This is a genomic window from Nocardioides sp. NPDC023903 (genome assembly GCF_040639295.1).
In the GTDB taxonomy this organism is placed as follows: domain Bacteria; phylum Actinomycetota; class Actinomycetes; order Propionibacteriales; family Nocardioidaceae; genus Nocardioides.
In genome coordinates this window covers 1-112,437 of record NZ_JBEZZS010000019.1, presented here as the reverse complement: position 1 = coordinate 112,437, position 112,437 = coordinate 1, and the positions used below count along the sequence as shown (strand labels likewise).

At 68.9% G+C, this 112,437-nt stretch carries 110 protein-coding genes and 1 tRNA gene (1 of these 111 only partly in view); 51 read left to right on the top strand and 60 right to left on the bottom strand.

Annotated elements, in window-relative coordinates; all coding sequences use genetic code 11:
• Positions 1–140: the final stretch of an AbiH family protein gene (locus AB0F44_RS19505; protein ID WP_357358170.1), read on the top strand. The gene continues 946 nt to the left of window position 1, outside the view; only the last 140 of its 1,086 coding nucleotides appear in the window; the start codon falls outside the window, past its left edge; it ends in the stop codon at positions 138–140.
• Positions 141–219: 79 nt separating this feature from the next.
• Here AB0F44_RS19505 and AB0F44_RS19500 read toward each other — a convergent pair whose 3' ends face one another.
• The 3 genes from AB0F44_RS19500 to AB0F44_RS19490 all read right to left on the bottom strand — a co-directional run bounded on the left by AB0F44_RS19500 (position 220) and on the right by AB0F44_RS19490 (position 5,213).
• On the bottom strand, positions 220–1,416 hold the full coding sequence (locus AB0F44_RS19500; RefSeq protein WP_357358168.1) for a hypothetical protein: 1,197 nt from the start codon (positions 1,414–1,416) through the stop codon (positions 220–222).
• A 695-nt stretch (positions 1,417–2,111) separates the two neighbouring features.
• A complete protein-coding gene (locus tag AB0F44_RS19495; protein WP_357358166.1) occupies positions 2,112–3,860 on the bottom strand; it encodes an alpha/beta hydrolase in 1,749 nt (582 codons plus the stop codon).
• 267 nt (positions 3,861–4,127) lie between these two features.
• Entirely contained in the window at positions 4,128–5,213 is a 1,086-nt protein-coding gene (locus AB0F44_RS19490) for a DUF3883 domain-containing protein (protein WP_357358165.1), read from the bottom strand.
• 383 nt (positions 5,214–5,596) lie between these two features.
• Here AB0F44_RS19490 and hrpB point away from each other — a divergent pair, with 383 nt between their 5' ends.
• The 8 genes from hrpB (at position 5,597) to AB0F44_RS19450 (ending at position 15,643) form a co-directional block, all read left to right on the top strand.
• Entirely contained in the window at positions 5,597–8,134 is a 2,538-nt protein-coding gene (hrpB, locus tag AB0F44_RS19485) for an ATP-dependent helicase HrpB (RefSeq protein WP_357358163.1), read from the top strand.
• Positions 8,135–8,282: 148 nt separating this feature from the next.
• Positions 8,283–10,160 (top strand): helicase, encoded by a 1,878-nt coding sequence (locus tag AB0F44_RS19480; protein WP_357358162.1) that lies wholly within the window; start codon positions 8,283–8,285, stop codon positions 10,158–10,160.
• A gap of 342 nt (positions 10,161–10,502) precedes the next feature.
• Complete coding sequence (locus AB0F44_RS19475; protein WP_357358160.1) at positions 10,503–10,859, top strand: hypothetical protein; 357 nt, start codon at positions 10,503–10,505, stop codon at positions 10,857–10,859.
• Between the two features lie 88 nt (positions 10,860–10,947).
• Entirely contained in the window at positions 10,948–11,427 is a 480-nt protein-coding gene (locus AB0F44_RS19470; protein WP_357358158.1) for a GNAT family N-acetyltransferase, read from the top strand.
• Between the two features lie 44 nt (positions 11,428–11,471).
• Positions 11,472–12,485 carry an NAD(P)-dependent alcohol dehydrogenase gene (locus AB0F44_RS19465; protein ID WP_357358156.1) on the top strand — a complete coding sequence of 338 codons (1,014 nt, stop codon included), beginning with the start codon at positions 11,472–11,474 and terminating at the stop codon, positions 12,483–12,485.
• 120 nt (positions 12,486–12,605) lie between these two features.
• Positions 12,606–13,208: an antibiotic biosynthesis monooxygenase gene (locus tag AB0F44_RS19460; protein WP_357358154.1), complete on the top strand. Its 603-nt coding sequence runs from the start codon at positions 12,606–12,608 to the stop codon at positions 13,206–13,208.
• A 126-nt stretch (positions 13,209–13,334) separates the two neighbouring features.
• The gene (locus AB0F44_RS19455; RefSeq protein ID WP_357358152.1) at positions 13,335–13,742 is read left to right on the top strand and encodes a hypothetical protein; all 408 of its coding nucleotides are present in this window, start codon (positions 13,335–13,337) and stop codon (positions 13,740–13,742) included.
• Positions 13,739–15,643 carry a caspase family protein gene (locus AB0F44_RS19450; protein WP_357358150.1) on the top strand — a complete coding sequence of 635 codons (1,905 nt, stop codon included), beginning with the start codon at positions 13,739–13,741 and terminating at the stop codon, positions 15,641–15,643. Before AB0F44_RS19455 ends, AB0F44_RS19450 begins: the two co-directional genes overlap by 4 nt.
• A gap of 21 nt (positions 15,644–15,664) precedes the next feature.
• On the opposite strand, the gene AB0F44_RS19445 is transcribed toward AB0F44_RS19450, so the two are convergent.
• The 4 genes from AB0F44_RS19445 to AB0F44_RS19430 form a co-directional block, all read right to left on the bottom strand.
• Positions 15,665–16,045: a RidA family protein gene (locus AB0F44_RS19445; protein ID WP_357358148.1), complete on the bottom strand. Its 381-nt coding sequence runs from the start codon at positions 16,043–16,045 to the stop codon at positions 15,665–15,667.
• A 68-nt stretch (positions 16,046–16,113) separates the two neighbouring features.
• Positions 16,114–18,981, bottom strand: a complete 2,868-nt coding sequence (locus AB0F44_RS19440; protein ID WP_357358146.1) for a metallophosphoesterase — start codon at positions 18,979–18,981, stop codon at positions 16,114–16,116.
• Positions 18,982–19,105: 124 nt separating this feature from the next.
• A complete protein-coding gene (locus AB0F44_RS19435) occupies positions 19,106–19,774 on the bottom strand; it encodes a response regulator transcription factor (protein WP_357358144.1) in 669 nt (222 codons plus the stop codon).
• Positions 19,771–20,907, bottom strand: a complete 1,137-nt coding sequence (locus tag AB0F44_RS19430) for a histidine kinase (protein ID WP_357358142.1) — start codon at positions 20,905–20,907, stop codon at positions 19,771–19,773. The genes AB0F44_RS19435 and AB0F44_RS19430 overlap by 4 nt, the downstream gene beginning before the upstream one ends.
• A 132-nt stretch (positions 20,908–21,039) precedes the next feature.
• Between AB0F44_RS19430 and AB0F44_RS19425 the strand changes: the two genes are divergently transcribed.
• Positions 21,040–23,175 carry an MMPL family transporter gene (locus AB0F44_RS19425; protein WP_357358140.1) on the top strand — a complete coding sequence of 712 codons (2,136 nt, stop codon included), beginning with the start codon at positions 21,040–21,042 and terminating at the stop codon, positions 23,173–23,175.
• Here AB0F44_RS19425 and AB0F44_RS19420 read toward each other — a convergent pair.
• Complete coding sequence (locus AB0F44_RS19420; RefSeq protein ID WP_357358138.1) at positions 23,149–23,658, bottom strand: GNAT family N-acetyltransferase; 510 nt, start codon at positions 23,656–23,658, stop codon at positions 23,149–23,151. The two genes, AB0F44_RS19425 and AB0F44_RS19420, sit on opposite strands and share 27 nt — an antisense overlap.
• Before the next feature lie 239 nt (positions 23,659–23,897).
• Here AB0F44_RS19420 and AB0F44_RS19415 point away from each other — a divergent pair, with 239 nt between their 5' ends.
• Positions 23,898–24,227: a hypothetical protein gene (locus AB0F44_RS19415; RefSeq protein WP_357358136.1), complete on the top strand. Its 330-nt coding sequence runs from the start codon at positions 23,898–23,900 to the stop codon at positions 24,225–24,227.
• Between the two features lie 25 nt (positions 24,228–24,252).
• Here AB0F44_RS19415 and AB0F44_RS19410 read toward each other — a convergent pair whose 3' ends face one another.
• Positions 24,253–25,164: a LysR family transcriptional regulator gene (locus AB0F44_RS19410; RefSeq protein ID WP_357358134.1), complete on the bottom strand. Its 912-nt coding sequence runs from the start codon at positions 25,162–25,164 to the stop codon at positions 24,253–24,255.
• A 115-nt stretch (positions 25,165–25,279) separates the two neighbouring features.
• On the opposite strand from AB0F44_RS19410, the gene AB0F44_RS19405 reads away from it, so the two are divergent.
• Positions 25,280–26,572, top strand: a complete 1,293-nt coding sequence (locus AB0F44_RS19405; RefSeq protein WP_357358133.1) for an MFS transporter — start codon at positions 25,280–25,282, stop codon at positions 26,570–26,572.
• The gene (locus AB0F44_RS19400; RefSeq protein ID WP_357358131.1) at positions 26,530–27,333 is read left to right on the top strand and encodes an alpha/beta hydrolase; all 804 of its coding nucleotides are present in this window, start codon (positions 26,530–26,532) and stop codon (positions 27,331–27,333) included. Before AB0F44_RS19405 ends, AB0F44_RS19400 begins: the two co-directional genes overlap by 43 nt.
• A 24-nt stretch (positions 27,334–27,357) precedes the next feature.
• On the opposite strand, the gene AB0F44_RS19395 is transcribed toward AB0F44_RS19400, so the two are convergent.
• From AB0F44_RS19395 to AB0F44_RS19375, 5 genes are all read right to left on the bottom strand, one after another.
• A complete protein-coding gene (locus tag AB0F44_RS19395) occupies positions 27,358–28,203 on the bottom strand; it encodes a hypothetical protein (RefSeq protein ID WP_357358129.1) in 846 nt (281 codons plus the stop codon).
• 3 nt (positions 28,204–28,206) lie between these two features.
• On the bottom strand, positions 28,207–28,851 hold the full coding sequence (locus AB0F44_RS19390; protein ID WP_357358127.1) for a hypothetical protein: 645 nt from the start codon (positions 28,849–28,851) through the stop codon (positions 28,207–28,209).
• Positions 28,852–28,948: 97 nt separating this feature from the next.
• Complete coding sequence (locus tag AB0F44_RS19385; protein WP_357358125.1) at positions 28,949–30,313, bottom strand: pyridine nucleotide-disulfide oxidoreductase; 1,365 nt, start codon at positions 30,311–30,313, stop codon at positions 28,949–28,951.
• A 99-nt stretch (positions 30,314–30,412) separates the two neighbouring features.
• Positions 30,413–30,889, bottom strand: coding sequence for a VOC family protein (locus AB0F44_RS19380; RefSeq protein ID WP_357358123.1), 477 nt, complete (start codon positions 30,887–30,889; stop codon positions 30,413–30,415).
• Positions 30,886–31,317 (bottom strand): DUF309 domain-containing protein, encoded by a 432-nt coding sequence (locus tag AB0F44_RS19375; protein ID WP_357358121.1) that lies wholly within the window; start codon positions 31,315–31,317, stop codon positions 30,886–30,888. The genes AB0F44_RS19380 and AB0F44_RS19375 overlap by 4 nt, the downstream gene beginning before the upstream one ends.
• Before the next feature lie 81 nt (positions 31,318–31,398).
• Between AB0F44_RS19375 and AB0F44_RS19370 the strand changes: the two genes are divergently transcribed.
• Entirely contained in the window at positions 31,399–31,944 is a 546-nt protein-coding gene (locus AB0F44_RS19370) for a YciI family protein (protein ID WP_357358119.1), read from the top strand.
• A 60-nt stretch (positions 31,945–32,004) separates the two neighbouring features.
• Here the strand turns inward: AB0F44_RS19370 and AB0F44_RS19365 are convergent, their stop codons facing one another.
• Together AB0F44_RS19365 and putP are read right to left on the bottom strand one after the other, a co-directional pair.
• The gene (locus AB0F44_RS19365) at positions 32,005–32,208 is read right to left on the bottom strand and encodes a cold-shock protein (protein ID WP_141804077.1); all 204 of its coding nucleotides are present in this window, start codon (positions 32,206–32,208) and stop codon (positions 32,005–32,007) included.
• Positions 32,209–32,424: 216 nt separating this feature from the next.
• The gene (gene putP / locus AB0F44_RS19360) at positions 32,425–33,933 is read right to left on the bottom strand and encodes a sodium/proline symporter PutP (RefSeq protein WP_357358118.1); all 1,509 of its coding nucleotides are present in this window, start codon (positions 33,931–33,933) and stop codon (positions 32,425–32,427) included.
• Positions 33,934–34,115: 182 nt separating this feature from the next.
• Between putP and AB0F44_RS19355 the strand changes: the two genes are divergently transcribed.
• Positions 34,116–34,568 (top strand): hypothetical protein, encoded by a 453-nt coding sequence (locus AB0F44_RS19355; RefSeq protein ID WP_357358116.1) that lies wholly within the window; start codon positions 34,116–34,118, stop codon positions 34,566–34,568.
• Between the two features lie 76 nt (positions 34,569–34,644).
• Here the strand turns inward: AB0F44_RS19355 and AB0F44_RS19350 are convergent, their stop codons facing one another.
• The 9 genes from AB0F44_RS19350 to AB0F44_RS19310 all read right to left on the bottom strand — a co-directional run bounded on the left by AB0F44_RS19350 (position 34,645) and on the right by AB0F44_RS19310 (position 42,461).
• Positions 34,645–35,103: an ArsI/CadI family heavy metal resistance metalloenzyme gene (locus AB0F44_RS19350; protein ID WP_357358114.1), complete on the bottom strand. Its 459-nt coding sequence runs from the start codon at positions 35,101–35,103 to the stop codon at positions 34,645–34,647.
• A gap of 91 nt (positions 35,104–35,194) precedes the next feature.
• Entirely contained in the window at positions 35,195–35,788 is a 594-nt protein-coding gene (locus AB0F44_RS19345) for a hypothetical protein (RefSeq protein WP_357358112.1), read from the bottom strand.
• Positions 35,785–36,378, bottom strand: coding sequence for a VOC family protein (locus tag AB0F44_RS19340; protein WP_357358110.1), 594 nt, complete (start codon positions 36,376–36,378; stop codon positions 35,785–35,787). The genes AB0F44_RS19345 and AB0F44_RS19340 overlap by 4 nt, the downstream gene beginning before the upstream one ends.
• Before the next feature lie 15 nt (positions 36,379–36,393).
• Positions 36,394–36,819, bottom strand: coding sequence for a VOC family protein (locus tag AB0F44_RS19335; protein ID WP_357358108.1), 426 nt, complete (start codon positions 36,817–36,819; stop codon positions 36,394–36,396).
• 20 nt (positions 36,820–36,839) lie between these two features.
• Positions 36,840–38,282, bottom strand: a complete 1,443-nt coding sequence (locus AB0F44_RS19330) for a cytosine permease (RefSeq protein ID WP_357358106.1) — start codon at positions 38,280–38,282, stop codon at positions 36,840–36,842.
• 195 nt (positions 38,283–38,477) lie between these two features.
• On the bottom strand, positions 38,478–39,353 hold the full coding sequence (locus AB0F44_RS19325) for a polysaccharide deacetylase (protein ID WP_357358105.1): 876 nt from the start codon (positions 39,351–39,353) through the stop codon (positions 38,478–38,480).
• Positions 39,354–39,355: 2 nt separating this feature from the next.
• Positions 39,356–40,477, bottom strand: a complete 1,122-nt coding sequence (locus AB0F44_RS19320; RefSeq protein ID WP_357358103.1) for an NADH:flavin oxidoreductase — start codon at positions 40,475–40,477, stop codon at positions 39,356–39,358.
• Positions 40,474–41,832 (bottom strand): amidase family protein, encoded by a 1,359-nt coding sequence (locus AB0F44_RS19315; RefSeq protein WP_357358101.1) that lies wholly within the window; start codon positions 41,830–41,832, stop codon positions 40,474–40,476. The genes AB0F44_RS19320 and AB0F44_RS19315 overlap by 4 nt, the downstream gene beginning before the upstream one ends.
• Positions 41,829–42,461, bottom strand: a complete 633-nt coding sequence (locus AB0F44_RS19310; RefSeq protein WP_357358099.1) for an urea carboxylase-associated family protein — start codon at positions 42,459–42,461, stop codon at positions 41,829–41,831. Before AB0F44_RS19310 ends, AB0F44_RS19315 begins: the two co-directional genes overlap by 4 nt.
• 118 nt (positions 42,462–42,579) lie before the next feature.
• Here AB0F44_RS19310 and AB0F44_RS19305 point away from each other — a divergent pair, with 118 nt between their 5' ends.
• Complete coding sequence (locus AB0F44_RS19305) at positions 42,580–44,133, top strand: PucR family transcriptional regulator ligand-binding domain-containing protein (protein WP_357358097.1); 1,554 nt, start codon at positions 42,580–42,582, stop codon at positions 44,131–44,133.
• Positions 44,134–44,309: 176 nt separating this feature from the next.
• On the opposite strand, the gene AB0F44_RS19300 is transcribed toward AB0F44_RS19305, so the two are convergent.
• Both AB0F44_RS19300 and AB0F44_RS19295 read right to left on the bottom strand, forming a co-directional pair.
• Positions 44,310–45,185, bottom strand: coding sequence for an N-acyl homoserine lactonase family protein (locus AB0F44_RS19300; protein WP_357358095.1), 876 nt, complete (start codon positions 45,183–45,185; stop codon positions 44,310–44,312).
• On the bottom strand, positions 45,172–45,666 hold the full coding sequence (locus tag AB0F44_RS19295) for an SRPBCC family protein (protein WP_357358093.1): 495 nt from the start codon (positions 45,664–45,666) through the stop codon (positions 45,172–45,174). The genes AB0F44_RS19300 and AB0F44_RS19295 overlap by 14 nt, the downstream gene beginning before the upstream one ends.
• Before the next feature lie 50 nt (positions 45,667–45,716).
• Between AB0F44_RS19295 and AB0F44_RS19290 the strand changes: the two genes are divergently transcribed.
• Positions 45,717–46,217 carry a winged helix DNA-binding protein gene (locus AB0F44_RS19290; RefSeq protein ID WP_357358091.1) on the top strand — a complete coding sequence of 167 codons (501 nt, stop codon included), beginning with the start codon at positions 45,717–45,719 and terminating at the stop codon, positions 46,215–46,217.
• Between the two features lie 138 nt (positions 46,218–46,355).
• Here the strand turns inward: AB0F44_RS19290 and AB0F44_RS19285 are convergent.
• Both AB0F44_RS19285 and AB0F44_RS19280 read right to left on the bottom strand, forming a co-directional pair.
• Positions 46,356–46,427, bottom strand: a tRNA-Val gene (locus AB0F44_RS19285).
• A gap of 180 nt (positions 46,428–46,607) precedes the next feature.
• A complete protein-coding gene (locus AB0F44_RS19280; RefSeq protein WP_357358089.1) occupies positions 46,608–47,543 on the bottom strand; it encodes an AraC family transcriptional regulator in 936 nt (311 codons plus the stop codon).
• An 80-nt stretch (positions 47,544–47,623) separates the two neighbouring features.
• On the opposite strand from AB0F44_RS19280, the gene AB0F44_RS19275 reads away from it, so the two are divergent.
• Positions 47,624–48,271 (top strand): NAD(P)H oxidoreductase, encoded by a 648-nt coding sequence (locus AB0F44_RS19275; RefSeq protein WP_357358087.1) that lies wholly within the window; start codon positions 47,624–47,626, stop codon positions 48,269–48,271.
• A 125-nt stretch (positions 48,272–48,396) separates the two neighbouring features.
• Positions 48,397–49,206 (top strand): alpha/beta hydrolase, encoded by an 810-nt coding sequence (locus tag AB0F44_RS19270; protein WP_357358085.1) that lies wholly within the window; start codon positions 48,397–48,399, stop codon positions 49,204–49,206.
• Positions 49,207–49,211: 5 nt separating this feature from the next.
• Here AB0F44_RS19270 and AB0F44_RS19265 read toward each other — a convergent pair whose 3' ends face one another.
• Positions 49,212–49,565: a nuclear transport factor 2 family protein gene (locus AB0F44_RS19265; protein WP_357358083.1), complete on the bottom strand. Its 354-nt coding sequence runs from the start codon at positions 49,563–49,565 to the stop codon at positions 49,212–49,214.
• 100 nt (positions 49,566–49,665) lie between these two features.
• On the opposite strand from AB0F44_RS19265, the gene AB0F44_RS19260 reads away from it, so the two are divergent.
• Positions 49,666–50,535, top strand: a complete 870-nt coding sequence (locus tag AB0F44_RS19260; RefSeq protein WP_357358081.1) for a LysR family transcriptional regulator — start codon at positions 49,666–49,668, stop codon at positions 50,533–50,535.
• Here the strand turns inward: AB0F44_RS19260 and AB0F44_RS19255 are convergent.
• A complete protein-coding gene (locus AB0F44_RS19255; RefSeq protein WP_357358079.1) occupies positions 50,517–51,170 on the bottom strand; it encodes a DUF3159 domain-containing protein in 654 nt (217 codons plus the stop codon). The two genes, AB0F44_RS19260 and AB0F44_RS19255, sit on opposite strands and share 19 nt — an antisense overlap.
• 222 nt (positions 51,171–51,392) lie before the next feature.
• Between AB0F44_RS19255 and AB0F44_RS19250 the strand changes: the two genes are divergently transcribed.
• Together AB0F44_RS19250 and AB0F44_RS19245 are read left to right on the top strand one after the other, a co-directional pair.
• A complete protein-coding gene (locus AB0F44_RS19250; protein WP_357358077.1) occupies positions 51,393–53,135 on the top strand; it encodes a histidinol-phosphatase in 1,743 nt (580 codons plus the stop codon).
• Positions 53,132–53,674: a hypothetical protein gene (locus AB0F44_RS19245; RefSeq protein ID WP_357358075.1), complete on the top strand. Its 543-nt coding sequence runs from the start codon at positions 53,132–53,134 to the stop codon at positions 53,672–53,674. Before AB0F44_RS19250 ends, AB0F44_RS19245 begins: the two co-directional genes overlap by 4 nt.
• Before the next feature lie 2 nt (positions 53,675–53,676).
• Here AB0F44_RS19245 and AB0F44_RS19240 read toward each other — a convergent pair whose 3' ends face one another.
• The gene (locus AB0F44_RS19240; RefSeq protein WP_357358073.1) at positions 53,677–54,306 is read right to left on the bottom strand and encodes a trimeric intracellular cation channel family protein; all 630 of its coding nucleotides are present in this window, start codon (positions 54,304–54,306) and stop codon (positions 53,677–53,679) included.
• Between AB0F44_RS19240 and sepH the strand changes: the two genes are divergently transcribed.
• Together sepH and AB0F44_RS19230 are read left to right on the top strand one after the other, a co-directional pair.
• Positions 54,209–55,537 carry a septation protein SepH gene (sepH, locus tag AB0F44_RS19235; RefSeq protein ID WP_357358072.1) on the top strand — a complete coding sequence of 443 codons (1,329 nt, stop codon included), beginning with the start codon at positions 54,209–54,211 and terminating at the stop codon, positions 55,535–55,537. The genes AB0F44_RS19240 and sepH overlap by 98 nt on opposite strands.
• A gap of 158 nt (positions 55,538–55,695) precedes the next feature.
• Complete coding sequence (locus AB0F44_RS19230) at positions 55,696–57,378, top strand: alkaline phosphatase D family protein (RefSeq protein WP_357358070.1); 1,683 nt, start codon at positions 55,696–55,698, stop codon at positions 57,376–57,378.
• On the opposite strand, the gene AB0F44_RS19225 is transcribed toward AB0F44_RS19230, so the two are convergent.
• From AB0F44_RS19225 to AB0F44_RS19215, 3 genes are read right to left on the bottom strand one after another with little or no spacing between them, the layout of a single operon-like run.
• Positions 57,375–58,019: a thymidine kinase gene (locus AB0F44_RS19225; protein WP_357358068.1), complete on the bottom strand. Its 645-nt coding sequence runs from the start codon at positions 58,017–58,019 to the stop codon at positions 57,375–57,377. The genes AB0F44_RS19230 and AB0F44_RS19225 overlap by 4 nt on opposite strands.
• Before the next feature lie 18 nt (positions 58,020–58,037).
• A complete protein-coding gene (locus AB0F44_RS19220; protein ID WP_357358066.1) occupies positions 58,038–59,162 on the bottom strand; it encodes a nucleotide pyrophosphatase/phosphodiesterase family protein in 1,125 nt (374 codons plus the stop codon).
• 7 nt (positions 59,163–59,169) lie between these two features.
• Positions 59,170–59,754, bottom strand: coding sequence for a DUF5998 family protein (locus tag AB0F44_RS19215; RefSeq protein ID WP_141804060.1), 585 nt, complete (start codon positions 59,752–59,754; stop codon positions 59,170–59,172).
• Between the two features lie 135 nt (positions 59,755–59,889).
• On the opposite strand from AB0F44_RS19215, the gene AB0F44_RS19210 reads away from it, so the two are divergent.
• The 3 genes from AB0F44_RS19210 to AB0F44_RS19200 are packed head-to-tail and all read left to right on the top strand — an operon-like array spanning position 59,890 to position 64,364.
• Positions 59,890–60,261, top strand: coding sequence for a trypco2 family protein (locus AB0F44_RS19210; protein ID WP_357358064.1), 372 nt, complete (start codon positions 59,890–59,892; stop codon positions 60,259–60,261).
• Between the two features lie 7 nt (positions 60,262–60,268).
• The gene (locus AB0F44_RS19205; protein ID WP_357358062.1) at positions 60,269–63,883 is read left to right on the top strand and encodes a trypsin-like serine protease; all 3,615 of its coding nucleotides are present in this window, start codon (positions 60,269–60,271) and stop codon (positions 63,881–63,883) included.
• A complete protein-coding gene (locus tag AB0F44_RS19200; protein ID WP_357358061.1) occupies positions 63,855–64,364 on the top strand; it encodes a DUF4913 domain-containing protein in 510 nt (169 codons plus the stop codon). Before AB0F44_RS19205 ends, AB0F44_RS19200 begins: the two co-directional genes overlap by 29 nt.
• Before the next feature lie 25 nt (positions 64,365–64,389).
• On the opposite strand, the gene AB0F44_RS19195 is transcribed toward AB0F44_RS19200, so the two are convergent.
• From AB0F44_RS19195 to AB0F44_RS19180, 4 genes are read right to left on the bottom strand one after another with little or no spacing between them, the layout of a single operon-like run.
• On the bottom strand, positions 64,390–67,092 hold the full coding sequence (locus tag AB0F44_RS19195) for a GNAT family N-acetyltransferase (protein WP_357358059.1): 2,703 nt from the start codon (positions 67,090–67,092) through the stop codon (positions 64,390–64,392).
• Between the two features lie 33 nt (positions 67,093–67,125).
• The gene (locus tag AB0F44_RS19190) at positions 67,126–67,527 is read right to left on the bottom strand and encodes a PIN domain-containing protein (protein WP_160024209.1); all 402 of its coding nucleotides are present in this window, start codon (positions 67,525–67,527) and stop codon (positions 67,126–67,128) included.
• Positions 67,524–67,796 carry a hypothetical protein gene (locus AB0F44_RS19185; protein WP_357358057.1) on the bottom strand — a complete coding sequence of 91 codons (273 nt, stop codon included), beginning with the start codon at positions 67,794–67,796 and terminating at the stop codon, positions 67,524–67,526. The genes AB0F44_RS19190 and AB0F44_RS19185 overlap by 4 nt, the downstream gene beginning before the upstream one ends.
• A gap of 46 nt (positions 67,797–67,842) precedes the next feature.
• Positions 67,843–68,070, bottom strand: a complete 228-nt coding sequence (locus tag AB0F44_RS19180) for a type II toxin-antitoxin system VapB family antitoxin (protein WP_160024211.1) — start codon at positions 68,068–68,070, stop codon at positions 67,843–67,845.
• Between the two features lie 177 nt (positions 68,071–68,247).
• Here AB0F44_RS19180 and AB0F44_RS19175 point away from each other — a divergent pair, with 177 nt between their 5' ends.
• Positions 68,248–70,728: a DNA topoisomerase IV subunit A gene (locus AB0F44_RS19175; RefSeq protein WP_357358055.1), complete on the top strand. Its 2,481-nt coding sequence runs from the start codon at positions 68,248–68,250 to the stop codon at positions 70,726–70,728.
• A gap of 126 nt (positions 70,729–70,854) precedes the next feature.
• Here AB0F44_RS19175 and AB0F44_RS19170 read toward each other — a convergent pair whose 3' ends face one another.
• The 5 genes from AB0F44_RS19170 to AB0F44_RS19150 are packed head-to-tail and all read right to left on the bottom strand — an operon-like array spanning position 70,855 to position 76,163.
• On the bottom strand, positions 70,855–71,841 hold the full coding sequence (locus AB0F44_RS19170) for a cyclase family protein (RefSeq protein ID WP_357358054.1): 987 nt from the start codon (positions 71,839–71,841) through the stop codon (positions 70,855–70,857).
• Entirely contained in the window at positions 71,838–73,010 is a 1,173-nt protein-coding gene (locus tag AB0F44_RS19165) for a prolyl oligopeptidase family serine peptidase (protein ID WP_357358052.1), read from the bottom strand. Before AB0F44_RS19165 ends, AB0F44_RS19170 begins: the two co-directional genes overlap by 4 nt.
• Before the next feature lie 24 nt (positions 73,011–73,034).
• Entirely contained in the window at positions 73,035–74,006 is a 972-nt protein-coding gene (locus AB0F44_RS19160; RefSeq protein WP_357358050.1) for a fumarylacetoacetate hydrolase family protein, read from the bottom strand.
• 25 nt (positions 74,007–74,031) lie between these two features.
• On the bottom strand, positions 74,032–75,009 hold the full coding sequence (locus tag AB0F44_RS19155) for a VOC family protein (RefSeq protein ID WP_357358048.1): 978 nt from the start codon (positions 75,007–75,009) through the stop codon (positions 74,032–74,034).
• A 26-nt stretch (positions 75,010–75,035) separates the two neighbouring features.
• On the bottom strand, positions 75,036–76,163 hold the full coding sequence (locus AB0F44_RS19150; RefSeq protein ID WP_357358046.1) for an FAD-dependent monooxygenase: 1,128 nt from the start codon (positions 76,161–76,163) through the stop codon (positions 75,036–75,038).
• Between the two features lie 116 nt (positions 76,164–76,279).
• Here AB0F44_RS19150 and AB0F44_RS19145 point away from each other — a divergent pair, with 116 nt between their 5' ends.
• From AB0F44_RS19145 to AB0F44_RS19120, 6 genes are all read left to right on the top strand, one after another.
• Positions 76,280–77,206, top strand: a complete 927-nt coding sequence (locus AB0F44_RS19145) for a LysR family transcriptional regulator (RefSeq protein WP_357358044.1) — start codon at positions 76,280–76,282, stop codon at positions 77,204–77,206.
• Between the two features lie 122 nt (positions 77,207–77,328).
• Positions 77,329–78,519, top strand: coding sequence for an MFS transporter (locus AB0F44_RS19140; RefSeq protein ID WP_357358042.1), 1,191 nt, complete (start codon positions 77,329–77,331; stop codon positions 78,517–78,519).
• An 18-nt stretch (positions 78,520–78,537) separates the two neighbouring features.
• Positions 78,538–79,737: an MBL fold metallo-hydrolase gene (locus AB0F44_RS19135; protein ID WP_357358041.1), complete on the top strand. Its 1,200-nt coding sequence runs from the start codon at positions 78,538–78,540 to the stop codon at positions 79,735–79,737.
• 139 nt (positions 79,738–79,876) lie between these two features.
• Positions 79,877–80,974, top strand: a complete 1,098-nt coding sequence (locus AB0F44_RS19130; protein WP_357358039.1) for a hypothetical protein — start codon at positions 79,877–79,879, stop codon at positions 80,972–80,974.
• A 56-nt stretch (positions 80,975–81,030) separates the two neighbouring features.
• Positions 81,031–81,738, top strand: a complete 708-nt coding sequence (locus AB0F44_RS19125; RefSeq protein ID WP_357358037.1) for an LppX_LprAFG lipoprotein — start codon at positions 81,031–81,033, stop codon at positions 81,736–81,738.
• Entirely contained in the window at positions 81,735–83,549 is a 1,815-nt protein-coding gene (locus AB0F44_RS19120) for an MFS transporter (protein ID WP_357358035.1), read from the top strand. Before AB0F44_RS19125 ends, AB0F44_RS19120 begins: the two co-directional genes overlap by 4 nt.
• Here AB0F44_RS19120 and AB0F44_RS19115 read toward each other — a convergent pair.
• Positions 83,536–84,090: a DUF4188 domain-containing protein gene (locus AB0F44_RS19115; protein WP_357358033.1), complete on the bottom strand. Its 555-nt coding sequence runs from the start codon at positions 84,088–84,090 to the stop codon at positions 83,536–83,538. The genes AB0F44_RS19120 and AB0F44_RS19115 overlap by 14 nt on opposite strands.
• A gap of 90 nt (positions 84,091–84,180) precedes the next feature.
• On the opposite strand from AB0F44_RS19115, the gene AB0F44_RS19110 reads away from it, so the two are divergent.
• Positions 84,181–84,813 (top strand): MerR family transcriptional regulator, encoded by a 633-nt coding sequence (locus tag AB0F44_RS19110; RefSeq protein ID WP_357358031.1) that lies wholly within the window; start codon positions 84,181–84,183, stop codon positions 84,811–84,813.
• 1 nt (position 84,814) lies between these two features.
• Here the strand turns inward: AB0F44_RS19110 and AB0F44_RS19105 are convergent, their stop codons facing one another.
• The 6 genes from AB0F44_RS19105 to AB0F44_RS19080 form a co-directional block, all read right to left on the bottom strand.
• Positions 84,815–86,002 (bottom strand): cytochrome P450, encoded by a 1,188-nt coding sequence (locus AB0F44_RS19105; protein ID WP_357358029.1) that lies wholly within the window; start codon positions 86,000–86,002, stop codon positions 84,815–84,817.
• 14 nt (positions 86,003–86,016) lie between these two features.
• Complete coding sequence (locus AB0F44_RS19100; RefSeq protein ID WP_160024225.1) at positions 86,017–86,265, bottom strand: hypothetical protein; 249 nt, start codon at positions 86,263–86,265, stop codon at positions 86,017–86,019.
• A gap of 85 nt (positions 86,266–86,350) precedes the next feature.
• Positions 86,351–86,494 carry a GPGG-motif small membrane protein gene (locus AB0F44_RS19095; RefSeq protein WP_168381108.1) on the bottom strand — a complete coding sequence of 48 codons (144 nt, stop codon included), beginning with the start codon at positions 86,492–86,494 and terminating at the stop codon, positions 86,351–86,353.
• Positions 86,495–86,533: 39 nt separating this feature from the next.
• Positions 86,534–86,776, bottom strand: a complete 243-nt coding sequence (locus AB0F44_RS19090; protein WP_350844307.1) for a hypothetical protein — start codon at positions 86,774–86,776, stop codon at positions 86,534–86,536.
• A 123-nt stretch (positions 86,777–86,899) separates the two neighbouring features.
• A complete protein-coding gene (locus AB0F44_RS19085) occupies positions 86,900–87,862 on the bottom strand; it encodes a glycosyltransferase (RefSeq protein WP_357358027.1) in 963 nt (320 codons plus the stop codon).
• Between the two features lie 59 nt (positions 87,863–87,921).
• The gene (locus tag AB0F44_RS19080; protein ID WP_357358025.1) at positions 87,922–88,914 is read right to left on the bottom strand and encodes an NAD-dependent epimerase/dehydratase family protein; all 993 of its coding nucleotides are present in this window, start codon (positions 88,912–88,914) and stop codon (positions 87,922–87,924) included.
• A gap of 180 nt (positions 88,915–89,094) precedes the next feature.
• Here AB0F44_RS19080 and AB0F44_RS19075 point away from each other — a divergent pair, with 180 nt between their 5' ends.
• From AB0F44_RS19075 to AB0F44_RS19065, 3 genes are read left to right on the top strand one after another with little or no spacing between them, the layout of a single operon-like run.
• Positions 89,095–89,889 (top strand): sigma-70 family RNA polymerase sigma factor, encoded by a 795-nt coding sequence (locus AB0F44_RS19075; protein WP_160024229.1) that lies wholly within the window; start codon positions 89,095–89,097, stop codon positions 89,887–89,889.
• A 58-nt stretch (positions 89,890–89,947) separates the two neighbouring features.
• Positions 89,948–90,172 carry a hypothetical protein gene (locus AB0F44_RS19070; protein ID WP_160024230.1) on the top strand — a complete coding sequence of 75 codons (225 nt, stop codon included), beginning with the start codon at positions 89,948–89,950 and terminating at the stop codon, positions 90,170–90,172.
• Positions 90,169–90,435: a hypothetical protein gene (locus AB0F44_RS19065; protein ID WP_160024231.1), complete on the top strand. Its 267-nt coding sequence runs from the start codon at positions 90,169–90,171 to the stop codon at positions 90,433–90,435. The genes AB0F44_RS19070 and AB0F44_RS19065 overlap by 4 nt, the downstream gene beginning before the upstream one ends.
• Positions 90,436–90,515: 80 nt before the next feature.
• On the opposite strand, the gene AB0F44_RS19060 is transcribed toward AB0F44_RS19065, so the two are convergent.
• The 4 genes from AB0F44_RS19060 to AB0F44_RS19045 all read right to left on the bottom strand — a co-directional run bounded on the left by AB0F44_RS19060 (position 90,516) and on the right by AB0F44_RS19045 (position 92,400).
• Positions 90,516–90,842 carry a plasmid stabilization protein gene (locus AB0F44_RS19060; protein WP_160024232.1) on the bottom strand — a complete coding sequence of 109 codons (327 nt, stop codon included), beginning with the start codon at positions 90,840–90,842 and terminating at the stop codon, positions 90,516–90,518.
• A 1-nt stretch (position 90,843) separates the two neighbouring features.
• On the bottom strand, positions 90,844–90,990 hold the full coding sequence (locus AB0F44_RS19055) for a hypothetical protein (protein ID WP_160024233.1): 147 nt from the start codon (positions 90,988–90,990) through the stop codon (positions 90,844–90,846).
• A gap of 28 nt (positions 90,991–91,018) precedes the next feature.
• Positions 91,019–91,540: a sigma-70 family RNA polymerase sigma factor gene (locus AB0F44_RS19050; protein WP_350844316.1), complete on the bottom strand. Its 522-nt coding sequence runs from the start codon at positions 91,538–91,540 to the stop codon at positions 91,019–91,021.
• A 188-nt stretch (positions 91,541–91,728) separates the two neighbouring features.
• The gene (locus tag AB0F44_RS19045) at positions 91,729–92,400 is read right to left on the bottom strand and encodes a response regulator transcription factor (RefSeq protein WP_160024235.1); all 672 of its coding nucleotides are present in this window, start codon (positions 92,398–92,400) and stop codon (positions 91,729–91,731) included.
• A 105-nt stretch (positions 92,401–92,505) separates the two neighbouring features.
• Here AB0F44_RS19045 and AB0F44_RS19040 point away from each other — a divergent pair, with 105 nt between their 5' ends.
• Positions 92,506–93,081, top strand: coding sequence for a hemerythrin domain-containing protein (locus AB0F44_RS19040; protein WP_357358022.1), 576 nt, complete (start codon positions 92,506–92,508; stop codon positions 93,079–93,081).
• A 72-nt stretch (positions 93,082–93,153) separates the two neighbouring features.
• Positions 93,154–93,351, top strand: coding sequence for a hypothetical protein (locus AB0F44_RS19035; protein ID WP_350844320.1), 198 nt, complete (start codon positions 93,154–93,156; stop codon positions 93,349–93,351).
• 3 nt (positions 93,352–93,354) lie between these two features.
• On the opposite strand, the gene AB0F44_RS19030 is transcribed toward AB0F44_RS19035, so the two are convergent.
• Positions 93,355–95,376: a M3 family metallopeptidase gene (locus AB0F44_RS19030; protein ID WP_357358019.1), complete on the bottom strand. Its 2,022-nt coding sequence runs from the start codon at positions 95,374–95,376 to the stop codon at positions 93,355–93,357.
• Between the two features lie 61 nt (positions 95,377–95,437).
• Here AB0F44_RS19030 and AB0F44_RS19025 point away from each other — a divergent pair, with 61 nt between their 5' ends.
• The 5 genes from AB0F44_RS19025 to tuf all read left to right on the top strand — a co-directional run bounded on the left by AB0F44_RS19025 (position 95,438) and on the right by tuf (position 103,242).
• Positions 95,438–95,935 carry a carbonic anhydrase gene (locus tag AB0F44_RS19025; protein ID WP_160024239.1) on the top strand — a complete coding sequence of 166 codons (498 nt, stop codon included), beginning with the start codon at positions 95,438–95,440 and terminating at the stop codon, positions 95,933–95,935.
• A gap of 88 nt (positions 95,936–96,023) precedes the next feature.
• Positions 96,024–96,803: an ABC transporter ATP-binding protein gene (locus tag AB0F44_RS19020; RefSeq protein ID WP_357358017.1), complete on the top strand. Its 780-nt coding sequence runs from the start codon at positions 96,024–96,026 to the stop codon at positions 96,801–96,803.
• An 85-nt stretch (positions 96,804–96,888) separates the two neighbouring features.
• The gene (locus AB0F44_RS19015; RefSeq protein WP_357358015.1) at positions 96,889–99,498 is read left to right on the top strand and encodes an FtsX-like permease family protein; all 2,610 of its coding nucleotides are present in this window, start codon (positions 96,889–96,891) and stop codon (positions 99,496–99,498) included.
• 10 nt (positions 99,499–99,508) lie between these two features.
• Positions 99,509–101,773, top strand: coding sequence for an FdhF/YdeP family oxidoreductase (locus AB0F44_RS19010; protein ID WP_357358013.1), 2,265 nt, complete (start codon positions 99,509–99,511; stop codon positions 101,771–101,773).
• Between the two features lie 281 nt (positions 101,774–102,054).
• Positions 102,055–103,242: an elongation factor Tu gene (gene tuf / locus AB0F44_RS19005; protein ID WP_357358011.1), complete on the top strand. Its 1,188-nt coding sequence runs from the start codon at positions 102,055–102,057 to the stop codon at positions 103,240–103,242.
• Between the two features lie 66 nt (positions 103,243–103,308).
• Here tuf and AB0F44_RS19000 read toward each other — a convergent pair whose 3' ends face one another.
• Positions 103,309–103,761, bottom strand: a complete 453-nt coding sequence (locus AB0F44_RS19000; protein ID WP_357358179.1) for a PaaI family thioesterase — start codon at positions 103,759–103,761, stop codon at positions 103,309–103,311.
• Positions 103,762–103,786: 25 nt separating this feature from the next.
• Complete coding sequence (locus tag AB0F44_RS18995) at positions 103,787–104,734, bottom strand: NAD(P)-dependent oxidoreductase (protein ID WP_357358010.1); 948 nt, start codon at positions 104,732–104,734, stop codon at positions 103,787–103,789.
• 82 nt (positions 104,735–104,816) lie between these two features.
• On the opposite strand from AB0F44_RS18995, the gene AB0F44_RS18990 reads away from it, so the two are divergent.
• On the top strand, positions 104,817–105,713 hold the full coding sequence (locus tag AB0F44_RS18990) for an RNA polymerase sigma-70 factor (RefSeq protein WP_357358008.1): 897 nt from the start codon (positions 104,817–104,819) through the stop codon (positions 105,711–105,713).
• A gap of 23 nt (positions 105,714–105,736) precedes the next feature.
• Here AB0F44_RS18990 and AB0F44_RS18985 read toward each other — a convergent pair whose 3' ends face one another.
• Together AB0F44_RS18985 and AB0F44_RS18980 are read right to left on the bottom strand one after the other, a co-directional pair.
• Complete coding sequence (locus tag AB0F44_RS18985; RefSeq protein ID WP_160024247.1) at positions 105,737–106,159, bottom strand: hypothetical protein; 423 nt, start codon at positions 106,157–106,159, stop codon at positions 105,737–105,739.
• Between the two features lie 4 nt (positions 106,160–106,163).
• Positions 106,164–108,149: a DNA topoisomerase IV subunit B gene (locus tag AB0F44_RS18980; protein WP_357358177.1), complete on the bottom strand. Its 1,986-nt coding sequence runs from the start codon at positions 108,147–108,149 to the stop codon at positions 106,164–106,166.
• A gap of 469 nt (positions 108,150–108,618) precedes the next feature.
• On the opposite strand from AB0F44_RS18980, the gene AB0F44_RS18975 reads away from it, so the two are divergent.
• From AB0F44_RS18975 to AB0F44_RS18955, 5 genes are all read left to right on the top strand, one after another.
• Positions 108,619–108,825 carry a hypothetical protein gene (locus tag AB0F44_RS18975; RefSeq protein ID WP_040756289.1) on the top strand — a complete coding sequence of 69 codons (207 nt, stop codon included), beginning with the start codon at positions 108,619–108,621 and terminating at the stop codon, positions 108,823–108,825.
• Positions 108,826–108,913: 88 nt separating this feature from the next.
• Positions 108,914–109,402: a DUF456 domain-containing protein gene (locus AB0F44_RS18970; protein ID WP_357358006.1), complete on the top strand. Its 489-nt coding sequence runs from the start codon at positions 108,914–108,916 to the stop codon at positions 109,400–109,402.
• 196 nt (positions 109,403–109,598) lie between these two features.
• The gene (locus AB0F44_RS18965) at positions 109,599–110,372 is read left to right on the top strand and encodes an ABC transporter ATP-binding protein (protein ID WP_357358175.1); all 774 of its coding nucleotides are present in this window, start codon (positions 109,599–109,601) and stop codon (positions 110,370–110,372) included.
• Positions 110,369–111,226, top strand: a complete 858-nt coding sequence (locus AB0F44_RS18960; RefSeq protein WP_357358004.1) for an ABC transporter permease — start codon at positions 110,369–110,371, stop codon at positions 111,224–111,226. The genes AB0F44_RS18965 and AB0F44_RS18960 overlap by 4 nt, the downstream gene beginning before the upstream one ends.
• 36 nt (positions 111,227–111,262) lie before the next feature.
• Positions 111,263–112,273, top strand: coding sequence for an ABC transporter substrate-binding protein (locus tag AB0F44_RS18955; protein ID WP_357358002.1), 1,011 nt, complete (start codon positions 111,263–111,265; stop codon positions 112,271–112,273).
• The last annotated feature ends 164 nt before the right edge of the window (positions 112,274–112,437 follow it).

Below are 112,437 nucleotides of genomic sequence, written 5' to 3'. Positions count from 1 at the left end.
TGACTGCTCCGGAAGTCCGGAAAAGGTTCTTAGAAGCTGCTGGCATGATCGATCGGAGCGACATAGAAGAATTCATTCATGTGGTCCTTCATGACCCTTTGGTGGAGCGCTATTGGCTGAATACCTCACAAGAGCGCTGACCGGAATCGCAAGGAGACGGCCACCTCTTCGTTGCTTTCGAAGTGCGTGTCATACCGACGCCACGTTGGGTCTCGGGTGTCACGGCGGCGGCGAAGGGAGACGGTCGATCTCTTCGCCGAGGTCTCCGGCCTCTTCCTGATCTAGTCCATGATAAGCAGCTGTTATGGCCCATGAACGAACGAAGCCCATCATGGCCGCACGAACGACGTTGTACGGCCAACGCGTGTCCACGAGATCCATGGGACCCGCCGTTATCGGCGACAAGCCCTCTAACACTGCATGCAGCGTCGGGTGGCTGGCGTTTGACAAGATCGCGTACATCGCCGGTGTACTCCAGTCGACTCCGCTGATGTCCTCGATGAAGGCAAGGCTCGCGCCCAAACCGGGCGAGCGGTCGTCTTGGAAAACAATCTCGCCGTTCGGCTCGACTTTGTACTCACTCGGATAGAAACGTTGCGGCAGCGTGACTCGTCGAAGGTCTCGCGCAGCCCGGCCGATCTTCGGTGCGTCTGGATGGCCGACCGCAACGGCGGCGGTTTTAGCGCGGGTCATATCGTCGAGTCGGGATAGGTAAACGCGTGCGGCGCGGCGACGAAGCGACGTGACTATTCGTGGATCGAGCAGCCAATAGACGTGACCGCATAATTCGAGAATCGCCCTTGTAGGTGTGACGATTGGAACCACGACGTGACGTGCTCGCAGCAGGTCAGCGACGCCCTCCAAGTGCAATCCAGCTTGGTTTGTGAAAAGGACCGCGCTCGCTGCAGCGTGGCTCGCGTCTGCTCCGTCCCATGATCCCCCCGGCCCAAACTGGCGCCCGAGCTTCAGCTTTTCGAACGCGACTGGAGAATCGCCCGTTCCTCTCCACGCGGTGCGCGAGCCGAAGCGCTGGTACGCCTCGATCACTTTGTCTATGTGGGAAGCGAGGCCATCGAGAACAGCATCAGCTGCCGGAGTCGTAGGCGGCGGCGGGCGCATGACGTGATCCTTGCAGCAACGAGCCGCCCAAACCAAGTTCTTTAAGCTAGGGGTTAAGTCATTGGCCCGCCAAGCGGGCTCGTCGTGTCCTTGAGGGATCACATCGACCAACGGCGCCGTATACAAGGGCTGGGGCAGAACCATCCCGTACGGCTGCAAGACGTCGTCCTCGATCGCGTCCAGGACGGCATTGAGTCGCTCGTTCGACGCGCCGATGCCCGCGGCTTCCGGCTCGCTCAACCGCTGAAAGAGAGCTGGGCAGGTCCCGCACCACAGGCCCAGTTCGAACACCTGCACGCCTCGAAGGGTCAAGTGCCTCGGGGGGAACACCGTCCCGGGTCGAGGCTTGGGGTTGGCACGGCGACAAGCGCCCGCTCCTCACTTACACCAATGGGAACGCTGTGCTGCACCTCGATAACCGCCGTGAGACCGTAGGCGATTCGGAGGCGCAGCCGGACTGCATTTGCATTCCCGATCTACCTCGACGGGTGCATCACACCGCCGCCAATGTGGCTCTACTTACCTAACCCGGGGTTGGCTGAGTCCGCCGCCTCTTGAAACATGCGTGACATCAATGGTTGTCGCAGTTTCGGAACCCGCGAGCGAGGCGTTGGTGGAGCTCAATGAGTCCGTCAGCGGTTTTTGGTGTAGCCCCTGCTGGCTCGGGGGCTGTCGAAGTTCGCTGGGAATGCTTCGTACCAGGGTGCTCGGTGTGCGGCCGAAGCGGGCGATCTCGGGACCGAGCACGTCGAAAGCAATGAGAGGAGCTTGACCGCGATCGAGCCCCGCTTGCCATGCGCGGTGGCGTCTGGAACCTGCCTGGTGTCAATCGCAGACCGGCGGGAAGGGCACGGTGCCGGCTGACTTGCGATTCAGCGTCAAGCCGGACGCCGCAGTCGCTAACTGCTGCGGCCGCGACAGGAGGTCCCGAAGTCGTCGTCACCTCGCATACGTCAAGCGCGCCCATTAGAGCGTACGGGCACATGAACCAGTCAGACGAACTCCCACCACGAACCCTGCTTGCCAGTACGCGCAACGAGCTGGGGACGCGCATTCGGGTCCCAGCTTCCATTGATTAAGGCATGTATATCGACCAGAACACCACGACTTGCGGCGTAGTATCCGTGGCCGACAATCGAGAAGTCAACGCCGCTCGCGTCAATCGTGTCAAAGTTGGCGGCCACGGTAACCGGGGGAGCGAGCCCAACTCGCGATGCGCCCCAGTAGCGAAGAGACTGTCTGAGCGCCTGGTCCCTATCAGACACGTAGATCGACGCCTTCTGGCAGGCCCGCCGATAGCCAGGGCTGAGATTCTTAAACAACGTTACGTCGACATCGGGTGCTGCAAGCACGATGGTTCCCAGAGTCGTGCTGTGCGCATTCAGACGGGTCTGGATTCGGCCAATGGTTCTGCTCAAGAGTCGGCCACCCATCGAGTGAGCGATGATGTCGACCCGGTCGATGTCACACCTCGTTGCGAGCAGCTCGACAAATTCGACGAAGTTGTCCTCTGACTGCTCCACGCGCAATCCGTCGCGCTTGTACCGAAGTGTCGATCCGTGGGACGGCCACGAGAACATCGCCGTGATGCCATTGACCTTCAGGTCGCACCCGAGTTGCGCCGCTTTGACGGCTGCATCCGCAAATGAGTTCGCGAAGCCATGGACAAAGACCAGCGCGGTTCGGTCGGATCCATCGACGGCGAGTGCTTGTCTGACCCCACGGATGAAGTCGTCGCGTTCGTCAGACGGCTCGATCACATCCAGAGCAATTTTGCCGCCGCGGCCCCAGCGAGTCCACCGCCTGAACCACCCGGGCTGCGTGGTGCCGAACTGATGCGACTCCGGAATGTTGACTAGGCACACACCAAGATGAAGTTGGTCGTTCGGGTCGCGTTCGTTCAGGAAGCGAGGCGCTCCCGTGTCGGCGAGCCTCCGATCAGTGCCGTACCAAACGCGAAACTCGAGACCTCCGAGTCCTTCAGCGGTTGAGCTCTGCGCGAGGAATGCGTCATCCTGTGGTGACTCTTCGGTAAACATTGACAGACTCAAAGACCCACCAGCGCTGTGCGACAAGGTGTCTCCACGGCGGGATCGCCGGTCGTTCCACGCTAACGCGTCTTGGCGAAAACCTCGTAGTGACTCGTCGGTCGATCCGACCACGGTGGCGAAGTTGTCAGGATCGCCCTCGAACAGTGAGTCAGGGAGGGTCACTTGATCATCGACTACGTCCGCCAGTGACTCGAGAGCGTCCCATGGTCGGCGAGCACGAGAGGCCATCTCTGTTGCCGAGTAGCCGAGACGCCTCCCGACCGAGCGGCCGACTTCCACAAGACCAGCAGCACGTCCATCACCGGCGATGCGTTCCAGGACGTCGCGAGTCTCAACGACAATCCGTTCATGCTCGGCGTCCTTTTCTCCCGCCGAGCTATCTGCACTAGCAAATGCGGCGATTGTGACGATCGCCCGGTCCAGCCACCCGATTCCGACACTCTGCGCCCCTGTTGGCGCCTCGCTGTTGCGCCACAACGATCGCAGGTAGAAGCCGAAGAGGACGGCGCCGTCAGCGTTGGCGCGCTGCTCACCGGACCTGATCGCGTAGTCCGCTATGACTGCTCCGGAGCGCGTCAGCTCGAACACGGCGTCTGCAACGCTATCGTCGTTGACTGCCCCTCGTAGACGCTCGAACTCGTCGGCCGAGTACAAAGACCGCTCGATGTCCCGAGGCGTTGGTGTGGCCATCGCGAGCTCCAAATCTTGGTTTGATTTACACCCAAGCAGACCGGCCGTCGCGTGGTAGCCAGTTTTCGTACTGTACCGAGATCCCCGACTCGCGTGGCACCGTCGGGTCACATGTCAGGATGGTCTGCTGGCGACCGGTCATCCGGAGGCTAAGTGCTCATTGCGCCAGCAGTGCATGGTGGACCGCCGTACCGCAGACATCTGGGACCTGCGTCTTTCCGCCGCTTACCGGCGTCTGGCGAGACTCGGCGCCAGCACCTGCTCGCCTCACATACTTGTCGTCAGCGTAGACGACCGCTGTTCTGGCAGCCGGTACTTGAAGCCGACGGGACGTAGGTCTCTTTCGGCGATCCTCCATGGGTGGATCAGAGTGACTTCCCCGCCTGAGGTGTCGCGCTGGGTGCCGTCGCCGACGGCGACCTTGATGTCGCTGACAACGTAGAGCGCGACGTACTCGTAGGTCTGGGCATGCGCCACCTCGTTTGGAGTGAGAATGACGTCCACCGGATCCCCGGTCGTTCCCTTGACCTCCACATGCCACGTCGTTCCATCGATCTCGACCTCGTAGTCCCAACTCTTGGAGCTGGCCGTTTCGATGACGGTGCCGAGTCGCTCGTAGTGCCTTCGCGCGCTGGCCATCGCATGCCTCTCGACCGCAACCTTCGAGTGTTGGTCGACACTGAATCCCTGACCGCCGGCACGGACGGGCCGGCCTGCCGCTTCATAGACAACGGCGTCGACCGCCTCGACCTCAGGGGCATGTCGCTGCCCCGCCCTTTCGACTCGGTAGCCCAGCGCCGTTAGTGGCTGAGCGACGTTGGCCCTGTCGCCACGCCACGGCCCGCTCGCATCCAGCCCGGCAAGCGTGCGGGCGCCGATCACGAGGGCAAGTGCGTCGGCTTCAACATCCGCGGTGATCACGACATATCGCTCGGCGGGCGAGCCCCCATAACGCTCCATGAAATCGGCTCGCCCGAGGCGACGCCACTCTGTGAGTGCCGCATCGACGTGATGTCGTGCCAAGCCCGCGACGACGCCGGTCTTACGATCCCGGGCGTTCTTGCCGGGAACGGCCGCCGCAGTGGCCACGACGCGAAAGCCAAGAGCTTCCAACGTCCGCTGAACCGTCGCCGCGCCACCGTTGAAGGAGGCAGCTACGAGTGGTCGACCGGTTGCGAAGCCATGCGCCACGCCGGCGATCGCCTTGGAATCGTAGTGACCGCCGTCGTACTCGAGGATGTACGAACGTGCGGGACCGTACCCATATCTGTCCAGGAACGCGTCTCGACCGATCTTGTCGAACTCGGCGATCGCGGCCAGGACGGACTCGTGAGTGATGTTGCCCAACGACACTGGACCACCGTAGCTGGCGACGTCGTGACACCCAGGATGATGCGCGCCCTGCACCACGATGTTTCTTCCGACCTACCCATTCCGCCGCCAAGTGGGGCGCACCAACTGTGTCGAGGCTTGAGGCGGTGGTGGACGGAAGTGCGAGTGGCCGATGCTGGACCGATCGGCTGGAGCGCTGCGGACACCGGATAGCGACCGGCTGCGGACGCGACGAGCCTGCGACACATGGCCCTTTCAGTACTGCTTCCCACATCCACCAGTCCCAGATCGTCACCTCCGATGCGATGCGTCGGACGATGGGCTCGTCTGCTCGGGCGTCGTCGTGGTGACAGCCCTCGGCGCCGACGCGACACCGGCCGAGGCACGTCAGGCACACTGCAGGAGTGTCCGACCCTCTGCGCAATCTGCTCGCCGCGCCGCCCGATCTCCCGGTCACCGCCGGCTTGGCCGCTCTCGACCAGGCGCTTCGTGCCCGCGGAGTCGCGGTGGTCCACGCACCGCCGGGCACCGGCAAGACGACCTTGGTCCCGCCCGCGGTCGCCGAGGTTGTCGCCGGACGGGTCGTCGTCACACAGCCCAGCCGCATCGCAGCCCGTGCTGCTGCCCGTCGGCTGGCGCACCTGCTGGGCGAACCGGTTGGCGAGACGGTCGGATACTCCGTGCGCGGAGACCGACGCACCAGTCGACGTACACGTGTCGAGATCGTCACGACCGGCCTGCTGCTTCGGCGGATCCAGCAGGATCCCGAGCTGGTCGGCGTCGGGGCCGTCGTGCTCGACGAAGTGCACGAGCGCCACCTCGACGCCGACCTGACCTTGGCGCTGCTCATCGACGTCCGGGCCCACCTGCGTGAGGACCTGTCCCTGGTGGCGATGTCGGCCACCATCGAGGCCGAACGGACCGCCTCCCTGCTCGGTGGGGACGACACCGCTCCGGTGATCCGCGTCCTGGGTGCTCTGCACCCGGTCCAAGCGGTCTGGTGCCCGCTGCCTGCGGGGGTACGCCGCACCGACGACCGGGGCATCACCCCGGCCTTCCACGACCATGTCGCAGCGACCGTACGTCGTGCGCTCGTCGAGCACGAGGGTGACGTCCTGGTCTTCGTGCCGGGTGTCGCGGAGGTCGAGGCGACCGTACGTCGCCTTGCCGGCGGGGACGCGTCCGTCCACCCCCTGCACGGACGTCTGTCCGGCGCCGAGCAGGATCGTGCGCTCAGCGAGGGTCCACGCCGACGAGTGATCGTCTCGACCGCGGTCGCCGAGTCGTCGCTGACGGTACCCGGGGTACGTGTCGTGGTGGATGCCGGATTCTCGCGCGAGCCGCGCACTGACCACCGTCGCGGACTGGCTTCTCTGGTCACCGTCGCGGTGAGCCGGGCAGCGGCCGAGCAGCGGGCGGGTCGGGCCGGACGGCTGGGGCCGGGCGCCGTGCTGCGTTGTTGGTCCGAGGCGGAGCACGCGCATCTGGCCGCTCACCCGGAGCCCGAGATCGCCACCGCCGACCTGACGGCCTTCGCCCTGGAGGTGGCGTGCTGGGGCAGTGACGACGTGCACGACCTGGCGCTCCTCGACCAGCCACCGGCGCATGCGATGTCGGCAGCCAAGGAGGTGCTGGTGGATCTTGGGGCGATGACCGAGGACGGGAGAGCCACCCCGCGGGGCCGGGTGATCGCTGGCGTACCGGCCGATCCCAGGCTGGCGCGTGCCCTCATCGACGGGGCTGGTCTCGTCGGGGCCAGGCGCGCCTCAGAGGTGGTCGCGATGTTGAGCGAGGACGTGCGCGCTCCCGGCGGAGACCTGGTTGCTGCGCTCCGGTCGCTGCGCAACGACCAGCGCGCAGGCTCGTGGCGCAGCCAAGTCACCCGGCTGGAGAAGATCGTCGAGAAGGAGGGCACCGCCGGCGACCGGAGGAGTACGTCGGACGCCCGCGCACTCACCGATGACATGGCGGTGGGGCTGGTAGTGGCCCTGGCGCATCCGGACCGGATTGCGCGCAAGCGTTCGAGTTCCGCGAGCTACCTGATGGCGTCCGGGACGGGCGCGGCGCTCGATCCGCGTGCTTCGGGGCCCTTGGACGGGCTGGAGTGGCTCGCGGTCGGAGACGCGGAGAGGCGGCCCGGGCAACGTGAAGCCCGGATCCGAGCGGCGGCCCCGCTCACCGAGGACCTCGCGCTGGAGGCGGCCGGGTCCCTGTGGACCGAGGTGGACGAGGTCACCTGGACCGGAGGGCGGGTGCTGGCTCGCAGACGTACGCTGCTGGGCGCGATCGAGCTCCGCTCCGTCCCGCTCAGCGATCCACCGGCCCACGCCGTGACCGAAGCGATCCGAGAGGCGGTGGCGACGGAGGGAATCGCTCTCTTCACCTGGTCGGAGGCGGCCACGGCGCTGCGCGCCCGCCTCGACTTCCTGCACCGTGCGCTCGGTGACCCGTGGCCCGATGTGAGCGACGTGGCACTGACGCAGAACCTCCAGTCGTGGCTCGGGCCCCAGCTGGCGCGGGTTCGCTCGGCCCAGGATCTTCGTCGCGTCGACGTCGCTGCCGCGCTGCGGGCGATGGTGCCGTGGCCGCAGGCAGGCAGACTCGACGATCTGGCTCCCGAGCGAGTGCAGGTCCCCAGTGGGTCGAGCGTGCGGGTCGACTACTCCGCCGAGCAACCGGTGCTCGCCGTGCGAATCCAAGAGGTCTTCGGCTGGACCGCAGCGCCGGTCCTCGCGGACGGCCAGGTCCCGCTCCTGCTGCATCTGCTCTCCCCCGCGCGACGCCCAGCAGCCGTCACGGCAGACCTGGAGTCCTTCTGGGACAACGGCTACCCCGGCGTTCGTGCTGATCTGCGCGGGCGCTACCCCAAGCACGCCTGGCCGGAGGATCCCCGCAGCGCACCAGCCACCGCGCGTACGAACGATCCCCGCCGCCGAAGGTGAGCGGCGCGCCCCGCCCATCGATAGGAGCTGGCGCATCCAGCTCGCCGACAGGCGATAGCGTCTGAGGGTGGCCAGTTCTCGCCGATCCAGTGCTCGTCGCCGCGGCGGGCGTCCGCGTCGGAGCGGGACGCGACAACCGAAGCGGCCGTTGCCGGCCGTCGGCCCGGGCGAGCGGCTGTGGGTGCTCGATGTCCCTTACGGCACCCAGGTCGAGGGCGCCACGTGGCACCCGGGAGTCAAGACCCACCTGTACGTCGGGCACGCTGTGCCGGCGCACCTCGCGCCCTACGCGCCGGGTCCGTACACGCTCGGTCGGTTCATCGAGAGCACCCTCAATCCCGACATTCCGACGCAGAGCCTCGAGGCGACCGACGCGCTCGAGCCGCGGCGGATCCAGTACGAGGCTGCTGACGCTATCGCGGCGCGCGCTGCGGCGGGCGGGCGGCAGTTCCTGCTGGCCGATGAGCCCGGCGTGGGCAAGACGATCTCCGCGGTCCTCGGGGCGACAGCGGTGGGCGACCTCCGCGGTGCGCGACGGGTGCTGGTCGTCGCCGACCGTCCCGCCGCGATCACGATCGGCCACTGGTGCCGAACGATCACGGCGCTGGGCGACGGCGGTCTCGAATGGGTCGTGATCACATGGGACCGCCTGGAGAAGGTCAAGGATCACGCGTGGGACGTGATCATCGCGGACGAGGCCCACGCGCTGCGACGTACGACGACGAAGCGGTGGAAGCTCTGGGCGCGAATCTCGGGCCACGGGCGGCCGCACGACAAGGCACCCTTCGTCATCGCGACGACCGCGACGCCCGGACACACGCCGCTCGACCTGCCATATCTCGCCCCGGCCTATGCGCAGGTCCTCGGCGAGCCGATGCAGGAGTGGACCTCGGCGACCCAGCCCGACGCCACGTTCGCCGCCGCGCTCGAGCGCAACGGCGTCGGGGTCGAGCGCGGACGCTACGGCGCAACGTGGACCGCCGACCCGGCGCGGCGCGCCGCGGACCTCAAGCTGGTACGCGGCTGGCTCGAGGACGAGCGGCCGCCCGCGATGCTGCACCGCGCGGCACCGTGGGGGCCGGTGCCGATCTCCGGCATGCCGGTGGCACTCACACCGTCGGAGCGGACGGCGTACGAGGCCGAATGGGGAGAGTTCTGCCGTGAGATGGACATCGCCCGGCGTGGCCGCAATGTCGCGAAAGGGCGGGCAGCGCTGCTGCGCTTCCGGCAGAAGGCCGGGCTGATACGCGTCGACTCCACGGTCGCCTGGATCGTCCAGCAGGTCGAGGCCGAGCGACAGGTGGCGTGCTCGGTCGAGTTCGTCGCGACCGCCGCCGACCCGATCGCCGACCGGCTGCGTGACTCCGGCCTCGAAGTCGCCACGATCTACGGCCGCGACCGGTTCGACGCGGAGGCCGAGCGGCTCCGGTTCCAGACCGGGCAGGCGAAGGTCTGCGTCTTCACCACGGTCGCCTCGATCAGCCTGCACGCCGGTGAAGCCCTCGCCGACGGTCGCCGGGCTAGCAGCGAGCCGCGGGTCGGCGTCTTCCACCAGGCCCGCTTCTCGGGTATCGCAGGACGGCAGGTGACCGGCCGCACCCACCGCGACCACCAGCTCTCGCCGTGGCACATCGCGTACGCCGAGGGCACCGTCGAGGAGCAGGTCGGCAGGGTGATGGTCGAGCGGATCGCTGCGGCCTCTGCCACGGTGGGAAGCGACACCACGGGCCTCACCGCCCTCGCCCAGCTCCTCGGCTCCCGCAAGGCACACCGGCACCGTGGAGAAACCCATGCAGAGGTAGCGCGGCATTCCGCTTCGAGTGCGCTACATCGCCGCGATGGGTCACTCACCGAAGGGGCGGGCTGTCGAGGTCGCCCTTCCTATGGCGTCGTCGTGGCGAGGAGGCGTCGCGCACGACGACCCAGATCGCTCAGATCCACCCGACCCTCCTCAGCCGCGGCCGCCAGACGCGCGGCGAGGTCCATTGCCTCGTCGAGCTCGGTTGCGGTGACCGCGGACTCCTGACCCATATCGCGAAGGATTGTGATCTCGGTCCTGGACGCGATCAAGGGGTCGGTGACCCCGTCGATCCAGACTCGAGTGCGGCGGCCATCGCCGCGTTCCTCCCCGGTGATGCGCTCCAGGGCGAATATACGGTCGGCGCGCGCGAACTTTCCGAAACCCAATGCCACCATCCGGGAGTCCGATGCCATGTAGTCATCTTGCCATTACGCATCGAACTTTGATCTGGCGTGCAACCCCGGCTGACAGAAAGGGTCCCGCGTCATACCGCCGCCAAAGGGGCAGGACACCCTGGACGAGAGAAACGGATAGGTCGAACGGTCCGCTACCGCCTACCGTTGCCGGGTGACCGAGTACGGCAGAAGGACACGACGGCTCCCAGCCCCACCCCGCGTCGTCTGGGCTGACTTGGCCGATCCCAAACGTGAGGGCGTTCGCGCCTGGCTCGAGCTCCTACCCGATGAGGTCGAGCCCGACGTGTTCGAACCCGACCCGCCCAAGCGCCTGACCTGGTCATCCCTGTGGCCGAGCCGCCCCGAGGACAGAGTGGTGTTCGAGCTGGAAGATCGCCACGGCGAGACCGCGTTGACGTTCATCCTCCTCGCCGCTGGCGACCCGCCCGATGACAGCAAGGCCGGGCACATCCGCAAGAGGATGAACCAGCTGCTGTTCGCCGAGTTGCGCTACACGTACGGCCAGTGAACCTGACGGCATCCGGCGCACCTGGCCCGCCAGGAGCCGAGTCGAAATCCGGTGGCAGTACCGACGGGGTTGCTGTCGACTCGGTGCCATGAACGTCGAGGTACGCACCATCACTGCTGATGACTGGTCTCTCTTACGCGACGTCAGCCTGCGGGCGCTGACCGACTCACCCGACGCCTTCAGAACGACGCTCGCCGAGGCCCAGGCGTACACGGAGGACTTCTGGCGGCAGCGGGCCGAGGGGTCAGCACCGATCCTGGTGGTACTGGAAGACGGCCGAGGAGTAGCGATGGGTGGCGTCTTCACTCCCCCGGACAGCGCCGTCGCCTACATCTGGGGCATGTGGACGGCGCCCGAGGCACGCGGCCGTGGGTACGCCGCCGGGCTCCTCACCGATCTGGTGAACTGGTGCCGCGACCGCGATCTCGGCGTACGTCTGCACGTGACCGAAGGCAACCAAGTCGCGCGCCGGCTCTATCTCGTCCACGGCTTCAAGTCGACCGGTGTGTGGGAGCCGCTGCGGGAAGGATCGGCACTGCGGGTCGAGGAGCTACAGCTATCGACGTGACTTACGGTGACGCTCAGGACGAAGCGTCTCTGTACGCTCCGACCATGAGAGCGATCGTTCAGGGCCGCTACGGATCCGTCGACGACCTCAGCCTGAGCGACGTCCCTCGGCCGGAACCAGCCGAGGACGAGGTCTTGGTCCGAGTCCGGGCAGCGTCCGTACATCCGGATGTGTGGCACGTCGTGGCCGGCCGGCCCGCGGTCCTCCGCCTCATGGGCTCCGGAGTCAGACGCCCCCGCGAGCGCGTGCCCGGGACTGACGTCGCCGGGGTAGTGGAGTCCGTCGGTAGCGGGGTGACCCGGTTCGAGCCGGGTGACGAAGTCTTCGGGGAGACCATTCGCGGTATCCAATGGCGCAACGGCGGTGCGTTCGCCGAGTACGCCACCGCCCCCGAGGAGGGGGTGGCGCTCAAGCCTTCCGGCGTCAGCTTCGAGGAGGCGGCCGCGGTGCCGACCGCCGGGCTCATCGCCTTGAACAATCTGCCCCAACGACGGGTGCCCTCCGGGTCGCGAGTCCTGGTCAACGGCGCTGCGGGAGGCGTCGGCGCGTTCGCCGTACAGCTTGCCAAGGCCTACGGCGCGCATGTCACCGGTGTCGACCACGCGAGCAAGCTCGCACTCGTGCGCTCCCTTGGCGCGGACCGAGTCATCGACTACACCTCTGAGGACTTCACACGCAGCGGTGAGCAGTGGGACCTCATCTTCGACGTGCCTGGCAACCACTCCTTCAAGGCGATCCGCCGCGCACTGGACCCGCGAGGGAGCTACGTCCTGATCGGGCATGACGCGTTCGGGGCAACCGGCCACCGGTGGCTCGGCAGCATCCCGCGCGTCCTCGGACTCGTGGCACGCTCGGCGGTCTCCCCCCAACTGCGCGGAGGGTCCTTCGCGTCACCAGACAAGCGGCAGTTGATGGGCACCCTTGCGAGTCTCCTGCAGACCGGCCAGCTGCGCGTGGTGGTCGACCGGGCCTTCCCCCTGAGCCAGACCCCACAGGCAATGCGCCACCTCATGTCCGGCCAGTCTCTTGGACGAGTCGTCGTCCGCATCGACGACTGAGGCACCCCGGGGGCCGAGAACCGTAGAGCTTGGCTATGGCGTCCTCGCGCCCAGAGGAGTAGACAGGGAACTACCGGCGGTGCCGGTCGGGCACTGCCCTGTCCTAGAAAGGAGCGGGCCGTGTACGCACGTTCCACAACGTTCCACGGCAGTCCCGGCAACGTCGACGCGGGCATCACCTTCGTCAAGGACGAGGTCGGGCCCATGCTCGACAGCACCGAGGGCTGTCGCGGCCTCTCGATGCTCGTCGACCGCGAGACCGGGCACTGCATCGCAACAAGTTCGTGGGAAGACGAGGCGGCCATGCGCGCCAGCGATGAGCAGCTTCGCCCGCTGCGCGATCGAGGCAAGGACATCCTCGGCGGCTCCATGCAGATCGACGAATGGGAGATCGTCGTCATGCACCGTAGCCATCACGGCGAGTGCGCCCGAGTCAGCTGGCTGCAGGGTGACCTCGACGCCATGGCCGAGACCTTCCGGGTAGGGATCCTTCCCGAGCTCGAGCAGACCGCTGGATTCTGCAGCGCCAGCCTGCTGATGAACCGTTCGTCCGGCCTGGGTTGCGCCACCACGGCCTGGGAGTCCCGCGCCGCGATGGAAGCCAGCCGCTCGGCGGCCGACAACATGCGAAGCCGGGCCGCGAGCGACGCGGGCGGCGAGATCGTCGACGTGCACGAGTTCGACCTCGCGTACGCACACCTGCATGTCCCCGAGATGGCCTGACGTCCACATCTCTTCGCCGAGCCCGCCCTGGTCGGGCTCGGCCACTGTGTCGGTGAATCCGCTGACGAGCCCCCGGTCTGGGAGGACACTGACCATAAGGGAGTCCTTTGAAGCGAGGAGCCGCGGATGAGTCGCCAGATGACCATCACGATCCACGATCCTGACGTGGAGCGTCTCGATGAGCTCAGCTCGGCCTTGCGCCGGGAGTTGCTGGACCTCGGCGTCGATGATGTCGAGCGGGCGAGCGCGGGCGAGGCGCCTGCTGGCACCCGTGGCATCGACGTCGCGGCGATCGGGGTTCTGCTCGTGGCCTTCCAGGAGCCGCTGGTCGCCGTGACCGCCATCGTGGGAGCGATACGGGGGTGGATGTCCTCTACTCGCGGGGCCAACTCGGTCGAGCTCACCATCGGCGACCAGACACTCAAGATCGACTCGGCGTCGCGGGAGCAGCAGGATCGACTCATCGATGAGTTCGTCGCGGCCCTGCACGGGTCAGCGGAGCCGGACCCACCTGCTTCCTCACCGGTGCCATGACCGCGGGTCGGCGCAGCGCGCTGGTGGTGGCGAACGACACGTACCAGGACCAGCGGTTGAGCAGGCTTCGCGCGCCCGCCACCGACGCCGAGCAGCTGGGAGGCGTGCTCCGGAACGCCGAGATCGGGGGCTTTGATGTCGAGGTGTCGCTCAACGAGCCGGAGCATGTGGTCCGGCGCAAGGTCTCCAGCTTCTTCGATGACCGCGGGCCTGACGATCTCCTCCTGCTGCATCTTTCGTGCCACGGGGTGAAGGACGAGGACGGAAGGCTCTACTTCGCAACGCCGGACACCGAGGTCGACCACCTCGACGCCACGTCCCTGCCCGCCGACTACGTGAACAGGCAGATGACGAAGAGTCGATCCCGGCGCATCGTGCTGCTCCTGGACTGCTGCTACAGCGGCGCGTTCGCGCGCGGGATGATGAATCGCGGCGATGAGCGCATGGACATCATGGAGCGCTTCGATGGCCGCGGGCGGATCGTGCTGACGGCGTCGAGCGCGATGGAGTACTCATTCGAGGGCGACCAGCTTGCCGGCCAGGGCAAGCCGTCGGTGTTCACCTCGGCTCTGGTCGAGGGTCTGACCACCGGCGAGGCGGACCGGGATCGCGACGGTTTCGTGTCGGTCGACGAGCTGTACGACTTCGCCTTCGACCGGGTGCGGGCCGTCACGCCGTCGCAGACTCCGGGCAAGTGGGTCTTCGACGTGCAGGGGGACTTCTACATCGCCCGCAGCAACCGCCCACCTGAACCGGTGGACCTGTTGGCCGACTTGCGTGGCGCCATCTCGAGTCCGTTCACCAATGTGCGTCTCGGTGCAGTGGAGGAGCTGGCCGCGTTGCTGGACGAAGGAGACTCCGCTCGCGCCGCCGCGGCGCGCATGGCGCTGGACGACCTGGCTGAGCATGACACACAGCGTGTCGTTCGAGGGTCGGCCGAACGAGCTCGCCGGCCCGCCGAGCCCCCGCCCCAACCGTCACCGGCCGCCCCGGAGCAGCCGACAGTCGTGCCGCCCCCACCAGACACACCTGCACCGGCAGCCGAAGCCGCTGTCGCGCGCGAGCCCGAGCACAGCCCGCGGCCGGTGGCAGCTACCGAGCCCCAGCCGCCCAGGTGGGTGCCAGCCGTCGCGTCAATAGCTGCCGTGGCGCTCCTGGCTGCGATTCCGTTGCCGATGCTGGCCGAGGCCCCGATGTCCTGGGACTCGTTCGCGGTCGTCACGCCGTTCGAGGCAGGACTTGCCGCCCTTGCTCTCCTCTTCGCTGCGAGCCAGATCCGCCGTGAGCAGCTGGCTACAGCCGACGCAGCAGGACTGTTCACCGTGGTCGGGGTCCTCATGGGCGCCGCCGGCATCGGACTGGTGAAGTTCTCCCTCGAGGACATCGGCGCCATCGGTGTTGTTCTGGGTCTCCTTGTCGTGTGCGGCGCAGTGGGGGCTGTCGTGGCAGGCCGGGCGTGCCTGAGCGTGTCGCCGAGGGATCGCGACCTTGGTCCGGTCGAGCCCGTCTGGCTGGTATCGGCAATGGCGGGCGCTGGACTGGCCACCCTCGCGCTGTTCATCCCCTACGACGGCTACAGCTCGTACTGGACCGAGGTCGAGGAAGGCGCAAGCGCTGAGTTCATCTTCGAGCCGGCGGCAGTGATCGGTTGCCTGGCCCTCGGCATGCTGTCTCTCTCCTCCCGGCGTCGATTCGCCACCGCCGTCCTGATCTCTGCCGGTGCCCTCACCGCAGTCCACTACGTCGGGGTCGTCATAGCGGCCTGGGTGGCGATCGGCGAGGAAGGCGAGGTGCGTTCCGCCGGGTGGGTCGGCATTGCTGGCGGCCTGCTGGTCGCCTTCGCTGCATGGCAGATCCACCAGTCGCTGATTCGGGGCAGCGCGGGGTCCGGCACAACCTGAGGGTTCGCGTGGTCGGCTCGGTCAGGCGGTGTAAGCCGTCATGCGGATCGACACGAGAAGCCCTGGGACGTCCACGCCGAGCTTCACTCCGTACCGCGTGGGCGGATCGGACGGGAACCAACGCGCCCACTCCTCGTTGAGGCCGTCGAAGTCTGCAGGGTTGGCGAGCAGGATCCCGACTTCCACGACGTCGTCAAGACTGGCGCCACCGGCTGCAAGGATCGCTTGGCAGTTGGTCAACGCCTGTCGCGTCTGCTCCTGGATCGTCCCTCCGGCGAGACGGCCGCTGCTCGGGTCGATGCCGACGGTGCCGGAGACGAACACGAACGGTCCGGCCTTGACTGCTTGGCTGAACAAAGGCGACTTAGGCGACTTCTCGGTGGCGATGACCTGGCGCGGCATGTTGCTTCTCCTGACTGATGACGAAGTTTGGATCCGTTTGGGCATTCGGGGCTCGCGGCTTGGAGCGATCAGTCGAGTGCGACGGCCGCGACCGTGAGACTGATCCTCGCCACCTCTTCGATCTCAACCGGCTGGTCGCCGCGGACGCGATGGATCTTCACCACCGCCTCGGTGGGTGAGGTCTCGAACTCGAGGAAGTGCTTGAAGAACGGCGGTTCGTCCAGCGAGTAGATCTCAGAGACGAACTTCTGGATCGGCCCGAACGGCGGGTTCAGGCCGGGGAAGGCGATCTGCGCCCGGCGTCTGGTCCGCCATTCGACACCATCGGCCTTGGCGGGTTCGCCACCCATCTCCTCCTGCTCGGCCTCGATGATGGCCGTCGCGTCCGCCTCGCTGATGAAGTCGTAGGGCGTCGAGACGCCAGGACGGTAGCGGGGGCTCACCCACGACTTGGGGTCCGCGATCAGCGAGTACGCACCGAGGAACACCAGGTGTGCGAGGAGGACCGCGGCGCCGACAGCGACAACGGTGAAGAGAGCCGCGACGACCGCCACTGCCGGCCACCACGTCCTGAGCTCGTTCGCAACCTGGCCGGGCGCCGAGAAGCCCGGTACGTCGAGCAGGCCCGGCACCGCCGCCCCCAGCAGGAGCACCCCGAGGGCGAGGACGGCGACGACCAACAGCGGCATGTACAGGCGCTGGTGCTCGCGTCGCACCCAGTCGACGACCAGCATGCCGATCGCGGCGACCGTGATGAGCCCGGGCAGGGCGAAGGCGGCCCGCATCCACTCCGAGTCGACGGCGTCGGCAACCCACCACCAGAGCGCCAGCGTCACCGGCGCCGCGAGGAACACCAGGGGCTGAGCCAGCAAACGCCGCCAGCGGAGCCACGCCTGCGCCCGGCGTACGGGGTCTTCGTGCAGGCGGCGGGTGAGGAAGTCCGGGGCCAGAACGGCCGCGAGCACCACCACCGCGATCACCGCCAACGGCACGAGCCCGAGCAGGCCACTGAGGAACAGCACGGTCAGGCCCTCACCGCTCATCACGCGCAACATCTCGCCCGACACGACGGCTGCCTGCGCGAGCACGGCCCACACGACCGAACGCTCGAGCCAGCTCGCGGCCCTCGCGCCGTTCACGGTGGTGACGATCCGTTTCCGCCACCCGATGATCGCCAGGACGAGGTAGAGGTCGACCGCGACGACGAGGACCCAGGACACCGTACGTCCGTCGTCCGAGCCTCCCGCGTCCAAGCCCATCGGCAACAGAGCCAGGAGCACGAGAGCCGCCAACACGCACGCGAACGCGACGTGATGCCAACCGGGCACCCGCTCGACGGGGCTCCACCACCGCGACCACCGCACGCACCAGGCGTTGAGGCAGATCCACAGGGTGCTCACGCCGAACAGCACCAGCAGCGCTCCGGCCGCGTCAGGCAGGTAGTGGTGCAGGAACAGCGTCGCCAACACCCCCGCGACCAGCGCTTCGAGACGCAGGAGCAGGCGGGGTACGAAGCGACTGCGTCCAGGACGTTGTGGCAACTGATGCAGCAGCACCAGCACGATCATCGCGGCGATGGCCGCTCCTCCGGGACCGACTCGGACAAGCTGGTCCCCGAGCTGGAGCTGACGGCTCCACCCGGTCTCCTCGAGCCACCCTCCCAGGACCACTCCCCCGCCGAACAGCACGACGGTCAGCAGCAGCCGCCAGATGCTCGGGACCAGCTGCTGGGCGAAGTACGCCAGGGACTCGGCCGACCGCGGGAAGAGCTTGGTCGGCCGGAATCGTAGGTCGGTTCGCGCATCCGCCGCGGCCGTCCGAATGGGATGGGTGGCGTGGGTGTACGCGCCACCGCCGCCACTGACGATGTGCCACAGGCCGTCGCGAGAGCTGTCCGGCGTCGTCGGGTCGTACAGCTGGAAGTTGTGGGTGTCACCTCCCACCGTCGCGACGTAGCCGTGCTTCTTGTCGGTCACAACGTCGTGGACGGTGTTGCCGGGCCGTCCGGACACCTCACCCTTCCGGCGCTCACCGTTGACGAGCAGCGGCTTGCCCGTCATCAGGATCCTCGGCTTCTCGCCCCTCAGCGAGCTCAGCCAGTCGAACTGCGGCCCGTCGATGGTCCCGTCGATGCCCGTGTCGATGCACACCAGGTCCACGTGCTCGGTCTCGATGACGAAGTACGGCGCCGGCTGCAGCTGGGCTTCGGGTGCCGGCTGATCCCCTTCGGCCGGCTCTCCCCACCGCGCCGGCGCTGTCTTGCCGGCCGGTTCGCTGGGTGTGCGCCACATGACGCGGCCGAAGCGGTCCCGGATCAGCTGCCATAGCCCCAGCGGCTCCTCGAACGACGGCGCCAGGAGCTCGCTGGGCCAGGTCGGCGGTGCATCCGCCGGGTAGAGGAACTGGTGGGCGAAGCCGTAGAGGCCGTCGTACCAGTCGTGGTTGCCCGGCATCGCGTAGACCGGGACGTTCTCAGGAAGCGAGAACTTGTCGCGTACGTCGAGGGGCGCCTTGAGGCCATCCACCCGGTTCGACCGGTACGGCTTGTAGAAACCGTCCACGTAGTCGTTGACGTTGCCGGACGGGTAGATCACGTCGCTCAGGACCAGCACGAAGCCGGCTTGTTGCGCGGCTCGCGCCAGGGCGGGCGCGACGACGTACTGGGAAGGGTCCTGCTCGCCGGTGTCGCCGATGACCAAGAACCTCGAGACCTTGGAGGCGGGAATCGTCGGAGGCTTGTCCTTCTTCGTCCAGTGCGTACGCAGGTTCTCGACGAGCCCCTGCGTACCACGTCCCAAGACGTCGTTGACCGAGTCGATGAGAGTGCGCGCGGCGATCCAGGAGAGGCTGTTCCACTTGGTCGGGTCGTTCTGCAAGTAGTCCCGCGTGCGAGCCCAGTCCTCGCTCCCGGTCTCGGAGTCATCGCCCAGAGTCATAGACATCCCCTTTGCAGGACGGACCGGCCGGCTTGACCCGCGCGACCGTATGCAACAGGTCTAAACAGTTCCCGGCACGGCGCGACGGTAGCGCAAGCCGGCTACCCAAGACGCGGTACTGGCCCTATTCCTTCATGCGCTTGGTCTCGTACGCCCACATCGCGACCTCGACGCGGTTGCGGGCGCCGAGCTTGTTCATCAGCGCGGCGACATGGGTCTTCACCGTGCTCAGGGTGATCATCAGCTCCTCGGCGATCTCCGCATTGGTGCGGCCGCGCGCGACGGTGAGGAGGACCTCCTCCTCGCGCTCGGTGAGCGGCTCGATCGGCTGGGCCGGCGGGGTCGCTCGCTCCAGGCCGGCCAGCGTGGCGAGGAGGCGACGGGTGATGTTGGGCGAGATGAGCGCATCGCCGTTCGCGGCTGCGTGGATCGCCTGGACCAGCAGCTCGGGACCGGCGTCCTTGAGGAGGAAGCCCCGAGCGCCGGCCTTGAGGGCCCCGTGGACGTACTCGTCGAGATCGAAGGTCGTGATGACCACGATGGCGAGGGGATCCTCGACGCCGGGGCCGGCGAGCCGGCGGGTGGCTTCGACGCCGTCGATGCCGGGCATCCGGATGTCGAAGAGGCATACGTCGGGACGCAGCTCGCGTGCCACGGCCACCGCCTCGTGACCATCCGTCGCCTCGCCGACGACCTCGATCCCGGGCTGTGCGTTGAGGATCATGGTGAGTCCGGTACGCACCAGGAGCTGGTCGTCGGCGACCACCACCCGGATGGTCCCCTGGCTGCTCACCGCGACACCTCGCGCGGCAGGGTTGCCTCGACGGTCCAGCCGCCGGCCGGATCCGGCCCGGCCTGGCACACGCCGCCGAGGAGCTTGGCCCGCTCCGCCATCCCGAGCAGGCCGTAGCCCACGCTGGTCGAGAGGCGGGCTGCTTCTCCGTCGTCGTGCACACGCACCTCCACGGCGCCGGCCTCGCCCCTTACCTCCACGCTGACCCTCGTGGGGTAGAGGGCGTGCCGGATCGCGTTGGTGACCGACTCCTGACAGATCCGATAGACCGACACCTCGACCGGCTGCGGCAGGTCGGCGAGATCGCCCACGCACCGCACCTGCACCAGGGGGCTCATCCGGGTCAGCTCGTCCAGATCGCCAATGCCCCGCTGTGGTGCGTAGTCTGCCGCGTCGTCGCCGTCGCGGAGCACCCGGACCATCGTGCGCATCTCGGACAGCGTCTGGGAGGCCTCGGCCTCGATCACCGCCAGTGCCTCGAGGGCCGCGGCCGGGTTCGTGGCCGCCACCGCTCGCCCTGCCTGGGCCTGGATCGCGATGGCGGAGACATGGTGCGCGACGGTGTCGTGCAGCTCGCGGGCGAGGTCACCGCGCTCGAGCGTCCTGACCTGCTGGACCTCGCGCTGGCGCGCCACCGCGCGGTAGCGCATCGCGGCCCCGAGGGCGAACGACGCGACCACCACGGTGGCGCCGCCGATCAGGTCTCCGAAGTTCTCGGTCGCGGCGAGTCCCAGAGTCACCGGTACGGCGACGATCGCCGTACCGATCAGAGCCTCGCGCCCCGATGCCCAGCGGTACAGGGAGTAAGGCAACAGCAGGACGCAGGCCATCGTGTTGAGCCCCACCTCTCCGACGCCGTCGATGATCGTCGGGATCTGCAGCACCATCGCACCACCGCCGAAGCCGACCGCGGTCGCCAGAAGTGGATGAGTACGCCGCCAGAGCAGGACCGGGATCACCAGGAGCGTGACCACGGTGGCCAAGGGGCGCCACGATACGTCGGAGCGGAAGATCGCCTCGCCCGCGGCCGTGATCAGCAGGGCGCCGACCAGGGCCCAGTCCCACCATGCCGGCGCTGGCGGATCCGGGGCACGGGGCTCGGCCAGGACTGAGCGGACGAAGGCGGTCACCACCACTTGAGCCTAGCGAGCGGACAGCCTCGTCGTACGGGGCACAAGGACGAGCTTCTCCTCGTACTTTCGGCCGAGGGGCCCACTGCTCCTTGGCCCGATGTGGATCGTTCGTCGCCGGGCCACGGTGGAGGCATGTCAGATCTCCTCTACCGGCTCGGCCGGTCAGCCGCGACCCGTCCCTGGACCGCCATCGGCGCCTGGGTCGTTCTCGCGCTCGTCGTCATCGCCTCCTCCGTCGCCTTCGGGCGCGAGCTCGAGGAGAGCTTCGAGGCGCCCGGCCTCGACTCCTACCAAGCCGCGGAGCTGCTCTCCGAGGCCCAGGCCGACGAGGGCGGGATCAGCGCCCACGTCGTACTCGAAGCGCCAGACGCCACGACGCAAGTGGCGCCCGTGGAGGCCGCACTCGCGGAGCTCCCGGGTGTGCTGGGTACGACGAGCAGCGTCTCGCCGGACGGAGACATCGCGCTCGTGCGAGTGCAGTATCCGGCGGTCGAGCACCTCGAAGCCTCCGACCTGGACAACCTCAAGGACGCCGTCGCCGACCTGCGTGAGGAGTCGTCGCTGACGCTCGAGACCGGCGGCGACCTGTTCTTCGCGTTCGAGGAAGCGCCCACCGGGCTCGGCGAGGTCGCGGGGATCATCGTCGCGATGATCGTCCTGCTGATCGCCTTCGGCTCCTTCGTCGCGATGGGACTGCCGATCGGGATGGCGCTGTTCGGTCTGGTCATCGGCGTCACCTCGATGAAGCTGGTGACGTACCTGATCGACATCCCGGCGTGGGCGCCGGAGCTCGCGGCCATGGTCGGGCTCGGCGTCGGTATCGACTACGCGCTCTTCCTGGTCACCCGGCACCGCGAGAACCTGGCTCAGGGCATGCCGGTCCCCGAATCGGTGGGCCGAGCCCTGGCGACAGCAGGACAGGCGGTGATCTTCGCCGGCGGCACGGTCGTCGTGGCGATCCTCGGGCTGCTCGTCGCGGGGATCCCGTTCGTGACCGGTGGTGGGGTTGCCATCTCCGCGATGGTGCTCGTGATGGTGCTCGCCTCGGTCACCTTGCTGCCGGCACTTCTCGGTCTGGCGGGGCACCGGATCAACGGACGCCGGCGACGGGATGGGGTGTACCGGCCGAGCACCGGCTGGTACCGGTGGGGCGCTCACGTGACCCGCAACGCGACGGCGTACCTCGTCGGCGGAGCGGTCCTCATGATCGCCCTGGCCGCACCCGTTCTCGCGCTCGACCTGGGCTTCCCCGACGACGGGACCAAGCCCGATTCGAGGACGGAACGCCGCGCCTACGACCTGATCGCCGACGGTTTCGGTCCCGGGGCCAACGGGCCTCTGGTGATCGCAGTCGACATCTCGCACGACAAGACCGTCGTGGCCCCGCTGGCCGAGGCAGTGGCCGCCGACCCGGGCATCACCGCGGTCGCCGAACCGATCATCGATCTTGACTCCGGCGTTGCGACGCTGGTGGCGCAGCCGACCACGTCGCCCCAGGACGTTGCCACCCAGGAGACCGTCACGAGGCTGCGCGGTGAGGTCTTCCCGACGGTGCTCGACAACAGCTCGGCGACCGCCCATGTCGGCGGTCAGACCGCCACCTTCGCCGATCTCGGTGACCGGGTGCAGGAACGGATGCCGCGCTTCGTGGCCGCCGTGCTGCTGCTGTCGTTCCTCCTGCTCACGCTGCTGTTCCGGTCGGTGCTGGTGCCCCTGAAGGCAGTCGTGCTGAACCTGCTGAGCGTCGGTGCGGCGTACGGCGTGCTCGTCATGGTCTTCCAGTGGGGCTGGGCCGCCAGCCTGATCGGCGTGGAGTCGACGGTGCCGATCGTGTCGTTCATCCCGCTGTTCATGTTCGCGATCCTGTTCGGTCTCTCCATGGACTACGAGGTGTTCCTGCTGTCGCGGGTGCGCGAGCAGTACCGCCGCCACGGCGACAACACCCGCGCGGTCATCACAGGTATCGCCGGCACCGGCCGCACCATCACCGCAGCCGCGCTGATCATGGTGGCCGTCTTCTCCGGCTTCGTCCTCGGCAGCGACCCGGTGGTGAAGATGATGGGAGTCGGCCTGGCCACGGCCATCTTCCTCGACGCGACCGTCGTACGCCTGATGCTGGTCCCGGCCACCATGAAGCTCCTGGGCAACGCGAACTGGTGGCTGCCGAAGTGGCTGGATCGGCTGCTGCCGGAGCTGGACTCCGCATCGACGGAGAGGCCGGTCGAGGAAGAAGCGGCCGACCTACTCCCTGACCTCAGGGGGAGCTAGGTCGAGGCTGAGCGACGCCAGACCTTCGACGGGCTTGAAGCCGAGGCCTCGATAGAGGCCGAGAGCGGCCTGGTTGTCGGGTTCGGTCACGAGAGACAGGCGTGTCGCGCCTGCTGCGAGCGCCGCCTCACGGACGGCGCTCACCAGCGCGGCTGCCACTCCCCTGCGGCGGGCCCCGGGTACTACGTAGAGATCACGCAGCTGCCAGAACCGTCCCATGGCGAGAGAGGCGGGGACTGTGTGGCTGGTCGCCAGGCCGATCGGCGATGCGTCCTCCGACGGGTCCACGAAGGCCGTGTAGATCGTGAGCATCCTCGACCGGACCATGTCGGTGAGCCAGCCGATGGTGCGGTCGTCCGCGTCCGGCGGCTCGCCGTAGTGGCGGCGGTACTGGTTGAACAGGACGCTGGCCGCCGCGAGCGACTCGTCGGTCTCGCACGCCGCGACCCGCAGCGCCTCGTTGGGGACCGGCGCACTACTCATGCGCCCTGACGCTACCGCCCTGGGTGGTCGAGTGTTCGACGACTGAAGCACTGGCCTCATTTTGGGAAGCCCCCAGATTGGCGTATAGCAACACGCCGAGGCCGGACAGATGATGAAACTGCTAGCCCAAAACGACATCTCGGCCTTCCGGCCATTCGTCTGGTTGAGCAGACCGCAACCACAGCTCGGTGGCACGGCAGGGCAGGTCAGGGCCATCGAAGACGGAAGGAACAGAGATCATGAGGATTTGGATCGGAAGCTGTGCCATCGCGGCGGGCTTCGTGCTGGCCGGAGCCGGCGCCGCGAGCGCTGGAGAGGTGAACGGCAACGGCGACGACATCCCCGCACCGGACCGCGCCTCCTCGGAGTGCGTGTTCTCAGGCCAGGACACCGCAGACTCCATCGAGGGCAACCCGGAGGGCTTCGACGACGACGGGCTGGCCGTACGAGGCAACCAGAGCCCGGGCGGCACCGACCGCTACCACGGGACGCAGAGCTACGGCATGTTCGCCCGAGCCGGGCTCAAGGCCTTCGTGCCGTCTCCCGGCGACGCCTGCAGAGGCCACTGACGGCTTGCAGGTACGTACGCTCTGATCAGGAGCTCAGGAGCAAGGCGCCGTCGGGCACCGTGATCCAGCCATGCGCCTCGGACAACGCGCGTGCGCTGCGTCTCAGCACGTCGAGACCGGTGTGATCGAGATCCGCGCGCCAACGCATCGTCCAGGGGAACAGCGCGACGGGCTCGACCAGCGGACGCATGACGATGCCCTCGACCGGCGGCTGGCTCTCCAGGGCCAGGCCGGGCGCGCCGTGCAGCCGTAGGTGCGCGGCGAGCTCGGCACCGCCGAGGACGTGGGGATGCCCGTCCGTCGGGTCCACGCCGAACGGCGCGAGGAGCTGACCCATCGCGCGGGCCCATGCGGGGGTCACGTGGTCGCCGGACCGCGTGCACACCCGGGCCGTCCGGAGAGCCTCGAGCGGTACGGCGTCGAGCGCGGTGAGCTCGTGATCGTCGGGGAGCAGCACGATGACCCGTTCATGACGGACCACCTGCCCACGCGGGGCCGAGACGCCCTGTGGGGTGGCGCCGAAGCCGACGTCCGCCCCGACCACCGCGTCCGCGGATCCGCCGCCGTAGCGGACGATGAACTCGATGTCAGGGGCCGTACGCCGAGCCGCGTCCAGCACACGAGCAGGCGTCGTACCCGGCGCGACGGCGTCGATGACGAGGCTGCCGGTGTCGGCACGCAGGTCGCGTACGGCACGGTCGTGCAGCGCGATGAGCTCGCGCGCTCGGCCCACGAGGCGCTGGCCCTCCGGCGTGAGTGCGACGCGGCGGGAGGACCGGTCGAGGAGGCGGACGCCCGCAGCGCTCTCGAGTCGGCGTACGTCTCGGCTGAGCGCCTGCTGGGCGATGAAGAGCCGGTCGGCCGCGCGCCCGAAGTGCAGCTCCTCCGCGACCACCACGTAACGACGCAGGAGCCTGATCTCGAGGTCGCCCGCCACAGGCCCATTCTGTCCGGTCGGCGAACCGGGTGACAGCGGATCGACAACAGAAGTGCGTCGATCCGCGCTTCGCCGGTGTTGGACGCGCGTCCGAAGCCGCGAGCAACCTGGAGGCATGTCCTCGTCGAGCCCCGCACCGGAAAGCCCTCGCGTGATCACCGCGCTGCACGGTGGAGTGGGCATGCTCATCGCGGTCTGGGGCGCGGGGCTTCCTGCCCTCGACGCCCGAGTCGATCTCGGTCCCACGCGGCTCGGGCTTCTGCTCCTCACCCTCGCGCTGGGCGCGGCGATCGCGATGCCGCTGGCGGGCCACCTCACCCACCGCTGGAGCGACGCCGCCGTGCTGCGCGTCGCCCTCCCCACGGCGGGGCTCCTCCTCGCCGCGATCGGCGCGATGCCCGCAGCCGAGCCGATGATCGCCCTCGCCGCCGTCTTCGGCCTCTGCTGCGGCGCCATCAACGTCGGCCTCACTTCGCGAGCGACGGCCGCCGAGCGCGCAGCGGGACGACCCGTGATCGCCCGGATGCACGGATGCTGGACGCTCGGCGCCGTCCTGGGGTCGTCGGCGCTGGCAGCGGCGCTGCGCGCCGGAGCCGACAGCCTCCTGCTGCTGCCTGCCGCCGCACTGGCCGCCGGCGCCCTGCTCACTCTGCTGGCGCTGCGGCTTCCGGTCGGCCGCACCGGCAGAGACCCGGGCACTGCCGCGGATCCGAACGCGGTGGCTTCTCAGGGGCCGACCCGAACGATGAGCCCCGTACTCATCGGCGCCGGTGCCGTGGCCGCCGCTGCCTTCGTGGTGGAAGGTGCCGCAACCGACTGGGCTGGCATCCACACCACTCGCGTCCTCGGCGCGGAGCCGGCCGCCGGAGCGACGATGTACGCCGTCTTCTTCGCTGCGATGACCGTCGTCCGCCTCGCCGGAGACCGTCTGCGCGGCGCCGTCGCCGCACCGATCCTGGTAGCGGCGGCCGCCGGGGTGACGCTGCTCGGGTTCGTACTCGTCCTCCTCTCCCCCATCGTCGCGGAGGCTGCGCAGGTCGTGGTCGCCGCCGGAGGATGGGCGCTCGCCGGCGCGGGAACGGCCCTCGTCTGGCCGATCGTGATCGGCACTCTGGGCGCCACCCGGATCGATCCGCAGCGGCTCTCGGTCGTCACCACGATCGGATATCTCGGCGGGTTCGTGGGGCCGGTTCTCATCGGCGGGCTCGCCGTCGGGGTGGGGCTGGCCGGCGCGATGGCGCTACCCGCTGCGCTCACGATCCTGCTCGCGGCCGCCGCGCCACCTCTCGTCTCCCGGCTCCGGCGCCTGGCGCCTGCTCGACCACTGCCATCACCGACACCATTACCGACACCGAGGAGAACGCCATGTACGCACCCGCCCAGATCGACCTACCCGAAACACGCCTGAGCTACGAGCTACGTGGGTCCGGGCCCGCCATCGCGCTCGTCGGGTCACCGATGACCGCCGAGGAGTTCGCCCCGCTCGCCGAGGTGCTCGCCGCCGACCACACCGTCCTCACCCACGACCCGCGCGGCCACGGCGGGAGCGTCCTGGTAGATCAGTCCGTCGGCTCCACACCAGAGCAGCGCGCCGACGACCTCGCCGAGCTCGTACGCCGCACGGGCCTCGGCCCCGTCGCGATCCTCGGATCCAGCGGCGGTGCCGTGACATCCCTCGCCTTCGCTCAGCGCCATCCCGAGCTCGCCACGACGATCGTGGCACATGAGCCCCCGCTGCTGGAGCTACTCGACGACCGGGCGGAGCAGCGCACGCTGACCGACACGATGAGGCGTCGGTACGCCGACGGCGACGTGGTCGGCGCGTGGGGCATGTTCTTCGAGCAAGCGAACATCGTGGTCCCGGACGGCATGCTCGAGGCCATGTTCGGCGGCGAGCGCACCCCGAGCGCTCTGACGGAGGAGGCGTTCTGGTACGCCAAGGAGCTGCCGGCCTCCGTGCAGTGGGTGCACGACGAGGAAGTGCTGCGCCGTGGCCCTCGGATCGTCCTCGGCATCGGCGAGGAGTCGGCAGGTCAGCTGTGCGAGCGTACGACCGAGGCGCTCGCCGCGCGGCTCGGCCTCACCGCCATGCGGTTCCCCGGCGACCACACCGGTTTCGTGGACCACCCGAGTGCCTTTGCCGCGCGGCTGAAGGACGCACTGGTCTGACCGAGTGCCATCCGGGCTGACGCACTAGTTCGGCGGAGAGTTCCGGAACTGGAACTGGACCCGTACGTCGTCGTCGAGACGGACGAGGATGGTGGTGCCGCCGGCGCTCCAGGTATCGGGCACGAGGAACATCCGATCGTCGCCCTGGATCAGCAGCCTCAGCCGCCAGTAGCGGAAGCGGTAGTCGTCCTCACCGGCGTCAGGTCGTACGACCTCCTCGACCCCGGCGGTGGCGGGGACGTGCAGCCGCTCGCGGGTGTCGAGGACGACGCTGGGCAGGCTGCGCAGGTTGCGGGCCTGCTCCATCGCCAGGCCCCGGCCGGTCCACTGCGCGGTCGTGGCCGTCGCCCAGATCACGCAAGCGGCCACGCCCACCCAGAGCAGCACGATGCGCGGTTCGAGGCGGCCGCCGCGCAGGCGCAGGGCGTACGCCACGAGTGCCGCGCCACCGCCGAGCAGGACCGGCGTCACCAGCGAGTAATAGGCCCAGCCGCCGACGAGTGTGAACCCTGCGAGCAGCAGCGTCCCGGCCGTCATGAGGGCAATCCCAACGCTGAGGACGATGGTGACCAGCGGACGAAACCAATCCTCCACGGCATGTCGCCGAACCCAATGGTGGAAGGCGACCACTGCGACGCCGCCCAGCACCAGGACCAGCATCGGGGTCAGCAGAGGCTGCGGGCTGCGCATGACGTACGCGCGGGTGCTGAGCCCGATCACGTCGACATCGAGGCCGAAGTAGTCGTATTGGGCGCGGGCGGCGACGTACCCGAAGTAGAACAGGACGCCGCTGATCACGGTCACCGGCGCGACGAAGCTCGTCGCCAGGCTCACCCAGCGGTCGATCCCAGTCGGCGGCGTGTCGGTCATGATTCAGCCGGATTCGGTCGGGTCCGTGGTCTCCTCCGACTCCTCCGACTCCTCGGACTCCCCCGACTCCGTGTCGACCTCCGGCGCATCGAGGGTCACCTCGGTGTCGCCGCCCTCGACGTTCTCGAGCTCGCAAGGCTCGGCCTGGCAGGTCATCTCGCCACTGAGCCGCAGCACGGCGTCCTCGCCCTCCTGTTCATCGGTCCAGGGAACCAGTGAGAGCATCGCCACCTGGCAGCTGGTCGAGTCGGCGGTGAAGACGAATCCGTCCAGGCAGGACGCACCATCGCACGCCGCGTCAGCCGGCTCGAAGACCTCCGGTTCGACCTCGTAGCCGGTGACAACGACCGAGACGCCCTCGGGGACCGACGGGTCGTCGCCGCTCGGCCAGAGCCAGCTGACGTCGGCGCAGATCACGCCGGGTGTGCCGTCGAGAGGGTACGACCCGCCGCCGATCGGAAGCGTCGGCACGTTCGCCACCGGCTCGTCGGGATCGGTTGGATCGTCGGGGTCGGGATTTTCCTGCCCAGTCTCCGCAGAGGACGCCTCGGCGACGTTGACCTCCGACTCTCCGTCGGACGAGCCGCAGGCGGCAAAGAGCAGGAGCGCACAAGGGATGACAGCGAGGAGCGAACGGTTCAACACCATGATGAACACCTCCTGAGAACAAGGAGGTACGGCCGCTCGCCGCTGATACCCGTGGGCGGTAGGCACCTGGCGGACATCCGGGCCGGTCATCATGCGCTCAGATCAGCTGAGCCAGCTGGGCGAGAGCAGGCTTGGTGTGCCGCGCCAGCCGTTCCCGCGCGTCGTCGAGGGCTGCGGAGCCGGGATAGCCCGGCGGCACCCGAGCCGGGTTGAGCGCGACCCCGTCCGACCACGCCTTGATGTCCGGCTCGGACGAGAACGACATGGCCGCCTGGGTGCCGAGGACGTTCATCTTCGCCCAGGTCGCCATCGAGTCGGGGAACGGACTCGGCGGGCAGAGCCGGTTCTTCTCCGCGTCGGCGTCACGGGTGGCCTCGACGTACCCGGTGACGGCGGCACCGAAGCAGGGGAAGCCGGCCCGGATCGGCTGCAGCGTGATCGCCTCGGGGCGCCAGACCGCGAGCAGGGGCGGATACTTCAGGCCGTCCGCGGCGCAGTGCACGACCAGGGCGTCGTCGGCGACGGCGAGGGAACCGTCGGCGAAGGTGAGGCTGCCGCGGTCGACGTGTTTGATGTGGCCGCGGCGTACGACATTCTCGAGAGTACGCAGCTGCTCGAGCTCCCACGTCGCCAGCGTCGGCGCCTTGGCCATCGTCGGCATGACCGATCGGTCGATGCGGAGCATGATGCCGGCGTCCTCCAGGCCGAGGAACAGGTCCTCGAGCGACGTCGACCTCTCGGCGATCTGCATCGTGTCGGCGGCCATGCCGAGGAAGATCGCGGGATCGGGCTGGATGAGCGCCCGGTTGAACATCCACGGGTCCCGCGGCCGCACCCAGCAGATCGCGTCGGGGTCGACGCCACGCGACAGCAGCCAGATGCACGCGTCGGTCGCGGTCTTGCCGGATCCGACGATGACGTACTGGCTCGGCGTCTCCTCGAGACGCGCGAGATCGTTGACCGGGAGCACCCGAGCGCCCTCGGCGACGCCGAACGGCGGCGGCTTCTCGGCGGGGATGCTGGGAGCCAGGTAGCGGGCGTCGACGATCCGAGCGCCCGGCATCTCGAAGCGCTCCCCCGAGATGCGCGAGACAACGGTGTTGTCGCCGACGTACTCGCTGTTCGGGAAGAACTCGACCTTGCCCGACTCCACCATCCGCTCGAGGATCCGGGCGTAGTAGGCGCAGATCTCCGCCTGGGTCGCCCGCTCCTGGAGGCCCTTCTCGGGCCCGCGCTGCTGCAGCTGCCCGCCGCCGAGCAGCGTCGAGGGGACCCCGTAGAAGGCGGAGGACTGATGCAGGCGTACGAAGGGGTACGCCTCCAGCCAGTGCCCGCTGACACCGTGTCGCCGGTCGACCAACCCCACCCGCACGTCGGCGTGCTCGATCAGAGCGTCTGTGAACGCCATCCCCATGGCGCCGGCACCCACCACCAGATAGTCGACATCGACCGTGCGGCTCATGCCTCCACGAAAGCACGCCGAAGACCTACGCGGTCAATAGGTAGTTGGGTCTATGCCACAGACGGGGTACACAGCTCAGGCGCCCCGCACCCGGCCCCGCTAGAAGCTGAGTCGTGGTTGGTCATAGAAGGTCGGCGCCCCAGGTCCGAACTCGACTCCAGCGAAGGTGCCCGGTGGTCCAGTGTGCGAGCCCGCCACGAAGCGAAGGACGGTCCCGTCAGGATCCGCTACGTCCATCGCGATGCCGAACTCCCCGCGGTCGTGAATCTCGCCGTGCGTGATGCCCAGATCGACACACCGAGCGACCACCGCCGACATCTGTTCGGGCGTGCTGACCATGAAGGCGCAGACATCGAAACCGTCCAGCACCGGACCACTCGCACAGTACTCGCGCTCACGAAGCCCGATCACGAAACCCGCAGCGTGGTCGGCGAGCACGATCCCCCGGACCGCCGAGTCCTCGTAGAACTCAGCCGCCAGCTCGAGGCCGAACAGATCGGAGTACCAACGAGCACTGCGGGCCAGGTCGCTGACCGGGAGCTTGATCTGGCGCACACCGACGATCGGGAGCTTCATGCCTCGCCCTCCACCCCAACTCGGGCACAAGCGATGAGTGCTCCGAGGTCGAGACCGTACGTCGGACCAGCACCCTGTTCGTACGTCTGGAGCCGACGTGCCGCCCGCTCGATGAGCCGGGAGGCGCCGACGGTGTTGCCGCGCTCGTGGTGGGTCAGGCCGACGCACAGCTGGGCGAGGCCCTGCCACAGCTCGCGCTCCTCCTCCGGGCACGACTTCCATCGGACCTCGAGGGCCTCGTGAGCGGCGAAGGGTCGCCCGTCGTCGAGCAGGCTGCGGGCGTACGCCAGGGTCTCCTCCGGCGGACGCGGTTCCTCGGAGATGGGCTCGACACCGACTGCGCCGTACGGCAGCGGGCGCCCGAGCGCGTCGCGCGGTCGAGCCTGTTGTGCCCGCCCTTGTTCGTTCCGGTCGCGATCGCTCACCATGTCGGCCTCCTCGGCTCCCACCCTACGGACCCGCTGAGATAACCGATTGCGCGGGACGCCGGGGCCGGTGACCCTCAGCTCATGGAGTTCTTCTGCTACCACCGCGACCGCCCGGGGTCGACGCCGCTGCGCACCGAGATGGTGGAGGAGCACTGGACCTACATGGACCGGTTCGCCGCGACGATGATCGCCCGCGGTCCGACGTTCATCAGCGAGGAGACACTGACCGGGAGCGTGCACATCCTCGACCTCCCGGACGCGAGCGCAGCTCGCGCGTTCGCCTTCGAGGAGCCCGGCTATCAGGCCGGCGCCTATCGTGACGTGCTGCTGCGGCGGTGGCGCAACACCCTCGGTCGCACCATGTGGGACTTCGGCGACGGGCGGCCGGGCAACAACCGATACCTCGTCCTCGGCTTCTGCGAACCGACTACGGACGACATCGGCCTGCCGGACGGCGACGAGCTGATCGCCTGTGGGCCGCTCCTGTCCGACGACGGAGCCGTGGTGGTTGGCGCGGCAGTGCTGCTGGAGGCCACCTCCGCAGGCGTCGCGGAGAGCGCCCTCTCCCCCGACCAATTCGCGGCGATCGAGGTCCACCAGTGGGACTTCGGCGGGCAAGCCGAGTAAGTGGCCCTTACATGCACGAAGGGCCCCGACCGCAGTTGCGGTCGGGGCCTTCAGTGAAAATCAGGCGACGCGGACGTTCTCGGCCTGCGGGCCCTTGGGGCCGGCGGTGACGTCGAACTCGACCTTCTGGTTCTCGTCGAGCGACTTGTAACCGCTGGTCTGGATGGCGGAGAAGTGAACGAACACGTCCTCGCCGCCGCCGTCCTGCGCGATGAAGCCGAAGCCCTTGTCAGCGTTGAACCACTTGACGGTTCCCTGAGCCATGATCTTTTCCTCTGTTCGGTGCAAGGGACACTGTGTCCCAAGCCGCTGAAGACATCCATCTGTGCTGATGTCCAGCGAACCGAAAACCAGATAAAAGATACAAGCCGCGACGTGGTGTGCGGCCAGGATGGCTTACAGAGCCATCCCTTCAACAAGATCAACAGTACGCCATCAGGCCCGGGATCGTGGTTTCCACGAGATCCCGGGCCCGTCGCGTCAGACTCGCGCCGCTTCCTCGCGCGATCCGGAAGCGTCCAGCAGGCGGATCGCCTCGTCGAACTCGGCCTCGATGTCCGGGTTCTCCCGGTAGGTCACCAGGCTGACCACGACCGCGACGATCGCGTTGAGAGCGAAGCCCGGCACGATCTCGTACATCTGCGAGCTGAGCGCCTCGATGTTGCCCCACACGACGACCGTCACCGCACCGACCACCAGGCCGGCCAGCGCACCGGCCGCGGTGAGCTTCCGCCACCACAGCGCCAGCAGGATGATCGGGCCGAAGGAGGCGCCGAAGCCCGCCCAGGCGTACGCGACCAGGTCGAGCACGGTCCCGCTCTTGGGCCACGCCAGGACAGCAGCCACGACCGCGATCCCGAGCACGGCGAGCCGGCCGAACAGGACCAACTGGCGGTCCGAGGCGTCGTTCTTGAAGACCGCCTTGTAGAGGTCCTCCACCAGCGCCGAGGAGGTCACCAGGAGCTGCGAGGAGATCGTGCTCATGATCGCGGCGAGCACGGCAGCAAGCATGATGCCCGCGACCAGCGGGTGGAAGAAGATCTGCCCGAGCACGATGAAGACCGCCTCCGGGTCATCGAGCTTCGCGTCGGGGTTCTGCTGGAAGTAGGCGATGCCGACCAGGGCGGTACCGACGGCACCGAAGAGGCTCAGCAGCATCCAGCCGATGCCGATCCGCCGCGCGGACGCGGCCTCCCCCGCCGTACGCAGGGCCATGAACCGGACGATGATGTGCGGCTGGCCGAAGTAGCCCAGGCCCCACGCCACCGCCGAGATGACGCCGAGCGCGGTCGCGCCCTCGAGCATGCTCAGCCGCGACGGGTCGACGGCTCGGATGCTGTCGAGGGTCTCGGCGGGCCCGCCGGTCACGAAGACACCGACGACGGGCACCAGGACCAGCGCGAGCAGCATGATCGCGCCCTGCACGAAGTCGGTGTAGGAGACGGCGAGGAAGCCACCGAAGAGCGTGTACGCCACCACGACCCCGGCCACCACGAGCATGCCGGTGTGGAAGTCCGTGCCGAAGGAACTCTCGAAGAAGACGCCGCCGGCGACCATGCCCGAGGACACGTAGAAGGTGAAGAACACCAGGATCACGGCCCCGGAGGCCATCCGCAGCAGCCGCGAGCTGTCCTTGAGGCGGTTCTCCAGGAAGCTGGGCACCGTGATCGAGTCACCCGAGACCTCGGTGTACGTCCGCAGGCGCGGCGCCACGACCTTCCAGTTGAGCCAGGCGCCGACGGTCAGACCGACGGCGATCCAGCCCTCCATCAGCCCGGTCGCGTAGATCGCACCGGGCAGGCCCATGAGCAACCACCCCGACATGTCCGAGGCACCCGCACTCAACGCACTCACCATCGGGCCGAGATCGCGCCCGCCCAGCATGTAGTCGTCGAGGTTCGAGGTGCGCCGGTACGCCCAGGCGCCGATGCCGAGCATGGCGACCATATAGGCCACCAACGCCAGCATTTGATAGGTCAGGTCTGACATCGAGAAACTCCAAGATCGGGGGAATGCCGCCGCAGAACCTAACCCGTAGACCGCGTTTGACTGCGATCGGCACCCCACGACTGCGCTACGCCACGCCTGAGGTCGCTTGTCATCGGCTCGGACGACGGCCAGGCACGGCTTCCGATGCGCGGCGACGCCCGCATGCCCTACGGTCTCCCGACGTGACTACGACTGTCGTTGTGGCCGGGATGGGCATCCTCGCCACCCTCCTCGGAGCCTGGTGGGGCGCCTACTGGCAACACCGAAACACCCGCGACCTCCAGCTGCTGGACGCCAGGGTCCGCGTGTACGGCGAGTGCGCTGCGAGCCTGTACGAGTTCGAGCGCGTCACCTACAGCCGCGTCAAGGCTCGCCTCGCCGACCTCCCCGCAGCCGAGCGGGAGTCGCTGCGCCAGGAGGCGTACCGCAACAACTCAGCCGCTCGCGCAGCCATCGGCCAGCTGAGCATCCTCAGCGCAGGCGGCAGGATCCCCAAGGGATTCGAAGCCCTCCGTCAGGCGATCGGCGACCTCAACGACGCACCTGGTCTCGACGAGCTCCGAGAGAGGCACGAGGAGATCTACGTCGAGCTCGACCGAGTCCTGGAGCAAGCACGCGCCGACCTCGCGCGCTAGCTCGGCCGAGGGGTTGACCCAGACCCCGCCGGGATCTCCTCCGTTCGGACGATCGTTGTTTCTGTGCGGCCGGCGGTCAGCAACAGGCGGCCTCGGCCGGCACAGGCGCAGCCTCAGCGGACGCACCGCAGCACGTTGATCCGCCGGGCTCCGTTGCGTTGAAGGTGTCGCTGTCGGCGAGCACGGTGTAGACCTCCCACCGCTCACCGTTCGGGGCGTTCTCGACCCAGAACTTGTCCTGCTTGGCGTAGCAGCAGGTGGTGGCGCGCTCATCGACCGAGGCGAACCCGGCGGCGTTCAGCCGGTTCTGCTCGGCGTCGACCGTGTCGGTGTCGGCCACCTCGACGCCGAGGTGGTTGATGGTGCCGCCACGGCCGGCGTTCTCGACGAGAACCAGCTTGAGGGGCGGCTCAGCGACCGCGAAGTTGGCATAGCCGGGCTTGGTCTTGGCCGGCTCGACGCCGAACAGGGTCGAGTAGAACGCGACCGACTCCTCGAGATCGTCGACGTTGAGCGCGAGCTGGATGCGAGACATGGCTCCTCCTGAGCGAGATATCGATGGTTGTCGATATGAGATCTTGCGCCTCATATCGATGGCTGTCAATGCTTTAGCCAGGGCTGCCGGCCTACAGCAGCCCAGCTGCCTTCAGCAGAGCCGGTGCGATCACGAGCACCCCACCGAGCACGACAGGCGCACCCAGGACCCCGAGCACCATCACCCAGACGCCCAGGCCGACCCGACGGGCATAGGAGACGGCAAGGATTCCGAACCCGACGGCGGCCACCAGGAAGGCGAGCACGTAGGCGATCGACCGGGCGTCGACGCCCTCACCGTCGCCGGCGATGCCCGTGAGGATCACGACCGCCTGGGCGAGGCTGCCGAGCACGTACACGGTGACCGTGGCGAATGCGCCCCACAGCACTGTTCCCGTGATCCGCGGCGCCACCGGACGGGACCGGATCGCCAGGAGAGCTGCCACGACCCCGAGCACCTTGAGGACGGCCACGATCCAGTTCATCACCGAGAGCGCGTCCGCCTCCTCCGCGTACCTGCCGGTCGCGAACTGGTCCGTGAGCTCGAACCAGACGCTGATCGCGGCGAACCCGGTGCACCACAGTGCGATGACGAGCCCGACCACGACAACGAATTGGCCGGGCGGGGCAGGTACGTCGTCGGTGGCGGACGCGGGCTCGCCCGTCGTCATGTGCCTGGTCGTCATGAGTGCTCCGAGTTCAGAAGGTCGTGGGAGGGTTCCAGCCCGGCGGGCGGAGGCCCGGGGAACCACTCCTCCGGCTCGGGCCACACGAACCCCTTGGGGATCGTGTAGGTCTCGAACGTGGTGGTGGTAGCGCCTTCGGTGTCGAAGAACGCGAACGCGTTGCGGTCCATGAACCGGCCCGCCTGCGAACACCGGAACCCACGACTGGCGAACTCCTCGGCCCGGCTGTCCCAGGCAGCCTCGCCACAGTCGAAGGCGAGGTGGTGGACACCCTCGCCATGGCTGTCCAGGAACTCTCGGATGATCGAGGGACCGTACAACGGCTGCATGATCTCGAAGGCCATGTCGCCGACGTCAGCAAAGGCGACCTTGAGCGCCCAGTCGGCAGGCTCGCCGCCGTACTCACGGTCGGCCACGGTCGACGCGTCGAAGGTGTACACGCGCCAAGGACCGATACCGAGACGGACCATCCCCTGCATCGTTCGCGTGCAGTCCTCCGTGGCGAAGCAGACCTCGATCAGGTTGCCGAGGAAGGTGTTGCTCATCGATGACGCGCTCAGTACCTCGGGCACGAAGCTGGGCTCAGGCATGTGATCGACTCTCATTCATCGTTCGCCGTCGGTGGCGAATCCCTCGTGCTGGGTGCGCTGCTCGAGCGATTCCAGCTCCTGGAAGAAGGTGACGTGCCAGCTCGCGGGGCCCTGGATCCTGGCATTCAGGCTCCGGAAGGGTGTCTCCACCGGTCCGGAGATCAGTTCCATCCCTGCCTCCTGTGCCGCATTGACCGCGCTGTCGGTGTCGTCGACCTCGAGGGCGATTCGCAGCTTCGACGACGGATCGTGCGGTGCTCCTTCGATCTGATCGATGCTGCGAATGTGCTCAGAGGTAGCGATCTCGATCGTGGCCAGGCCGGCGTGGAGGATCGACACCCGGTCGTCACCGCCCGTCGCGAACGCCGGCTGCTCGGGCATGCCGAGGACGTCGCGATAGAAGTGCACCGCTTCATCGAAGTCGGCGGCTTCGATGATCAATCTCAGTTGCTTGAGGGACCTCATCGCTTCATGGCCGTCTCAGGCAGGCCGAGCGCGTCGGCGGCGGCGGCACGGCGTGCCAGGACCAGGTAGAGGACACCTGCGACGAGTCCTCCGGACAGCCACGACAGGTCGGTGTTGTTCATCAGCCGGGCGAGTGGGCCCTGCATGACGGGCACCATGCCGTACTGCCAGGCCCAGCCGGCGACGATGCCCAGCGCAAGGCTGACCATGCCCGCTTTGTTGACCGATCCGTACGGCGAGTCAGCACCGTCGCGGTAGAGGTCGGCCACGTAGAGGCGACCCCTGTGGATCACGAAGAAGTCCACCAGCACGATGGCGGCCCATGGGCTGATCCAGACAAGGATCGACAGCATCCAGTGGTCGAAGGCCTGGGCGAAGCTGTCAGCACTGACGAAGACGACGAGCACAGCAGATGCGACGACTCCAGCCACCAGAGTGACCTTCCACCGTGCTGCGCGGACCCCGACCGAGAGCGCGGCGAGCGAACAGGAGTAGAGGTTGAGGATGTTGGTCGCGACCGGGCCGTGCATGATCAGCAACAGGACCGGGATGGCCATCACCCCGAAGGTCGCGATCACGAGTTCGGCTGGGTCACCGCCGTTGCCCGCGCTCGCCAGGCAGGCGCCCAGCACCGCAAGCCAGACCGTCGGGACGTACATGCCGGCGGCCGCGGCCCAGAACACCGACTTGTCGGTGGCGTCGCGGCGCACGAAACGGCTGTAGTCGGCCGAGTAGGGGATCCACGAGATGCCCCAGCCGACCCCGATCGCGGTGACCAGCTGCGTGATGGCAGTGACCTTGTCCGCTGTGGTGGTCGCCTGGCCCGTGGTCCAGTCGATGCTCACCTGCGAGAGCGCGACGACGGTCATGATGACCATCACGACCGCGGTGGCCGGCACGGTGTACTTCTCGAAGGTTCGGATGGCGTAGAAGCCATAGAGCGCGAGGCCGAGCTGGGCCAGCATGATCACGGCCGCGACGGCGTACTTCAGGACCGTGCCGCCTTCGACGCCGAGCTCTGCGAGCACGCCGAGCGCGAGGTCGAGGACGACCCAGGTGTTGACGCCCACCCAGCCCATGGTGAGCAGCCCTTGGATGAGGCCCGGTACGACGCTTCCGCGACGCCCGAACGCGGCCCGGCCGAGCACCATCTGGTTCACGGCGGTGCGGTGGCCGATGACGTTGAACAGCCCGAAGAGCGCGCACCCGACGATGTTGCCGATCGCCACCACGAGAATGGTCTCGAGCAGGCTGAGGCCGAGCACGATTCCGAGAGCCCCCAGGACCCAGTTGACCGGCGCCAGGTTTGCGCCGAACCAGATCCAGAACTGCTCTGCCGGGGTCGAGTCGCGTGACTCTGCGGGAATGGGCCCGATGCCGTGGGCATCGAATGGCACGGCTTCGCTGTCGCTGGGCGGGGCCGATGGCGAGATGGTCATGGTGATCCTCCTGGTGTGATGACCGCCACTGAATCACCGGCCTTGGGCGACCGTCAGTGGACATTCACACAGGATCTGGGCAGTGTCGATGTACATTCTCATCCGTCCGGGGCCCGTTCGCCAGCACAGCAGAAAGGCGCCCGGCGGGAATCCCGCCAGGCGCCTTCAGGCCCTGCGTCTGCTGATGAGACGTCGTCAGTCCGGATAGGTCTCCGGGTCGATCTCCGTGGGGGTCGCGTACACCTCGCGTACGCCGCCGACCTCAGCCACGCGAGCCGCGACGTCACGGCACCGCTCGAAGGAGATGTCACCCCGATCGCGCGCCCACTCGACCAGGCGTCGGACGACGCCCAGACGGCCCGGGCGAGCGGTGAGGAACGGGTGCAGGCACAGGTTGAACAGGCAGCCGTACCGCCTCATCCCCTCGAGCTCGTCGCGCCACATGTCGAAGACCTTCGACGGCGCTTCGATGAGACTGCCCACGAAGGGCTCCGGCAGGAAGGCGTACTGCTCCCAGTCGTCGAGGGACCAGTGGACCGGAAGCTCGACGACGTCGGCGTCAGCCAGCTTGAGCAGGTAGGGCCGGTCGTCCGCCATCATCGACGAGTCGTAGGACAGTCCATGCTCGGCCAGCAGCTCCATCGTGGTGGTGGTCGTCTGCCACATGGCGGCGCGGTGTCCGGTCACCTCGATGCCCTGGGCCTCGAACACGGCGAGGGCTCGTTCGAAGTCGTCGCGCTGGGCCTGCTCCGTCATGTCCGTCGAGGACCGGTGACTGTAGGAGTGGTGCGCCACCTCGTGCCCGCGCTCGACGATGCTCGCGGCCAGGTGAGGGCGCTTCTCGGCCACCCAGCCGGGGACGAAGAAGGTCGCCGGCACCTCGAGCTCGTCGAGCAGATCGAGAATCCGCGGCACGCCCACATCCGGCCCGTACGCCTGGTGAGACATCGTCGTCAGGTGCCGCGAGTAGCGGCCACCCGCCGCGAGGACGGGAGTCTCGGCGTCGACGTCGAAGGTCAGGGTGGCCACCGCGGCGGCCGCCCCGCGCCACGCATCACTGTCCACATCCATGCTCATCCCGCCTGTCGCCACCGGATGCTGGACTCGATTGTGACACTTGGCCGCAGCATCGCCGGGTCGAACTCGGCCAGCTCGTCACCGGCAGCCAACCGACGCGGCAGGTCCGGATTCGCGAGCGCGACGTGCCCGATGGCGAGGAAGTCAGCGTGTCCTTCGGCGAGCACGCGCGCAGCCTGATCCCGGTCGTGCATCCCGCCGTTGGCGATGACCGGGAGCCCGGACACCTCGCGGGCCAGCCCGGTGACGGTCGATCCGTCGGCGAGCTGCGCGGTCTCGAACCAGGATCGTCCTTCGCTCGCAACGTGGATGTAGTGGGCGCCGGCCTTCGCGAGGGCCTCGGCGATGACGACGACGTCCTCGGCGCCGCCCGACCAGCGGTAGACCACGTCATTGACCTTGGTCTGCGAGACCCGGACGCCGACGGTGAAGCCCTCCGGCGCCTCCGCGGCGATCCGCTCGACGACCTCGGCGGTCAGTCGGATGCGGTTGACCGTCGAGCCGCCGTACTGGTCTGTCCGGAGGTTGGTGTACTCCGTCACGAACTGGTCGAGCAGGTAGCCGTTGGCGGCGTGCACCTCGACGCCGTCGAAGCCCGCGTCAGCGGCGTTGCGGGCGGCGGCGGCAAATCCCTCGATCACCTCGGCGATGTCGTCACCTGTGGTCTCGCGCGGCAGCGGCCAGGGGCCGCTCCCGCCGTACGCCGCCATCATCGTGCCGCGCGGCTGGACAGCCGACGGCGCGAGCGTCTCCGCACGGTGGGGGTTGCCCTGGGAGAGAGCACCGGCGTGCATGAGCTGGGCGACGATGTGGGCACCTTCGGCGTGTACGCGGTCGGTGACCGCTCGCCACCCGGCGATGTGCTCCTGGGTGACCAGGCCCGGCTGGTCGAGGTATCCCTGGCTGTAGGCGGCATCAGGGTAGATGCCCTCGGTGATGAGCAGTCCGAATCCGCCCGCGGCGAACTCCGCGTAGTAGTCGGCCATCAGCTCGGTGGGCACGCCTTCCGGCGTTGCTGAGATGCGCGTCATCGGTGCGACCGCGAGCCGGTTGGCAAGATCCATCGAGCCCAGCAGGCGGGGCTGAAGGGCTGGGTGTCGGTCAGGGGTGTCGATCATCGGAGCGTTCCTATCTGTTCTCTTGGTGATGTTTTCTCGGGTAGGTCGTCGAGCAGCTGGGCGGCCCGGATCACTGCGGGGTCGTGGCCAGAAGGCGCGGAGACGAGGAGCCCCAACCCCCGCCGACGGCCGTCCCCGCGCGGCACACTCACGCCGGGCATGCCGAGATAGCTGAGCAGCATGGTCGTACGCAGGATGCGGGCGTTCCACCGGTCGAAGGCGTCGGCGGAGGCGGTGACCACCGAGACCGCCGGTGGAGCATGACGGACGGTGGGGCACAGCAGAAGGCCACCGGCGAGCTCGACCGCCACCCGTTCCCGTAGCTCGCTCATGCGCGCGCGCACCGGCCCGACAGTGGGGACGACGCCTGACGCACTACGAAGGCGGCGCGCGACGGCCGGATCGAGCAGGGCGGCCGACGAACCGTCGAGGAACCGCCCGTAGCGGGCGAACGCCTCCGCGGCGACCAGGGTGCCGTGGCGGTCCATCAGCTCCTGGGCCTCGGCGAGCACGGGGAGAGGGCGCCGGTCGATCCGGATGCCGTCGAGCCCGGCGATCTCCTCGACCGCGTCGCGAAACCAGGCCGCGACCTCCGGCGCAACGTCGGTCACCACCTCGTCCTCGGGCATCACCAGCCGCACCGGGCCGGCCGTCTGGAAGTATGGCTGGCCCTCGCGGGGATCGAGAGCGGCGGCTACGAAGGCGAGATCGGCCGCGGTCGGGGTGAGGAGCCCGATGCTGTCCAGGGTGGGTGACAGCGTCCGTACGCCGTCTCGGGGGAAACGCCCTTCGGACGCCTTGTAGCCGACGATCCCGCAGAACGCGGCCGGCACCCGGACCGAGCCCGAGGTGTCGGTGCCGAGGGCGAGGCGTACCTGTCCCGACGCGACGGCTGCCGCGGAGCCTGATGAGGAGCCTCCCGTGATCAGCTGCTCAGGGCCCGAGAGCGGGTTGACCGGCGACCCGAAGTGCGGGTTGGTCCCCACTCCCGAGAAGGCGAGCTCGCTGAGGTTCGTCTTGCCGATCAGGACGGCGCCGTTAGCCCGCAGGAGCTGAACGATTCCGGCGTCACGTACGACCGGCGCCGGTGACGCGTCCACGACCGATCCGTTCGTCGTAGGCATGCCCGCCACATCGATGCAGTCCTTGACGGCGACCGGGAGTCCGTCAAGGCATCCGACCGGGCGCCCTTCCGACCAGCGCTCGGTGGATGCGGCCGCGCGCTCGCGTGCCTCGCCGGGCACGAGGCACGTGAGCACGTGTTTCTCGTTCTGGAGGTCACGGAGAACGTCCTCGAGCACGCCGGTCGGCGTGTCCTCCAGGCGACCGAACCTCGAGATCAGCTCGGCGATCATGACAACGGTCGTCCGCCCGCGTGGTCGTGCGACGGCTGGAGCCTCAGCTCGACGTCACGGGGCGCATGGTGGGCACCGTTGGTGGGCGCCAGGTCCTGCGGACAGGCCGAGAGCACCAGCACGACCGGTTGGACAGCACGCAACATGACTCGATCCCCGGGTCGGCTCATCGGTGGCTCGATGCGCAGAGTCCCATCGGTGCCGACAGGAACGTTCATGAACAGGTTGAGCGGCTGGGGAACCTGGCTCGGCACCGGGACTCCGAGCTCCTGCAGCGCGTCGCGGAAGTTGGCCGCGCAGCTGTCATGGTGACCGACGGCGCCGAGCTGCAGGTACCGAGCCGGGTCGCACGCAGGGATCAAGGTGTCGTGGTGACCTTCGGACGTGTCGGACTCGAGTATCAGCATCGGCTCACGGTCGGAGCCGACCAGGGTGTCGCCCGCTTCGACGGCGAGGCGCCCGTTCGCCATCCGGGTGTGGGCCATCGAAAGCACTCTCGTGGGATCGACGGCGCTGACCGCCCAGGTGTCGACCACCTGCTGGCCGAACAGGTTGACGATGGCGATCGAGTCACCCACACCGAGCCGGAGGGCCCGGCCGGTGCGTGCAGCAAGGGTGATGGGGGTCAAGACAGATCCCTTCCGGAGCGATGTGCTGGTCGAGTCGCCCAGAGAACCAGGATTCAGTGCGTCCGGTCATTGGAGATGTCGACAGACATCGCGACCATGACGGTGGATAATCACAGCCATGCTGTCGTTGCGCCGCCTGCTGGAGCAGGCCGAGCTGGAGCTCAATCTGCTCGTCCCGGGCGACGGTGAGGGCACGGACCGAGAGCTGCTCTGGCTTCACAACACCGAACTCGCCGACCCCGCGCCGTACGTACGCCCTGGTGAGCTGGTCCTCACCAACGGTGTCTGGCTCGATGAGGCCGACCCCACCTCCTTCGTCGACGCCGTACACCGTGCCGACGCCGCCGGCATCGTCTTCGGGCTGCGCAAGGAGACGCCCACCACCCCGAGCGAGCTGATCGAGGCATGCAGGCGTATCGGGATGCCACTCGCCGAGATCTCCATCGAGGTGCCCTTCACCGCGGTCACCCGCGCCGCGGCGACCCTGCTCGCGGAGTCACGCCTGAGCGAGCTCTCGGGGACGGTGCGGCGCAGCGGTGCGCTGGCCTCGGCGATCTCCCGCGGGGCGGGAGCGGCCGGAATCCTCCAGGTCGTACGTCAGGACCACGACCTTCCGCTCGTCGTGGTCGATCGGACGGGACACCAGCTCGCGGGCACACAGGTGAACCTCTCCCCCGCCCAGCTGAGGGACGCCACGCGCGCCCTGACCCGGCACCCACCTCCTTTGGAGACCGATCTCGACGGTACGACGGCCTCGATCTTCCTCGTCACGGCTCTCGCGGACATCGACGCCGGCCTCTTCTGCCTCCGGGCCTACCGCGACCTGGCGCCCAACGAGGTCGCCGCCCTCGAGCAGGCCGGTACGTACCTCAGCCTGGAGGTGGCCAAGCAACAGGCCGTGCACGCGATCGAGCAACGGTTCGCCGCCGAGGTCCTCGACATGGTGCAGGCGGGACCGAGCCGCGAGGCCGACGTGGCCGAGCGGCTCCGTACGTTCGGCGTCGATCCCACCGGTCCCGTCGCCGTCCTCGCCATCGCGGGCCCGTCCGCGGCGCCGGGACAGATGTCCCACGACGCAGAGACCGTCACCGACCTTCTGCTCGACCAGGGGCTCGCTGCGCTCGTCGTCGGCGGCTCGCGGGAGACGATCGCGTTCGTCTCGTGGCCACAGGCAGGACGGATGTCCCTGCGCGCGGTCGGCGAGGAGCTCCAGCGCAGGATCTTCCGCACGCGCGACGCCGGCCGCGTGCTGGTCGCCATCGGCGGGGTGAGCCCGACCTCGGCGGGCCTCGGCACCATGCTCATGCAGGCGCGGGAGACCTGCCGCGCCATGCAGGCCCAGGCGGACGGGCCCGTGGTGCAGGAGTTCGGCGACGTCGACAGCCACCGGCTTCTGGTCGCCATGCTCGACAGGGAGACGCTCGGGCGTTTCGCACGCGGTGTGCTGGGCGAGCTCCGCGCACAGGATCGCAGCGGCGACCTCGAATCCACGCTCCGTACCTTCCTGGAGCTGGACGGCCACTACGGGGCCACGGCGGAGCGGCTGCACATCCATGTCAACACACTCCGCAACCGACTCGGGAGGCTCGCGGAGCTGACCCGACGGGATGTCCGGACCACCGACGGCAGGGTCGATCTCTTCCTCGCCCTGCAGGCCGACTCGCTCTCCTGACGCCGGCCGGAGGCGAGCCCGGCGAGCACGCCTGTCACGTTTCGACTCGCTGATTCGTCAGGTAGGCACGCGACACCTCTCGAGGGCAACTACCGCGTGGACGCACCACACGTCTCATCTCGAGGCGCGGCACGGGCCACCGGCTCACCCGTCCATGACGGATGACCGCGGAGACCTCACGATAAGAAAAGGCCGTCGTGCGCGGCCTCGAGGCGTGCGGCGGCGCCCAGGTCGTGGGCTGGAAGGATGACCAGGCCAGGTAGGTGCTGGCGAAGTCGGTTCACCATGTCGATCGCGGTTCTCATCTGGCGCTTGCTGCCGACTCCGGGCATGTGGCCTTCCTTCAGCAGGTTGTCGTCGTAGGTCAGGTCGCCGACCATGAGCAACGGGGCTCGTCGTGGTCGGCGGACCAACAGGGACAGTGATCCTGCGGTGTGCCCGGGCGTCGGGAGCAGCAGGAGCGAGCCGTCGCCGTACAGATCGTGTCCATGGGTGAACGGGCCGACTGCGTCCGGGCCGAGTTCCTCGAACGACACCCGGTTCCAGTTGAGCCCAGGCAGGTCGATGTGTCGTGGCATCAAGCCGCGGGCTTCGGGCAGTGGCTTGTGCAGCGAGTCCCACTCGTTTCGGCTCACGATGATCTCGGAGTGGCCAAGGTATGGGAGCCCACCGATGTGGTCCTGGTGAAGATGCGAGATGACGGCTGTGCGCACGTCATCGGTCCGGTGTCCGAGGCATTGCAAGCCCGATGTCAGCGTCTCGTCGGCCGGGATCTCGAATCGCGCCAGGCGTGAGTAGACCTTGCCGTTGAGGCCGCCCGGGAAGTAGTCGGGGTCCGTGACCGAGGCGCGATCCTGGCCGGTGTCGAAGAGGACCAGCCCGTGACGATGCTCGATGACGTAGACGTTGATCGGGAGTGGTGGCGTCCAGCGACGAGAGCTGAACAGCCAGACGTAGGTGTTCTTGCGTGTGGGGCCGACGTGCTCCGGGCGGATTGCGACCGATCCGGTGCTGATGACCGACACGGACGAGATCGGGTCAGAGAGTGTCATCGCTATTTCCTGCTTCTATCTCGCTGCTGGTCGAGCGAACCGGCTGGTTTTGCTCGATGATCGATGCGAGCTGCTGGAGGTTCTCCCGCATCCCGCGCTTGAAGAGCCGCTCAGCAAGAGGCCCCAGAAGACCTGCGGGACCCGGCAGGCCTGCAGCACTGATCGAGCCATCGAGCTGCAGCCGCGTGCCTGCCGATTCCGGCGTCACTCTGTAGTGGTAGGTGAATGGTGTCGGGCCGGTGGTCGAGGTGAAGGTCACTTCGGTGTTCGGAACGTACGCCGAGGCGCGGACCTCGTTCTCGACTTCGCCAGTGGGCAGACGACGGCGGACGCGATAACGGGCCGTGAGTGGCGTTGCGCCCTCGAGGAGGTGCACCGACTCCACCGCCAGGTACCACTGGGGCATTGTGCGGAGGTCGGAGACGAAGTCGAAGACGGCGTCGGGCGGGGCGGCGATCAAGGTGGTCAGATGGAATGTCATAGTCGTGTCCCTTGCAACTAATGTCGTGTCATCTAATGCCTCTCCATTAGATGACGTATAATCTGTTTCGTCAACTGCCGACCGAAACGGATGATGCTGTGGACCCGATCGAGGAGTTCCGATACTTGGTGCTGGCAATCCAGCGCGAGGGCAACAAGCTCTTCGCGGAGCGGCTGCGGCCACTGGGGCTCACGCCGTCGCAGGCGGAGGTTCTTCGAGTCATGTCGGGGCGCGATTCGATGACGTTGTCCGAGCTTGGCGGCCTGTTGGTGTGCGAGACCACGGCGAGCCCCAGCCGGCTGGTCGACAGGCTCGTTGCCGCCGGACTGGTCAATCGCGAGCTCGGCGCCAGCCGACGTTCGGTCAGCCTGTCCCTGACGACTCTCGGCAAGGAGACCGAGCTCGAGGTCAGAGACGCCGAGGAGCAGCTCTACGCCGCACTGGCGCCGCTGCTGGACGGCGACCAGCTCGACTCGACCGTGCAGGCCCTGCGCCAGGTCGCTGATGCCTTCCCGGCTGGACAGGCGGTGGCGCGCAGGAAGGCGACGTGAGCCTCCGGATCCCCACTGCTCTCCGAGTACGGCGCGGAGGTCGAAGAGATCGCACGACTCGTTGGCCACGCCGGAGGTAGCAAAACGAAGCCGGCCGCTGATCAGGTAAAAACCCTGGTCAGCGGCCGGTTTCTCTTGTGCGTGATACTGGGTTCGAACCAGTGACCCCTTCGGTGTGAACGAAGTGCGCTACCACTGCGCCAATCACGCAATCGCTTGCCGCCGAGCGGCTCGCTGCTGTCGAAACCCTACCGCATCCCGTCCGGCGGATCACATTCGCCAAGGCACGGGCACCGGAGCGAACCCTCACGCGAGGACGGCCTCGACATGCTGGCCGTAGGACTGATCTGGTGAGCCACGATAGAGCTCCTGGGGCCGACCACGGTCCGCTCATGGGCGGGAAGCGTATGACAATGCGTGTCTGAAGGCAGTCGGGCTGCTGCCACGGGCCCGCTTGAATGCCGCACTGAACCCGAACGAGTCGGCATACCCGACCGCTTTGGCGATCTGCGCGACGCCGAGGTCCGTGCTCGTCAGCAGGTCGGAGGCCTCGTCGAGACGATGTTCGGTGACGTACGTCAGAGGAGGACGGCCGACAACCTCGCGGAATCGGCGGGCGAACAGCGCCCGGGACACGCCAGCCTCCGCCGCCATCCGAGCCACCGTCCATCGCTCGGTCGGTCGGCGATGGACTGCCTCGAGAGCTGGTCCGACGATAGGGTCTGCCAGTCCGCGATACCACGCCGGCGCGTCGGCGCCGCTTCGTTCGAACCAGGTGCGTAGCGTGCACACCAGGGCCCAGTCGAGCATCCGATCCATGAGTGCTTGCGACCCCGGTTGAAGGTTCGCAGCGTCGCAAGCGACCGTCTCCATCCAGTCGCAGACGCCGGGCTCCTCTTCGACGATCAACACTGGCGGAAGCGTGTCGAGCACTCTGTCCGAACGAAGGCCAGCCGTCCGGTAGACACCGACTACGAGGGTCGTCGCGCCCACATCGGGTGATGGCGCCACGTAGTGGTCCTCGTCGTCGCACAGGAAGCAGGCGACCTCGTAGCGCGTCGCGGGGTCGTCGACGACGTCGGCACGGTCGGCACGATCGGCGAGCAGGAACGGAGCAGGACCGCGAACGAGTGCGGTCTCCCCCGGCCTCACCCTCCGGCTGTCTTCGTCGGAGAGATGAAGCACGCCGCCACCGCGCAGCACCGTGACCATCGTCAATGCAGCCTGGTCCGCAAAATGGATGGACCACGGTGTGCTCAGCACGGCCGAGGTCACGACGGAGCCTTCGGCACGGATGCCTGACAGAAGTGAGCTCAGCGGATCCATGCTCAAAGCGTAGACGATCTCCTATCAATCAGAGCCAGGAAGCCATGGATCGTCTACACGCATCGCGCTGTACTCGTCTCATGACAACTACACGAACGCTTGTCGTCGTCTCGCATCACCGACCCGACTCACGAACCGCGCACGTCGCCGACCTGGTCGCCGAACGACTTCGTGCAGCCGAGCACGAGATTGATGTCCTCGACCTTCGCTCCGACGGTTTCGACCCCAGGATGACGGTCGAGGACGAGCCTGACTGGACCGACCGGGACAAGGCGTACTCGGTGCAGGTGCAGCAGCACATGGAACGAATCCTCGCCGCCGACCTACTGGTCGTGGTCTTCCCGATCTACTGGCAGAGCACGCCGGCACTCCTCAAAGGGTGGATCGACCGCGTGTGGAACTACGGGTTCGCGTACGGCCGCAGCGATCCGCGGTTGGCGGGGAAGCGTGTCTTGTGGATCGGGCTCGCCGGCGCTACCGCCGAGGACCCGATCGTCGCGCCCATGGCCGACCTGCTGGAGGCTCAGCTGAGTGAGGGCATCGCCTACTACTGCGGGTTCGCGAAGTCTGCCGTCGCAGTGCTTCCGGATGCCGAGGACCAGCCTCAGTCGGTCGATGAGCTGGGGAACCTCATCGTCGGTGAAGCGCCGGCTGGAGAGGAGCTTGCCAGCCAGCACCGCGCTTTTGACCGCCGGGTGCTGGCCGCGGTCGACGAGTTCGCCGCATGAGCGTGGCTGCCTGCCGCGTCGGAGTGGCACACGCTCTTTGATCCCGCCGGACCCGCAATCGGGACACGCCGGACGTACGCTCTCAGTCATCGGCACAACGCCCAGACGCAACCGAAGGAGCGGGGATGCTCGCGTACGAACGGACCGGCAGCGGGGAGCCGCTGCTCCTGATCCATGGCATCGCGCACCGCAGGCAGGCGTGGGGCGGGGTGGTGGAGCGGCTGGCCGACGAGTTCGAGGTGATCACGATCGATCTGCCGGGGCACGGTGAGTCGCCGGCGTTCGATCTGGCGGGGCGTACGGTGCGGGAGGCGGTGGCCCACGAGCTGAACGAGCTCCGAGTGGAGCTCGGGATCGAGCGGCCGCACGTCGCCGGCAACAGCCTCGGTGGGCTGCTCGCACTGGAGATGGCCGATGCCGGGCACGCGCGGTCGGTGACGGCGCTCTCCCCCGCCGGGTTCTGGATGAACCGCGTCGACTACCTCTACGTCAGGGGTCTGTTCGCCGGGATCCAGGCGGTGGCACGGCCGCTGGCGCCGGTGTCGGGGACGCTGCTGCAGTCGCGGGTGGCGCGTACGGTCACGATGGGCTGCTTCTTCGCCCATCCGGAACGGATCGATCCTGCCGTCGCGGCCGCCGACACGGCCAACATGGTCACCTCGCGCGAGGGGATCAGGACGTTCTTCAGCGGTGTCTACCGCTACAGCTACCCAGGGCCGACGCAGACGTACGTCCCCACCACCGTCGCCTGGGCCTCGCGCGACCTCACGCTCCTCCCCTACCAGGCGAAGGTGGCCGCGCGGCGCCTTCCGCACGCGACCCACCGGTGGCTGGCGGGCTGCGGCCACGTACCGATGAACGATGACCCCGACCTGGTGGCCGAGGTCATCCGCGAGACCGCCCGGACGCAGCCGCGCGACGAGCAGGTCGCCTAGCCCGTCTAGCCTCGAGCGGCGAGGATCCCGCGCGGGTCGAAGGCGACCCGGATCTCGGTGATCAGCCCATCCTCGACGCGCATCCAGTTAGCGGTGGGGGCGGGCTCGGCGACGGTGGTGTGCAGGTCAAACCAGGTGATCACGCTCGGACCGTCGGCGAGCCGCTCCTTCACCTCGATCTTGTCGAGGACCTGGGCCATGCCCTCCAGTCCGGCGGCGCACTCGTCGGCGCCCTCGATCGTGGCGAGCGGGCCGGCGAATCTCACGTCGTCAGCCAACAGTGAGCGCAGGCGGGCGAAGTCACGCTCCTGCCAGGCGGTGAAGTACGCCTCGGCGAGCTCGGCAGCGGATGCGGTCATCGGAATCTCCTCAGGTGGGTTCGGCTTTCGTCTCCCAGCCTGTCCCGACTCGAGCGAACACTCAAACAGATAGTTCTGCTGCTTGCTAGCATCAACGGTGATGGAAATTGGACAGCTCCGCTACTTCGTCGCCGTCGTCGACCACGGCTCGTTCACGGCCGCGGCGCAGCGCCTCCACGTCAGCCAGTCGGGCATCAGCGCCCAGCTGGCCAAGCTCGAGCGCGAGCTCGGCCACGACCTGCTCGTCCGGGGTCCCCGCAACGTACGTCTCACCCACGCCGGCGAGACGCTCCTCCCCCGCGCCCGCGACGCGATCCGGGCGATCGACGGGGTGCGGCAGAGCGCCGACGAGCTGAGCGACCTGATCCACGGTCAGGTACGCCTCGGGGTGATCGCCGGCTGCACGATCCCCGGCTTCCTCGACGCCGTCGCCACCTTCCACCGGGAGCATCCCGGCGTCTCCGTCGAGCTCGTCGAGGACACCTCCGACCGCCTCCAGCGACGTACGCTGGCCGGCGAGCTCGACCTCGGCCTGATCTCTCACGCGGGGCCCGTCAGCGACGGCCTGGCCACCGAATCCGTCAGCGACGAGCGGCTCGCTGTTATCACGCCGGCCGGCCATCGCCTCGCCGGCGCCCGGCCGAGGCTCGCCGACCTCCTCGAGGAGACGGTGCTCTGCATCCCGCCGGGCACGGGCATACGTACGGCTCTGGAGCAGTCGTGCGCGCGGGCGGGCGTGGAGCCGAAGGTCGACCTGTCCGGGTCCAACCCGGAGACGCTGCTCGGACTGACCGCCCACGGCTTGGGTGTCTGCGTGCTGGCCGAGTCGATGGCCGCCGGGACCGACCTGGTCGCGACGCCGATCGTCGACGCGGAGGTGCGCGCCGGGCTGGCGCTCGTGGTCCGAGACGGCGACCAGCAGCGCGCCACCCGGCGGCTCTACGGCCTGCTTCAGGCCGCGCTGACCTGAGGATGGCGCAGCCCGGGATGGTCTTCGGGCAGCGAGCGCCGCAGGACGACCCAGCTCACCAGCAGGCACAGCGCGACCAGCGGCCAGCTGAGCGCGACCCTGGCGATCGCCAGGGCGACCACGTCGCCGGACCACCACAGCGGGCCGAAGATGGCGACCCGGATGACGTACTGACAGACCCAGACCCAGCTCGCCAGCGCATAGCCCCGCAGCAGGACGGGGTCGCGCCGCCAGGCGCCGCGCTGGCGCAGCACCAGGCCGACGACCACGCCGAGCAGCGGCCAGCGGAACGCGATGCTGACCGCCCACACCAGTGCGCTGGCCGCGTTGGCGGCGAGCTGGACCACGAAGAAGTCCTCCGCCCGGCCCGTACGCAGCGCGATCATCGCCGCGACCGCGACGCCCGCCACGCCCAGCAGCACGGCGCGCGGCTTGCGGCCCTTGCGCCACTGCCAGATCGCCACGATCGCGGCCACCGCGAGCGCCACCACGGTCGCGATCCACAGCTCCCCGCTGACCAGCCAGCCGGCCGCAAACGCGACGGGCGGGACTGTGGCATCGATCGCGCCGCGCGCTCCTCCGAGGAGGTCGGCGAGCGTCTCGGCGTCTTCGTTGCGGCGGTCGGTGGTCGTCACGGGAGTAAGGCTAGCCTTACTTGCAAGGCGTGTGGCGCCTCGGCCCGCGTAAGCGACCACTCGGCCGGCCGGGGCGACGTCTCGGCCGACGGGGGTGACGCCTCGGCAAAATTTCACCGGGTGGGCAACCGGCGGACGTACGGCGGCCATCCGGCGGCGCTTTGCTCTGAGCGCCGCTGCTCGGGCACGCGGGAGACGCCCCATCCAAGCGGAGGATTCAACGTGTCACACGAGCACCACCCCCACTCGCACGGGCCTGACGGGCACCACCACGCCCACGCCCACACTCACTCCCACGAGGTCGACGAGATCACCCTCGCGGCTTCCTCGGACGCGTCCGACAGCGACCTGCGTCCCGCCGAGGTCACCCGGCGCAACCTGCTCCGCGCCGCCGGCATCGCCGGTGCGGTGACCGCCGGGATGGCCGGCATGACCGGAGTGACCCCGGCGATGGCCGAGACCGCCACCACCGCCACCGCGAAGAGCGGCAACCGGGCGACGATCCGGCACTGGCTCGCCGGTGACCACCACATCCACACCCAGCACAGCTCGGACGCGATGTACCGGGTCATCGACCAGGCACAGCACGGCGCCGCGTACGGCCTGGACTGGCTGGTCATCACCGACCACGGCGGTGCGACCCACGCCAAGCTCGGCGTCGACCTGGTCAACCCCGACATCGTGGCCGCGCGCAAGGTACTCAGGGACACTCTGATCTTCCAGGGCCTGGAGTGGAACATCCCGGCCGCCGAGCACGGCACCGTCTTCGTCGCGCCGGGCGCCAACGAGGTCGCGGTGCTCAAGCAGTTCGAGAACGACTACGACGGCTCGGTCAAGGGCGCCAGCGGCAACTCCCCGGAGAACGAGGCGCTGGCCGTCGCCGGCATCCAGTGGCTCGGCAAGCAGGTCGACAAGCGCCGCGTCGCGGACGCGCTCTTCCTCGCCAACCACCCCGCCCGCAACGGCATCGACAGCCCACACGAGGTGCGTGCCTGGCGCGACGCCGATCCGCGGATCGCGATCGGCTGGGAGGGCGCACCCGGCCACCAGGCGGCAGGACTGCCCGCCGGCTACGGCCCCGGCAGCGCCCGCGGCTACTACGGCAACTCCGCCGGCCCGAACTCCTTCCCCGGCTACCCCGCCGAGTCCTACCGCTCCTGGGGCGGCTTCGACTGGTTCACCTCGACCGTCGGCGGCCTGTGGGACTCGCTGCTCGCCGAGGGCAAGCCGTGGTCGATCAGCGCCAACTCCGACTCCCACGTCAACTGGGGCACCACCTCGCGCCGCCCCGACGGGTCGGACTCGGCGTACTTCAACGCCAACGGCCGCTACGGCGACCCGGTCTACGCCGGCTCCCTCAACACCACCGCTGGTGACTTCTGGCCGGGCTACTACAGCCGCACCCATGTCGGCGCCTCCGAGCGCAGCTACGGCGCGGTCATGAAGGGCCTGCGCAACGGCCGCGTCTGGGTCGACCACGGTGCGCTGGTGAAGTCGGTCGACGTACGCGTCGTCTCCTCCGACGGTGGCTCGGAGAGCCTCGGCGGCACCCTGAAGGCGAAGAAGGGCAGCCGGATCTCGCTGGTCGTCACCATCGCCGCCCAGGACGTCCCGAACTGGTCGCAGTTCCTCCCCAGCCTCAACCGGGTCGACGTCATTCGGGGCGCGGTCGACCCGACGTACGTCTCCGACCGCGACACCTGGAAGGCGCCCGACACGAAGGTGATCGAGCAGACCGACACCTCGGGCCGCACCGGCACCTTCCAGCTGCGCTACGACCTCGGTCGCGTCGAGGAGGCGTTCTACGTGCGTGTCCGCGGCACCGACGCCAACCGGTCCCAGCCCGGCTACCTCGGCGCGAGCGTCGACCCGGCCGGTCCCGCGATCGACGTCGTCGGCGACGCCGACCCGTGGGTCGACCTGTGGTTCTACACCAACCCGGTCTGGGTCGTCCCGACTCGATGACCACCCGTCGCCTGGCCGTCGACGCCGACGCCCGGGACCTCGCCGCCGCCGAGCACCTCGTCCACCGCCTGGACGAGGTGCTCGGCGCGGGGCAGCCCGAGGATGCGTACGTCATCAGCACCCATGTCGTGCGCGAGCCGACCGGCCGCTTCGTCGCCGTCCTGGACTGGCCCGACGGCCCGGCGGTCGAGGAGCTGACCGCGCTCCTCGCTGACCACCTCCCCCAGGCGTACGTCACCCCCGACTCCCCCGCGATCGACGAGGCCACCGCGCGCAGCGCCGGGCGGCTGGCCCGCTACCCGGGACGCACTCGGATCGAGACCGTGACGACGGTGGCCGCGGTCGAGGCGGACAGCGTCGTCGACACCGTCGAGGGGCTGGCGGGAATCACGCTCGACGCAGGCGACACCCTCGATCTCACCGGGTTCGCGCGGCCGGTGTGGCGCGAGGGGCTCTGCGTACTCCTGGTCCAGCGCTCCGCCAGCGGTCTGGTGCCGTTCGAGATGCGCCACCAGATCCCCTGCTGCTCGGACCACTGAGTTCAGACGGACGCGGAGCCTCGCGGCAGCGGAGCCTCCCAGTGGCGCCACATCGCCAGCAGCCGCCAGCCGGCGCAGACGACGAAGGCGGCGGCCATCACCAGCGACTGCGGCAGCGTGAGGAACAGGCCGAAGGCCACGATCGCGGCACCGGCGAAGGCGGGGATCGCGTAGAAGACGCTGCGGCGCAGGATGATCGGCACCTGGCCGGCGAGCACGTCGCGGATCACCCCGCCGCCCACGCCGGTGGCCAGCCCCATGATCGCGGCCGCGAGCGGGGAGAGCCCGAAGTCGAGCGCCTTGACCGCGCCGGCGATGACGAACAGCCCCAGGCCCAGGGCGTCGAAGACGTTGATCATCGGCCCGAGCCGGCCGAGCGCCGGATGGAAGTAGAACGTCAGCAGACCGGCCGCCATCGGCACCACGAGATAGCGCCAGTCGGAGAGCGCGGCGACCGGCGTCGCGCCGATGGCCATGTCACGCAGGATGCCGCCACCGAGGCCGGTGACACAGGCGAGGACGATCACGCCGAAGATGTCGAGCTCCTTGCGGACCGCCATCAGGCCGCCGGAGAGCGCGAAGACGAAGCACCCGACCAGGTCGAGCACGAGGAGGGTCAGCGTCTGTTCCACGGCCAAATGGTCGCCTCGTTGGTCCCAAAAACCCCAAATGCCACGGCCACGCCGCACGGCCACCCAATACGATGCAGGTCTGTGGCGTAGGGTCGTCACAACCGTATCTAGAATTGAGAAGAGGATGTCAGCCGAAGGATTGCCCCTGACTCCGGGCCAGCTCGAAGAGCAGGCTCCGGATGAGGCTGGTCCCGTCCTTCTGCGGCTCATCTCGGTCAGTGACGATGGTTTACGCATGCTTCTCGTCGATGACGAGGACCGTGAATACACCGCCGACATCGACGACCGTCTCCGTGCAGCACTCGAGGCTGTGTCGACCCGCCGATCGGAGCAAACCGTGAACAAGACCCCGAGCAGCAGCCTGCGGCCCCGTGACATTCAGACCCGTATTCGTTCGGGCGAGAGTGCCGAGGAGGTCGCCGCTGTCGCCGGCACCACGGTCGAGAAGATCTTGGCCTTCGCCGGTCCCGTCCTCGCCGAGCGCGAGCACATGGCACAGCGCGCCCAGCAGGCTTCCGTGCGCCGTCGGCCCGGTGAGGCCGCCAGCACCGCCCGCACCCTGGGCGAGGCGGTCAGCGCCCACTTCCAGACGATGTACATCAACCCTGAGTCGGTCAACTGGGACTCCTACCGGCGCCCCGACGGGCGCTGGAAGCTCACCGGTGAGTACGAGACCCCCGAACGCTCGGGCATCGCCGAGCTGACCTACGACGCCCCCGGCAACTTCGTCGAGCTCGACAACGACGACGCCCGCTGGCTGACCGGCGAGAAGCTCGACGCCGCAGCGCCCGAGCCGGAGCCGATCACCGACGACATGCTCGCCGCCCGGCGTCGCCGCGCCCAGAGCTCGCCCCCGCCTGCGCAGGCTCCGGCCGCTCAGGCTCCGGCAGCGCCCGCCCCGGCGCCCGCCGCACCGGCTCCGGTCACTCCTCCCCCGGCTCCCAAGCCGGTCAAGGAGCCCAAGCCGGCCAAGACGGCTCAGGTCGATGTCGACACCCCGCTCGAGGCGTTCCTGGGCGACGAGAGTCCGACCGGCAAGCAGGCGCCGGTCCCGGCCGAGCCCGAGCTCGAGCCGGCGGTCGTCGAGCCCGTGGCCGCCGAGGCTCCTGCCGAGTCCGAGCAGTCCGAAGAGGCTCAGCAGAAGCCGGCCAAGAAGTCGTCCGCGCGCCGCAAGCGCGCCTCGGTCCCGAGCTGGGACGAGATCATGTTCGGCGGCGGCAAGTCGGAGTGAACCGACTGGTGTGAACCCGTTCACGGACCGGCCATCGGCCGGTCCGTGTTACGTCGGCGACCCGACCCGACAGAGTCGGCAGTGGGTCGGGCGCAGTTCATGCGCCCCCGATGAAGTGAGTGGAGGCAAGCACTTCCACCTTTCTCGGAGGCCCCCCGATGCTCCTGCCCGACTCGCTGAGCCGACGCTCCCTCCTCTCCAGCACCGCCACGACCGGCTTCGCCGCATCCGCAGCCATGCTGCTCGGCACCGGCTCGATCCCCGCCGACGCGGTCTCCGTCAAGGGCGCCACGTCGCTCTCCGGCTACCCGTTCACCATGGGCGTCGCCTCCGGTGACCCGCTCCCCAACTCCGTCGTCCTCTGGACCCGCCTCGCCCCCGAACCTCTGGCCGCCGATGGTCTCGGCGGCATGCCGCAGGAGCCGGTCAAGGTCCGCTGGCAGGTCGCGGAGGACCCGCTCTTCCGCAAGGTCGTGAAGTCCGGCACCGTCACCGCGACCCCGAACTTCGGCCACTCCGTCCACCCCGAGGTCTGGGGCCTGCGTCCCGGCCGCGACTACTGGTACCGCTTCCTGGCCGCCGGCGAGGTCAGCCAGACCGGCCACACCCGGACCGCCCCTGCGTACGGCTCCTCGCTCTCGCAGATGAGCTTCGCCTTCGCCTCCTGCGCGCTCTACAGCCACGGCTTCTACACCGCCTACCGGCACCTGGCGGACGAGGACGTCGACATCGTCTTCCACCTGGGCGACTACCTGTACGAGTCCGGCGTCACCCCCGAGAACAACTGGCGCAACACCCCGGTCTCCCCCGCCGTGGGCGGGGAGACGCTCGACCTGGCGCGCTACCGCCTCCAGTACGGCCTCTACAAGTCTGACCCGGACCTGATGGCCGCGCACCAGTCCCACGCGTTCGTGGTCGCACCGGACGACCACGAGGTCGAGAACAACTGGGCCGACGAGACTCCCGAGGAGCGGAGCCAGTCCCAGGGAGACCTGTGGATGCCGCGGCGTACGGCTGCCTTCCAGGCCTACTACGAGCACCTGCCGTTCCGGGCCAGCTCGCTGCCGGACGGTCCGGACATGCAGATCTACCGGAGCCTGCGCTACGGCGACCTGGTCGACTTCAACGTGCTCGACACCCGACAGTACCGCGACGACCAGGCGTACGCCGACGGCTCCGACCCGGCTAGCCCGGAGCTGACGCCCGACATCTACGACCCGTCGCGCTCGATGATGGGCTTCGAGCAGGAGGCGTGGCTCCAGCGCAGCTGGCGTCAGTCGACCGCCCGCTGGCAGGTGCTCGCCAACCAGGCGCCGATGGCCGAGACCGACCTCGACGAGACCGAGGCGAAGACCCTCTACATGGACCCCTGGGACGGCTACATCGCCAACCGCAACCGGCTCCTCGAGGGCGCTCGGACCAGCGGGATCGAGAACCTCGTCGTGATCACCGGCGACCGGCACCACAACTACGCCAGCAACCTGCTGGCCGACTACGACGACCCCGAGTCGGCCGTCGTCGGTAGCGAGTTCGTCGGCACCTCCATCGCCAGCGGCGGCGACGGCGCCGACATGACCACCGGCGGCGAGACCCTGCTGCGGGCCAACGACCACCTGAAGTTCTTCAACAGCCAGCGCGGCTACGTACGCGTCAAGGTCACGCCCGACGAGCTCTCCAGCGACTTCCGGGTGGTGCCGTACGTCCAGCGCCCCGGCGCCCCAGTCTCCACCCGCGCGACGTACGTCGTCGAGAACGGCCGCCCCGGCGTCCAGCTCGACACCAAGAGCACCCCCGTCGGAACGAGGTACGCCGACGTGCCGATGCCGACGCTCAACCGCTAGCCGAACGGCAGCGGCTCGGGCACCAGGGAGACCGACTGGGCCCGGGCCGCGGTCAGGCGGCGGCGGTGGTGCTGGCGGCAGAGGACCTCGTAGGAGACCGCGCTGGGGGCCTCGTCGGTGTCGCCGACGACGACCTGGTCGCCCTCGGTGACCATGACGCCGTCCTCGACACGGGCGTTGTGGGTGGCCCGCTTGCCGCACCAGCACAGCGCCTCGACCTGCAGCACCTCCGTACGATCGGCGAGCTCGACCAGACGAGCGGCGCCCGGGAAGAGCCGGGTGCGGAAGTCGGTGAGGATGCCGAAGCAGAAGACGTCGATCTGCAGTTCGTCGGTGATCTTGGCGAGCGCCTCGATCTGCTGGGGCGTGTAGAACTGCGCCTCGTCACAGATGAGGTAGTCGATCCGGGCGCCGTGGGTCAGCGAGTCGACGGCGTGGCGCCAGAAGTCGAAGTCGTCGGTGACCTCGATCGCGTCGTGGGTCAGGCCCAGCCGCGAGGTGACCACCGCCTCGCCGGAGCGGTCGTGGGCGGTGAAGATCAGTCCCACCCTGCCGCGAGCCGCGTGATTGTGGTTGGTCTGCAGCGCGAGGGTCGACTTCCCTGCGTCCATCGTCCCGGTCCAGAAGGTCAGCTCAGCCACTCGGAGAACACTAGTGGTTCAGGATACGAGGAGGGGGATCAGCATCTCGTCAGGCGTCAGTGATCCGTGCAACCCCACCAAGGTCGTCTCGTACTGGAACAGGCTCGTCGAGACCACCGCGTGCTCGCCGTGGGAGGCGACGATGACGTCGCCGAGCCGCGGCAGCACCGACGGGGTGACCGGTCCGAACCAGCCGCGCCGGATCGCGGTCTCCCGGGTCATCACGTCGGCCTTGTCGCCCAGCGTCTCCGACCAGGTCGCGACGACGTCCTCGACCGCGCCGCGCGAGCAGTAGAGATGCCGGAAGCGGGCCTCGCCGCCGACCAGCGCGACCCCGTGGCGGAGCTCGGGGAAGTCGTCGATGTCGGTGCGGGAGCTGGACGGCGAGTCGACCATGCCGTGGTCGGCGAGCACCAGGAGACGTACGGACGGGTCCAGGGCGTCACGCAGCTGCTCGGCCTCGGCGTCGATCATCGAGAGCTGCTGCAGCCATGGGGAGGAGGCGACGCCGTACTTGTGGCCGGTCCAGTCCAGGTCACCGTCGTAGAGGTAGGTCAGCGACCCCGGCACCCGGGAGAGCGCGACCGCCGAGGCGATCCGCTCGCCGACCCGGTCGGCGCCGACGAACTCGGCACCCCGGTGGGCGGCGATGGTCAGCCCAGAGCCGCCGAAGACGCGCTTGTTGATCACGGTGACCGGCACGCCGGCCTCGCTCAGCCGCTGGAAGACGGTCTGGTTGGGCTGCCACTCGACGGGGTCGACGTCCTTGCGCCACTGCAGCGCGTTGAGCAGGTGCTCGGTGCCGGGGATCCGGGAGGTGTAGCCGACCAGCCCGTGCCCGCCGGGCGTAAGCCCGGTGCCGAACGAGGTGAGGCTGGTCGCCGTCGTCGACGGCACCCCGGCCGTGCCGGCCTCCTGGTCCTCGCTCAGCGAGGCCAGGAACGGCGCAGCGTGCGCATAGCGGCGCAGCAGGTTGGTGCCCATCCCGTCGACCAGGAAGACGACGTACGCAGCGGCGGAGGGCAGCTCGAGACCGGATCGCGCCTCGGAGGTTCCCAACGGGATACCCATCGCGGCGGCGACCGCCGGCAGGACATCACCCAGTGAGCGCTCCCCGTAGGCAGGCGCGACGAACCCGGTCACAATCCCCTCACCGGTTGTGGGTGCGAGCCGAGAGCGATTCTGCGAAGGAGAGCAGGCGGTCGACCGAGTCGTGACCGTCGGCGGCGGCCGAGACGCGCAGCGAGAAGTCGTCGGGGGTGAGCACGCCGGTGTAGCCGTGGTCAGCGTCGCAGTTGGGGTCGGAGCAGCCCGCGGGCTCGAGGTCGACGCGGTTGACGCCGCCCCAGCCGATGGTCATGACCACCTCGGCCGGCTTGCTCGATCCCTTGGTCGGGTTGGTGATCATCCGGGTCACGACCACGGAGTTGACCGAGTCGATGCGTACGGCCTCGGTCGAGGTCGACGTGTAGGGCTCGGGCAGCAGGTCGTCGCCTGCGTGCTCGTCGGTGTGGGCCAGGATCAGCCGCGTCGGGGTCAGCACCAGCACGGAGAGGTGACGGCGCACCTCGTCACGGTCGAACGTCGGCTCGTGGTGCAGGAAGAAGGAGGACACCTTCTCCCCCGCCACTGCGGAGGCGACGCAGTCGGCCACCACCTCGGGGTAGTAGCCGGTGCGGTCGATCTCGGCGCGCAGGTCGTCGGCGCGGTCGAGATCATCGGTGCGGGTGCTCATGGGTGCCAGTCTGTCACGCTCGCGTGTAGCACGGGCTACTGGCGGCGCCGGAGTACGCCTGGAGCATTGCCGTCGACTTTCCCGTTCTGATGGTGTAAATCCTTGCAACGCACCAGACACCGGCGGAGGGAAGCCATGGACGGGATCGGGCTCAGTCAGGCGATCGAGACGTTGAGACAGGAGCTCTCCGAAGCCCAGGCGAGCGGCCGCGACGGTGAGGTGCGGTTCGGGCTGGAGACGGTCGACCTGGAGCTCAGCGTGGCCGTCACCAAGGATGCGAACGGCAAGGTCGGCTGGAAGATCCTCGAGGCCGGAGGATCGGTGGGCACGGAGCGTACCCAGACGATCAGGCTGTCGTTGAAACCGCTCTCGGGTGCTGCCGCGTCGAAGGAGACGACCGCAGGTGGGATCGTGATCTCCGGAGAGACGTCCCCGTCCCGCGACGTCCACACATCCGGGACCGAGCGCACCATTCCTATCGTCGACACGGCCGAAGAAGACGAATAGCCGTCAGATGACGACCCATCCGACCGGTCCTGCGAACGATCGAGTCGTTGCCGTCGTCGTCCACGTCTCCGAGACCCGGGAGAAGTGGGGCACCGGCTATCTCGTCTCTCCGAACGAGGTCGTGACGGCGTGGCACTGCACGGTCGATGACCCGGCCCACCCCGATGAGACGCCCGACCGTCGCGTCACGGTCCGGCGGAAGAGCCCGGACGGCTCGTGGGAACAGAGCTCGGTCTCGCACATCATCGGGAGCAGAAAGCGGAACGGGGCCGGCTGGGGTCTGGACATCGCGCTTCTCACGCTCGCCGATCCTCCCTGGCATGACGCCGGCTGGAAGCTGCCGACGTTCGCAAGATGCGACCGGAGCGGCGCGGGCTCGTTGCGAGACTGCGAGGCGGTCGGCTATCCCCGCTATGCGCTCGACCCGACGCAGGAGCTGTCCACCGCATCGCTCTCCGGCACGATCAGGCTCGCGGAGGGCGCGAACGATGCGCAGGAGCACCTGATCCTGCGTGACGCCGAGATCGGTGCCGTCAGGGCCCCGGGACCGGCCGACAGTTCTCCGTGGGGCGGGCTGTCGGGCTCTTTGGTGTTCTACGACGGAGACGTGCTCGGCCACGTCGTCGAGCACCATCCCCACCGGGGAAACAACCCGGTCAAGGTCATTCCCATCTCCAGGCTCGCCCGTTCCACCGGGCAACGCGCGCGGGAGATCGCCCAACGCCTGGGCATCTCCTCGGAAGAACACCTCAAGCTCGTCCGCCCGACGAGACAGGGCGAACGGCCCAGGCTCCTCGCGCCGAGGTCCCTGCATCTGGTCGAGGACGGGCTGCCACGCGAGGAGCTCGGCATCAAGGAGTCGACCAGGCTCCCGGAGGAGCTGCCCGACACCGCTGACCCGGACCTGTCTCCCACCTTCCCGCTGTACGTCGAACGCGACCAGGACCAGCGGGTCCGCCACGCCATCCAGACCTCCGCGGACTCGGGTGGCGGCATCGTGCTCCTCCGCGGCGAGCCGGGCTCGGGCAAGTCCCGATGCCTCTACGAAGCCGTCCGCAAGGTGCTACCCACGTGGAGGCTGTTCGCTCCCGTCGGCGACGACCCTTCGGCGGAGTTCCGGGAGTGGGCTCGAGGGACCGACCGGGGTAGGACGGTGGTCTGGCTGGACGAGATCGCAGGCTTCCTCGGCTCGCACAAGGTGCCGTATCAAGTGTTCCGGGACCTGCTCGACGACCGCGAGAACCCGGTGGTCATCCTCGGCACGATCTGGCCCAACACCTACGCGGATCTCACCTCCGCGTCGTCTTCTCCGGACGGCCGGGACTACGGCAGCCGCGACGCGCGGCTGCTGCTCAAGTGGGCACCCCCTGGCCGCCCGCCCCTCGAGCTCATCGACATCAACCCAGAGTTCTCCGAGGAGGAGCACCAACGGGCAATCTCCCTGTCCGCTCGCGACCCCCGCCTTGAAACCGCCGTCAACGAGGTGGAGCACTCCCTCGCGCAGAGCCTGGCCGCGGCTCCGGCGATCCGGGAGCGGCGGGACCGGCCCACCACCCACCCGGGCCAGGCCGTGCTGCGTGCCTGTGCGGACATTCAGCGCTACCTGCACCCCGAGATCCTGCCCGTTCCCGGACCCGTCCTGCGGGCGGTCGCGCTCACCTATATGACACGTTCCGAGCGCGCGACCAGCACGTCGCGCCCCGACTGGTTCAACGACGCGGTCGCGTGGGCGTGCGCACCCGTCAGGGGTAGCGGCAGCGCGCCGATGCAGGCGCTCGCGCCCGCAGACCCGTTCGCCGGGGAGGGCGAGATCGAGGGCTACGTCGTCTCGCACTTCCTGCTTCGCGAAGGTCCCGACGACCCGCCGGCGGAGCTCTCCGAAGACGCCTGGCGAGCGCTCGCCGCCCGCGCGGACGACGCGCCTCCCGCGATGCTCGGTCAGCTCGCCCGTACGGCGTACCGGCAGAAGGACTTCCCGAACGCCGAACGCATCGCGCTCAGCGCGCAGGGCAGAGACGCCGCGGCGCTCCTGACACTCGGCAACCTGAAGCTCGACGATGGCGATCGCGACACCGCCGAACGGTTCTATCTCCAGGCGCACGCCCTCGACGAGACGTACTCGCCGGCGATGAACGCACTGGGTTTCCTCGCCCATAAGGACGGTCGCGTCGGGGAGGAACGTCGTTGGTACGAGCGGGCTCATCTCGCCGATGCTTCCGCCGTCTGGCCGATGAACAACCTGGGCGTCTGCGCCCGCAGCGACGGTCACCAGCAGGAGGCAGACGATTGGCACCGCAGAGCGTTCGAAGCCGATCCCACCGTGCCTCGGACGATGACCAACCTGGGCGAGATCGCCGCACGTCGCGGGTCGCCGGCCGAGGAGCGCGACTGGTACCAGAAGGCCCATGCCAGCGACCCCTCTATCTACTGGGTGATGAGCACGCTCGGGGACATCGAGGAACAGGCCGGCGACGCGACAGCCGCCCGCACGTGGCGCGAGAAGGCGCTTACCGGTGCGCAGAGCGCCGTCAGCTCCCTCCAGCGCCTCAGGGAGGAGCACCCCACCAGGTACGCGTACTCGCTCACGGAGAACCTTCGCAACCTCGGTAACGCCCACGCTGCCCTCGGGCAGCACGACGAAGCGCTGATCGCGGCCAAGCAGGAGGTCGCGATCCACCGCGACCTGGTCAGCAGGTCTGAACGGATGCTCCCCGATCTGGCAGACGCCCTCAGCACCCTCGCCGTCCGGCTCGGCACGGTGAACAAGGACCGGGAGTCTCTCCTCGTCAGCACCGAGGCAGCCTATGTCTACAAAGATCTCGCAGACCGCAACCCACAGGCATTCCGCGGCGATTATGCCGCTGCTCTTCACGACGCGGCGAACGCCTACGCGCGCCTAGACCGCGAGATCGCAGCGCGGATCATGCGCCGACAGGCACTCCCGAGCTACCGATACGCCGCCGAACAGGACCGCGACTGGCAGCGCTGGCTCGCAGGTTGCCTCGAGGCGCTGGCGGCCAGCTACTCCCGCTTTTCGTCCACTGCGGAACTGGCCGTTCCGCTCCTCTGGGAAGCGCGCCAGATCCGTCGCCGCGTGGCTGAGATCGACGTGAGGGAGACGGCCGCGCTCGTCGACGCGTGCGCCTCGCTCGGCCGAACTCTGCTGAAGACGGGGCGCTATCGTGCCGCGGCGGCCGTGTCCGGGCAAGAGATCCATCTGCGCTCGAGGCTCGACGGTGCGCAAGTCAGTGAATGGTCGACGTGCGACGCACACGTGAGACTCGCCGTGTCCCTCGCCCTGGCCGAGATGCCGGACATGGCACGTCGCGCTGCCCGCCGAGCCGAGCGGCTGTATCTCCGGATGCTGGCTGATCAGACCGCGTACGACTGCATCGTCATCCTGCGAAAACTGGCTCGGATGCTGGTCGTGACCGACCGCCACGGCAGCCGCCCGCCGCGGCGCGCCCTGACCTACTCGACGAAGGCGCTCGAGCTCCATCGGCGGCTCGCACGGGAGAGCCCCGCGACCTACGTCAGCAGCCTGAGCCGAACGGCACAGACTCACGCAGACGTCCTGGCACGGTTCGGAGCTCATGACCCAGCCACGACGAACAGCACCTAGAGGAGTTGATGACATGCCCGAAGGTCCATCCGAAGACCGCCTGGACAAGTTGCTCGACGAGATCATCGAGGACGAGATACAGAAGGAGAAGTCGCCCGACCTGTTCTACGGAAATGTCGAGGAGTTCGTCAAAGACAGGTTCGTCTATCTGTTCGCGCGGTCCCCGGAGTCGGGGCTCGCATGGTGTTCGGAGTGGTACCGCCATGCGGAGGCCCTCTCGCGCCTGGACGCGATCTGGCGTGCATGGGAGCACCTGAGGCTCGACCCTGCGACCGGCATGTCGAACTGGTGGTTGCACCATGTCGACCCGCACATGCGCGTGCTGATGGATCCTGTCGCCGGGCCGTTCACCCAGTGCACGAACGGGGTGCACAATGAGAACCCGCCTCCGCTGCCCGTTCAGGAGCCCCCGGCCGGTCTGTTCTTCGATCAGCGAGCCGAGCCGCTCTCCGGGACGCCGCTGGGACTGCAGGACGACTGACATCCAAGAGTGCCCGGCTCTGGTCTCAGCCCGGCAGGGTGTCGCCGACTGCCGGGTTGAGGCGGCGTACGAACCAATCCGAGCGCGGATCGGCGACCAGGTCGACCCGGGCGCCGGCGGTGAGGACTGCCGATCCCTCGAGCCCGACCAGGACCAGGGAGAGGTCGAGGGAGGAGATCTGGGGCAGGTCGTTCTGCAGCTGGGCGACCCTGAGGACGAGCCGCTCGATCTCGTCGACGTCGACCATGTCGCCGCCGCGGTAGCCGAAGAGCATCGGCGCGGCCTTGATCTCGCGCACCATCGAGGCGGCGTCGCGCTCGGACAGCGGCGGGATCCGGTAGGCCTTGTCGGCCACCAGCTCGGTGATCGGGCCGGCGATGCCGAAGGAGACCACGGGACCGAACAGCGGGTCCTCCATCGAGCGGATCGCGACCGGGACGCCAGGCGGCGCGGTGCGCTGCACGGTGAACCCGCCGGTCTCGGGCGGGATCCGGCTGGTGATCAGCTCCCAGGCCTCGGTCATCTCGTCGACGTCGTCGATGTTGCGTACGACATGGGCCTGGTCGGGCCGCTCCCGGACGCTCTCGACGGTCGCCTTGAGCACGACACCCCAGCCGAGGTCCTCCCCGGCGGAGATCGCCTCCTCGAGGGTGCTGACGCTGTGGGTGTTCCACAGCTTGATCCCGTACGCGGCCAGGACCATGCCCAGGTCCTCGCGGCTCAGGTCGCCCCCGGCCGGGCGCGCGGCGAGCACGTCGGTGACGATCTTGCGTGCCGTGCGCGGGTCGCACTCGTCGGTGCTGAGCCACGGGGTCTCGCCGTCGGCGGAGCGCAGCCAGACGGCGTACTCCACGACCTTGGCCAGGGCGCGTACGGCCGACTCCACCGAGGAGTAGGACGGCACCGAGCCGCGACCGGCGGTCGAGCCGGCGACGTCGGGGACGCGGAGCAGCTCGGGGACACCCTCGGCACCCAGGAAGCTGGTGACCAGCGGCTTGTCGGACTGCTCCCCCACCGCGGCGAGCACGTTGGCGATCTCCTCGCCGGAGACGTTGAGCGGCGGGATGTAGACCGAGATCACCGCGTCGACCTCGGGGTCGTCGATGGCCGCGTCGAGCGCGTCCTCGAAGTCCTCGGCGCTCGGCTCGGTGGGGAGCGGTACCTGCTTGTTGACCTGCAGTCCCGCCGAGACGGCGGCGTCGGCGGCCAGCAGGCCCAGGGCGTCGGAGTTGCCGACGATGGCCACCCGCCGGCCGCGCGGAAGCGGCTGGTGAGCGAGGAGCTGGGCGACGTCGAACATCTCGTCGAGGGTGTCGACCTGGATGATCCCAGCCTGGCGGAACATCGCGTCGACGGCCGCCGGCGGGGCGCTGATCTTGCGGACCGCGTGACCCATCGGCACACCCTGGGTGGTGCGGCCCGAGCGGACCGCGACGATCGGCTTGCGCAGGGAGACGCGGCGGGCGATGCGGGAGAACTTTCGCGGGTTACCGATCGACTCGAGGTACATCATCACGACCTCGGTCGAGACGTCCTCCTCCCAGTACTGCAGGAGGTCGTTGCCGGAGACGTCGGCGCGGTTTCCGGCGCTGACGAAGGTCGACAGGCCCAGGCCCCGGTTGTTGACCTTCTCCAGGATCGCGGAGCCGAGCGCACCGGACTGGCAGAAGAAGCCCGCGCGGCCGCGCGGCGGCATCGTCGGGGCGAGGCTGGCGTTGATCTTGACCTGCGGGTCGGTGTTGATGACGCCGAGCGCGTTGGGCCCGATCAGCCGCAGCCCGTAGGAGCGGGACAGGTTCACCAGCCGCCGCTGCCGCTGGCGGCCCTCCTCGCCGGTCTCGGCGAAGCCGCTGGAGATGACCACGAGCCCGTGCACGCCCTTGGCGGCACAGTCGAGCACGACGTCCTGGACGGCGTCGGCGGGCACCGCGACGATCGCCACGTCGACGTCGTCGGGGATGTCCTGGACGCTCTTGTAGGCCGGCATGCCGCTGACCGCGGTGGAGCTGGGGTTGACCATGTAGACCCGGCCGGTGAAGTCACCGATCACCAGGTTGCGGACCAGCGCCTGGCCGACGGTCTCCTGCCTCCGGCTGGCGCCGATGACCGCGACCGAGCGCGGGTTGAAGAAGCGGTGGATCGAGGCGGACTCGGCCTCGTGCTCGCGCAGGGCGAGGCGGCCCACCGCGGTGTCGGTGACGTCGATCCCGAACTGCAGCGAGATGACCCCGTCCTCGTAGACGCTGGCGACCTTGTAGCCGGCGTCGCGGAAGGTCTGGATCATTCGCGCGTTGTCGGGGAGCACGTCGGCGGTGAACTTGGTGACCCCGCGCTCACGCCCTGCCTGGGCGAGGTGCTCGAGCAGGATCTGCGCGATCCCCCGGCCCTGGTAGTCGTCCTCGACGAGGAAGGCGACCTCGGCCTCCCCGGGCTTGACCACGTCGTAGCGCCCGACCGCGATCATCCGGCCCCGCAGGGTCAGGATGAACGCCACCCGGTCCTTGTGGTCGACCTCGGTGAAGCGCGCGACATCGCGCGCGGACAGGTGCGGCATCGGCGAGAAGAAGCGGTAGTACTTCGACTCGTCGCTGACCCGGTGGTCGTAGAAGTCGACCAGCAGGTCCTTGTCCGCCGACCTGATCGGCCGGATGTGTGCCGTCCGCCCGTCGCGCAGCAGCACGTCCGCCTCCCAGTGGGAGGGGTACGGCGGGGTCTGCTGCGCGGTCACGAGAGAAATCTAGCGGTACGCACCAGTCGCCGCTCAGTCCACGACACCGAGACGTGGGGTCGGCGCGAGGACCGTGACCAGATGGGCGAATGGCTTGAAGTCATCGGCGTTCAGCGTCATGACGCCGGCGCCGTGGCGGTGTGCCTGCGCGGCGATCAGGGCGTCCTTGCCTCTGACCTTGGCGCCCGTGGCCTTGGCTCCGGCCGCGACGAGGCCATAGGACCGCGTCGATTCCTTGTCCATGGGCAACCAGTCGAAGCGTGCGTCGAGCTGGTTGAGACGCTGGGTGCGTTTCGCGATCTGCTCGGGGCTCGTGGCGGCCTGAACGCCGAACTCCAGCTCAGCGCGGGAAAGAATGCTGGCTGCGTACGCCTCACCAGCGTCGAAGAGGTAGCGGTCGTAGTCGATGAGGACGTTGGTGTCGAGGATGATCACCGGCGGTCCCAGGGATCGGTGACCTCGTCGTCGAATGTATCGGCGACATCAGCACGCCAAGCATCAGCCTCCGCCGGCGTCAGGCCCGGCCCGTCAGCGTTCAGCACGTCGCCGAAGACCCAGCGGGCCGGACCCGCGTGCGTCGGGACCAGGCGCACGCCAGTCGCGTGGCCGTGCGCAGTGATCTCGAACTCCTCCCCGGTCTCCAGGACGCGCTGGATCACGGAGTTGGGGTTCTGCTTGAGATCCCGGGTTCCGATCGTGTTCATGCACCCATCATAGGCCGGGGTGTAGACGTACGTCTACACCCGCGTGTCAGTGACGTACGACGTTGGCGCGGTCGCGCTCGTTGAGCACCCGCCAGCCGTCATAGTCCCAGTTCCGCGCCAGCTTCTGGGCGTGCTTGGGGGCGTCGCCCTCATGGTTGCGGATGACAAGTTCGCGTACGGCGAACTCCACCGCCTCCTGGGGCGTGGTCGCGCCGGAGATCCGCTGGATCTCCTCGAGCAGCTCGGTGTCGAGCTCGATCTGGGTGACAGCCATCTTCAAGCACCTCCATGTGCGTTGAACCGGTGACTCCGGACGGATTGATCTCTACAGCCAATGTACGCGGATGTGCGGCGTACGGAAGACCAACCTGGTTCGGATCCCATCCAGGAAATCGGCACAGTCGGCGAGCCCGATGTCGCACTCGCACAGGGATTCGAGACAATGCCCCTTATGGCACGCGGCAAGACCAAGCAGGACGTACCCGACGACTTCGAGGAGCACATCCTCGACACCGACATCGGGGACGAGATGCGGTCCTCATTCCTGGAGTACTCCTACTCCGTCATCTACTCCCGGGCACTGCCCGACGCCCGCGACGGTCTCAAGCCCGTGCAGCGCCGGATCCTCTACACGATGAACGACATGGGCGTACGTCCAGACCGCGGCCACGTGAAGTGTGCCCGCATCGTCGGTGAGGTGATGGGCAAGCTGCACCCGCACGGCGACGGCGCGATCTACGACGCCCTGGTCCGGATGGCGCAGCCGTGGGCGATGCGACTGCCGATGATCGACGGGCACGGCAACTTCGGCTCCCCCGGCGGCGACGACCCGGCTGCCGCGATGCGTTACACCGAGGCCCGGATGGGCCCGGCCGCGCAGGCGATGACCGATGACATCAAGGAAGACACGGTCGACTTCCGGCCCAACTACGACTCGCGGGAGATGGAGCCGAGCGTGCTCCCCGCGGCGATCCCGAACCTGCTGGTCAACGGCGCCACCGGCATCGCGGTCGGCATGGCCACCAACATGGCCCCGCACAACCTGATCGAGGTCATCGCCGCCGCGCGCCACCTGATCAAGCACCCCGGCGCCGAGCTCGACACGCTGATGAAGTTCATCCCCGGCCCCGACCTCCCCACCGGCGGAACCATCGTCGGCCTGGACGGGATCCGGGATGCGTACGAGACCGGTCGCGGTTCCTTCAAGATCCGCGCCACCACGCGGATCGAGCCGTTCGGGCGCCGCAAGGGCATCGTGATCACCGAGCTGCCGTTCAACATCGGCACCGAGAAGATCATCGAGCGCGTCAAGGTCCTGGTGCAGTCCAAGAAGATCCAGGGCATCGCCGACCTCAAGGACCTCACCGACCGCGAGCACGGCACCCGGCTGGTGATCGAGGTCAAGAACGGGTTCGTGCCCGAGGCCGTCCTCGAGCAGCTCTACAAGATGACGCCGCTGGAGGACTCCTTCGGGATCAACAACGTCGCGCTCGTCGACGGGCAGCCGCGCACGCTCGGCCTCAAGGAGCTGCTCGAGGTCTTCCTGGGACACCGCTACGACGTCGTACGCCGCCGTTCGCAGTTCCGTCGTGACCGGGCCGCCGACCGGCTGCACCTGGTCGACGGGCTGCTGATCGCGATCCTCGACATCGACGAGGTCATCCAGCTGATCCGCGCCTCCGACAACGCCGGCGAGGCCAAGGAGCGGCTGATGTCGGTCTTCGACCTGAGCCAGCCGCAGGCGGAGTACATCCTCGACATGGCGCTGCGCCGGCTGACGAAGTTCTCCAAGATCGAGCTGGAGAAGGAGCGCGACGAGCTGCGCTCGACGATCGAATACCTGGACTCGATCCTCGGCGACGACGAGATGCTGCGCAAGGTCGTCTCCGACGAGCTCGGCGAGGTCTCCAAGACGTTCGGCACCCCGCGGCGCACCGTCCTGCTCGCCTCCGCCGGCACCCCGGCGCTCGAGGCGATGAGCCTCGAGGTCGCCGACGACCCGTGCTTCGCCCTGCTCTCCTCGACCGGTCTCCTGGCCCGCTCCTCGGACGCCGAGCCCTTCTCGACGGGCTCGGGGCGCGCCAACCACGACGTGATCGTCTCGGTGGTCCCGGCGACCGTGCGCGGCCAGATCGGCGTGCTCACCTCCCGCGGCCGTCTCGTACGTCTCGGGGTGCTCGACCTACCGGCGATGCCGCCGACCCACGGCGACCCGAACCTCTCCGGCGGCCTGCCGCTGTCGGCGCTGCTCTCGCTGGAGTCCGACGAGCGGGCCCTCGCGCTGACCACGCTGGCCACCGACGGTCCCGGCATCGCGCTCGGCACCCGCCTGGGCGTGGTGAAGCGGGTCAACCCCGAGGTGCTGCTCAACAAGGACGAGTGGGAGGTCATCAAGCTCGCCGACGGCGACGAGGTGGTCGGCGCCGCGCAGCTGCGCACCGGCACCGAGTCGCTGGTCTTCGTCACCTCCGACGCCCAGCTCCTCCACTTCCCGGCTGACGTCGTCCGTCCCCAGGGCCGCAGCGCGGGCGGGATGGCCGGCGTCCGGATGGCCCACGGGTCCAAGGTCGTCTTCTTCGGCATCGTCTCCTCCGACGCGCCCGAGGGTGCCGCGGTCGTCACCGTGGCCGGCTCGTCGAGCGCTCTGCCCGGGACCGAGACCGGATCGGTGAAGACCACGCCGTTCAGCGAGTACCCGGCCAAGGGCCGAGCCACCGGCGGCGTACGCGCCCACCGCTACCTCAAGGGCGAAGACTCGATCGTCTTCGCCTGGGTCGGCGCCGCTCCCGCGATGGCCGCTGCCGCCTCCGGGGCGCCCATCGACCTGCCCGAGATTGACCCGCGCCGCGACGGCTCCGGGATCCCGCTCGAGCAGCCCATCGACGCCGTCTCCGGGCCGGTGGCTCACACGTTCCCGGTCGCTGCCGGGTAGGTGTCTGCTCACCGAGGCGATGTCCTGAGCTTGTCGAAGGGTAACTCGGTCGACGCTCGCTCCCCTCGCGGAGTTCCACGAGGGGAGCGACTGCTCACCGAGGTACCTCGGTGAGCATCGGACCCCTCAGCGCAGCGCGATCGGGTTCACCGGGGCGCCGACGGCGCCGGTGACGCGGAGCGGTGCGGCAGCGAGCAGGAAGTCGTAGCGGCCGTCCTCCGCGCATGCGGAGGCGAGGCCGTCCAGGTCCCACATCTCACCCAGGAAGAGGCCGAGGTGTGGGATCGCGACCTGGTGCAGGGGCTGGAAGGCGTCGTCGAACTCGTTCGGCCGCACCTCGAAGCCCCAGGTGTCGGTGGCGATGGCGGCGATCTCGGTGCGGTGCAGCCAGTCGGCGGTGGTGAAGGAGAGGCCGGGGGCCGCTCCCCCGGCATAGCCGCCCCAGCCCTCGCCGGCGGCGACACCCCGGCGGGCGCGGGAGAGCTGCCCGGTGCGTACGACGACGATGTCGCCGCGGCCCACGGCCGCGCTGACACCCTGGGCGGCGATCGTGCGCTCCAGGTGCTCCTCGGTGATGGCGAAGCCGTCGGGAAGCTCGCCGTCGGTCCCGACGGCACGGCCGACGTCGAGCAGCACCCCGCGACCGCAGACCACGTCGGCGACCGTCTCGATCCCGGTGACGCCGTCGCCCAGCGAGGTCACCACGGATTCGGCCGGGCGGCCGTTCCAGGCCCGCCCGTGGTCGAAGATGTGGCCGAGCCCGTCCCATTGGGTCGAGCACTGCAGCGGCATCGCGATGACGTCGTCCGCGCCACCGATCCCGTGCGGGAACCCCTGGATGCCGGTGACCGCGTCGGTGCCGGTGTCGAGCATGGTGTGCACCGGGTTCGTACGCCGCCGCCAGCCGTTCTGCGGCCCGTCCATGTCGAAGGGCAGCGAGAGCGAATAGGACCGCCCGGTCTGCACGAGTCCCGCAGCCGAGACGCGCTTGGCGTCGGTGAGGAAGTTCATCGTCCCGCGGACGTCGTCCTCGCCCCAGCGCCCCCAGTTGGAGACGCGGGCGACCGTCTTCGCGATCTCGCCTTCGGGATCGCTCCGATCAAGGGAGGTCACGACGCGTCCAGCTCGGCGAACGTGTCGGCGACCCAGTCGGCGATGAAGCCGATGACGTGCGGGAAGTGGTCCAGGCCGATGTGCTCGGTGGCGCCCTCCTCCGGCGTGAAGATCCGCAGCTCGCGCTTGGGGCTGTTGACCGCCTGGTCGTAGGAGCGATGCGCGTAGGAGAGCGGGATCTGGCGGTCGTTCTCGCCGTGGGCGATGAGGAACGGCACGGTGATCTCCTCGACCACGCCGTCGAGGTTCACGTCCTCGGCGAAGTCGATGAACGTGTCGATGTCGGGCTGCCCCCACACCCACAGCACGTGGTCCCAGTAGTGCGGCACCGGGTTCTCGCCCTCACGGTCGAGGCGTCGCTTCTGCACCGCGCCCCAGTCGTGGTTGGCGCCCCAGGCCACGCACAGCGCCAGCCGCTTCTCGTACGCCGCGGCGCGAGGCGCGTAGTAGCCACCCAGCGACCAGCCCACGAGTCCGATCCGGTCGGCACGGACGTCCGAGCGCGTCTCGAGCCAGTCGACGCAGGCCGCGGCCCAGGCCTCGGTGTCGACGCGAGCGGTGAGGCCGTCCAGACGCAGCGCCTCGCCGGCGCCGCCGCAGTCGACCATCAGCGTCGAGATGCCCCGGGCGGCGAGCTCGGTGTGGACACCGGCGCCAACCATCATCTCCTTGGTCGAGTCGAGCCCGTTCCACACGATCATCACGGGCGCCGGGGCGCCGTCGACGTTCGCCGGGTGGAAGTAGGCGGGCAGGGTGGTCTGGCGGCCGTTCTCCACGTACGGAATGGCGACCTTGACCGTCGGCTGGTCAAGGAGCTCGAAGGAGCGGACCAGCAGGTCGACGCTGCGCTGGTACTCGGCGTTGCGGCCCAGGTCCTTCGCGCTCTGCATCCGCTCGGCCTGGGAGACGTAGACGGAGGCGCGGAAGACCTTTTGCCCGGCCGTACGCCGGTGGCCGGCCTTCTCGGCCTCGCCCGCCTGCTCCTCGAGCTGGTCGGCGACACCGCGCCAGGCAGCCATGAACTCGGCGGTGCCCACGTCGGAGCCCTGCGCGGCGAGCTCCTTCAGGGGCCGGCAGGCGCGGTCGACCTCGTCGATCAGGCCGCCGGAGTTGAGCGTGGCGACCACACCCAGGTTCCACACGTAGTTGCCGGGAAAGTACTCGTACATCTCTTGTCCTCTTCTTGGTGGATATCAGCGCAACCGGGCGGCGGGCTCGCGACGGCGCACCGGCGGCAGCTCGGGGGCGGGCGGCGCGACCGCGACCGTGTTGGTGAGGGTGCCGATCCCCTCGACCTCGAGGGTGACGACGTCACCGGGCTGCAGCGGCTTCGGCTCCTGCGAGCCATGACGGCCCCACAACTCGGCCAGGCACCCGCCGTTGCCGACGGTGCCCGAGCCGAGGACGTCGCCGGCGACCACACGTGAGTCGCGGGAGGCGTACGCGATCATCGTCTCGAAGGTCCAGCCGACGTTCGAGAGGCGGTCGCGGCCGACCTCGACACTGTTGACCGACACCGTGCACAGCAGGTCGAGGAAGCCGTCCTCGTCGCGGTAAGGCTCGAGCTCGTCGGCCGTCACGATCCACGGCCCGAGCGTGGTGGCGAAGTCCTTGCCCTTGGCAGGCCCGAGACCGACCTGCATCTCGCGGCCCTGCAGGTCACGCGCGGACCAGTCGTTGAAGATCGTGTAGCCGAAGACGTACGCCCCGGCCTCCTCCGGCGAGACCGACCGGCCCTCGGCACCCACGACAGCGGCGACCTCCAGCTCGAAGTCGCGGGCCGCGCAGGCCGCCGGGAAGGGGACTTCGGCACCCGGTCCGAGGATCGCGTGCGGGTTGGTGAAGTAGAAGGCCGGGGCGTCGTACCAGGCGTCGGGGACGCCGCTGACGCCGTCGACCGAGCGGCGTACGCCCTCGACGTGCTCCTCGAAGGCGACGAAGTCGCGCACCGAGGCCGGCTCCAGCGGCGCCAGCAGCTCGACCTCGGCGAGGTCGATGGCCTCCGCTGCCCGGGCATGGTCGGCGGCACGGTCGAGCACCTCGCGCCCGCCGGCGATGAGCGTACGCATCGTGTGCCGGACGGCGAACGGGTGCAGTCCGTCCTCGGTGACCAGGCCGACGCGCGGCACGTCGAGGTCAGGATCGCGGAAGGTTGCCAGCTTCATCGGGCTCTCCTCATTCGAACGCAGCTCAGACCGGCGGGGCGACGAAGACGCCCTTGTCCGGGTCGTTGAAGGACTTGCCCGCGACCAGCTCGTCCATCGGGTTGGCGGTGCCCCACTGGTCGGAGACCTCCGGATCGCTGAAGTCGTACAGATGCGGGTGCCAGTTGTCCTCGACGAGCTCCTCGAGCTCGGTGGTGTACTCGACGGTGTTGCCGTGCGGGTCCAGGAAGTAGCTGAAGGTGTTGTTGCCCGCCAGGTGCCGCCCCGGCCCCCAGATCTTCTCCACGCCGGCCCGCAGCAGCCGCCCGGTGCCGCGCATGTACTCGTCCAGCCCGCGCATCTCGAAGGAGGCGTGGTGCAGCGCGACGTGAGGCCCGCGGGCGATCGCGAGGCTGTGGTGGAACCGGTTCGTTCGCAGGAACCACATCATCGAGCCCAGCCGCGGGTGCATCAGGGTGTCGGAGAGCGCGAAGCCGAGGTGGCGCTGGTAGAACGCCACGGTCTGCTCGGGGTTGGGCGAGTTGATGACGACGTGGGAGAGCTTGACCGGGACCGCCTCGCCCTCCTCGATCTTGCGGTGCTGCCGCACGGCCACGTCGCAGGAGACCTCGACCGTACGTCCGTCGTTGTCGAAGAAGCGGAAGCCGTAGCCGCCGCCCGGCGTCAGGACCGGACCCGGCTCGCTGACGAGCTTCACCCCGGCGCGACCGAGCCGCTCGGCCATCGCGTCGACGTCGGCCGGGCTCGCCGCACCGAAGGCGATCAGGTCCAGGCGCTTGTCGTCCGCGCGGCGCAGGCGCACGGAGTAGTGCTCCGGGGAGCCCTCCGCGGCCAGGAACGCCAGCCCGCTGTCGGTCGTCTCGGCCCTGAGCTTCCAGGTGTTGGTATAGAACTCCAGCTGCCGCTCGTAGTCGGGTACGGCCAGGTCGACGTGGCGCAGGTGGGTGATCAGCCGCTCGGCGGGCGGTGTCTCGATGACTGGGTCGATGATGCTCTCGGTCACGGTGTTCTCCTCGTGAGATGGGGTGGTCAGGCGGGCTGGGTGACGAGGGCGGCGACGCGGGCCATCAGGCCGGGTACGTCACCGCGCTCGCGCGCCTTCAGCCAGGTGCAGAGCTGGAGCGAGGCCTCGACGACGGCCCGAGCGCGCGGCAGCCGGCGCTCGGTGAGAGCGGGCCAGACGGTGGCCAGGTCGTCGTGGCCGGTGAGCAGCTCGGCGAGCACGGCGGCGTCCTCGAGTGCCTGGGCGGCGCCCTGGGCGAGGGTCGGCGGGCAGCTGTGGGCGGCGTCGCCGATGATCACGACCCGGCCTCGGTTCCAGGGGCCGTCGACGACGTGGCTCTCGAAGTGGGTGTGGTTGACCCTCGTCGGGTCGGTCAGCGATCCGACGATCTCGTCCCAGGGCCCGTGATAGGCACTCGCGAGCTCCCGCATCACCGCCAGCCCCTCCTCGGGGCTGAGCCCGCTGCGGTCCTGTGCGGGTTCGACGATGTAGGCGTAGAGGCTCTCCTCCGAGGTCGGGCAGTAGCCGGCGATGTAGGAGGGTCCGCCGTGGATCAGGTCGGTGCGGGTGACCGAGGCGGGCCGCTCGGTGAAGGCACGCCAGATCCCCATCCCGACCGGCTCGGGCTCGACGTCGATGCCGATCGCCCGGCGCGTCCACGACCGCACCCCGTCGGCGCCGACCACGACGTCGTAGCGCCCGTGCGACCCGTCCGCGAACGCGACGTCGACGCCGGCGTCGTCCTGGGACAGCTCGGTCACCGTGGCTCCGAAGCGCACCTTGGCGCCGGCCGCCACGGCCCGGTCGAGCAGGATCCGGGCCAGGGCGGGGCGGTACATCCCCACCGTCGCGGGCAGGTCCGGACCGCCGGTGCGGTGGTCCTCGAGCTCGACCAGCAGCGTTCCGGCCGGGTCGGGCGCGCGCAGCCCGAGGGTGTCGTACCCGTAGCCCTCCGCCCTCACCTGCTCCCACACGCCGAGGTCGCGGAGCACCCGCAGCGCGTTTCCCTGCAGGGTGATCCCGGAGCCGAGGGCGGAGACGTCCGGCTTGGCCTCGACGAGGTCGACCGAGACGCCCCGCTCGGCGAGCAGGATCGCGGTCGCCGTCCCGGCGGTTCCGGCACCGATGACGAGAACCGAGCTGATGGCGGGCATGAGAGCTCCCTGGGTGTGCGAGATGTGGAGTGACGAGCACCACTCTGAACCGCACGCAACTATTCGGGAAGAGCAGATTTCCTATCCCGCCTATACACCGTGTTTATAGTCGGACCATGGCGACCGATCCGCTCCGCAATCTCGATCTCAACCTGCTGCTGTCCTTGGACGCGCTGCTCGAGGAGCGCAACGTGACCCGCGCGGCGGCGCGCCTCGGGCTGAGCCAGCCCGCGGTCTCGGCGGCGCTGCGGCGCCTGAGGCGTCACTTCGGCGACGAGCTCCTCGTCCGCACCGGCAACCGCTACGACCTCACTCCCCTGGCCACCCAGCTGCGCGGGACCACCACGACAGCACTCGTCGGCGTACGCCGGGTCTTCGAGGCCGAGCCGGGCTTCGACCCGGCGACCTCGACCCGGGAGTTCACCGTGGTCGCCTCCGACTACTCCACGACCGTCCTCGGCGACCACCTCGCCACCGAGCTGGCCCGCGAGGCCCCCGGCGTACGCCTCCGGTTCCAGCTGCAGACCCACGGCGACGTCGACCAGGCGCCGGAGTCGCTGCGGCACGTGGACGGGATGGTCCTCCCCCACGGCTTCCTCCAGGACCTGCCCGCGGTCGAGCTCCACACCGACGGCTGGGTGCTGGTCGTGTCCGCCGACAACGACGCCGTCGGCGAGACGATCACGATGGAGCAGCTCGCCGAGATGCCCTGGGTCGTCACCCACCACGCCCCGACCGCCTTCACCCCAGCCGTACGGCAGCTCAGCATGATCGGGGTCGAGCCCGACGTCCACGTCGTGACCGAGAGCTTCCTCCCGGTCCCGTTCCTGGTCGCCGGGACCCCGCGCGTCGCCCTGCTCCAGCGCCAGCTCGCCACCCGGCTGGCGGGTGCCGCCGGCGTACGCATCCTCGACTGCCCCTGGGACGTGGTCCCGCTGAAGGAGGCGTTCTGGTGGCACCCCGCCCATCGCGCGGATCCGGCCCACGGCTGGCTGCGCCGGATGATGACGCTCGCCGCAGCGCGACTTGAGCAGTCGGACTGACCCTCGGGTATCGACGAGGCTGATACCCGGCAGAAGCAGGTTTGGCTTCCGCAATACCTCCTGGATCTCCCACGATGCTGTGACTGCTGTCACACGATCTCGGCCCGATCCATGGAGACCCCATGTCCGACACCCTCACGCCCGTCCGGCGAGCCGGACGCCCTCAGGGCTTCCTGCTGATGTTCATGAGCTGCCTACCGATCCTCGGCGCGGTGCTGCTCGCTCCCGTTCTACCCCGGATGCAGGACCACTTCGGCCACAGCGGCGCCGCGACCGCGCTGGTGCCGCTGTCGCTCACCGTCCCGGCGCTGATGATCGCGCTGCTGGCGCCGTTCGCGGGCAGCATCGTGGACAGGTTCGGGCGCAAGCGGCTGCTGCTCACCGGCCTGGCGGTCTACGCCGTCTTCGGCACCGCACCGCTGTGGCTGGACGGGCTGGGCGCGATCGTCCTCAGCCGCGCGGGGGTCGGCGTCGCCGAGGCGGCGATCATGACCTGCTGCACGACGCTGATCTCCGACTACTTCAGCGGCACCGAGCGCGACCGCTGGCTGGGCATGCAGACCGTGTTCGCATCGCTGTCGGCCACGGTCTTCTTCGCGCTCGGCGGGGCCTTAGGTGCCCAGGACTGGCGCACCCCGTTCTGGCTCTACGCCTCCAGCCTGCTCTTCCTCGTCCTCGCCGCCGCCCTCATCTGGCAGCCCTCCGGCGAGTCCGCCTCCACCGAGGAGCGCACCCCGCTCCCGCCGCTGCCCACGCGCGCCCTCGCGCTGCCATGCGCGGTCACCGTCGTCGGCGGCATCGTCTTCTACACCCCGATCGTGGAGCTCCCCTACGTGCTCGACGCGGCCGGGATCACCGCCGTCCCCGCCATCGGCGCGTTCGCGGCGCTCGCCTCCCTCGCCACAGCCGGTGGTGCGTACGCCTTCGGGCGGGTGTCCGGCCGCGGCACCGCCACGCTGCTTCCGATCGCCTTCGGGCTGGCCGGGGTCGGCCTGGTCGTGCTCGGTGCCACCTCGCTGGTGCCGGTCATCGTGCTCGGCGCGGTCATCGCCTCGGCCGGCACCGGCCTGATGCTGCCCACCCTGCTCGTCTGGGCGGTGTCCGGCCTCACCTTCGAGCAGCGCGGCCGCGGCACCGGCCTGTGGACCGCAGCCCTGTTCCTCGGCGAGTTCGTCTGCCCCCTCCTGATCGTCGCCTTCACGGGTGCCCTCGGCGGCCTCGGTGCCGCCGTCGTCCTCGTTGGCGCCGTCGCCCTCCTCCTCGCCCTCCTCACCCGTCGCGTCCTCACTCGCGACGTCGCCCTCACCGCCTGATCCCGGGAGTAGATCCACATGTGTCATGTCCTCAACGAGGCCGTCGCCTCGATCCCCTCGACCGACCGGCGCCGGCTGCTGTCGATGGTCGGACTCGGAGCCGTCGGCGCGGTGACCGCGACAGCCATGCGTACGCCGGCGGCGTCCGCCGCACCCGTGGCCTCGACCGGGCGCCGTTCGAAGGCACGGACCCGCGTCATACTGCTCGGCACGTCAGGCGGCCCGGCCGTGCTCGACGGCGGGCGGCACGGGGTGTCGACCGCGATCGCCTTCGAGGACAAGGTGTACGTCGTCGACCTCGGGGTCGGTGCCTTCGGCCGCCTGCAGCAGAGCGGCCTGGCTCCGGACACCGGCCTGGGTTCCGCGCTCTCCTGGGTGCGCGGCATCTTCTTCACCCACCTGCACAGCGACCACACGGTCGACTGGCCCACGACGTACGCGATCGGGTCGATGAACATCGTCGGGCGCTCGGGCGGACCGGTCCAGGTGTTCGGCCCTGCTCCCCGGGACACGCTCACCCGGGTCTTCCCGCCCACCCGGCCCGCGCCCGCCCTGGTCAACCCGGACGAGCCGATGCCGGGCATCTCCTCGATGACCGGTCATCTGCGCAACGCGTTCGCCCAGGACTTCAACGACCGTCTGCGGGACAGCAACTTCCCCGACCCGGACACGCTCTTCGAGGTCCACGACATCGACCACTCGGATCTGTGGAAGATCGATCCGGAGGGTGTCCCGCCGCGGCTCGATGCGCCGATCCACGTCTGGCAGGACGGCGAGGTCACCGTGACGGCAACACTGGTCGACCACCGGCCCACCGCCCCGGCGTACGGCTACCGCTTCGACACCCCTGACGGGTCGGTCGTCGTCTCCGGCGACACCTGCGTGAGCCAGAACCTCATCGACCTCGCGCGCGGCGCGGACGTCCTGGTCCACGAGGTGATCGACCCCGAGTTCGTCGAGCGGCTCACCGCCTCCCTGCCGCCCGAGACCGCGGACCCGGTCCGCAAGCACCTGCTCGAGTCACACACCACCATCAAGCAGGTCGGCCGCGACGTCGCCGAGCCAGCCGGCGTCGGCACGCTCGCCCTCTCCCATCTGGTGCCCGGCAACAACCCGTCCTCGCACTGGCGTGAGGCCCACAAGGGCTTCTCCGGGAACCTGGTCGTCGGCGAGGACCTCACGGTGATCCCCGTCGGCAGCGCGCGGTGGAACAGCTGAGAGGGTTATGAACCGGCTTCCCCCGGGTACCGGGTCACTCCGTTGCCAGGAGGGAGCCGGTCATGAGAACTGCCGTCACATCTGTCGTCGTCACGGTCGTCGGGCGGACCGTCCGCCCTGACAGCCGCATCCTCAGGTGATGTCTCGTTTGTGGGCGCGGGCCCAGCGGCTTCCGTGGGGACCAGCCCTGACGACGGCGGGCGCCGGAGCCATCGCCTTCTGGGTCGGCGCGGTCTTCCCCGGGCCGGCCGGCGAGTTCCCGTACTACGCGCCCTTGGGCGCCGTGGTCGCCATGTCCACGACCGTGATGGGCTCGGTGCGCAAGTCCATCCAGAGCATCATCAGCATCTGGCTGGGCTCGGCGATCGCGCTGGCCATCGGGGCCGTCCTCACGCCCAGCCCCGCAACCGTGGGTCTGGTGATCGCGGTGGGAACGATCGCGGGGAGCTCGGGTTGGCTCGACGACAAGGGCCACTGGGTCCCGACGGCAGCCTTGTTCGTACTGATCATCGGCACGGACGATCCGGTGGCGTTCGTCAGTGCCTTCGGCGGACTCACCTTGATCGGGGCCGCTATCGGAGTCGTGATGACGGTGCTCTTCCCGCAGCTGCCTCTCGCCCCCACAGAGCGGGCGATACATGACGTCCGGACCGAGGTGGTCTTCCAGCTCCGGCTGTTGGCACATGCTCTGCAAGGCGATGGGCCACCGACAGATACCCAATGGAGTGATTGCCGGGCAGAGCTGGAGCCGGCGGTGCAGCGCATGCGCGCCGCCAGACAGCTCGTCCTCGATGCATCCCGCGCGAACAGGCGTCGGGGACACCACCGAGACCGCCTGGAGAGACAGCTCGAGGAGGCAGCAACCCTCGAGCGGGTGTGCTTTCTGGTCGAGGAGCTCACCCAGCTCCTGGAAGAGGAGGAACGGGCGGGAAACGATCACGTCGGGCTGGGCCCGGAGCTGAGGCCTCACACGGCGGTGGCACTGATCGCTCTCGCGGACCTGGTGCGATCGGGCGACGGGCGCACCGTGGACCCAGGGGTCAAGGCAGACACACAAGACGCCCTGGCCGCGCTTGTCGACCGGATCCACGACGTCCGAGTGGGTGAATCCACGGAGGACGAGCTCTTCACCGCCGGCAGCGTCGTCACGACCATCCGGCGATGCGTGGAGACTCCGCGTCCGGACAGCGCCGCACCTGCCACCTGCCAAGGCGCGGATCGAAGACCGGCCATCTGAGCACCGGAGGCCACCTGGACACCATAGGAGTTGCGGGGCGTGGCATTCTGAGCCGCATGCCCATGAGCCTGCCACGCCTCGCCTTCGCTCTCGTCGCCCTTCTGGCCGCGCTTCTCGTGATGACTTCGTGCGGCGACGACGAGCCGACCAAGGGACGTACGCCACAGCAGGTGCTCGCAGCGGCGCAGAAGAACCTCGACGAGACGAGCGGGATCAACTTCTCGATCGCCTCCGACGACCTGCCCGAGGGCATCACGACGCTGAAGGCGGCGACCGGGACGCTGACCCGCGAGCCCGCCTTCGAGGGCACCCTGACCGTGCCGGTGATGGGCACGGAGGCGAAGGTCGAGGTGGTCTCGGTCGACGGCGTCGTCTACGCGAAACTGCCGTTCACGACCGCGTTCCAGGAGCTCGACCCGGCCGACTACGGCGTGCCCGACCCGGCCGCGCTGATCGCGCCGCAGACCGGCATCTCCTCGCTGCTCGGCGCGACCCAGGACGTGAAGATCGGCAAGTCCGTACGCGGCGGCGCCGACAACGACGAGATCCTCTCGACCTACACCGGCACACTCCCGGACACCGCGGTCCAGAAGATCCTCGCCGGCGCGACCGGCGACTTCGACGTCACCTACATCATCAACGACTCCGACGAGCTCACCGAGGCCACCATCAAGGGCCACTTCAGCGGTGAGGGCGAGGCGGCGTACTCCTACACGATCGACGTGACCGAGTACGGCGTCGAGAAGGAGATCGCCAAGCCGTGAAGGTAGTCCTGTGGCTGGCGGCCGTCGCGGTGGCGTTCGCCGCCGCGGACACCTACGTCGTCGTGCTGGCCCTGCCGGACATGATGGCGGGGGTCGGGCTCTCGATCGAGGAGCTGCAGCGGGCCGCGCCGCTGATCTCGGGCTTCCTGCTCGGGTACGTCGCGGTGCTGCCGCTGATCGGGCGACTCGCCGACCTCCTCGGGCACCTGCCGGTGCTCGTCGGGGGCTTGGTCGTCTTCGCGTTCGGCTCGTTCCTGACGGCGCTGTCGTGGGACCTGGCCGCGATGGTGGTCGGCCGGTTCTTCCAGGGGCTGGGCGGTGGTGCGCTCGTGCCGGCGACCCTCGCGCTGGTCGCGGCGCTCTACCCCGCTGAGCGCCGTGGGGTCCCGCTCGGGCTCGTCTCGGCGGTCCAGGAGCTCGGCTCGGTGCTCGGGCCGCTCATCGGAGCCGCCGTGCTCGCCGTCGCGGACTGGCGGGCGATCTTCGCGCTCAACCTCGTCGTCGGCGTCGTGCTGGCGGTCGCCATCAGGCAGATGGGCCGAAGCACCCACCCACTGCCTTCGCTGGTCGAGCCCGGCGAGCGCAGCGAGCCGGTGTCGAGACCAACACGGTCCCCTTCGAACTCTGTTGGTCTCGACACGCCTCCGCCTAGCGGCTCCGGCGGCTCGACCGACGTATGGGCGCTGCTGCTGTTGCTGGTCGCGGGCGTCGCGTTCGTGCTGCTGGCGATCGAGCCGACCGCCCTGGTCCAGGACCTGACCTGGGGCGCGCTCTACGTGCCCGCGGCCGGGGAGACTCGCTGGCTGACCCCGCTGGGGCTGGTCACGATCATCGCCGCCCTCGGGTTCCTGGTGAAGTGCGGCCTGCGGCCGGGCGTACGCCGCGTGCTCGGCCGGATCACCGCCGAGGTCGACCTCCTCGGGGCGATGCTGCTCTCGTTCGCCCTGGCCGGGGTGATCCTGGCCTTCGCGACCGCCGACCCCGAGGTGGCGGTCTTCTCCGAGCAGGGCACCTGGTACCTGGTCGCCGGCGGGCTGGCGCTGCTCGGCTTCGTCTTCCACCTGCGCCGGGCGCAGGACCCGATCGTGCCGCGCGGCGCGTTCGCCCGGACGCCGGCGTGGGGCTCGGTGCTGATCTCGTTCTTCGTCGGCGCGGCACTGGTGGCGGCGCTGATCGACGTACCGCTCTTCGCCCGCACCACGATCTACGGCGACAGCCAGCTGAAGGCGGCCCTGGTGCTGCTCGAGTTCCTGGTCGCGCTTCCCGTGGGTGCCATCGCGGGAGGCTTCCTGACCCGGCGGCTGCCGGCGGGCGTGATCGCGGGTGCCGGGATGCTGCTGGCCGCGGTGGCGTTCGTGCTCATGGCCCGCTGGGACGCCGACGCGCTGCGCTCGCTGTCGGCGACCGTCGTGCTCGTCGCCGGCGGCCTCGGCTTCGGCCTCGCCCTGGCGCCGGTCAACGCGGCGATCCTGGCCACGACCGAGCAGTCGATGCACGGCCTGACCACTTCCTTCACCGTGGTGGCCCGCATGGTCGGGATGCTGGTCGGCATCTCGGCGCTGACCACGATCGGCCTGCGCAGTTACTACGCCGCCCAGGCCGACCTGCCGTCGCTGTCGTCGGTGTGCACCGGCGGCGGCATGTGCGAGGATTATCAGGACCTGCTCATCGGCGCCGCCATCGCCCAGGAGCACACCGTCTTCGCCGGCGCCGCGGTCTGCGCCGGGATCGCGGCCCTGCTCTCCGTGGTGCTCCTGCGAGGCGCGCCCACCCGGGCGCTCTCCCCCACCGAGACCGTCACCGCGCTGTAGGGACGTACTCCGGGCGGGTCGAGCCCATCCGTTCGTGAGTCGCGTTCCGCCGTCCGGATGCGCGCTCGATGGCCCCGAGGGCGGCACCCAGGCCGAAGGCCGGCATGTTGCCGTAGAGCGTCTCGACCTGGTCACCGGGGACCCGGTAGGTCTCGTGCCAGATCCCGATGTCGCCGGTCGAGGCCGCGCGCCGGTTGAAGGCGGCCCAGGCGGGAGCGTGCGTGCGGGACGGGTCCTTGGCGAACCGGCCCAGGTCCTCGACGCTGCGCCAGTACTGCACCGTCATCAGCACGCGCCCCGACCAGTAGCTGCGTGCCGAGAGCAGCCCGAGGTCGGGGTTCTTGGCGAGCTCGGCGAGCATCCGGGGCATCCCGACGAACGCTGGGAACCAGCTGCGCACCTTGTGCCAGCGGTGGATGCGCATCCCGATCAGGAACACGACGACCTCGTCGGTGCCGACGTCGGCGACGCTGTGGCCGGGCGTGACGCCGTCCGGGACGTTCTCGGAAGCCCCTCGATAGCCCCGGGCGATCTTCGACATGGCCGTCCTCCTGACTGGATAGCATTAGTATCTAGTCTAAGATAGTGCTCCTATCCAGCAATGCCGTCAACCCCCTTTCACGGAGGAACGATGCGGATCTCCGAGCTTGCCGACTCGACCGGCGTGAGCGTCGCGACCATCAAGTACTACGTGCGCGAGGGCCTCCTCTCCCCCGGCAAGAAGCTCTCCGAGCGTCTGGCCGACTACGACGACCAGCACGTACGCCGCCTTCGCCTGCTCCGCGTGCTACGCGATGTCGGCGCCGTCCCCGTCGGGGCGCTCAAGGCACTGGTCGACGCGACCCAGGACCGCACCGCGTCTGTGCACGACATGTTCGGCAAGGCCTGTGACGCGCTCCGCGTCGAGACGACCGTCCCCGTGTCCCGGGGCGATCACACCCGCGAGCTCGCCGACCAGATCGTCGCCCAAGCGGGGTGGACCGAGGTCAGGGCCGATGCCCCCGAGCGCGACCATCTCGCTGGCATCATCGAGGTCATCCTCGACAGCGGTCTGCCGACCGACCCCGAGGGCGCGGCGACCTATCTTCCCCTCGTCGATGCGATCGCTGCCTACGAGCTCGGCCAGATCGACGACAGCCAAGACCGCGAGGCGATGATGGAGCAGATGGTCGTGGGCCAGGTGGTCCTCGGCGAGTTCCTCCTCTGCCTGCGCCGGCTGGCCCACGAGCACCACAGTGCCCTGCGGTTCGCCGGGCGCCGCTGATCTACCCGATCCGGACGCGGAGCCGCTCGCGGGCGGGGATCCGCGGATAGGTGCTTCCGCGCTCGACCACGCTCCAGGGAGCGGCGGCGAAGACCTCGGCGGTTGCCGAGATCATCGCGATCGTCGACGGCTCACCTGGGCACCGGTGACCCTCGGCGGGGTCTCCCCCGCCCTGCGGCACCAGCTCGAACTCGTCGACCTCTCGGCCGAGGAACCGCTCGGTCGAGAACGTGTACGGCGCGGACCACGAGGCCGGGTCCAGGTTGGTCCCGGGTACGTCGAGGACGACCCGCTTCCCCTGCGGGACGATCTGGCCGTCCCAGTCACCGTGCTGGCGCGCGATGCCGGCGAGCGCCGGGACGAACGGGAAGATGCGGCGTACCTCCTGGGTGAAGGCGTGGCGTCGCCCGGGATCCTCGGCGAGCATCGGGCGCAGCGCGGGTTCGTCGTCGAGGGTCTGGACGGCGAAGGTGCCGAGGTAGGCCACGGCGACCGCGGGCCGCAGTACGTTGAGCAGCTCCACCGCCGCCACCGGAACCGGCAGCAGCTCGCCCTCCGGGTCCCGCCAGGTGGCGATGGTCTCCACCGGCGTGGTGGGCTGCGTCGTGGCCGAGCGCGCCTCCCGGATGAGCCCCCGGGCCCAGCGGTCGGCCCACAGCCGGGCCGCCCACGCCGTCGCGTAGGAGGGGCCGGAGACCCCGAACCCGTCGACGATCCCGGCCAGCCGACGACCGACCCTGTCGGGGTGGCGCACCGAGATGCCGGCCCATGCCAGGACCGCGCGGGCGTAGACCTCGGACAGCAGGTGGAACACGCTCACGGTCTCCCCGTGGCGTTCCCGGATCGCTGTGCCGAGGTGGTGGCGTACCAGATCCTCGAGCGTCGAGGCAGCGGCATCGTCGAGCAGGCCGAGGAACTGCCCCTTGCGGTGCTGGTGCTCTTCACCGTCGAGTCCGTGGACGGCGCCACGGCCGAAGAGCAGCGTGGCCAGAGGTTGGGGCACCGCACCGGAGCGGCGGATGAGCTGGGGGTCGTAGAAGCGGCGTACGGAGGCAGGACCGCTCACGACGACGGCATCGTCCCCGAGGAGCTTGACGGGGCAGACCGGCGGGTCGCCGGCCCGCCGCCGAGCGTCGGGGATCGCGTGGTAGCCGTGCCGGAGCAGGTCCGCGGCGAGATCGCGGGACATCCGGTCGCCTCCCGTCAGGAACCGCTGGTGACCCGGTCGCTCACACCCGTCACGCCGACCGAGTGGGCACAGTGGGCGCAGCAGAACACGTGCTCCTCGTTCTGCACCCCGTGCCCGAGGATGCGGGTGCCGCAGTTGACGCACACGGGCGCGATCACCGCCACAGCACACTCGATCGAGTCGAAGACGTGGTGCTCACCCGAAGCCGTCGTCACCTCGAAGCTCTCGTCGTAGTCGTTGCCGCACGTGACGCACTTACCCATGGTTCGGTCCTTTCCTTGCTTCGCACCGGACTTCACGCCGGACGCCACGCGGCCCGGGCCCTCGAGGGCCCGGGCCGCATGGTGTTTAGGTGAAGATGCTGACCCCACCAGGGCCGACCAACAGGCCGACAATGATGAGGACTGCTCCCCATAGGATCTGGCCGCGTACCAGGGCCAGGATGCCGCCGATAACCAGGACTGCCGCGATCAGCCAGAGAATTAGTGCCATGTGGATCTCACCTCAGTGTGTAGTTGTTGCGGGGGATGCTCAGACCTTGTCGTCCAAGCGGCTACGGAGCAGGGCCTTCGCCTCCTCGGCACCCTGCACGGAGTTGGCCTGCGCGCGAACGAACAGGTCTTCCAATTCGGTGTCCTTCGAGCGGCGCGCGTCCTCGATGTAGGTGTCCAGACGCAGCGCGTTGTTCAGGCATGCCTCGGCGAACCAGATGAGGTTGTAGTCCTTGTCAGGGGTACCCGTGACGACTCCAGTCTCAGCGCTCTTCGTGGTCATGCGGATCACTCCTCATGAGGTCTCTCGTTCCTACACTCCGCCCGGTACCCAACTCGCGCGCCCGCAAACCCTCCGTCCGGAAACGGGAGATCTCCTCGCGTCCGGGCGAGCTCGGACGCGGTATCACCGAGCGCTGTCGGTGGCGACCCACCGGAGCACGTCGTCCCACTCCTCGAGGAACCGCTCCAGGCCGTAGCGCCTTCTCGCGTGCCGGCGCCCGATGAGCCCGGCCTCCTCGGCGACGTCGGGATCCTTCATCAGGTGGCGTACGGCCGGGACGATCTCGTCCCGCCGGGTGGTGACGAACCCGGCCTCGTGCGGGACCGCGAGCGGGGTCTCGGTCGTGGCCAGGGCGACGACCGGCATACCGAGGTGCATCGCCTCGATCAGCGAGAGCCCCAGCGAGGTCCAGCGGTTGAGGTGGACGTAGACGCGACGCCGCGGGAGATGATCGTGCAGATCCTGCTGCGACAGGTCCTCGTACGTCCGCAGCCCGTCGTAGGACGGCAGGCGCTCGACGCGCTGGCCGAAGACGTCGGCGCCGACGCCCTCGGCCAGCTCCGGGATCAGGTCGGCGCCGACCGAGCGGCCTCGGCGTACGGGATCGTTGACGACCACTCCGGCGCGCTCGATGTCCCCGGTGTAGCGGCGGCCCGGGTCGACGATGCCGTGCTCGATCACGGTGGTCGGGGTGCCCGAGCAGTCCCAGAGGAGGTCGTTGAAACCGGTGACGTGGACGATCGGGACACCGCCGCCCGCCATCGGGTGGCGCGTGTCGGGGACCGCGCCGACGGGAGTGCTGTGCTCCACGTAGACAGCGGGCAGGTCACGACCCGGGCGCCGCCCGCCGAGCCACCGCTCGGCCAGCTCGACCTCGTGCGGCCGCTGCAGGACGACGACGTCGATCTCCTCGTCCGCGAGGGCCTCGCTGCTCACCTCGCGGGCTGCCGACGGCCAGTCCCATGTGCTGGCGCGGCCGAGACCGTCGGGGCCGCGGTCGGCGGTCGGCGGGAGGAGATAGTCGTGGCGACCGTGCACGAACGCCCTCGTCCAGGAGTCGTGTACGTGCCAGATCAGGATTCTCATTCCCTCTCGGTGCCCGGGAGGCCCTGTGGTGATGCGGCGAATCAGGACAAGTTCCGAGGTCAGCGCACCGATTCTGCGTCTGCTGCCGCCGTCGAGCTCGTCTCCTCGCGCCATCGCGCCGTTCGCTTGAGCCCCTCCTCGAGCGGCATCTCCGGCTCCCAGCCGAGCAGCAGCCGCGCGCGGGTCAGGTCCGGGCGGCGTACGTGCGGGTCGTCCGTCGGCAGCGCCACGTGGTGGATCCGCGACTCGGACCCGGTCAGCTCGATGATCATCCGGGCCAGCTCGAGCATCGTGACCTCGTAATCGTTGCCGATGTTGACCGGTCCGGCCACGTCGGCGCAGGCGAGCCGCAGAAGTCCCTCGACGGTGTCCTCGACCCAGCACAGGGACCGGGTCTGCGAGCCGTCACCCGCGACCGTCAGCGGAGCCCCGCTCAGGGCCTGGCCGAGGAAGGTCGGCACGACCCGGCCGTCATCGAGGCTCATCCGCGGGCCGTAGGTGCTGAAGAGGCGCGCCACCGCGACGTCGACGCCTCGCTCGCGGGCATAGGCCATCGTGGTCGCCTCCGCGAACCGCTGGCCCTCGTAGTAGACGCTGCGTACGCCGATCGGGTTGACGTGGCCCCAGTCCTCCTCGCGCTGGGGGTGCTCCTCGGGCTCCCCGTAGACCTCGGAGGTGGAGGTGAGCACGAACCTGGCGTTGTGGCGGGCGGCCAGCTCGAGTGCGTTGACCGTACCTTCGCTCGCCGCTCGTAGCGTCTCGAGAGGCAGCCGCTCGTAGTGCACCGGAGAGGCCGGACAGGCCAGGTGCATCACCAGGTCGACGCCACCGGGGTCGGGGATCGATCGGCTGGCGTCGGCGATGGTGATCGCGAAACCCGGGCGGCCGAAGAGGTGCTCGATCTTGTCGGCCGAGCCGGTGAGCAGGTTGTCGACGATCCACACCTGGGCCCCGGCGTCCAGGAGTCGCTCGCTCACCCACGATCCGAGGAATCCGGCCCCGCCGGTGACCACCACCCGGGCGCCGCGCAATGACTCTTCCCAGGCGTTCATCGGTGTTCCTCCCAGGGCGTGTGTCCGTTTCACCTGCCGGTACCCGCAGCCGCTCGTCCCAGCCCGGCCGTCCCGTTTACCACCCGCAGGGGTGGTTGCGGACCCCTACGACCCACACCCGCCGGGGTGAACCTTGCGCAGAAGCCGTTGGGAGACGGTCGTGTCGGGCACTACCTACACATGACGACGACAACTTTCGAGACAGACCTACCCCGGGCCGAGCGACAGCGTCTGACCTCAGAGCTGTTGGCGAAGGCACACACCGCGGAGGGTGAGGAGCAGGACCGGATCCTCGAGGAGGTGATCCTCCTCAACGCCGCGGTCGCCCGCTCGATCGCCCACCGCTACACCGGCCGTGGCATCCCCCGTGCGGACCTGGAGCAGGTGGCGTACATCGCCCTCGTCCGGGCCGCGAAGAGCTTCCACCCCGATCGTGCCGACGACTTCCTCACCTATGCGGTACCCACGATCCGCGGGGAGGTGAAGCGCTGGTTCCGTGACCACGGCTGGACGGTACGGCCGCCGCGACCCATCCAGGAGCTGCAGAGCACGCTGCTGCGGATCGGGTCGGAGCGAGGCAACCTGCCCACCTCCGAGCTGGCCGAGATCGCCCACGTGCCGGAGCAGAAGGTACGCGAGGCGCTCGATGCCCGCGGTTGCTTCACCCCGTCCTCGCTGGACGCTCCGCTGCGCCCGGGCGAGGCCCAGTCCTCGGCCGAGGCGACCATCGGCGACATGCTGCCCGGAGTCGACGGCGGACTCGCCGACTGCGAGACCCGTCTGGCCCTGGAGCAGGCGATTCACGTGCTGTGCCCGCGTGACCAGCTCGTGGTGAGGCTGCGCTTCATCGAGGACCGCAGCCAGGCAGAGATCGGCGAGGCCATCGGAGTCACCCAGACCCAGGTCTCCCGGATCCTGACCCGGATCATCGACGAGCTCCGTGAGCAGCTCGAAGGCGTAGGACTCGCCGCATGACCCGCACCCACGACGGGTACGGGACACGAAAGCCGACCCCGACACAAGGAGATCTGGCATGACGTACTCAACGATCACCGGCGAGCGCTCCAAGAACGCTCAGCGCTCGCTGTGGAACGGCACGACGCCCAAGACCAAGTGGCAGGAGTCGTCCTGGGGCAAGCGGCTCACGGCTGTCGCCGCCTTCGCGGTCCCGATCGTGATCACCGTCGCCACCACGGTCATCCGCAAGAAGGGCACCGAGGCGCTGCTGCGAAAGGTCAAGGGAGGTAAGAAGAAGTGAGGACGAAACGCAACCTCTTCACCTTCGCCCTGGGTGGGGTGGCCGGCTACGTCGTCGGCCGCTACCCCGCCGCCACGTACGAGAAGCTGCGTGACGGAGCCGGCATCACCCTGGGTCTGGCCCGCGAGCGGATCGGCATGATGTCCGAGACCTTCCCGATCGGGCGACCCGGCTACCACCGAGCCCCCACCCCGCCTCCGGACAACGCCGACGGCGTGTTCGAGCGGACCTCGACGGCGTACGTCTCGCGGCCGCATCCGTAGATGGTTGCAGGCTCAGCACACAGTTGTGGGCCGCCGACCCGATCACGGGTCGGCGGCCCACAGGTCTCCGTAGAACGGAACTAGCGCCCAACCGCCTTCTCGAGCTCGGCCTTGCTCATCTTCGAACGCCCCTTGACGTTCTTGTCCTTGGCCTCTTCGTACAGCTGGGCCTTGGTCCGGCCGCCGGAGCCGCGGTGGCTGCGCAAGCCACCGCGGCGGCCTGAGGAGATGTCCTTGGTCGAGGTGCGGCTGCTTTCGCGGGACTCTCCCCCGCGGGCACGCTCCTTGTTCACCGTACGAGCCGCGATCTCCTCGGCGGTGTCCTCGTTCTCACCGCGCTCGAGCAGACCTTCCTTGATGTGCTCGTACTGGCGTTCTCGCTTCTTGCTCCAGGCACGTTGCGGCATCTCAGCTCCTCCTCTTTCTCGGCTGATCGAAGCGCTCCTCGTCATCGGCGACGCGCTTGTTCCGGCGGGCGTCGTAGAGCCAGGCGGCAACGCCGACCAGGACGACGATCACCCCGATCACGGTGAAGATGACGGCTTGGGTAGTCATATCTTCCGGTACCCCCTCGATACATCGGTTACGCGGCGACGGCGACCCGCATCCGGCGGAGGATCCGGGCCAGGGCGCGGGAGACCTGCGCCTGGGTGGCGCCGATCCGCTCGCCGATCTCGGCCTGAGAAAGACCGTCGACGAACCGCAGCTGCAGGATCATCAGGTCCGCCTCACGGAGATCGCCGATCGCCTCCGCGACGACGACTCGCGCCTCGGCGCGGTCGAAGCCGGGGTCGGCCTCCCCCATCTGCTCGAGCAGCTCGTCGTCCACACCCTGCGGACGTACGCAGCGGGCCAGCTCGCGGAAGCAGTGGCGGATCTCGCCCTTGGCCATCGGCACGGCATAGCTCAGGAACTCGCCCTCGGCGGGGTCATAGCGGCGAGCAGCCTTCACCAGTCCCATGTGGGCGGCCTGGCGAAGGTCGTCGGCCTCGACGCCGCGGCCCGAGTAGCGGGCCGCAAGCGAGCGTGCCACCGGGAGGTGGCGTACGACCAGATCCTCCTGCTGAGGAGGGAGCAGCGGCGATGCATCCTGTGTCGTATCCATGACCCGAGTCTTTCGCGCGGACGTGCGAAAGACACCTGCTCAGGAGAGAAATGGCCCCCAGGGGTGAGCTCAACCCCCACAGCACACTCACCCCTGAGGGTTAGAACCGCGGTCCCGGGTCCGTTGCCGAGACCGCGGCACCGACAGCACAATCGTGGTGTCCACCGGCGTGCCGTGGCAGGCGGCAGTCACCCAGACTGCTCTGTCGATACGCTATCGGTAACCATCCGTGCCACCACCGATGCGCCCGGCTCCAGAGAATTCTCGTCGGGCGGCGCGAACCCGTGGGTGATCGCCCAACTGACCGCCTGGCTGCGGGTGGTGACGTCGATCTTTCGGTAGGCCTGACGGATGTGGCTCTTGAGCGTGTTCACGCTCACCACGAGCTTCTCGGCGATCTCCTTGTTGGACAGCCCCTGGGTGATCAGGGCAAGCACCTCGACCTCACGGGTGCTGAGCCCGGCGAGCGTGCCCATCGGGTCCTCGTGCTCGCCGATCGGCTCGCCGGCGGCGGCGAGCTCGATGCTGCGTACGAGATCACCGGCGTGCACGCTCATCGATACCCAGGAGCGGGCTCCCAGCGAGTAGGCCTGGGCCCTCAGATCGGGGCGCATGTCGCGGCTGAAGATCAGCACCTCGGCGTCGGTCTCGTGCAGCAGATGCTGCAGATCGGCGCCGTCGCTCAGGTACAGACCGTAGGTGTCGTAGAGGATCACGTCGACGCCCGGCGCACGGCTGCGTACCGACGGAAGCGCGGTCACGACCACCCGGTCGGGAAAGTCCGTGAGCATGCTCACGAGCCCCCGCACGACAACCTCCTGCGGGCTGACCACCGCGACCTGCACAACGCCCGACCTCATCACACCTGAACCATCTCAGATCAGTGGTCGATTGGACAGGTGTATGGGCAGAACACGCCGTGGGTACCTGGGGTTATGTCCACACATCCGAGACAGGAGCAGCCCATGTCCCACGTGACCGAAGACCTCAGGAAGGCCTCCGAGCTACCCGAGGGAGACGTGGTCAGGATCCTGCTGCAGCAGCACGCCGGCATCCGGCAGCTCTGCGCGACGGTGGGGAACTCCGAGGGCCCGGCCAAGCGCCAGGCGTTCGACGACCTCCGGGTCCTGCTCGCGGTGCACGAGACCGCCGAGCAGATCGTCGTCCACACGGTCACCTCGACCCATGGCGGCGAGACGCTCGCCAAGGCGCTCAACGCCGATGAGAAGGAGGCCACCGAGATGCTGGCCCGGCTCGAGGAGGTCGGCGTCGACAGCCCCGAGTTCGACGAGACCTTCCCGATCTTCCAGATCGCGGTCGAGCAGCACGCCGAAGAGGAGGAGCGTGTCGAGTTCCCGCTGCTTCTCAGCACGATCGACGAGACGGCTCGCCACATGATGGGCAAGCGCCTGACCGCGACCGAGCTCATCGCACCGACTCACCCCCACCCCGGCTCCGCCGGATCGGTGCCCAAGCAGCTGGCCACCATGCCGTTCCACTCCATCGCGGACCGTGTCAAGGACGCGCTGAGCCGATCCTGACGTGGCCGTGGCACAGTGGATGCTGAACGGCATCGACGACAGCAGCGAAGTCTTCAGATGGGAGCAGAGAACATGGTCGAGAAGGAAACCAAGGACCCGGTGACCGGCGCTGACGAGAGCACCGAGGCTCCGATCCCCTTCCCCACTCCGGATCGAGTCGAGGAGGAAGGCGCCGAGCGCGATCGCCAGGACGAGACCGAGGAAGAGACCTTTCCCGCCAGCGACCCGCAGTCCAGCTGGGCCGGTCCCGCGGATCCGCGGGACCGCTGACCCTCAGGCCAGGCCCCGGCGCTCCAGCAACGGAGCGATCGGGGCCGGCCGGCCGCGCCACTCCGCATAGGACTCCAGCGGGTCCCGAGTGCCGCCGATGCCGATCACATAACGGACGTACGCCTCGCCGTTCTCTCTCGTCAGGCCGCCGTTCTCCTTGAACCACGCGACCGTGTCGGCGTCGAGGACCTCGGACCAGATGTAGGAGTAGTACGCCGAGGCGTAGCCGCCGAAGATGTGCTTGAAGTACGCCGTGTAGTAGCGAGGCCGCACCGCCGGGTTGTCCAGGCCGACCGCCGAGAGCGCGGCCGCCTCGAACTCCTCGACAGCCTCCGGCGAGGTCGGTACGTCGGCCGGACCGAGCTCGTGCCAGGCGAGGTCGATGAGCGCGGCGGCCAGGTACTCGGAGGTCGCGAACCCCTCGTTGAACGTGGCGGACGCCTCGAGTTTGCCGAGCACGTCGGCCGGGATCGGCTCACCGGTCTCGTGATGTACGGCGTAGTTGGCGAGCACCTCGGGCCAGAGCATCCACATCTCGTTGACCTGGGACGGGTACTCGACGAAGTCGCGGTAGACCGACGTCGCGGCGAACCGCGGGTAGGTCGCCCGCGCGAGCAGCCCGTGGAGCGCGTGCCCGAACTCGTGGAAGAGCGTGTTGACCTGGTCGAACGTGAGCAGCGTCGGCTCCCCCGGCGCCGGCTTGGGCACGTTGAGGTTGTTGGTCACGACCGCCGACGGCTCACCCAGCAGCGTGTTGGCGGTGACGTAGGAGTTCATCCACGCGCCGCCCTTCTTCGAGTCCCGGGTGTAGAGGTCGAGCAGGAAGAGGCCGATCGGCTCGCCGTCGCGGGAGACCTCGAAGACGCGTACCTCGGGGTGGTAGCCCTGCAGGTCGGGGCGCTCCTCGAAGGTCAGCCCGTAGAGCCGGCCGGCGGCGAAGAAGACGCCGTCGCGCAGCACCCGGTCGGCCTCGAACCACGGCCGCAGCACGGCCAGGTCGACGTCGTACTCCGAGACTCGGACCCTCTCCGCGTAGTACGGCCAGTCCCAGGCCTCGATCGGCCCGCCCGCCGAGGCCTCGAGCGCGGACTGCTCAGCTCGGGCGTTGCGAGCCGCCGGCGCCGCCAGCCGCTCCAGCATGTCGCGGACGGCCTTCGGGGTGCCGGCGGTGTTGTCCGCGGTCACCAGACCGGCGTAGCTGTCGAACCCGAGCAGCTGGGCCTTCTCCGCCCGCAGCCGCAGCGCGTCGAGCGCGATGCCGCGGGTGTCGTTGGCGTTGCCGCGCGAGCCACGGGCGAGCTGGGCCTCGAACAGCCGCTGGCGCAGCTCCCGGTTCTCCAGCACCGACAGGTAGGGGTGGGCGGTGAACAGGGTCAGCGTGATCAGGAACTTGCCCGCCAGTCCCCTGCCCTCGGCGGCCGCCGCCGCCGCGGAGATCTCCCCCGGGGTCAGCCCGGCGAGCTCCTCGACGGTGTCGACGACCACGGCGAGGTCGTTGGAGTCGGCCTGCGCCGCCTGCCCGAACGCCGCCTCCAGCCCGGAGATCTCCTGGTTGAGCTCCCGCAGGCGTGCCTTCTCCGCCGGCCCCAGCGCAGCACCGGCGAGCACGAAGTCGCGGTGGTTGCGCTCGACCAGATAGCGGTCCTCGCCCTGCAGCTCGGCCCGCTTCTCATAGACCGCGTTCACCCGGGCGAAGAGCGCGTCGTCGAGGAGCAGCGCGTCGTGGTGGGCCGCCAGCCGTGGAGCGTACGCAGCATGGAGCTCGTCCAGATCGTCGTCGGAGTCCGCGGAGAGCAGCGAGAAGAAGATCCGCAGGACCCGGTCCAGCCGCTCGCCGGACCGCTCCAGGGCGACCAGCGTGTTCTCGAACGTCGGCTCCTCGGCCGAGGCCGTGATCGCGGCCAGCGCGGCCAGCTGCTCGGCCATCCCCTGCTCGATCGCCGGGCCGTAGTCCTCGATCGAGATGTCCGCGAAACGGGGCAGGCGGTGGGGCAGGTCACTGGGCTCGAGTAGGGCGTCGATCACATCACGCACGCTATCTGACACAGGTCGAGGTAGGCGCCGCGATATCGGCTACCTTGACCCCATGGCCGATTTCGATGACCTGCTTGCCGCGAACCAGACCTACGCCGACACGTTCGACACCGGCGGCTTCGACGGCGTCGCCCACGCCGGAGTGGCGATCGTGACCTGCATGGACTCCCGCATCGAGCCGCTGGCCATGCTGGGACTGAGCCTCGGGGACGCCAAGATCTTCCGCAACCCCGGTGGCCGGGTGACCCCGCAGGCGATGGAGGCGCTAGTGCTCGGCGTGCACCTCCTCAACGTCAAGCGCATCCTGATCGTGCCCCACACCCGCTGTGCGGTCGCCTCCAACACCGAGGCCGAGCTGCGCGCCAAGCTCTCCGAGTCCGCGGGCCAGGACGCGTCCTGGCTCGACCTGACCGTCGTCGTCGACGACCAGGCCCGCGCGCTCGCCGAGGACGTCGCCAAGGTCCGCTCGCACCCGTTCGTCCCCGAGGACGTCAAGGTCGGCGGGTTCATCTACGACGTCGACACGGGTCTGCTCAACCAGAAGATCTGAGCCGGCGAACCCGCGAAGCGGGTCGAGATCTACGAAATCGGTATAAACCCCGATGCGCGCTCACCATGGGTGAGCCAGAGTTGGGGTCGTGACCGACGCAGACCGACTCGAGATCGCCGCCCAGGCGATCGACCTGCACAAGACCTACGGCAAGGGCGCCGCAGAGGTCCGCGCGCTCGACGGCGTGAGCCTGGACCTCTATGCGGGGCAGTTCACCGCCATCATGGGTCCATCAGGCTCGGGCAAGTCGACGCTGATGCACTGCCTGGCGGCGCTCGACAAGCCCACGACCGGTGAGGTGATCGTCGGCGGTCGCAAGCTCGGCAAGATGCGCGACCGCCGCCTCACCTCGCTGCGGCGCGACAAGATCGGGTTCGTCTTCCAGGCGTTCAACCTGGTCCCGACGCTGACCGCGCAGGAGAACATCCTGCTGCCGCTCTCCTTGGCACGGAAGAAGCCGGACCCGGGGTGGTTCGACCAGGTCATCGACACCGTCGATCTGCGACCACGGCTCTCGCACAAGCCGAGCGAGCTCTCCGGCGGACAGCAGCAGCGGGTCGCCTGCGCCCGGGCGCTGGTCTCCAAGCCCGACATCGTCTTCGCCGACGAGCCGACCGGCAACCTCGACTCCACCTCGGCCGCCCAGGTGCTCGACTTCCTGCGTCACAGCGTCGACGACCTGGGCCAGACCATCGTGATGGTCTCCCACGACCCGGTCGCCGCCTCCTACTGCGACCGGGTGATCTTCCTGGCCGACGGCCGCATCGTCGACGAGCTGGCCAAGCCGAGCCGCGAGGAGATCCTGGCCCACATGGCCGACCTGCAGGCACGGGCGATGGGCCTGGCTCCGATCAGCGAAGGCGCCTGAGAGTGAACGAGCGTCAGCGAGTGAACCACACAGTCGGCACGCCGCCACGTCCGTACACCGGCGCTTGCGCAAGGAAGGTGGCGACGTGCTTCGGCTGACGCTGCGCAACCTCGCCGCGCACAAGGTGCGCCTGCTCATGTCGACGCTCGCGATCGTCCTGGGCGTGGCGTTCCTGGCCGGCGTACTCACCTTCTCCCACGGGCTCGACCGCACCTTCTCCGGGATCATCAACGGCTCCACGCCCGACGGCCAGGTACGCCCGACCAACAGCGCCAGCTCGGCTGAGGCCAGCCGCCCCGGCAGCGGCGGCGCGGCCACGCTGGAGCCGGCGGCCATCGAGAAGCTGCGTACACTGCCGGAGGTCGCCCGCGCCGACGGCGTCGTCCAGGGCGCGGGACTCTATGTGCTCGACACCGACGACAAGCTGGTCAGCAGCTCGGGTGCGCCGACGCTGGCGTTCAACCACACCGGAACCCCCAACCTGCTCGGCGAGCCGTCGCTCGAGCTCATCACCGGGAGCTGGCCGACCGGGGACAAGGAGCTCGTCCTCGACGAGGCGACCGCGGAGAAGGCCGGTTACCAGGTGGGCGACTCCGTCACCCTGATCGCACCCCAGGGCGAGACCCGCCGCAAGGTCACCCTCACCGGCACCGCCTCCTTCAACGGCGGAGGCACCGCGGGCGCGCAGCTGCTGATCTTCAGCACGGCCGGCGCCCAGAGCCTGTTCACCGAGGGCAAGGACGTCTACTCCGGGATCTCGTTGACCGCCGCCCCCGGCGTCTCCCAGAAGGAGCTCGTCGAGGCCGCGGAGACGGTGGTCCCGCAGGGGTTCGAGGCCGTCACCGGCGACAAGATGGTCGAGGAGTCCGAGGACGCGATCGGCGAGTTCCTCGACGTGATCTCGGTCTTCCTGATCGTCTTCGCGGTGATCGCGGTCATCGTCGGGGCCTTCATCATCGTCAACACCTTCTCCATCCTGATCGCGCAGCGCTCCCGCCAGCTGGCGCTGCTCCGCGCCCTGGGGGCCTCCCGCCGCCAGGTCACCACCTCGGTGCTCTTCGAGGCGCTGGTGATGTCGCTGATCGCGGCCACCATCGGCGTCCTCGCCGGCTGGGGGCTGGCCCACGCCCTGGCCGCCGTCTTCCGTCAGGCGGGTCTGGAGATCGCCTCCGACGTCCTCACCCTCACCCCGCGCACCATCTGGATCTCCTACGCCGTGGGCGTCTGCGTCACGCTCGCCGCGGCCCTGCTCCCCTCCCGCCGGGCCGGGAAGGTCCCGCCCGTGGCGGCGATGCGCGAGGACACCCAGCCTCCGACCAGATCCACCATCCTGCGTACGTCGGTGGGCCTCGTCCTGCTGGTCGCCGGGCTCGCGATCGCGGCGGTGCCACGGATCGGGGTCCCGGAGATCACCCTTCCTGGCGGCTTCGACGTGCCCACGAGCCCGGCGCTGTGGGTCGGCGTCGGGGCCGGGGTCTCGATCCTCTCGGTCGCCTGGATCAGCGCGTTCCTCGGCCGCCCGGTGCTGGCGGCGCTGCGTACCGTCTCGGGGTTCGTCTTCGGGATGACCGGAAAGCTGGCCGGCCAGAACGCGATGCGCGACCCGCGGCGCACCGGCGCCACCGCGTCGGCGCTGATGATCGGCCTGGCGCTGGTCTCCCTGATCGGCGTGCTCGCCGCCTCGATGAACGCCTCGATCTCCGACGTGGTCGAGGAGCAGTTCAAACCCGACCTGGTCGTGCAGAGCCCGACCTTCACCCCGTTCCCGACCTCGATCGGCGACGAGATGGAGAAAGTGGAGGGCGTGGCGACCGTCTCCCGCTCGCAGATCGCCCAGGCCGTCGTCGGCAAGGTGGACCTGCAGAACCCGAAGAAGAACGAGGTCGAATTCCTCTTCGGCGTCGACGAGCACTTGCCGCAGGTATATGACCTGGACGTGCTCGAGGGCAGCGAGGACGTGAAGCCCGGCCAGGTGCTGGTCACCGACGAGGCCGCGAAGGAGCACAAGTGGCAGCTCGGCGACCGCATCGACCTCACCTTCGTCAGCGGCCGCCAGCAGCACCCGCAGATCAGCGGGATCATCGCCCAGACCCAGGTCACCGGCGACATCACGGTGCGCATCGAGGACCTCGTCGCGGCCAAGGTGCCGCGCGAGGACGCCTCGCTGAGCATCATGCTCGCCCGCGGCGCCGACCCGGCCGTCGTCCACGACCGCCTCGACAAGCTCGTCGAGGACCGGCCGGTGGTCGCGGTGCAGGACAAGGAGGAGTTCGCCGAGTCGATCAAGGGGCAGGTCAACCAGCTGCTCTACATGATCTACGGCCTGCTCGCGCTCGCGATCGTGATCGCCGTGATCGGCATCGTCAACACCCTCGGCCTCAGCGTCATCGAGCGCACCCGCGAGATCGGGCTGCTGCGCGCCATCGGTCTCTCCCGCAGCCAGCTGCGCCGGATGATCACCCTGGAGTCGGTGACGATCGCTGTCCTCGGCGCGGTCCTCGGGCTCGCCCTCGGGGTGCTCTTCGGGGTGCTGCTGCGCGACGCGCTGCGCGAAGACCTCACCAGCCTGTGGGTGCCGCTCGACCAGCTGGCCGTCTTCATGGCGATCGCCGTGGTCGTCGGCGTCCTGGCCGCGCTCCTCCCGGCCATCCGCGCCGGGAGGGAAGACGTCCTCAAGGCGATCGCCTCGGAGTAGTGTGCCTCGGGTGAGCACCGAGCACTCCGTAGACCTGCCCGAACCCACCCTCCGCGTCACCGAGCCGGAGACGGCCGCGGTCGGACTCCCCGGAGTGGCCCACTCGATGGAGTACGCGCTGCGCGAGATGGGCCCCAAGCGCAGCCTGCAGACGCTGCTCAAGGTCAACCAGGTCGGCGGCTTCGACTGCCCCTCGTGCGCCTGGCCGGACCCCGACCACCGCAAGGCGGCAGAGTTCTGCGAGAACGGCGCCAAGGCGGTGGCGTGGGAGGCGACCCGCAAACGGGTCGACCGCGACTTCTTCGCGGCCAACTCGGTCGCCTCGCTCCACGAGCGCGACGACCACTGGCTGGAGTCGCAGGGCCGGCTGACCGAGCCGATGTACGTCGCCCGCGGCGAGACCCACTACTCCCCCATCACCTGGTCCGACGCGATCTCGCTGATCGCGGATCGGATGCGCGCGACCGACCCTGACCGTTCGGTCTTCTACACCTCCGGCCGCGCGTCGAATGAGGCCGCGTTCGTCTACCAGCTGCTCGCCCGCCAGCTCGGCACCAACAACCTGCCCGACTGCTCCAACATGTGCCACGAGTCCAGTGGCACCGCGCTCGGCGAGGTCATCGGCATCGGCAAGGGCACAGTCACCTACGACGACCTCGCCGAACACTCCGACCTGATCTTCGTCGTCGGCCAGAACCCCGGCACCAACCACCCACGGATGCTGACCGCGCTCGAGTCCGCCAAGGAGAACGGCGCCAAGGTCATCTCGATCAACCCGCTGCGCGAGGCCGGGATGGGGAGGTTCCGCAACCCCCAGACCGTACGCGGCGTCACCGGCGTCGGCACCCAACTCGCCGACGTCCACGTGCCCGTGCAGGTCAACGGCGACCTCGCCCTGTTCGCCGGGATCAACAAACTGCTCGTCGAGCGCGACGCCATCGCGCACCCCTTCATCGAGGCGCACACCGACGGCTTCGAGGTCGCGGCACAGGCCTGGGCGGCCATGGAGTGGGACGAGATCACCCGGCTCAGCGGCATCTCCCGTGAGGAGATCGAGTCCCTGACCGACCTGGTCGAGTCCCGCGAGCGCGTCATCGTGTGCTGGGCGATGGGCCTGACCCAGCACAAGAACTCGGTCGCCACGATCCGCGAGATCGCCTCCTTCCTGCTGCTGCGCGGCAACATCGGCAAGCCGGGCGCAGGCGCCTGCCCGGTCCGTGGCCACTCCAACGTGCAGGGCGACCGCACGATGGGCATCTGGGAGAAGCCGCCGGCGTGGTTCCTCGACGCGGTCGGCGACGAGTTCGGCATCAAGGTGCCGCGTGAGGACGGCTTCGACGTGGTCGCCGCGATCGAGGCGATGCGCGACGGCGCCGTCGACGTCTTCCTCGCCCTGGGCGGCAACTTCGCCGCCGCGACCCCCGACACCGCCGTCACCACGGCCGCGCTGGCCAACGTCGGCCTCACCGTCCAGGTCTCGACCAAGCTCAACCGCAGCCACCTCCACCACGGCCGCGAAGGCCTGATCCTCCCCTGCCTGGGCCGCACCGAGCGCGACGAGACCGGCGGCCGCGAGCAGTACGTCACCGTCGAGGACTCGATGGGCATGGTCCACGCCTCCCACGGCCGTCTGCTCCCGGGCTCGAAGGAGCTGCGCAGCGAGGTCGGCATCGTCTGCGCCATCGGCGAGGCGCTCTTCGGCTCGGACAACGGTGTGGACTGGGCCGCGATGGGCGCGGACTACTCCCGGATCCGCTGGCACATCTCCGCGGTGATCCCCGGGTTCGAGGACTTCGAGACCCGACTGAAGGCGCCCGGTGGCTTCGCCCTGCCCAACGGCCCGCGCGACTCGCGTACGTTCAACACCGCGACCGGTCGGGCCTTGGTCACCGCCAACCCGCTGACCGCGATCTCGGCTCCCCCGGGCCACCTGCTGCTGCAGACGCTGCGGTCCCACGACCAGTTCAACACCACGGTCTACGGCTACAACGACCGCTACCGCGGCATCAAGGGCGGGCGCCACGTCGTCTTCGTCAACCCCGAGGACCTCCTCGAGCAGGGCATCGCCGACGGCGACACCGTCGACATCGTCTCGGTCTGGACCGACGGCGAGCGCCGTGCCGAGGGCTTCCGCGTCGTCGCCTACGCCACCCCTCGCGGCTCCGCCGCGGCTTACTTCCCGGAGACCAACGTCCTCATCCCCCTCGACTCCTACGCCGACGGCAGCCGCACCCCGACCTCGAAGTCGGTCGTCGTACGCCTGGAGGCGCGCTAGCCGGGAATTACATTGCTGGTGTCTGTGTTGGCATCTAACGTGATCAGCATGTTCCGCGTGGTTTCCGAGCACCACCTGTCAGGCAAGAGCCTGACGGGCGCTCCCACGTGGGCACCGTCAGTCGATTGCACCGGCGCGCGAAGCTGACCCTCCTCCTGCTCTGCAGGACCCGCGGAGGAGGGTGGCCCGCACCGGCCCCCTCATCGCGGTGACAGCGCTGTGAGGGCTTGCCGGAGGGTCCTGGCTCACCCCGAAATCTTCTGACACACGAAGGAACTCTCATGGCCAAGGGCCAGTTCGTGCGGACCAAGCCGCACCTCAACATCGGGACGATGGGTCACGTCGACCACGGCAAGACCACCCTGACCGCCGCGATCACCAAGGTGCTCGCGGAGCGCGACCCGAGCGTGAACCGCTTCATCGCCTTCGACGGCATCGACCGTGCGCCGGAGGAGCTGCAGCGCGGGATCACGATCAACATCTCGCACGTCGAGTACGAGACCGCGACCCGGCACTACGCGCACGTCGACATGCCCGGGCACGCCGACTACGTGAAGAACATGATCACCGGCGCTGCCCAGGTGGACGCCGCGATCCTGGTCGTCTCCGCGCAGGACGGCGCCATGCCGCAGACGCGCGAGCACGTGCTGCTCGCGCGCCGGGTGGGCGTGCCGTACCTGGTGGTGGCGCTCAACAAGGCCGACACCGTCGACGACCCCGAGCTGCTCGACCTGGTCGAGCTGGAGGTCCGTGACCTCCTCTCGGAGTACGGGTTCCCCGGCGACGACGTACCTGTCGTCCGGGTCTCCGGACTCAAGGCGCTGGAGGGCGACCCGGAGTGGACCGCCGCGATCGGTGACCTGCTGGACGCGATCGACGGCAACGTGCCGGTGCCGGAGCGCGAGCTCGGCGAGCCGTTCCTGATGCCGATCGAGAACGTCGTCACCATCACCGGTCGCGGGACCGTGGTCACCGGGGCCGTCGAGCGCGGGTCGCTGAAGGTCGGCGACGCGGTCGAGGTCGTGGGCCTCGGCGCGACGATCACCAGCACGGCGATCGGGATGGAGACGTTCGGCAAGTCGCTGGAGTCCGCGGACGCGGGCGACAACGCGGCGGTGCTGCTGCGTGGCGTCAAGCGCGACGAGGTCCGTCGCGGCCAGGTGGTGGCGCTGCCGGGCAGCGTACGGCCGCATCGGAAGTTCCGGGCGAACCTGCACGCGCTGTCCACTGCCGAGGGTGGCCGGCACACGCCGTTCGCCGCGGACTACCGGCCGCAGTTCTACTTCCGGACCACGGACGTGCCCGGCGGGATCGACCTGGGTGAGATCGCCCTGGTCATGCCCGGCGACACGATCGAGCTCGGAGTGGAGCTGGAGAAGCCGATCGCGATGAACGTCGGACTCGGCTTCGCGGTCCGCGAAGGCGGTCACACCGTCGCCGCCGGCACCGTGACCGAGCTGCTCGACTAGCTCGACCGAGATACGGAACGGCCCTCACCTGGTGGGGGCCGTTCCCTCATTTCTCAGTCAGGGGTCTCAGTCGCGGGGGCGCCAGCGCTTCCACAGCGCCTCGCCCTCGGCGCGGACCTTCCCGTCCCACTCCAGCCGCACCACCGAGGTGATCTGGTCCTCGCTGGCGTCCTTGGTGGAGGCGACGAGCGTGACCGGCTCCTTGAGCGGAGCCGGCCGCCGGTAGCGTACGTCGATCCCGGCCGTGACGTAGGCCAGGGACTCCCCCTCGGCGGGCATCCAGCCGTTGAGGAAGGCCTCCTGGTGCACCGCGGCGGCGCTGTGGCAGTCGAGCACGGTCGCGATGATCCCGCCGTTGAGGAACCCGCCGCCGTTGTCGTGCTGCGGCCACGGCTGGAAGGTCGCGGTCACGCTCCCGTCCAGCTGCGGATAGCTCTTCAGCTGGAGCCCCTGGGCGTTGGCCGGCCCGCACCCGAAGCAGGTCATCGTCGGCCACCACTCGTCCTGCAACGCGATCATCTTCACCGCGCCACCATAACCACGATCAGCCGATCCCGGTCCGGAAGCCCTCGCGCCAGGTGGCGTACGACGGCGTCCAGCCGAGCTCCCGCTTCGCCTTGGCGTTCGAGGAGCCGCGCACCGAGGTCATCAGCGCGACCCCGAACTCACCGATCAGCGGCCGGGCCAGCCAGGCCGGCAGGCGCATCGGGTTCCGGCCGCCGACCTGCTCGGCCAGGAACGGCATCCACTGGTTCACCGGAGCGGGATCGTCGTCGACGATGTTGTAGATGCCCGGCGCACCACGCTCGACCGCCGCGGCGGTCGCCGCCCCCACATCGTCGATGTGGACGAACGACCACACCCCGGTGCCGCCACCCACCACCGGCATCTTGCCCGCACGCAGCAGCTCGCCGATCGCGCCCTCGCGCGAGGCCGCGTTGCCGGGGCCGTAGAAGTTGCCGTAGCGCAGCACCAGCCCCTCGAGGTCCGACGCGGTGGTCACCGCCTCCTCCAGGTGACGGATCGCCGCCAGGGCGCCTCGCGCCTCCTTGCCGGGGTCGGTGATCATCGGGCTGCTCTCGTCCTTGACCCAGCCGCCGGTGCGCTCGTAGGTCCAGCCGCCACCGAAGCTCTGCGCGACGAACCGCCGCACGCCGGCTGCCCGGGACGCCGCCAGCAGGTGGTCGGTGCCCTCGGTACGCAGCCGGTTGGTCATCGCGAAGTCCTGGTCCCACTTCTTCAGATTGCCGCTGAGGCCGCCCAGCGCGGTGAGCTGGTGCACGACGACCTCGGGCTCGGCCTTGGCGACGGCGTCGTGGACGCTCTGCGCGTCCAGCGGGTCCATCACGATCCCGGTCGCGCCTATGCCGGCCAGGGCCTCGCGCCCCGCGTCGTGCCGGGTCGAGCCGAAGACCTCGTGCCCGGCGGCCACCAGGAGCGGCACCATCCGGACTCCGACCGCACCGGTTCCGCCTGCGATGAAGATACGCATCGTTCTGTTCCTTTCGTCGTTGTTGACCCCACCGACGAAACAACCTGCGCTCCTGTGACAGCTGGCGTAAGGTCCTGCACTCGTGGACCTCGCAAGCGCTCATGACGGGCTCCGCCCGCTGATGTTCTCGATCGCCTACCGGATGCTCGGCAGCGTCGCCGAGGCGGAAGACATCGTGCAGGAGGCGTTCCTGCGGATGCACCGCAGCAGCGAAGAGGTCGACAACCTCGATGCGTACGCCACCACGGTCACCACCCGGATCGCCATCGACACCTTGCGCTCGGCCCGCCACCGCCGTGAGCAGTACGTCGGCCCGTGGCTGCCCGAGCCGATCCTGGTCTCCGACGAGGACCCGAGCCACCGCCTCGAGCTCGACGAGACCGTCAGCACCGCCTTCCTGGTCCTGCTGGAGTCGCTCACGCCGGTCGAGCGCGCGGTGTTCGTGCTGCGTGAGGTGCTGGGCTACGACTACGAGGACATCGCACCCGTCGTCGACAAGAGCGCGACCAACTGCCGCCAGATCTTCACCCGTGCCCGCAAGCGGATCGCCGACGGCACGCCGCGGTTCGATCCCTCACGCGAGCGCCGCGACCAGCTCGCCTCGCAGTTCGTCGCGGCGCTGTCCGCGAGCGACATCGCCGGCCTGGAGCGGCTGCTCGCCGACGACGTCGTGTTCGTCGCCGACGGCGGCGGCCGGGCTCCAGCCATCCAGAAGCCCATGCTGGGCGCCGTCGCCGTCACCCGCTTCCTGCTCGGGCTCATGCGTCAGGGCGAGCGCTTCGGCGTACGTCTGGAGCTCTCGCACGCCAACGGTCAGCCGGCGATGCTGACCCGCGGCGCCGACGGCGCCCTGCTCGGAGTCATCGCCCTCGACGTCGACGGCGGCCGGATCGTACGCATGCACAACGTCCTCAACCCCGACAAGCTCGGTCACCTGGGCGAGGTCGGCGACCTCTTCGCACTGCTGGCCGAGCGCTGACCGGGCGTCAGCCGTCCAGGGCCCTACCCATCCAGGAACGTACGCAGCGACTGGTCGACCAGCGGCCGCCCCAGCGTCCCCTCCGCCAGCGCGTCGCGCAGCGCGGTGACCGAGTCGAGATCGGCGACGAGTGTCACCAGCTCATCGACCTCCTCGCCGATCTCTGCGGGTGTGGTGGCCGCGACCGGCCGGTCGAGCAGCAGCGGGCAGTCGACGGGGCCGCCCTCCGGCTCCGGGTGGCCGAGGGCGGCGACCCAGCAGCCGATCTCATAGCGCAGCGGAGCGCTCGGCCCGGCGCCCTGGGCGCGCAGGTCGACGTACCAGACGATGTCGTCGCTCTTGGGGTCGCCGAGCCGGTGATGGCCCTTGCGCAGCGGCATGCCGCCCGTCTTGAACGCCTTGGTCGCCGCTGTCCGGGCTGCCTTCTGGTCCATCGCTGAGGTCACGGCCCTAGAAGTCGAGGTCGGTCTCGGAGAGCTGACCGCCCCCGGCGACGATGAACTCCTTGCGCGGAGCTACCTCGGATCCCATCAACAGGTCGAAGACCGCCGCGGCCTCGTCGGCATCGTCCAGCGTCAGCCGGCGAAGCGTCCGTTGGCGCGGGTCCATGGTGGTCTCGGCCAGCTGGTCGGCGTCCATCTCACCCAGACCCTTGTAGCGCTGCACCGGGTCCTTCCAGGTGACGTTCTTCTTCTTCAGCTCGGCGAGCTTCCGCTGCAGCTCCGGGTCGGAGTAGGTGTAGATGTACTTCTCCATCCCCTTCTTGGGGTTGGAGATCTCGATCCGGTGCAACGGCGGGACCGCGGTGTAGACCTTGCCCGCGGCGATCAGCTCGGGCATGTACTTGAAGAACAGCGTCGCCAGCAGCGTACGGATGTGGGCGCCGTCGGAATCGGCGTCGGCCATGAAGATGATCTTGCCGTAGCGCGCCGCGTCCAGGTCGAAGCTGCGACCTGTGCCGGTCCCGACCACCTGGATGATCGAGGAGCACTCGGCGTTCTTCAGCATGTCGCCGACCGAGGCCTTCTGGACGTTGAGGATCTTGCCGCGGATCGGCAGCAGCGCCTGGAACTCCGAGTTGCGGGCCACCTTCGCGGTGCCGAGCGCGGAGTCACCCTCGACGATGAACAGCTCGGCCCGGTCGTCGGTGGTGCGGCAGTCGGCGAGCTTGGACGGCAGCGCGGAGGACTCCAGCGCGTTCTTGCGCCGCTGGTTCTCCTTCTGCTGACGCAGCGAGAGCCGGGTCTTGGAGGCGGCGTACACCTTCTCCATCACCAGCTTGGCCTGCTGCTTCTGCGCCCCGCGCGACTCGGTGAGGAACGTCTTCATCTCCGCGGCGACGACCTTGCGCACCACGCTGCGCGCAGCCGGGGTGCCGAGGATCTCCTTCGTCTGGCCCTCGAACTGCGGCTCGGCCAGACGCACCGTCACCACCGCGGTCAGACCCTCGAGGATGTCCTCCTTGACGATGTCCTTGTCGTTGACCTTGAGCACCTTGGTGGCGCGCATGGCGTCGTTGAACGTCTTGGTCAGCGCGTTCTCGAAGCCGCTGACGTGGGTGCCGCCCTTCGGGGTGGCGATCACGTTGACGAAGGAGCGGATCTCGTTGTCGTAGCCGCTGCCCCACCGCACCGCGATGTCGACGCCGAGCTCGCGCTCGACGTCCTGCGGCGTCATGTGGCCGGCGTCGTCGAGCATCGGCACGGTCTCGGTGAAGGTGTCCGAACCCTGCAGGCGGAGTACGCCGCTGACCGGCTCGTCCTTGGCCAGGAAGTCGACGAACTCGGCGATGCCGCCGTCGTGGCGGAACTTCTCCTCGACCGGGTCCTCGCCGGACAGGTCGCGGATGACCAGCTCGAGCCCGGGCACGATGAAGCTCGTCTGCCGGGCCCGGCCGAGCAGGCCCTCGAGCTCGAAGCGGGCGTCCTTGGTGAAGATCTGCCGGTCGGGCCAGAACCTGACCCTGGTTCCGCTCTTGCCCTTGGCGACTCGCTTGCCCTTGCGGGTCAGGCCGCTCTGCGGCGTGAAGGCGGCCGCCGGGCCGTCGCCGTCGAACACCCCGGGCACGCCCCGGCGGAACGACATCCCCTGCTGGGCCGGCGAGCGGTCCACGTCGATGTCCATCCGACTCGAGAGCGCGTTGACGACCGAGAGGCCGACACCGTGCAGACCGCCGGTCGCGTTGTAGGAGCCACCACCGAACTTGCCGCCCGCGTGCAGCTTGGTCGCGACCACCTCGACGCCCGGAAGCCCGGTGCGGGGCTCCTTGTCGGTCGGGATGCCACGGCCGTCGTCGTAGACCTCGACCGAGCCGTCGGGGTGCATCGTCACCTCGACGTGGCCGGCGACACCCGCCAGCGCCTCGTCGACGCCGTTGTCGATGATCTCCCACAGGCAGTGCATGAGGCCGCGGGTATCGGTCGAGCCGATGTACATACCGGGACGCTTGCGCACCGCCTCCAAGCCCTCGAGGACGAGGAGGTGCGCGGCGTTGTAGGTGTTGTCAGAGATGATCGGCTCCTGCGTAACTGCGTGGTACCCGGGGTACTGCGTGGGGGTGTTTCTTGGATGAAATCTACCGTGCGACACGCCCGGGTCTCACGCAGGCACGCGGCAACCGGCCCATGCGCCATCGTGCGGCACATGTACGTCGTGATCGGTCCGTTACGTGGAACTTGCGGGTTTCGATGCACGAAATGGTCGGTCGACAGGTAAGAATGTCTGTCACGGACAGCGATGTCCCGCGGGGTAGGTCCGACCCGGATCCCCAACCCGGAGCGACAACTGCAAGGATTAGAGGTGCGGCGGCGGTAAGAGTCCGCGAGGAAACGCTAGCGATCTAGGGAATCTTCCAAGACTCACGTACGTTATCCCGGCGCAATCATGATTCAGAAATGAGGCCGATGTGACCACTGCCGTTGCCACCAGCTCGCCGCTCACGTCCGAGGACCGTTGCGACCGGTGCGGAGCGCAGGCCTACGTACGCGCGGAGCTCCACTCCGGCGGCGAACTGCTGTTCTGCGCCCACCACGCCCGCGAGCACGGTGAGAAGCTCAAGGAGATCGCAAGCTCGATCACCGACGAGACGCACAAGCTCACCGAGAAGAACTGACCCCACCCACCGACTCCCCGAAGGCCCGGACCACGACGGTCCGGGCCTTCGGCGTCTCATGCGGTGTCACGGGGCTAGGGTTCGCTCCGTGAGTCTCGTCGAAGTTCTCGTCGCGCTGGTCATCGCCTTCGGCATCGCCGGCATCATCGTCCCTGTCCTCCCCGGCGGAGCGCTGCTCGTCGCCGCCGCGATCCTCGGCTGGGCCATCTGGCTGGGAGAGTCCACCGGGTGGGTGATCTTCGGCATCTCGGCCGCCTTCATCGCCATCGGGCTGATCACCAAGTACGCCATCCCCGGCAAGCGCCTCAAGGACTCCGGGATGCCGCTGTCCACCCAGATCGTCGGCGCGGTCCTGGCCATCATCGGCTTCTTCGTGATCCCCGTCGTCGGCATCTTCGTCGGCTTCCCCGTCGGCGTCTTCCTCGCCGAGCTCCGTCGCCACGGTGGTGACCCAGGTGCCGCCTGGACCTCCACCTGGACCGCCCTGAAGGCGATGGGCCTGTTCATCCTGATCGACGCCACCGCCTCCACGCTCGCCACCATCACCTGGGTCGTGGGGCTCGTCATCACGCCGTAGCCGCGCGCAGGAATACCCGGTTAACCGGGTATTCCTGCACTTCTCAGGTGTTGCAATGCCCGAGAAGTGCAGGAAACACCTGAGAAGTCCGACCCCTGGGCCGCTGCGGCCCGCGCCTCTCCAGGTCGCTATAGTCGAGTTACTTAGTTTTCTAAGTCGACTCTGACGACGCCATCCCTGGAGGTCTTCCGTGTCCATGCTCGAGGTCAGCGACGTACGCCTCGGCTATCTCGTCGACGGCGAGCCGCACCTCGCTGTCGGCGGGGTCTCGTTCTCCGTCCCGCGTGGATCGACGACGATGCTGCTCGGTCCGTCGGGCTGCGGGAAGTCGACCATCCTGAAGGCCGCTGCCGGGTTCCTACGCCCGTGGTCGGGCACGATCACCGTCTCCGGCCGCACCTCGGTCACGACGCCGGGGCCCGACCGGGCGGTCGTCTTCCAGGAGTTCGACCAGCTCTTCCCCTGGCGCACCGTGCGGGGCAACCTGGAGTTCCCGCTGCGCGCCAACGGACGCACCCGCGAGCAGGCCCGGGAGCGAGCCGACCGCTGGCTGACGACGATGGGGCTCGACCAGGCTGGGGCGCGCTATCCGCACCAGCTCTCGGGCGGCATGAAGCAGCGGGTCGCGATCGCCCGCGCGCTGGCGCTCGAACCCGACGTACTCCTCATGGACGAGCCGTTCGGCGCCCTCGACGCCCAGACCCGGGACCGGCTCCAGGGCGAGCTCAAGCAGGTCGCCGCCGAGACCGGCATCACGGTTCTCTTCGTCACCCACAGCATCGCCGAGGCGGTCTACGTCGGCGACCAGGTCGTCGTCCTCTCGACGCCACCGTCACACGTCGTGGACACCCTCGATGTACGCGGCCTCGACGACCCAACTGATCCGGCCTTCGTCGCCGCCCAGACCCGCCTGCGCGCCCTGCTCGCCGACGGGACCGACGGGTCGGGCGAGAGCGAGGCGGCGGCATGACCCAGACCGCTCCCCCGCCCACCGCTTCCCAGACGGCTGCCGACCTCCCCGGTGACCTGCCCAGGAGGCTGCCCCGCTGGGGCGACATCCCCACCGCCGTACGTCGCGGCCTCCTGCTCCTCACCCTGCTGCTCGCCTGGGATCTCGGTGTCCGGTTCGGCGCAGTCAGCCCGCTCGTGCTCGTCGGGCCGCTCGACGTCGCGCAGGCGATGGTCGAGGGCGTACGCAGCGGAGCGCTGGTCGACTCGACCTTGCTCACCCTGCGCATCCTCGGCCAGGCGCTTGCCATCGGGATCGTGGCCGCCGCGGCGCTGACCACGCTCGCCACCTGGACGACGATCGGCGAGGACCTGCTGGTCCTGCTCACCTCGATGCTCAACCCGCTGCCGGCGGTCGCGATCCTGCCGCTGGCGATGCTGTGGTTCGGCATCAACACCACAGCCCTGATCGTGGTGATCGCCAACGCCGTGATCTGGCCGATCGCGATCAACGTCAGCCAGGGCTTCCGCACCGCCAACCCCACCGTGGTCGCGGTCGGCCGCAACATCGGGCTCCGCGGCGTACGCCTGGTCTGGTACGTCCTCGTCCCCGCCGCCCTCCCGCATACCGTCTCCGGCCTGAAGAGCGCCTGGGCCTTCGGCTGGCGCACGATCATCGCCGCCGAGCTGGTCTTCGGCGTCGCCGGTGAGGGCGGCGGCCTGGGCTACTTCATCAACAACGCCAAGACCTACCTGCACATCGCCGACGCCTTCGCCGGTCTGGTCACCATCGCGCTGATCGGAATCCTCTTCGACCTCGTCTTCAGCTGGCTCGAGCGCCGCACCGTCGTGCGCTGGGGCATGAAGACCGCCTGACCACTCTCCGCCAACCCCACGTCAAGGAGCTCCCCCATGTCCCATCGCGGTCCCCGCCAAGGTTCCCGTCGAGGCGTACGCAGCCTGGCCGCCGTCTTCGCCGCCACCCTGCTCACCGGCGTACTCGCCGCCTGCGGCGCCGGAGCCGGCGACGACGGCCCGGCCGAGACGATCACGATCGGCTACCAGCCGGGCCTGGGGTACGCGACCCTGCTGGTCATCAAGGAGCAGAAGACGCTGGAGAAGGCGCTGCCCGACACCGAGATCAAGTGGCAGGAGCTCGACTCCGGCGGGGCGCTGCGCGACGCGGTCATCGCCGGCGACGTCCAGGTCGCCTCGATGGGCGCCTCGCCGTTCCTGGTCGGCGTCGATGCCGGCGTCGGCTGGAAGACGGTCGCCGCGATGAACCAGATGAACCTCCAGCTCATGGTCAAGGATCCGTCGATCAAGTCGCTGAAGGACCTGCCGAAGGACGCCAAGATCGCGATGCCTGCGCCCGACTCGATCCAGTCGCTGCCGCTGCGCAAGGCCGCCGGCGAGCAGCTCGGCGACCCGCACGCGCTCGACAAGAATATCGTCGGCATGGGCCACCCCGACGGCCTCCAGGCACTCGTCTCCGGCCAGATCGCCGGCCACCTCACCGCCCCGCCGTTCGTCGCCCAGGAGGCCGAGGCCGGCGCCCACCCGATCCTGAAGAGCTACGACCTCTTCGGTCGCACCACCTTCAACGCGATCTACGCCAAGCCCGACTTCCTCGACGCCAACCCCGACTTCACCAAGGCCTTCTACGCCGCCCTGAAGGAGTCCAACACCCTCCTCACCGACGACCCGGACAAGGCCGCCGAGCTCCTCTCCGCCGAGTCCGAGGGCGAGCTCACCGCCGCCGAGGTCAAGACCCAGATCACCGATCCCGACGTCACCTGGTCCCTGACCCCCACCGGCTTCGGCGAGTTCGCCGACTTCATGGAGTCGGTCGAGATGATCAAGAAGTCCCCGGCCACAGAGGACATCTACGTCGACAACGAGTTCAACACTGACGCCAGCTGACCCCTCCCCGCCGAATCGGTAGTTCTGGCGGCCGAGAAGGTAGTTGTGGGCGACGAAACTCTGGTTTCGCTGGACCACGCCGGGCTTCCTCGCCGATGCCGAGGAGACCGTGGTGACCAACGTGCTCGGTCCGATCCGGCTCATCGACGCGCTGGTGCCGCAGC

What these genes read in the sequence shown, in the direction of transcription:
- AB0F44_RS19495 (WP_357358166.1), bottom strand. Translation starts at nt 3,860, where the DNA reads ATGGCCACACCAACGCCTCGGGACATCGAGCGGTCTTTGTACTCGGCC.
- AB0F44_RS19470 (WP_357358158.1), top strand. Translation starts at nt 10,948, where the DNA reads ATGAACGTCGAGGTACGCACCATCACTGCTGATGACTGGTCTCTCTTA.
- AB0F44_RS19465 (WP_357358156.1), top strand. Translation starts at nt 11,472, where the DNA reads ATGAGAGCGATCGTTCAGGGCCGCTACGGATCCGTCGACGACCTCAGC.
- AB0F44_RS19455 (WP_357358152.1), top strand. Translation starts at nt 13,335, where the DNA reads ATGAGTCGCCAGATGACCATCACGATCCACGATCCTGACGTGGAGCGT.
- AB0F44_RS19450 (WP_357358150.1), top strand. Translation starts at nt 13,739, where the DNA reads ATGACCGCGGGTCGGCGCAGCGCGCTGGTGGTGGCGAACGACACGTAC.
- AB0F44_RS19445 (WP_357358148.1), bottom strand. Translation starts at nt 16,045, where the DNA reads ATGCCGCGCCAGGTCATCGCCACCGAGAAGTCGCCTAAGTCGCCTTTG.
- AB0F44_RS19440 (WP_357358146.1), bottom strand. Translation starts at nt 18,981, where the DNA reads ATGACTCTGGGCGATGACTCCGAGACCGGGAGCGAGGACTGGGCTCGC.
- AB0F44_RS19425 (WP_357358140.1), top strand. Translation starts at nt 21,040, where the DNA reads ATGTCAGATCTCCTCTACCGGCTCGGCCGGTCAGCCGCGACCCGTCCC.
- AB0F44_RS19420 (WP_357358138.1), bottom strand. Translation starts at nt 23,658, where the DNA reads ATGAGTAGTGCGCCGGTCCCCAACGAGGCGCTGCGGGTCGCGGCGTGC.
- AB0F44_RS19415 (WP_357358136.1), top strand. Translation starts at nt 23,898, where the DNA reads ATGAGGATTTGGATCGGAAGCTGTGCCATCGCGGCGGGCTTCGTGCTG.
- AB0F44_RS19405 (WP_357358133.1), top strand. Translation starts at nt 25,280, where the DNA reads ATGTCCTCGTCGAGCCCCGCACCGGAAAGCCCTCGCGTGATCACCGCG.
- AB0F44_RS19400 (WP_357358131.1), top strand. Translation starts at nt 26,530, where the DNA reads ATGTACGCACCCGCCCAGATCGACCTACCCGAAACACGCCTGAGCTAC.
- AB0F44_RS19395 (WP_357358129.1), bottom strand. Translation starts at nt 28,203, where the DNA reads ATGACCGACACGCCGCCGACTGGGATCGACCGCTGGGTGAGCCTGGCG.
- AB0F44_RS19390 (WP_357358127.1), bottom strand. Translation starts at nt 28,851, where the DNA reads ATGGTGTTGAACCGTTCGCTCCTCGCTGTCATCCCTTGTGCGCTCCTG.
- AB0F44_RS19385 (WP_357358125.1), bottom strand. Translation starts at nt 30,313, where the DNA reads ATGAGCCGCACGGTCGATGTCGACTATCTGGTGGTGGGTGCCGGCGCC.
- AB0F44_RS19380 (WP_357358123.1), bottom strand. Translation starts at nt 30,889, where the DNA reads ATGAAGCTCCCGATCGTCGGTGTGCGCCAGATCAAGCTCCCGGTCAGC.
- AB0F44_RS19375 (WP_357358121.1), bottom strand. Translation starts at nt 31,317, where the DNA reads ATGGTGAGCGATCGCGACCGGAACGAACAAGGGCGGGCACAACAGGCT.
- AB0F44_RS19370 (WP_357358119.1), top strand. Translation starts at nt 31,399, where the DNA reads ATGGAGTTCTTCTGCTACCACCGCGACCGCCCGGGGTCGACGCCGCTG.
- AB0F44_RS19365 (WP_141804077.1), bottom strand. Translation starts at nt 32,208, where the DNA reads ATGGCTCAGGGAACCGTCAAGTGGTTCAACGCTGACAAGGGCTTCGGC.
- putP (WP_357358118.1), bottom strand. Translation starts at nt 33,933, where the DNA reads ATGTCAGACCTGACCTATCAAATGCTGGCGTTGGTGGCCTATATGGTC.
- AB0F44_RS19350 (WP_357358114.1), bottom strand. Translation starts at nt 35,103, where the DNA reads ATGTCTCGCATCCAGCTCGCGCTCAACGTCGACGATCTCGAGGAGTCG.
- AB0F44_RS19345 (WP_357358112.1), bottom strand. Translation starts at nt 35,788, where the DNA reads ATGACGACCAGGCACATGACGACGGGCGAGCCCGCGTCCGCCACCGAC.
- AB0F44_RS19340 (WP_357358110.1), bottom strand. Translation starts at nt 36,378, where the DNA reads ATGCCTGAGCCCAGCTTCGTGCCCGAGGTACTGAGCGCGTCATCGATG.
- AB0F44_RS19330 (WP_357358106.1), bottom strand. Translation starts at nt 38,282, where the DNA reads ATGACCATCTCGCCATCGGCCCCGCCCAGCGACAGCGAAGCCGTGCCA.
- AB0F44_RS19325 (WP_357358105.1), bottom strand. Translation starts at nt 39,353, where the DNA reads ATGGATGTGGACAGTGATGCGTGGCGCGGGGCGGCCGCCGCGGTGGCC.
- AB0F44_RS19320 (WP_357358103.1), bottom strand. Translation starts at nt 40,477, where the DNA reads ATGATCGACACCCCTGACCGACACCCAGCCCTTCAGCCCCGCCTGCTG.
- AB0F44_RS19315 (WP_357358101.1), bottom strand. Translation starts at nt 41,832, where the DNA reads ATGATCGCCGAGCTGATCTCGAGGTTCGGTCGCCTGGAGGACACGCCG.
- AB0F44_RS19305 (WP_357358097.1), top strand. Translation starts at nt 42,580, where the DNA reads ATGCTGTCGTTGCGCCGCCTGCTGGAGCAGGCCGAGCTGGAGCTCAAT.
- AB0F44_RS19300 (WP_357358095.1), bottom strand. Translation starts at nt 45,185, where the DNA reads ATGACACTCTCTGACCCGATCTCGTCCGTGTCGGTCATCAGCACCGGA.
- AB0F44_RS19295 (WP_357358093.1), bottom strand. Translation starts at nt 45,666, where the DNA reads ATGACATTCCATCTGACCACCTTGATCGCCGCCCCGCCCGACGCCGTC.
- AB0F44_RS19290 (WP_357358091.1), top strand. Translation starts at nt 45,717, where the DNA reads ATGACGTATAATCTGTTTCGTCAACTGCCGACCGAAACGGATGATGCT.
- AB0F44_RS19280 (WP_357358089.1), bottom strand. Translation starts at nt 47,543, where the DNA reads ATGGATCCGCTGAGCTCACTTCTGTCAGGCATCCGTGCCGAAGGCTCC.
- AB0F44_RS19275 (WP_357358087.1), top strand. Translation starts at nt 47,624, where the DNA reads ATGACAACTACACGAACGCTTGTCGTCGTCTCGCATCACCGACCCGAC.
- AB0F44_RS19270 (WP_357358085.1), top strand. Translation starts at nt 48,397, where the DNA reads ATGCTCGCGTACGAACGGACCGGCAGCGGGGAGCCGCTGCTCCTGATC.
- AB0F44_RS19265 (WP_357358083.1), bottom strand. Translation starts at nt 49,565, where the DNA reads ATGACCGCATCCGCTGCCGAGCTCGCCGAGGCGTACTTCACCGCCTGG.
- AB0F44_RS19260 (WP_357358081.1), top strand. Translation starts at nt 49,666, where the DNA reads ATGGAAATTGGACAGCTCCGCTACTTCGTCGCCGTCGTCGACCACGGC.
- AB0F44_RS19245 (WP_357358075.1), top strand. Translation starts at nt 53,132, where the DNA reads ATGACCACCCGTCGCCTGGCCGTCGACGCCGACGCCCGGGACCTCGCC.
- sepH (WP_357358072.1), top strand. Translation starts at nt 54,209, where the DNA reads ATGTCGAGCTCCTTGCGGACCGCCATCAGGCCGCCGGAGAGCGCGAAG.
- AB0F44_RS19230 (WP_357358070.1), top strand. Translation starts at nt 55,696, where the DNA reads ATGCTCCTGCCCGACTCGCTGAGCCGACGCTCCCTCCTCTCCAGCACC.
- AB0F44_RS19215 (WP_141804060.1), bottom strand. Translation starts at nt 59,754, where the DNA reads ATGAGCACCCGCACCGATGATCTCGACCGCGCCGACGACCTGCGCGCC.
- AB0F44_RS19210 (WP_357358064.1), top strand. Translation starts at nt 59,890, where the DNA reads ATGGACGGGATCGGGCTCAGTCAGGCGATCGAGACGTTGAGACAGGAG.
- AB0F44_RS19205 (WP_357358062.1), top strand. Translation starts at nt 60,269, where the DNA reads ATGACGACCCATCCGACCGGTCCTGCGAACGATCGAGTCGTTGCCGTC.
- AB0F44_RS19200 (WP_357358061.1), top strand. Translation starts at nt 63,855, where the DNA reads ATGACCCAGCCACGACGAACAGCACCTAGAGGAGTTGATGACATGCCC.
- AB0F44_RS19185 (WP_357358057.1), bottom strand. Translation starts at nt 67,796, where the DNA reads ATGAACACGATCGGAACCCGGGATCTCAAGCAGAACCCCAACTCCGTG.
- AB0F44_RS19180 (WP_160024211.1), bottom strand. Translation starts at nt 68,070, where the DNA reads ATGGCTGTCACCCAGATCGAGCTCGACACCGAGCTGCTCGAGGAGATC.
- AB0F44_RS19175 (WP_357358055.1), top strand. Translation starts at nt 68,248, where the DNA reads ATGGCACGCGGCAAGACCAAGCAGGACGTACCCGACGACTTCGAGGAG.
- AB0F44_RS19165 (WP_357358052.1), bottom strand. Translation starts at nt 73,010, where the DNA reads ATGTACGAGTACTTTCCCGGCAACTACGTGTGGAACCTGGGTGTGGTC.
- AB0F44_RS19160 (WP_357358050.1), bottom strand. Translation starts at nt 74,006, where the DNA reads ATGAAGCTGGCAACCTTCCGCGATCCTGACCTCGACGTGCCGCGCGTC.
- AB0F44_RS19150 (WP_357358046.1), bottom strand. Translation starts at nt 76,163, where the DNA reads ATGCCCGCCATCAGCTCGGTTCTCGTCATCGGTGCCGGAACCGCCGGG.
- AB0F44_RS19145 (WP_357358044.1), top strand. Translation starts at nt 76,280, where the DNA reads ATGGCGACCGATCCGCTCCGCAATCTCGATCTCAACCTGCTGCTGTCC.
- AB0F44_RS19140 (WP_357358042.1), top strand. Translation starts at nt 77,329, where the DNA reads ATGTCCGACACCCTCACGCCCGTCCGGCGAGCCGGACGCCCTCAGGGC.
- AB0F44_RS19135 (WP_357358041.1), top strand. Translation starts at nt 78,538, where the DNA reads ATGTGTCATGTCCTCAACGAGGCCGTCGCCTCGATCCCCTCGACCGAC.
- AB0F44_RS19130 (WP_357358039.1), top strand. Translation starts at nt 79,877, where the DNA reads ATGTCTCGTTTGTGGGCGCGGGCCCAGCGGCTTCCGTGGGGACCAGCC.
- AB0F44_RS19125 (WP_357358037.1), top strand. Translation starts at nt 81,031, where the DNA reads ATGCCCATGAGCCTGCCACGCCTCGCCTTCGCTCTCGTCGCCCTTCTG.
- AB0F44_RS19115 (WP_357358033.1), bottom strand. Translation starts at nt 84,090, where the DNA reads ATGTCGAAGATCGCCCGGGGCTATCGAGGGGCTTCCGAGAACGTCCCG.
- AB0F44_RS19110 (WP_357358031.1), top strand. Translation starts at nt 84,181, where the DNA reads ATGCGGATCTCCGAGCTTGCCGACTCGACCGGCGTGAGCGTCGCGACC.
- AB0F44_RS19105 (WP_357358029.1), bottom strand. Translation starts at nt 86,002, where the DNA reads ATGTCCCGCGATCTCGCCGCGGACCTGCTCCGGCACGGCTACCACGCG.
- AB0F44_RS19100 (WP_160024225.1), bottom strand. Translation starts at nt 86,265, where the DNA reads ATGGGTAAGTGCGTCACGTGCGGCAACGACTACGACGAGAGCTTCGAG.
- AB0F44_RS19095 (WP_168381108.1), bottom strand. Translation starts at nt 86,494, where the DNA reads ATGGCACTAATTCTCTGGCTGATCGCGGCAGTCCTGGTTATCGGCGGC.
- AB0F44_RS19090 (WP_350844307.1), bottom strand. Translation starts at nt 86,776, where the DNA reads ATGACCACGAAGAGCGCTGAGACTGGAGTCGTCACGGGTACCCCTGAC.
- AB0F44_RS19085 (WP_357358027.1), bottom strand. Translation starts at nt 87,862, where the DNA reads ATGAGAATCCTGATCTGGCACGTACACGACTCCTGGACGAGGGCGTTC.
- AB0F44_RS19080 (WP_357358025.1), bottom strand. Translation starts at nt 88,914, where the DNA reads ATGAACGCCTGGGAAGAGTCATTGCGCGGCGCCCGGGTGGTGGTCACC.
- AB0F44_RS19075 (WP_160024229.1), top strand. Translation starts at nt 89,095, where the DNA reads ATGACGACGACAACTTTCGAGACAGACCTACCCCGGGCCGAGCGACAG.
- AB0F44_RS19070 (WP_160024230.1), top strand. Translation starts at nt 89,948, where the DNA reads ATGACGTACTCAACGATCACCGGCGAGCGCTCCAAGAACGCTCAGCGC.
- AB0F44_RS19060 (WP_160024232.1), bottom strand. Translation starts at nt 90,842, where the DNA reads ATGCCGCAACGTGCCTGGAGCAAGAAGCGAGAACGCCAGTACGAGCAC.
- AB0F44_RS19055 (WP_160024233.1), bottom strand. Translation starts at nt 90,990, where the DNA reads ATGACTACCCAAGCCGTCATCTTCACCGTGATCGGGGTGATCGTCGTC.
- AB0F44_RS19050 (WP_350844316.1), bottom strand. Translation starts at nt 91,540, where the DNA reads ATGGATACGACACAGGATGCATCGCCGCTGCTCCCTCCTCAGCAGGAG.
- AB0F44_RS19045 (WP_160024235.1), bottom strand. Translation starts at nt 92,400, where the DNA reads ATGAGGTCGGGCGTTGTGCAGGTCGCGGTGGTCAGCCCGCAGGAGGTT.
- AB0F44_RS19040 (WP_357358022.1), top strand. Translation starts at nt 92,506, where the DNA reads ATGTCCCACGTGACCGAAGACCTCAGGAAGGCCTCCGAGCTACCCGAG.
- AB0F44_RS19035 (WP_350844320.1), top strand. Translation starts at nt 93,154, where the DNA reads ATGGTCGAGAAGGAAACCAAGGACCCGGTGACCGGCGCTGACGAGAGC.
- AB0F44_RS19025 (WP_160024239.1), top strand. Translation starts at nt 95,438, where the DNA reads ATGGCCGATTTCGATGACCTGCTTGCCGCGAACCAGACCTACGCCGAC.
- tuf (WP_357358011.1), top strand. Translation starts at nt 102,055, where the DNA reads ATGGCCAAGGGCCAGTTCGTGCGGACCAAGCCGCACCTCAACATCGGG.
- AB0F44_RS19000 (WP_357358179.1), bottom strand. Translation starts at nt 103,761, where the DNA reads ATGATCGCGTTGCAGGACGAGTGGTGGCCGACGATGACCTGCTTCGGG.
- AB0F44_RS18995 (WP_357358010.1), bottom strand. Translation starts at nt 104,734, where the DNA reads ATGCGTATCTTCATCGCAGGCGGAACCGGTGCGGTCGGAGTCCGGATG.
- AB0F44_RS18980 (WP_357358177.1), bottom strand. Translation starts at nt 108,149, where the DNA reads ATGTACATCGGCTCGACCGATACCCGCGGCCTCATGCACTGCCTGTGG.
- AB0F44_RS18965 (WP_357358175.1), top strand. Translation starts at nt 109,599, where the DNA reads ATGCTCGAGGTCAGCGACGTACGCCTCGGCTATCTCGTCGACGGCGAG.
- AB0F44_RS18960 (WP_357358004.1), top strand. Translation starts at nt 110,369, where the DNA reads ATGACCCAGACCGCTCCCCCGCCCACCGCTTCCCAGACGGCTGCCGAC.
- AB0F44_RS18955 (WP_357358002.1), top strand. Translation starts at nt 111,263, where the DNA reads ATGTCCCATCGCGGTCCCCGCCAAGGTTCCCGTCGAGGCGTACGCAGC.